We start from the raw sequence: 110,158 nt of genomic DNA on the forward strand, positions 1-110,158 counted from the left end.
TGCGCCCAGAACGCAGTGCCGTCCTTTCGGACCCGTTGACCTTGGTTCTCCCATCGCCCGACGCGGGCCGCCGTCTCCAGGCCGGTACGCGGAAGCCCGGCGGCGCGGTCGGCTTCCGTGTAGAAGTTGGAGAAATGTCTGCCAATGATTTCTTCGGGAGTATAGCCTTTGATGCGCTGCGCACCGGCGTTCCAGCTTGCCACGTGGCCTTTCACATCCAGCATGTAGATGGCGTAATCGGTAACGCTTTGAACCAGCAGTCGGAACTGTTCTTCGCTTTCGCGAAGTTTTGCCTCGGCGGCCCTTCGCTCGGTCAAGTCACGAGTGATTTTGGCGAAGCCGACAAGTTCCCCCTCAGGCGAGCGGATCGCGTCGATGACAACATGGGCCCAAAACTGCGTTCCGTCTTTGAGGACACGCCAGCCTTCGCGCTCGAAGCGGCCGGTGCGCTCGGCCTCCTCCAGCGCTTGAGCAGGAACGTTCTGCGACCGCTCGGCGTCGGTGTAAAACGTCGAGAAATGACGACCGATAATTTCATCCGCCTCGTAGCCCTTGAAGCGCGTAGCGCCTGGGTTCCAACTAGTCACGCGACCCTCGCGATCTAACATGTAGATCGCGTAATCAGTAATCGCTTCGACGAGAAGCCGGTAGCGGCCGTCGTTGGTCTGAGCGGCATCAAGGAGGTTTGGCGTTTCCATACGAATCCTATCCCAGCCCCAGTTGGGTTGGGACGCAGTCTACTGAAACGCCACTTAACCAATCCGGTTCCATTAAACCGGGATTTCGGAAGCTGGACTGAACCACCACGGAGTGGCCCTCAACCCTCCCGAACAGTCGGGCCACATTGCCTCGCGCCAAGCCCGATTTCTTATCCACTACCGCAAAGGCGATCGACTCTTCCGAGAGGCCCGCGGAACGTTCCCGCCAAACCAGCTTGCTATCGGGGTTCAATGTCCGCTTCGGGTACGCAGGTGGTTACGCAGCAAGCACAAGGTCAGGCGACGCAGGGGCGGGACCGATCCACTCTCGCACCTTTACGGGCACTTCGGGCTCGTACGTCTAACCGCTTGGTCGCGACCAGGCGCGGGTGAGGCGTGAGGTCTTGTCCGAGAGCCGGATGCGGGAGATCTGCCTGTCCGGTTCGACGAGAGGGATGTGGAAACGGAGTCACGGCTGCACCACTAAGGCACCGCCAGACGAAAGAGGCGGAAACAGATATGTGCAGCCTAAGGCCACCGCGCCACATCTCGACTCTACCAATCGCGTCGGTCTGCACCTGAATTCGGGACTTCCTGTCCATCCCCGGCACCGGACATGTCGCAGCACTGCGCCAACTGACGCGATGGGCCATTTTCAGACGTCGCCCGCGAGAAAGACGCCGTCCTTCTGGACGGCGTTACTCCGCATCGATCCTGTAAATGTCGCCGGGTTCGTTCCTCGAACATCGCTTGCTGCTTTTCAGTGAGAACCGCTGGCACAACTTCCGCCGTCCAGCCTTCGGTAACGGCCGCGAGGACCAGCGCCATCGCCTGACTAGGTTTGGCTAACGCTAGCCACAACTGCTTCCTTCGCTGGGGCCCGTCGTCCGAGGTCCACCTCAACGATAGCGAACGAATTGCCGAACGACTCTGCCATCACCGGCTAATGCCGCAGCGTGTCGCTAGTTGCTAATTTCGGGCAGTCGGACGGGGCCGGCAATCAACCTATAGGTGGGCACCCAAGCGGTATTCCACGATTCTATGGTCGCGCCGCAGATCGAGCACTCGAAGCTGGCAATCTGCCGATTCGGGGCCATCGCCTCGGTTCGCCTATAGACCGCGCCACACCGACAGGATCGGTTATGAGAATCGAGCATGCACATTTATGCGCCAAAAAGGCGAAGCAGGCCACTGCGAAAATCGAACTAGGCCGCTGAGGCTGGGAACAGCCTGAAACCGCTGTGTGGGGTGTCCGCCTTGCTCCCAACTTTGCATGTGGTTACGCTCCACAGAGAAGCTCAATTCGGTACTGGCAGAGACTTCACATGCTAACGAAGACACGCGAGTACATTGATTTTTGGATCGAGAATAGCGTTCACGCTGCGGAGCAATACGGGACACCGGGCGCTTCACAAAGCGTGGACGTATTGGTTGAGCGCCTCGTTGACGGGGCCAAGAATCAAAACATTACGCGAGAGGCCATTGAAAAAGAGGTCGGTGATCTAAAGCAGTACATCGAGGGCAAGCTTGCGGCTGCCAACCGGATTGAGCAGGAACGCCGCAAATAACATCGACTTGCACCTGAGTTCCAGGGCCGCGACGTCTATCTTAGCTCCGATCACGAAGGCACTGCGAGAATAGCCATGGCAATGCGAGAGGAAATAAAGCGAGTAATACATGCTGCGACACCCGGTATGTCGCAGCAGCTCTACTCAACACTGCTGGTGTTGGGCGAGCTCTTAAGCAGCGCACTCGACAGAATCGATGAGCTTGAGAAGAAAGCCGACAGACAAACGGCGGATAAACGCTGATCGAGCACCAAGGGGAAGAACATCCCTCAATGGAAGTTCAAGACGCCTCACCTGCCGGCCTCGCCCTCGACCTCTCGCGCTAACCGCTCCGCTCTGAGACGTCTGTGGTTTTCTTGGAACTCTGGATCGGCCTGACTGTCCGCAATCGTTTGTCGCGCTCCGTTTGGGTTTTGCGCCTTGCGGTCCGCCTCGTCGGCTACCTGCTGCTGAGCGGAGCGTTTCCGTTCGGTCATTATTAGATCCTTGCACTCATTGATTAGGGCCGTATCGCCTCGCAAAGATAGTTGGAAGAAGGAGTCATCAAGTCACTTCGCGTAACCATCGGAGCCACGCGATCCGACGCTCTCCATTCATCCAATGGTCAATTTCGGTCTTGCTTGTGAAACCCATGATTTCTCGGGGTTCTGCGCCTGGGTACTCGGCGATGATAGCCCAGTCGCCTTCAGAGTTACGGACTGGTTTGAAACTCAATTTAACTTTTGCCATGCCGAACTATGCAGGAAAGTGCGTAAAAAGTGAAGCTCGCTGAAGCATTTCGAGCCGCCGGCCCCGCTCGACGCCTTGCAGGCGAGAGTCGTTATATTCCGAGCACCCAAGGTCGTTCCCAATCAATCACCAGGTTCGGAACAAACCACCACCCGTGATGAAAAGCACCGCTGGCTTTCTTATTGAAGTCTTTCAATTGCTCGTGTATTGTCTCGAACATCGATACTGGCCGAACAACTGTTCCGCTTTCGCCTCAGCTCCTGACGGCGCGCACGTTTCAGACATTCTCCAACATCGACTAACCGGAACTGGCCGCAACTCCGCGCGCCAGATCCTGCGCGTATGCGAAAGGACGACCTGATGAACACAGGCACAGTGAAGTGGTTTAACACCCAAAAGGGCTTCGGCTTTATCCAGCCGACAAACGGCAGCAACGACGTTTTTGTTCATATCAGCGCGGTCGAACGCGCCGGCATGGGCACTCTCAGCGAAGGTCAGACGGTGTCTTATGACGTCGTCGCAGACCGTCGTACGGGCAAGTCCGCCGCCGAAAATCTTCGTGCTGCTGCTTAAGTAAGCACGACAGACCTGTCGCTCTCGCCACGGATGTACTGGCAGAGCTTGTGGTCATGCCCCGTTCCCAAATCATTGGGAGCGGGGTTTTTGATGGAAGCCAGTCAAAGCGATACATAAGTAAGCTCGTCGGTGGCTTCGGGTCAAAATCATCGTGCGTAATCACCGAGGGAAGAGCCGACAATCTGTTCTGGACTGCGTCCGCCAAGCTAACTCAAGCGACGTTGGGACTGGCGGCGGCCTCGATCGCTGGACGGCTGACTCGTAGTTCAATCCCTGGCGAAAAGCAGCAATGGCTGTTCGAAGAGCCAAACTACGAGCGATAGTTACGGACTGCGGGAGCCTCCCGCTACCGGGGATGCCTTTCCGCTGCCTCGGCCCGATGCGGCCTGTTCAACCTCTTTAAGAAACGATTCGTCCGTGTATTGGGCGGCCGTGCATTCGACATACGTGGTTAAGCGCAAAGCAGGAAATCTAATGAGTATTGTAAAGCGGCATCTGGCCGAGCAGGAAGAGCGCCTGGTCTTAGTCGAGGAAATCTGCATCGATAAAGGAGCGCTCGTCTTGGATACCGCCACAGACGAAGTGTACTTTTCTGCGGATGAAGATGCTTACAGGAACGCCTACGTCGCCGTCTTTCAGGCGTGGGCGAAGGGCACAATCAAGGGCACAGCGGAACAAATATTCGACGCGACAAAATCCATACTCGAGGATTAACGAACCCGCCAAGGCAAAATGGTCCGCACGTGAGCGCGTCCGATCCAGAAGCAACAGGATGCATTCCAGTCCCGCTGGAGCAGCCGCAACCGCGAGGTAAACACATGTCCTATGCGTATAAGCTCAATGAAGACGTTCGCCACCAACCCCAAGGGCCACAAGGACGGACCGGAACTGAACGGCCGGCGATTTACACGATCGTACAGCATATGCCCATCGAGTCCGATGGACGGGTTAGGTACCGCATCAAGTGCAAGACCGAGAAGATCGAGCGAGTCGTTACGGAAGATCAGCTTTCATACCTTCAGTGACCTCCAGCGGTTGATCGATTGCGAAAATGTCCTGAGAGCGCGAGCCCTGCTACGCAAAAGCGTGGTACCTCGACCAGCGTTCCGATCAACCGCAACAATGCTTGCTGTTCGGGCCCACTTCCGTGACGCAAGAACTCACCCAGCTCGACGTGAGATAGGCGGCCACCAGAGGGCAGGTAAGGATCATGCCCTCCGCTCCGCCCTGCGGTACGTCAACGTCAGCTGTGACCGTGTAGGAAGCATTGAGCAGCAGCGGTGAATCCCCCTGCGGCAGGCCGACCATCAGCCGGGTGTAGACGAACTCGCTGCGCCCCGCGGTGATGTTCGGCCGAGGCGCAACAATGCGCGCTGCCACCGACGCATCAAGCGGGAAGACCTGGTACTTCTTGGCCTCAGCGATGAATTTCCTTTACCTTGTCCGGATGCTTCGCGGCAATGTCGTCGGCCTGGCTGAAGTCAGCGTTCAGGTCATAGAGCTGGAACACCTGGTTGTTGAGCGGATCCAGATTAGCCGCACCGAACGCTTCCCAAGGCGTAGAGCGCCCATTGGCCCATCATCTCGAAGTCTTGGAACAAGGGGAAGATCGTCGGCGCAAAGCCGCCGCTCCGCCCGAAGCACGTCTGGTCAATCCGAACCAAGCTCCAGGTCGAAGGCCGAATGCGCGATCTGGCGCTGTTCAACGTCGTCGTCGATAGCAAGCTGCGCGGCTGCGATGTCGTAGCCTTGAAAGTCGATGACCTTGCGCCGGGCGGATATGCCGCCGACCGCCCGACGGTCCGACAAAAGAAGACCGGCCGGCCAGTCAAATTTGAACTGACGGAATCGACCCGGCAGGCAATCGACGACTACCTGCGGCTTACTGGCAAGAAGTCAGGAGAATATTTGTTCACTGGCCGGCGGCGGAGTGGGCATATGACGACCCGCCAGTATGCCCGACTTCTGTCTCACTGGATCGCTGATATCGGACGGGACCCGCACCTGTTCGGGACGCATTCCCTTCGCCGGACCAAGGCGACCTTGATCTATCGCCGAACTGGCAACCTGCGAGCCGTACAGCTCCTTCTCGGGCATACCAAGATCGATAGCACCGTTCGATATCTAGGCTTGAGGTCGACGACGCCCTCGCGATAGCGGAACAAGTTGACGTCTGACTTTGGGGGCAGAGCAGACGTGCTCTGCGCTGCCCTCACAGACGGCTCCGGGCCAACAACGGAAGTCAACCTGGGCTGTAACGAACGAGGCCTCTATCGAGGCGGCCTTACATGCTCAAGTAGAACGATGCTCTCGCGTTTCTAGTGCCTCTTGGCATTGATCATCATCTTTTTGAGGGCGCTAGCCGCGTCCACCAAGTAAACTAGTGGAATAGCAAGTGGTCCGAGCGTTAAAGCCGCCAACCCCCACCGGTCCCGATTCCAACCCCGTTTGCGCGCAATGTAATCGACGATCAACAGTGACGCGAAGACCATCACAGAAAACAGAAGATACCCCATCACGGCCTCCTGCTTTGTCAGGCACTGGGTAAGCTAATGCTTAGCGGGTAAGCTTCGCAAGGGAGAGCTGCCCGAACTAATTAGGACACCTCAAGATTCAACTTCACGACTTACACCCGGCCAGACGTACCGCAGATCACGGCCTGCGCGGCGGCATGCGCGAGAAGCAGCCCTGTGCTTCTCGCGCGATACAACCGTTCATTTCACAGGCGGCAGACCAGCCACGGCGGCGTCCGAAGGATTGTTAAGGCACTTCGGATGACCAAAGCCACCTGCGCTATGTCCGACGCCGCCCTGTCCGTTGGGCGCCTGTCCCGTACCGCCGGTGCCGTCAGCGTTCGCGGTGATGTCGAAGATGATGTTGTCGGGATGGGCCGCATCCGCCACGCCCTTGACGCCTTGAAGTTGATCGAGCCCCAGGGCATTTCGGACCCGCCAAGCCACCATGTGATCGGTGCAGGAGGTGTCGCCGCTGACGCCCACCCCGCCGACCTTGGCTCCGTTACGGTAGAGCGCGAGGCCGCCGCCGAACACGTTTACGCCTCCGATACGCTGCCCGACCATCGGATCATTCGGCGTGCCAAATGATGAACCGCTGGACGGGCCCGGGTTGAAGTTTGCTGTGGTGATACCGTTTCCGGAAAACGGTGGACGGTTGCCGTAGGCAGCTGCCGTATCGACTGGGTTGCTATGCTGCAATCCGTAGAGGCTGCCACCTGGCTGTACGGCGGTGAACAGGTTGGCGGTCGACAAAGCAAGCCCAGTTGGAAACAGGCTGCCGGGAGGTGTGGCGTTGTGACCAACACTGAAATCATTTGCAGTGTTTGCTTTTTGCGCGGAAATCACGCGGCTTCCGAGCCACTGCGAGGTGCCCTGACCGCCCGAGAACGCGACAGCACAGACGGTGCCGTCATTGGCGACCAATGTGCCCCACATGTGGAAGCCAAGGCCGCCGTTCGCACCGGCCGCCGGCGTGATGGCGCTGACAAGCGCCGAACGAAGTTGTGAAAAGTCCGGCAGAGCGGAGCAATCCGCAAAGGCCGGCGCAGTCACCATTGTCACGAGAGCGCTGATCGAACATGAAAGGATTTGTCGCTTGACGTTCACTGTGCTGCTCCTCTGGTGCGATGGGTGAATGATTAGGGATGGCGCAGCCCCATCGTGCCTGCGCTACTCCGAGAGATGCGGTGCTTTTCCAGGGATCCCCATCGAAGACAATTTATCCGGGGCCGCGCAATCAATTGAAAGTACGATGTATGTGAGACGACGAACACTTGTCGCTCGTCGATCGCCTCGTCTCTTCCGCTGGCACGTAAGGGACAGGGACAGTGACCCAACGATTCGGAGCGTCCAATTGTTAGGTCTGGGTTATCGTGAAGAAGTTCACTGGAGATACTTCACCAAGTTCGAAACGGGTCAAAATTGACGGTCGGAGTGCGGCGCGATATGGCCAGCTAAGGGCCACAGGCGAGCATAGATGCTCGCCTGCGTCAGCGATGTGTGCATTCAAGGCTTGTAAACAGGCAGGTCGCCCATCCACAGAGGCGATGAGTGCTCGCGGGACAATGATTCTACTTAGACGACGGTTTGTCGTAGAGCGGCTTATCCTTGTCGACAATGTGCACCGTCAGGAGCTTTGAGGTCTTATCGCCGATGACCTTGAAAGCGCCGTGCGGTACGTCTCGGACATTCATGGAAGCGAGACCGGCTGGAAAAGGCACTTGCTTGCCGTCTGGAAGCTCGATGATGGCCCCTTCCAATACGTAGAATGACTCCTCTCCATGATGTATGTGTAGCGTTGAGGTGTCGCCGGGTTTAATCTCGGAAATACTCGTGATGACTTCCATATTTGTGCCGGTCAAATCGGCTCGCTTTAGCTCCTTCCGAAATGGCGAGTCTTGAGCGCTTGCCGCGAACGTGAAAACTGAGGCGAGCAGGATTCCGAGCAACAACCTCATTAGTATCCTCCCCATTTGCAAAAAATTTGCGCTTCGCAGACGTCCGATTAGGCTGCCGAATGGCGCACACCTCAAGGCTTATCTGTTTTGCGATGCACCAATCGTGCTAGGTTTTCCTCCGGCAGGGTCGATCCGGCAGGCCCACTTAGGCCAGACGGCACTTTGGGACAGAGTCGGCTATCGGCCTGCAATCGAACCGACGATCCCGCGGACGTGGCTGATAAGCTCGATGGCTTTGCCGTCAAGGTGACGCGCGACAACCGCTCGACTACCTCCCAGTGTCATGGTTGTATAACGCCGTCGCCAAAACCTTTTGGGGAGTAGAATGGGAAGCACTCGCTTACTGACATTCCTATTATTGGCATTCACCATTTCTTCAACTGCCGCCTTAGCTGATTGCCCTACCGGCGTTGTGCAAAAAACACTTCAGATGATGAGTGCAAAAGGCCGCCACATTCAGCCCTCCCAAGTGGAATGCAAAAAAAATGGCATGAAGGGCCAAAACGTCATGTTGATTTCCGTTGGCAACGACCTAGTTGGCTCATGTTTTGGCCAAAAATCTTCAGGCGGTCCGCCAAAGCGAACGTGCAGCTGGCAACCGTAGCCGAGATCTGACCAAGCGCTGCCAACGAGCTGAGCAAAAGAAAACCCGCCGACCGGGGAGCCGGCGGGAAGTTTTTTAGACGTAGATTGCGATCCGGACAGACCGCTCTTCTTTTTGGCACGTAGGCCCGCCAGCGTGAACAGGCGCGCGCCGTCGTTCACCGCCTGAACGGATTGGTGAGATCAGCTTTGTCGCCCGCAAGCAAAACTCGGTCAGGATGGACTCGGGACGGGGCCCAGGGCGAGGCGGCCCCGGGGTGCGTCGATGCGCTGGTCGGCCGCGCAGGTCTGGATGAGGCAGCGGTCGCCGCGATGTTAACTGACGATCCAGCTCCGCACCTTGCGATGGCTGAGACGACTATAAATGAGGTCTTGTCGCTTGCCCCTCAGCACGCATTGGCGCATTTGCGATTGGGCGTCGTTCAAGTTCTTACGAACCGCATGCCCCAGGGTATTGCTGAATGCGAACGGGCGCTGGCTTTGGATCGCAATTTGGCTCATGCTCACGCTTAGATCGGTCTCGCCAAGGTATACATCGGCCGTGCAGCGGAGACCGAAGCGGCCATGCAGGAGGCTCTTCGGCTGTCTCCTCGCGATACCCGTTCGTATATTTGGCTGATGATTGTCGGAATGGCCAAGTTTCACCTTGGCGCATACGGAGAAGCGGTAGGTTGGTTGCGCCGTAGCATTGAAGCCAATCGAAATCATCCGTTAGCTCATTCTTGGCTGGCCGCAGTGTTGGCACGCCTCGGTGCGATTGAGGAGGCTAGCCTCATCGCCCTGGATGAGTTCGCCCGCCATCTCGATCAGATCGGGTGCGCTCGGGCCTCTAGACGACTTTCTAAATTCCGCTGAAAGGGCCTGTTGCAGGCAAAGTAAAGCCCCGGCTATGCGGGCGAACGTAGTCATCGGCTATCCATTTACGTATGCTTACCGCGTATTCGCCGGGTGACCGGGCGCGTCGCAATATCTTGGTTTGTAGCCCCCGCCCCGACGCCATTACACGCCAAACCCTGCCTGATAAATTTAAGAGTGCCGTCGGGTTTGTGCGCCTGCAAGCCCCACTTTCGCGGGTCCCCAAAAACAACCCATGGGCGTCCGCGATGACATATCAGAATGAGAAATGCGTCAGGCACGCGCATGGCCACGGTCGGCAAGTGACCCGAGCGCCACCGATGGCCGCGGGCAAAGAGCTACCACTGCAGGAGGAACAAATCTGCGACGATTACCTGAAGAGCTGTTGGCAACGGTTGGTCAAGCAAGCGGACCCGCTGAGGACCAAGCATTAGCAGGTTGTCACGGTAGCTATATGGTAGCTAAGGCAGCTTTCGGATTTCGTTGATTAGCCATAACTGCTTGATTTCGTTGGTACAGTTGGGTGGGCTCGAACCACCGACCTCCTGTTCCACAGACAGGCGCTCTAACCAACTGAGCTACAACTGCATCCTTGCGAGCCGCCCGGGGGCGCCTTGAACAGGCCGGTCACCGAGGGGGCTGGACGGGGCGGAAACTAGGTGCAACGGCCTCCTTTGGCAAGGCCGCAAAACCCCGAAATCGCCGACTGAAGCAACGTAATTTACAGAACAAAACCCGGGCCTCGCGGCCCGGGTTTCGCGAACTCGATCGATCCGCCTAATCCGCTCAGGCGGCCGGGTAGAACCTCGAGGCGGAGGCCTTGATCGGCTCGGCGGTCGCGCTGGCGGCGCGCTGGGCGATCTCGGCCAGCTCCTTGGCCTGGGCCTGGAAGGTCTCGAGCTGGGTCTTGGCGTGGCCGGTCCAGAGCTGGAAGGCATCGGTCGGCGACTTCACGCCGAGCAGCTCCTGGGTGAAGTCCAGATGGGCCGTGGAGTTGGCCTTGGCGAATTCCATCAGCTTGGCGGTGTACTCGTTCGCGCCCTTCTGGGCGGAAGCGAACACGGCCTCGATGGTGCCGTTGTGGGTCTCGGCGGCGTCCTTGAACTTGGCGTAGTTCTCGCGGGCCTGCGAAACGCCCTTTTCGGCGAACGCGCGCACCTGCTCGGGAACCTCGAACGGAATGATCGAGGCAGAAAACGGATCAGTCGCACCTGTCATGGTTGGTCCCTCACGATAATGAAAAAATGGAGTGAGCCTTCTGGCGCGCCCGCCGACCCAACCGGGGGCCATTTCTTCTTGACGATTGGCGGGTACGAAAGACTGGAAAACGCAGAACAAACGAGATGGCTCGTCCAGCGCCCAGTAGTATCGCTGCCTAACATGTCAACATTGTGCACCGCAATGTGATCCGGGGGTGCGGCACAAAATTTAATCTCGGCGAGGGTGAGGTTCCCGGGGTGGGGAACCGGGGGTTGAGGGTGCGACGCACGCCCTATCCGTTCCCTCCCCCTTGTGGGGGAGGGCAGGGAGGGGGGTGCCGCACGGGGATTCTGTCCGTCGAGCGCCCGGTGCATCATCGACAGCCGGCACTTTTGCTGGACTACCCCTCTCCGTAGCCCTCCCCCACAAGGGGGGAGGGAACGCACCGGTGTTGGGGCGCGATGACTCAATCCAATAGGGCTTCAATGCTTCCGCCTGATCGCGTCCATCGCGGCGGCGCTGACGATCTCGCCCTAAATCCTGCGGATGCGCGCCTGCTGCGGCTTGCGGGTTCTGCCGGATTAAGGTTATCGCGGCTTTAGGGCTTCCTCTGTAGACCGGGGCCGTGGACCTGCCCGTGGCCGCGGGCGATACTAACCCTTTCTTAAGGCTGCCATTCCCGGCAGCCCTGACCTGACGCGTGACAGAGAGACTTAAAGCCGGTCGGATGACGAATTCGGATTTCCAGTTGCGAGGCGTCGGCGATCCGCGGTTGTCCGTGCATGCGACTTCGCCGCTGCCGGCCTGGCTCTGGTCGCCCGACGGCGCGCGCGTGCTGTGGGCCAATGCGGTCGGCGCGAGGTTTTTTGGCGCGGCCAATGCGGCGGCGCTCGCGAACAGGACGTTCGGACCGGCCGACACCCATCGCCGCCAGGTCACCCGGCTCGCGCGCCAGCTGCCGGCGAACGGCGCTGTCAGGTTAGAGCGACTGCGCGGCTTCGGCGCCCGGCTCGGCACGCTGATGACCTGTGCCTGTGCGCGGCTGGATTTTGCCGACGGCAGTCATGGCGTGCTCGTCACCGCGATGGATGCGGGCATGCGCACCATGCCGCTGGTCGAGCGCCTGCATCGGCTCGTCGACGGCGCTGCCGTGCCGATGGCGGCGTTCGCGCCCGACGGCATGTTCGCCGGCGCCAGCGAAGCCGCGCGCTCCCTGCTCGGCTTTCGCGATCTCACCGAGGCCGGGCTCGAACAGGCGCGCAACGATGCGCTCAGCGAAGGCCGCGTCGAGATGCCGATCGGCATCGGCAAGATGGTGCTGCAACGGGTCGGCGCCGGGGCCGATGTCGGCCTCGTGGCGCTGATCGAGCCTGCGGTGGCGCAAGCCGCGCCGGTGGCCGAGAGCGCGCCGGAGGTGGTGCCTGACATGGTGTCGGCCCCTGCCCCCGACGCGCCGGTCGAGCCCGTATCAGAAGCTGTCGAGACACTGCCGGCGAACGAGCCCGCTGCGGGAATCGACCTGTTCGACGCCTTTGCCGATCTGGACGAAACGCCCGAGACGGCCGCGACGATCACGCCCGAACCGCCCGCGCAAACACCGGTTGAAAACCCGCTCCTAGCCATCGTGCCGCCGCAAGCCGCGCCGATCACGACCGCCATGGTCGAGACGCTTGGACATGCGGAGCCGCAGTCCGGACACGCGGAGACGCGGTCCGGACATGCGGAGACGCAGTCTGGACACGCGGAGACGCGGTCTGGACACGCAGAGATGCGGTCTGGACATGCTGAGACACCGCACCAGCATCCGCTGCGTTTCCTGTGGCAGATGGATGCGGAGGGGCGCTTTGTGCTGGCGTCCGGCGAGTTCATCCGCCTGATGGGCGCGCACACGGCCTCCCTCTTCGGCCGGCCCTGGCGCGAGATCGCCGAGGAATTTGCGCTCGACCCTGACGGGCGCGTCGCGCAGGCCCTCGCAAGTCACGACACCTGGGCCGGCATCACCGTGAACTGGCCGGCCGACGGCGGCGAGCATCTCGCGGTCGAGCTGGCAGGCCTGCCGGTCTACGACAGCGCGCGCAACTTTGCCGGCTTCAAGGGTTTTGGCGTCTGCCGCGATCTCGACGGTCTCAACCGGCTCGATGCGCTCAGGCGATACGAGCTGTTTGCCGAGCCGCGCACCGCGCAGCGCCTGTCGGCCGATGTGGTCGAGCCTAATGCCGAACCGGAGGCCAAGCCGGCGGCAGAGGTGCCTCCGGTCGAGGCTCCGCCGGTCGAGCCGCCGCCTGAGCCTGAACCGCCGCCTGCAACCAGGCCTGAACCGCCCGCACTCTTCATCGAAGCGAATTCACACCCAACCGATTTGGAAACGCCCGTGGAAACGCCTCCCAATGTCGTGCCGTTCCGAGCACCCGGCGATCTCAGGTCGCCCAGCGATCAGAGATCACAGAGTGATCAGAGATCGCCGAATGATCAGAGATCGCCGACGCTGACGCCGGTCGAGAACAGCGCGTTCAACGAGCTCGCGCGGCAATTGTCCGAGCGGCTCGAACGCGAGCGCGAGACGATCGCCTCCGCCGCAAGCGAGCCGCCGGCGGAAGAGATCACGCCCGAGCCCTTGATGCCGGAGCAGCCTCTGATATCAGACCCTGGGATATCAGACCCTGGGGCGCCGCCGGCCGCGGCCGAATGGCTGACCGAGCCCGCGCCGCCCGCGCAAGGCCACAGCGCGCGCGACCGCGCGCTGCTCGATCTGGTGCCGACGGGCATGCTGATCTACCGGCTCGATCGCCTGCTCTACGCCAACCCCGCCTTCCTCACGCGTATGGGCTATGCCAGCCTTGCTGCACTCGAAAATGCCGGCGGGCTCGATGCGCTCTATGTCGAGCCCGGCGTCTCCGCCGCGAGCAGCACCTCGCAAGCCGGTACACCGGTCACGATCAGCGCTGCGGTCGCCAATGGCGAGCAGCCGCTGGTGACGACGGAAGCGCATCTGCACACGATCGACTGGGACGGCGCCAGCGCGCACGCGCTGATCTGCGCGCTGCCGCAGGCCGCGCCTGTCGTCGTGGCGCCTTCGATGGCGGAGCCGGTGGTGGTGATCCCCGATCTGCCGGAGCCTGAAGCCGAGTTGGGGGCGGAGATCTACGCCGGCGATGCCGAAGCGGAAGATCTCGCCGCGATCCTCGACACCACGGCCGAGGGCATCGTGATGTTCGATGCCGAAGGCAACATCCACGCTTGCAACCGCAGCGCCGAAGCGCTGTTCGGCTATGACGGCGAGACGCTGATGCAGCAGAATCTGCTGACGCTGTTCGCGCCCGAGAGCCAGCAGATCGTGGTCGACTATCTCGAAAGCGTGAAGAGCGAGGACATCGCGAGCCTGCTCGATCACGGCCGCGAGGTGCTGGGCCGCGAGAAGAAGGGCGGCGTGCTGCCGCTCGCCATGATCATGGGCCGCACCCGGCCCGACGGCCCGAACTTCTTCGCCGTGTTCCGCGACCTCTCGCATGCGAAGAAGGGCGAGAGCGAGCTGACGCAGGCGCGACGCCTGGTCGACGGCGCCGCCAATGCCAAGGCGGACATGCTGGCGCGGATCAGCCACGAGATCCGCACGCCGCTCAACGCCATCATCGGCTTCGCCGAGGTGATGATCTCCGAACGCTTCGGGTCGCTCGGCAACGAACGCTACGGCGAATACATGAAGGACATCCGCGCTTCCGGCGAGCGCGTGATCACCATCATCGACGATCTGCTGGAGCTGTCGCGGATCGAGACCGGCAAGCTCGATCTGACTTTCGCGAATCTCAATCTCAACGACCTCGTCGAAGCCTGTGTCACCGTGATGCAGCCGCAGGCCAACCGCGAGCGCATCATCATCCGCACCTCGCTTGCGCATGCGCTGCCGCAGGTTGCGGCCGATGCGCGCGCGCTGCGGCAGGTCACGATGAATCTGATCTCGAACTCGATCCGGCTTGCCAGCGCCGGCGGCCAGGTCATCGTCTCGACCGCGCTGAACGATCGTGGCCAGATCGCGCTGCGTATCCGCGACACCGGCCAGGGGCTGACCGAAAAGGAAGTCGCAGCCGCGATGGAGCCGTTCCGCACGCCGCCCCCGGGCGACGCCGCGGACAATTCCGCGCTGAGCCTGTCGCTGACGAAAGCGCTGGTCGAAGCCAACCGCGCCCAGTTCAACATCAAGAGCGCGGGCAGTTCGGGCACGCTGATCGAGGTGACCTTCGCGCCGGTGGTGGCGCGGGCGTAAGGCGGCGCCGTCATTGCGAGCGCAGCGAAGCAATCCAGAAGCTTTCCGCAGCGGCAGTCTGGATTGCTTCGCCGCGCTCGCAATGACGAGGAAGTCGTAAACAAAAAGGGCACGGCTTGCGCCGTGCCCTTTTGCGTTCATACGGTCTGGATCAGCTGTAGATCTCGAACAGGCCGGCCCCGCCCTGGCCGCCGCCGATGCACATGGTGACGACGCCCCACTTGGCCTTGCGGCGGGCGCCTTCCTGCAGCAGATGGCCGGTGAGACGGGCGCCGGTCATGCCGAAGGGATGGCCGATCGCGATCGAGCCGCCGTTGACGTTGTACTTGTCGGGATCGATGCCGAGCTTGTCGCGCGAATAGAGGCACTGGCTGGCGAAGGCCTCGTTGAGCTCCCAGAGATCGATGTCGTCGATCTTCAGGCCGTGACGCTTCAACAGTTTCGGCACGGCAAAGATCGGCCCGATGCCCATCTCGTCCGGCTCACAGCCTGCGGCAGCCCAGGCGACGAAGCGGCCGAGCGGCTTGAGGCCGCGCTTCTCGGCGTCCTTGGCTTCCATCAGCACCACGGCGGCGGCGCCGTCGGAGAGCTGGCTGGCGTTGCCGGCGGTGACGAACTTGCCCGGGCCCCTCACCGGCTCCAGCTTGGCAAGGCCTTCCAGCGTGGTCTCGGGACGATTGCACTCATCGCGGTCGACGACGTAGTCGACGATCGACTCGGCCTTGGTCGCCTTGTCCACCACCTTCATCTTCGTCTTCATCGGGACGATTTCGTCCTTGAACTTGTTGGCCTGCTGGGCCGCCGCCATGCGGCGCTGCGATTCCAGTGAGTATTCGTCCTGGTATTCGCGGCTGAGCTTGTAGCGCTCGGCGACGATGTCGGCGGTGTCGATCATCGCCATGAAGATGTCGGGCGCGGTCTTGAGCAGCTCCGGATCGATCGACTCCTTCGGCGTGCCGCCGCCCGGCATCGAGATGCTCTCGACGCCACCGGCGACGATGCAGTCGGCTCCGTCGGAGCGGATCGAGTTGGCGGCCATCGCGATGGTCTGAAGCCCCGAGGAGCAGAAGCGGTTCACCGAGACGCCGCCGGTCGATTTCGGCATGCCGGCGAGCAGCGCGGCCTGACGGCCGATATTCGGCGCGCCATGGGCGCAATTGCCGAGATAGCAATCCTCGACATAATCCTTGTCGACGCCGGCGCGGTCGACCGCGTGATGGATGGCGTGCGCCGCGAGCGACATCGGCGGCGTGATGTTGAACCCGCCACGGCCGGATTTTGCGAGGCCCGTGCGCGCGTAGGAAACGATGACGGCTTCACGCATTGTTTTCTCCCTTTCAGACATTGGTACGGAGGCGTCCTGGTCGCCATTGGTACACAAAGTTTGGCGATGGCGGGAGACATAAAGCGCCGCGCTGCATCAACAAAAACGCCGCCCTCGCGAGGAGGGCGGCGTTGTTCCGCACGTCGGAATATATGATGGCCGTCATTCCGCGAGGCGCGCGCCCTGCGGATGCCTCAGAACGTCAGCGCCTTGACCTGCTTGACCTGCGGCAGCGCCTGCACCTTGGCGAGCAGGTCGGCCGGCACCGCACCGTCGACCTCGATCAGCGCGATGGCATCGCTGCCGGGCGCGACGCGGCCGAGATGGAAGGTGGCGATGTTGATCTTGGCATCGCCGAGCAGGCTTGCGAACTGGCCGATGAAGCCCGGCTTGTCCTCGTTGGTGATGTAGATCATCGACTTGCCGAACTCGGCGTCGACGCGGATGCCCTTGACGTCAACCAATCGCGGCTTGCCGTCATGGTACACGGTGCCGGAGACCGAGCGCTCCTGGCGCTCCGTCGCCACCGTGACGGTGATCAGGCTCTCATAGTCGCTCTGGGCGGCGCGGACGATCTCGTCCACCACCATGCCGCGCTCCTTGGCGACGACGGGCGCGGACACCACGTTGACCTCGCCCAGCATCGGCCGCAGCAGGCCCGACAGCACCGCCGAGGTGATCGCCTTGATCTTCATCTCGGCGACGTGGCCCTCATAGGTGATCTCGACCTTGAGGATGCCGGACTCAGTCAGCTGGCCGGCGAACGAGCCGAGCTTCTCGGCGAGCGCGATGAACGGCTTCAGCTTCGGCGCTTCTTCGGCGGTGATCGAGGGGAAGTTGACGGCGTTCGAGATCGCGCCGGTGAGCAGGTAGTCCGACATCTGCTCGGCGACCTGCAACGCGACGTTCTCCTGCGCTTCCGTGGTGGAGGCGCCGAGATGCGGCGTGCAGATCACGTTGGGATGGCCGAACAGCACGTTCGTGCTGGCGGGCTCCTCGACGAAGACGTCGAAGGCGGCGCCGGCAATGTGCTTGGAGTTGAGCGCATCGACCACCGCCTGCTCGTCGACCAGACCGCCGCGGGCGCAGTTGATCAGCCGCACGCCCTTTTTCATCTTGGCGATCGCGGCCGCGTCGATGATGTTCTTCGTCTTCTCGGTCAGCGGCGTGTGCAGCGTGATGAAGTCGGCGCGCTTCAAGAGATCATCGAGCTCGACCTTCTCGACGCCGATGTCCCTGGCGCGCTCCGGCGACAGGAACGGGTCGAACGCGACCACCTTCATGCGCAGGCCGAGCGCGCGGTCGGCGACGATCGAGCCGATATTGCCGCAGCCGACCACGCCGAGCACCTTGCCGGTGATCTCGACGCCCATGAAGCGGTTCTTCTCCCACTTGCCGGCCTGGGTCGAGGCGTCGGCCTGCGGGATCTCGCGGGCGAGCGCCAGCATCAGGGTGATGGCGTGCTCGGCGGTCGTGATCGAATTGCCGAACGGCGTATTCATCACGATGATGCCCTTGGCGGTCGCAGCCGGAATCTCGACATTGTCGACCCCGATCCCGGCGCGGCCGATCACCTTGAGGTTGGTGGCCTTCTCCAGGATCTTGGCGGTCGCTTTGGTCGCGGAACGGATCGCGAGGCCGTCGTAATTGCCGATGATCTCGGCGAGCTTGTCCTTGTCCTTGCCGAGGTTGGGCTGGAAGTCGACCTCGACGCCGCGATCCCTGAAGATCTGCACGGCAGCAGGCGAGAGCGCGTCGGAAATGAGAACTTTGGGCTTGGTCATGGGAATGATCCTCTACCTTCCCTGATGGAAGGGCGGCGTTCGACCGGAACAGGTTGACGTCTCGGAGCAATTTCTCACCCTCTCCCCGTCAAAACGGAGAGAGGCGAAAAGACGACTAAGCCGCCTTGGCGAGTTGCGACTTGGTCTCGGCAAAAGCCCAGTCGATCCACTGCGTCAGCAGTTCGACGTCCTTGGCCTCGACGGTGGCGCCGCACCAGATGCGCAAGCCTGCCGGCGCATCGCGGTAATACGCGAAGTCGTAGCCGGCGCCTTCCTTCTCGACCAGCGCCACCAGCTTCTTGGAGAACTCGGCCTGCGCGTCGTCCGAGAGCGAGGTGATCGCAGGATCGGTGAACCTCAGGCACACCGAGGTGTTGGAGCGGATCGCGGCGTCCTTGGCCAGGAAGTCGATCCAGGGCGTCTTCGCCTTCCAGTCGGCCAGCACCTTGGTGTTGGCGTCGGCGCGCGCGATCAGCGCCTTGAGGCCACCGATCGACTTCGCCCAGTTCAGCGCGTCGAGATAGTCCTCGACGCAGAGCATCGACGGTGTGTTGATGGTCTCGCCGACGAAGATGCCTTCGTTGATCTTGCCGCCCTTGGTCATGCGGAAGATCTTCGGCAGCGGCCAGGCCGGCTTGTAGGTCTCGAGCCGCTCCACCGCGCGGGGCGACAGGATCAGCATGCCGTGCGCGGCTTCGCCGCCGAGCGCCTTCTGCCAGGAGAAGGTCACGACATCGAGCTTGGCCCAGTCGAGAGCTTGCGCAAACGCGGCCGAGGTCGCGTCGCAAATGGTCAGGCCTTCGCGGGTCGCGCTGATCCAGTCGGCGTTCGGCACGCGCACGCCGGAGGTGGTGCCGTTCCAGGTGAAGACGACGTCGCTCTTGGGATCGACCTTCGCAAGGTCGGGAATTTCACCATAAGCCGCGTTCAGCTTGGTGACGTCCTTGAGCTTCAACTCCTTGACGATGTCGCTGACCCAGCCCTCGCCGAAGGATTCCCAGGCGAGCGTGGTGACGGGCCGCGCACCGAGCAGCGACCACAGCGCCATCTCGACCGCGCCTGTATCGGACGCAGGCACGATGCCGATGCGATAATCGGCCGGCACCTCGAGCACTTCGCGCGTCAGATCGATCGCGAGCTTGAGCTTGGTCTTGCCGACCTTCGCGCGATGCGAACGGCCCAGCGCTGCGTCCTTGAGATTTTGGGCGTTCCAGCCGGGGCGCTTGGCGCAGGGGCCGGAGGAGAAATGCGGCACGTTCGGCCGCGAAGCGGGCTTCGCTACAGTCATGATCTACCCTTCCAGATAGTAAGCCTCCCGTTGGGGGGAGGTGTCCCGCCGCGGCTGATACGGGAATCGGGCAGACCAGTCAAGGAAGTTCCGGCGTCTCACGCTGGAGTGATGGCTCCTCCGGCACGAGATCGGGGGATGCAACCGGGGCGAGCGCGTTCAGCAAGTCCGTGGCCTCGCTGATCAATTGCGCGGCTTTACGGCGGCTGCCGACTTTCAAAATGCATTTGTCATTGGCCTGCACAACGTAATCGTTGCCGACCTTGATCATCGAATAGCTTGTCATTGAAATCCCCGAACCGACCGAGCCCGGTGTCCTGACGCTGCGTAGCACCCTTCGTTCCGCAATCAACGTGAACGACGAACGGGTAGTTTATCAGCTCTTAATATGAACGAACGCGCGATCGGATTGTGCAGCTTGTGCAACGGTCGCAGGACGCTGCATCAAAAGCGGACAGTCATGCCGGCGTGGCTCAAGGAAAATCCAAGACGCTTGTAGAAGCGCTGCGCATCGACACGGCTCGAATGCGTCAGCAATTCGACCAGGTTGCAGCCGCGCGCTTTGGCTTCCGCGATTGCCCATTGCACCAACTGCTCACCGATGCCGCGGCTGCGACAGTCGGAAGCAACCCGCACGTCTTCGAGCAGGCCGCGAATGCCGCCCTGCGAGCTGATGCCTGCCAGCACAGCGAGTTGCAGACAGCCGACCACCCTGCCCTCGCTCTCGGCAACCACGAGCGTGAGATTGGAATCGCGCTCGACCCGCTCGAACGCCTGATAGTAGACGGCGGGAAGCGGATCCTCGACGCGCTCGCGGGCGCGGCCGAGATGATCGTCGGCGAGCATGGCCACGATCGCAGGAACGTCCTCGCGGCGCGCGGGACGGATCGAGACGGACTTATCGTTCATCCAGAAAACTCCAAGACTCCGTGCAAGAGACTCGGCGCGAGGGACTCGGCGCGAGGGACTCGGCGCGAGGGACTCAGCGCGCCGGCGGAAGACCAAGATGGGCTTCGGTCTCTCCGATCCAGCGGCGGATCGCGGCGTAACGACCAAGATCAAAACCACCTTCATGCGCGAGACGGGTATAAGCGAGCAGGGAGATGTCGGCCAGCGAAACGTCTTCGCCCGCGAAGCAGCGGCTCGCGGCGAGATGCTGCTCCATGCGGTCGAGCGCGGCATAGCCGCGCCTGACCTTGTCGGGATCGAGCTCGGATAGGGCCTTGCCGAGATAGACCAGCTGGAAGCGACACACCGCGATATAGGGCTCGTGGCTGTACTGCTCCCAGAACAGCCATTCGTCCATCTTGGCTGCGGCAAAGGCGTCGCGCGGAACGAGCGCGCTGTCGCGGGCAAGGTAACGAATGATGGCGTTGGACTGCGCCAGCGTGCGGCCATCGTCGAACGCCACGGTCGGCACCTGGCCGGCGCCGTTCATTTTCAGGAATTGGGGCGTGCGCGTCTCGCCCTTGCGCGTGTCGATCTCGATCCAGCGATAGGGCAATGCGAGGTGATCGCAGACCCACTTCACCTTCAGGCAATTGCCGGAATTGCTGTCGCCGTAAATCTGCATCGCTGCCGCCCCGCCTCTGGCGACAGGGCATCAGGACACGGCCAAGCTGTCAACTGCGGGGCGGAGAAGCAGCGTCAGAACTTGTAGCCGAGCCCAGCACGAACGGTGTTGATGCTGGTGTCGACCGCAGCGCTGAAGCGGATGTACTCGTATTCGGCGCGCATGAACAGGCCGCCGACCAGGTTGACATCGACGCCGACACCAGCGGTGTAGCCGTAGATCAGGTGATTGTGCTGGGCGTCCGTCGAGTTCAGGGGCTGAAGCGGAGTGTAGGTTCCGAACTGGGTCGCGCTGACGCGGTCCTGGACATTTGCCGTGCGCACGATGTCGGCGTTGCCGAGCGCGAGGCCTCCGAACATGTAGGGCAGGAAGCATCCCCAGGCGTAACCGGCGCGGCCGCGGAACGTCGCCATATCAGTGATGCTGATCGACGACGTGGAGGTCGCCGTCACATCGTGGAAATTGCCATCCGACAGGGCGGTGGGGCTGACCCGCCGCTCGGAGGCCGACGACATTCCACCGAACGTCCCGTGCAAGTAACTGATTTCGACGCCGAGGACCGCGTCGTCCCACTGCGCGTTATAGCCGACGAAAGCACCGTAGCCGGGGTTGCGTTGCGAGGCCTTGCCGAGGCCGAGATTCCACGAGGACACACCCATCGAGCTTTCGATCAGCGTATCCGCCAACAGGGCCGCCATCATGTTTTTGGTGGAGCCGTTGAAATTCTCATCCGACGAGCCGTAGCCGGCCTGAGCGCCGACATAGCTGCCTTGCCAGTTGACGCTGGCGGTGCTCAGGCCGTCGGTGAAGCTGCCCCGCAGGATCGGCAGATCGGAGAGATCGGCCGCGTGCGCCGCAGACACCGTCCCCAACATCACCGCTGCCACCCAAAGCCTACGCATTGCAACGCTCCATCGAACTCGAACTTTTCGCTCGTGATCATGGCTCGTTAACCTTAACCAATGGTTGCGCCGGAGGCTTTCATCGCCACCAGGCAATGAAAAATACGCAAAGCAAAACGGCGCGGGATGATCCCGCGCCGTTAAGAGACATTAAGCGATGGAGCTGATGATCAGCCCTTGGTGACGAGCGGCGGCGGCGCGTAGACCGGCGGGCTGTTGAGCTCCCAGCGCACGCCGAGCTTCACGTCGTTCGAGGTGATGTTCTTGATCTTGATCGTGGAGGGGCCGGAGATGCTGCCATCGAATGCGCGGAAATTGCCGGGCGCAGCGTCGCCGAGGTTCATGTAGCTGTAGGCCAGTTCAACGGTGAACCCGGGATTGACCTTGTAGGCGAGACCGGCATGGGCGGCCCACGCGAAGTTCCACTTACCGTTGTCGCCGAAATAGGTGACGCTGTTGGACAGAGCGCCGGCGGTGTAGCGAACGCCGTTGTCCTGGAAGCCCGAGAGCTTGTTGTAGGAACCGCCGACACCGGCGCCGATGAACGGGGTGATGCACCACCAGGTGCCGAGATCGACATAGGCGTTGGCCATGACGACCCACTCGGACTTGCTGCCGGCGTAGGTGTTGGCTTCGACATCGGTCGGCCCGAGCAGGACGCTCTGCGACCCGTGCAGATTGGCCTTGCCGCGATACTGGCCGATCACGTCGGTGCGGAACCAGTTGTTGAAGCGGTAGCCGACACCAAGGTCGAACAGCGGCGAGGAGTCGAAGCCAAGGCCGGCGGTCGTGGTCGGGAACGTCGCCGACGTCGCGCTGTCGATGCTCTTTGCAGTCTGGTTGGTCATGCCGATGTCACCGCGCAGATACCAGCCGCCGAAGTCGGCAGGCGGAGCGGGCGGCGCGTACATGGGGGGCGGAGCCGCGATCGGCATATCGGCGGCGAACGCCATCGACGAGATCAGTGATGCCGCACCCGCGGCAAGGAGAGACTTAACGCTACGCATTGGCTTCGTCCTTATGGCCGGTGAGGCAAAATGCGGATGCCTCACGTTCTGGAAACTCACGAGCCGGACGATGGCACCAAATGTTTAAGCGCCACTTAACCCTAATTTTTAAGGTTGATTTTTTCTCACCACTCGCGCGAACGCGGCGCAAGCGTTGCAAAAATGCGGCAGCTGGAGCTTCAGGGAAGCTCCAGCTTCTCGTTTGACGCGTTTCCTTGACGCGAACCGGTGTCCACTTCGCTGGAAAACGCTTTCGCGCGCCCCAATTGCTAACGATGTATGAAGCCGCAATGCGGCAAATGAGGAAGTGTTAACGCACGTGCCGCGGCAGCTTGGGCAGGAACACCGCAAGCAGCCCGATCGCCGGCAGATAGGCGCAGACCTGGTAGACGAACTCGATCGAGGTGTGATCGGCGAGCTTGCCGAGCACGGCTGCACCGAGGCCGCCGATGCCAAAGGCGACGCCGAAGAACACGCCGGAGATCATGCCGAAGCGATGCGGCACCAGCTCCTGCGCGAACACGATGATCGACGACGTCGTCGAGGAGATGATCAGACCGATGATCACGGTCAGCACCGCGCTCGCGTAAAGCCCGGCATAGGGCAGCGCCAGCGTGAACGGCAGCGCGCCGAGAATCGAGATCCAGATCACGATCTTGCGGCCGAAGCGATCCCCGAGCGGCCCGCCGAGAAACGCACCGACTGCGTTCGCCGCCAGGAAGATGAAGAGGTACATCTGGGCGGCCTGCGTCGACACGTTGAAGCGGTCGATCAGGTAGAAGATGTAGTAGCTCGACAGGCTCGAGACGTAGAGCTGCTTCGAGAACAACAGCGCGACGAGCACGGCAAGCGCGACCGCGACGCGGCGCGAGCTCGGCGCATCAGGATGAGCCTGAACCGGCGCCGTCTTCTTCGCCTTGATCTGCGGCTCGTACCAGCGGCCAATGCGCCAGAGAATGACGATGGCGAGAAACGCGATCGTGGAGAACCAGGCGATGCTGCCCTGCCCGAACGGCACGACGATGAGCGCGGCGAGCACCGGACCCATCGAGGTGCCGAAGCTGCCGCCGAGCTGAAACACCGATTGCGCAAAACCGTAGCGGCCGCCGGAGGCGAGCCGCGCGATGCGCGCGGATTCCGGGTGAAACACCGCCGAGCCGAGACCGACCAGGGCTGCGGCAATCAGGATGACGAGATATTGGTGCGCAGCGCTGAGCAACAGCAGGCCGAAGAAGGTCGCGGCCATACCGATCGACAGCGAGTATGGCTGCGCCTTCTTGTCGGTGTAGTGGCCAACCACCGGCTGGAGCAGCGAGGCCGTGAACTGGAACGCCAGCGTGATCATGCCGATCTGCGCGAAGTCGAGCGCGTAGGTGTCCTTCAGGATCGGATACACCGAAGCGATCAGCGACTGCATGGTGTCGTTGAGGAAGTGCGAGAAGCTGATGCCGGCGAGCACGATATAGGCCGGCCCTGCGGAAGCGCCGGGTGCGATATCGGCAACGACGACCGGCTCGGTCAGCGTTTCCTCGGAGACGACGACAGGCTTGTTCAATGGATCGATCCCGGCAGGCGCGGCGAACCGCCGCAGTGCCTAACTACGATGCTGGTTGCGGCCGAACCACCGCCAATCGTCGATAGCTGGGATGCGTGTGCAGGTCTCACCGCGAAACAGAAATCGTAGGGTGGGCAAAGGCGCCCTTGCGCCGTGCCCACGTCACGGAAGTGGTGGGCACGCTTACGCCTTGCCCACCCTACCATACTGTGGTTGTCGCTAGGCTGCGGCAGCCTGTCCCAGCGCGGAGACGATGGTGTCGACGACGTCCTCGACAAGGACGCGGTCCTCGCCCTCGCCCATGACGCGGATCACGGGCTCGGTGCCAGAGGAGCGGATCAGCAGGCGGCCGTGGCCGTTGAGCCGCTTCTCGCCATCGGAGATCGCCGACTTCACCTCGGAATCGTCGAGCGGCTTGCCGCCCTTGTGGCGGACGTTCTTGAGGATCTGCGGCAGCGGATCGAAGCGGTGGCAGACTTCCGACACCGGCCGGCGCAGCTTCTGCACCACGGCCAGCACCTGCAACGCGGCGACGAAGCCGTCGCCGGTGGTGGCGTAGTCGGACAGGATGATGTGGCCGGACTGCTCGCCGCCGAGATTGTAGCCGCCGTTCAGCATCTGCTCGAGCACGTAGCGATCGCCGACCGGCGTGCGCACGAGATCGAGCCCCTGCCCTTTCAGGAAGCGCTCGAGGCCGAGATTGGACATCACGGTCGCAACGATGCCCGGACGCGACAGCCGGCCGTCTTCCTTCCAGCTCTGCGCGATCACCGCCAGCAGCTGGTCGCCGTCGACGACATGACCGCGCTCGTCGACCAGGATGACGCGGTCCGCGTCGCCGTCGAGCGCAATGCCGATGTCGGCGCGCATCTCACGCACCTTCCGCGACAACGCTTCCGGCGAGGTCGAGCCGCAATCCTTGTTGATGTTGAAGCCGTCGGGCTCGACGCCGATCGGCACCACGTCGGCGCCCAATTCCCACAGCGCTTCCGGCACGACCTTGTAAGCGGCGCCATGGGCGCAGTCGATCACGACGCGCAGGCCGTCGAGCGAGAGATCGCGCGGCAGCGTGCGCTTGGCGAATTCGATGTAGCGGTCATGCACGCCGTCGATACGGCGGGCGCGGCCGAGGCTCGCACTTTGCGCGAGCCTCTTGTCGATCGGCTCGTCGAGCAGCAGCTCGATCTGCTTCTCGACGTCGTCGGAGAGCTTGAAGCCCTGCGGGCCGAACAGCTTGATGCCGTTGTCCTCGAACAGATTATGCGAGGCCGAGATCATGACGCCGAGATCGGCGCGCATCGACTTGGTGAGCATCGCGACCGCCGGCGTCGGCATCGGGCCGACCAGCAGCACGTCCATGCCCACCGAGGTGAAGCCAGCGACCATCGCGTATTCGATCATGTAGCCGGACAGGCGGGTGTCCTTGCCGATCACGACCCGATGGCGATGCTCACCGCGCTGGAACGCAAGGCCCGCGGCCTGGCCGACCTTGAGCGCGAGCTCCGGCGTGATCAGTCCGTTGGCGCGGCCCCGAATCCCGTCCGTCCCGAAATATTTGCGGCTCATATCGTCCCCCACGCAACAACCAGGGATCCCCACGACAACTACCGGATGCCTTATACGGCTCCGCCATCCCTGATTACGCAAGGGTCTTATAAAGCGTTCGCGGCTAACTTGGCTTCAAAAAATATGATGAATCATTACGGAACCAAGGCTGGTTTCGCCCTGGTAACTTATTGTTAACATTATATTTCCTGCTGAGGCGCGGGGCTCCGCGGGAATTCCGGGCTAATCCGTTCGCTTGACGTGACCGTCCGCGCGGCTCGGCGCCGGCTGGGTGACGTTGACGGGATCGGAGCCCGGAAAGGTCTCTTTCAGACCCTCCACCAGCGCGTCTTCGAGGGCCTGCTTCTCCTTGATCTCTTCCGGCGAAGGTCCTGTGTGCGGCTTGGTCATGGCGCCCTCTCGCAAACGATTTGGCTGTGCATCCAACCATGCTAGATGACCCCGAAACCTTCCGATGCAAGACTCTTGATGCAAGACCGGCCGGGGAACGTTCATGAAGCACATCACCTGTATCGACGATCTTCGCGCGCTGCATAAGCGCCGCGTGCCGAAGGCGTTCTTCGACTATTGCGATCGCGGCTCCTACGCCGAGGAAACGCTGCGCGCCAACCGCGAGGACATGCAGGCAATCAAGTTTCGCCAGCGCATCCTGGTCGACGTCTCCAGGCGCGACACCTCGACCACGATCCTCGGCGAGCAATCGACCATGCCGCTGGTCCTGGCGCCGGTGGGCCTGCTCGGCATGCAGCATGGCGACGGCGAGATCCACGCCTGCCGCGCGGCGCAGGCCGCCGGCATACCGTTCACGCAGTCGACGATGTCGATCTGCTCGATCGAGGACATCGCGGCCAATGTCGAGAAGCCGTTCTGGTTCCAGCTCTACGTCATGAAGGACCGCGGCTTCATCAAGGAGCTGGTCCAGCGCGCCATCGCGGCGAAGTGCAGCGCGCTCGTGCTCACCGTCGATCTCCAGGTGATCGGCCAGCGCCATGCCGACATCAAGAACGGCATGACGATTCCCCCCGAATGGTCGCTGTCGAAGTTCATCGATTTCGCCACCAAGCCGGCCTGGGTTTCCGGCGTGCTGCAGGGCAAGCGGCGCACCTTCGGCAACATCGCCGGCCACGTGAAGAACACCGAGGACCTCAACCGCCTCGCCGAATGGACGGCGTCGCAGTTCGACACCTCGCTGAACTGGAAGGACGTCGAGTGGATCCGGAGCATCTGGCCGGGCAAGCTCGTCATCAAGGGCATTCTGGACGTCGAGGACGCCGAGGAAGCGGCCAAGACCGGCGCGCAGGCGCTGGTGGTGTCGAACCATGGCGGCCGCCAGCTCGACGGCGCGCCGTCCTCGATCGAGGTGCTGCCCGAGATCGCCGACGCGGTCGGTGAGAAGATGGAGATCATGTTCGACGGCGGCATCCGCTCCGGCCAGGACGTGATGCGCGCGCTCGCGCTCGGCGCGAAGTCCTGCATGATCGGCCGCGCTTATGCTTACGGGCTGGGCGCCGGCGGCCAGGCCGGCGTCGCCAAGGCGATCGACATCATCCAGAAAGAGCTGCTCACGACCATGGGCCTGTGCGGCGTCAACAGGATCGACGAGATCGACGAACATATTATTGCGGAGGCACCGTAGCGACGGTGCCGCAGGGTAGGCAAAGCGAAAGCGTGCCCACTGATTTGCGAAACACAGATAAAGTGGTGGGCACGGCGCCAACGCGCCTTTGCCCACCCTTGTATTAGCGCGCCGCCGCTCACATCGGCGGCGTCACGCCATCGCGGCCGACATTGACCCGATTCGCTTCCAGCGTGCCGTCTTCCTTCTTTGCCGCACCGAAGATGATCAGCTTGGCGCCGGGCTTGACCTCGGACTTGTCGCTGGCGACGAAGGTGACGATCGGTGTCTCCGGCGGCACCACGACTTTCTTCTCGCCGTCCTTGTACTTGACCGTGATGTTCTGGCCGTCGGTGCCCTTGACGGTCTGCGCCACGGTGGCATTGGTCATGGTCGAGTTGGCGCGGGCATCCCAGGGGCGAAAACCTTCGGCGGCGCCGCGCTGGTTCTCCGGAAAGATATGCACGGCGATCGCCTTCTGCGTGCCATCGGGCTCGGGCATGGCGGTGACACCGATATAGGAGCCCTCCTTGATCTCGGAGAGCTCTGTCTTCACCACCGCGAAGACGGCGACGTTGTCGGTCATCTTCACCTTCACGTCGGTGCCCTCACGCGTCTTGATGCCGAGCGTGTTGCCGTCGACGTTTTCGATGGTGCCGCGGATGCGGACAGTCGGCGTTTGCTGCGCCGAAGCGGATGAAGCGAAAATGCAGGTGGCAAATGCAGCCGCGATGGCGCGCGGCATCCAGTTGGTCAGTGTCGGCATGGCCTTGTCCCTCCGGGCATGTTGCGGCGATCACACGGCAAACCCCGCATGACCGCCCGCTATTCCGGGAAAGCCTGATCACATCGGCGGGGTCAGGCCGTCACGGCCGACACTGACGCGATCGGTCTCGAACGAACCATCCGGCAATTGCTTCATGAAAGCGATGACCTTGGCGCCGGTCTTCAGCTCGGACTTGTCGCCGGGCACGAAGGTCACGACCGGTGTCATATCGGAGACGAACACCTTCTTCTCGCCGTCCTTGTACTTCACCAGCAGCGTGTGGCCGTCATTGCCGACCACGCTCTCCGACACCGTGGCATTGGTCATGCTGGAATTGGGCTTGAGGTCATAGGGCCGCGAGCCCTCACCGGTTCCGCGCATGCTCTCCGGAAACACGTGCACCTCCACGGCGTTCTCGCCGCCCTCCGGCCCCGGCACGGTGGTGGCGCCGACGAAGGAGCCGACCTTGATATCGGCGAGCGAAATCTTGGTGACGCCGGCCACCCGCAGGTCGGATGCGATGTGGAGCTTGACGTCCTCACCGCTGCGCGACTTCACCAGCATGGTGTCGCCCTCGACGCTCTCGATTGTGCCACGCACGCGGGTCGGCACCGGCGCCTTCTGCGCGAATGCGGCGAGGGTCGAGATGGTCACCATCGCGACAGCTAGGATTGGACGTGTGAAAGATGCACGTTGAACAGGCATGACGGTCTCCGGATAGTCCCCACGGGGATAGAACGCCGGAGACGGCGCACTATTCTCTCAAGTCTTTGTGAGATCGGCCTCGACCAGCGCGCGCAGTTCCGCGGTCACCTCGGGCCGCTGGCCGAACCACAGCTCGAAGCCGCGCACGGCCTGGTGGAGCAGCATGCCGAGCCCGTCGGCGGTCTTGAGTTCGCGAGCCCGGGCGGCCGCAAGCAGCGGCGTCACCAGCGGGACATAGACGAGGTCAGCGACGACGGCCCCTTGCGGCAGACGCGCCACGTCGACCTCGAGCGCGGGCTGGCCGTGCATGCCAAGCGAGGTCGTGTTCACGAGAAGTTTTGCCCGCGGCAGGACGTCGTTGATGCCGTCCCAGACCAACGGATGCACGTTCGGCCCGAATTCCGCGGCCAGCTCCTCGGCCCGCGTCAGGGTGCGGTTGGCGAGGTGGATCCGGCCAAAGCCGCGTTCGAGCAGGCCGAACACCACCGCACGCGAGGAGCCGCCGGCCCCCAGCACCAGCGCTTCATCCGCACTGTCCCAGCCGGGCGCGCTGGCGTCGAGATTGCCGAGAAAGCCCTCGACATCGGTATTGGTCGAGCGCAGTTCACCGTCGGCAAACCACAGCGTGTTAGCGGCGCCCACGGCCCTGGCGCGCGCATCGGGGGTCGACAGCGCCAGCACGCCCTCCTTGTGCGGAATGGTGACATTGGCGCCGACAAAACCGCGCAGCGACAGCCGCAGCACGAAATCGCGCAGGTCCCCGGGCGGAACGGCCTCGATGACATAGCCGCCAGCGATGCCGAGCGTGCGCAGCCAATAATGATGAATCAGCGGCGAGCGCGAATGCGCTGCCGGCCATCCGATCAAACAGGCCGCGGGCGGTTTGGGCGCGCTCGTCACGTTGCGGGGATCCCTGAATGGTGTTGCAGGCGATCTCATTTCGCGTCCCGCCGGTCCTGTCAAGCAGGCGGGGACGGCACCGCGGATCCGGCCACGCCGGGGACTGCCTTGATGTCGGCGACTGCGCGCTCGATGGTCTGGCGATAGCGCGCGCGCTGCGGGCTCACCCCGTGGGTGAGCAGAGCGCGGCGGACCGCAGGCGAAGCCCCGGTGATGAAGAGCCGGATGCCCTGGCGCTGGGCCTTGGCGGCGACGCGCCCCAACACGTTCGCAGCGGTGGAGTCCAGGAACGGCACCGCGGCGAAATCGACCACGAGCGCCTTGCGCTTGTCGGCAATGCCGTCGAGCACGCCTCCGATCGCAGACGCCGCACCAAAGAAGAACGCGCCGGTGATGCGATAGACCAGGACGTCGCGGTCGACCGCGAGCGCGGAATCGTAAGGCACGCGCTCGCCATTGGCGTCATCGGGACGGTCGGGCACGACCAGCGGCGAGCGCTCCTCGATGCCGGTCATCTCCGCCATGCGATGGATGAACAGCACCGCACCGAGCGCGAAGCCGACCAGGATGCCTTCGGTCAGGTCGCGGAAGATCGTGAGCAGGAAGGTTGCCAGCAGCACGACGGCATCGCCCCAGGACGAACGCAGCAGCGTCGCGAATTCCTGCTTCTCCGCCATGGTCCAGGACACCACCACGAGCACGGCCGCGAGTGCGGCGAGCGGGATGTAACTCGCGAGCGGGGCTGCGACCAGCATGAACAGCAGCAGGAAGACGGAGTGCAATATGCCCGCCAGCGGCCCGCGCGCGCCGGCGCGGATGTTGGTCGCGGTGCGCGCAATCAGGCCGGTGACGCAGATGCCGCCAAACAGCGCCGCGCCGATATTGGCGGCACCTTGCGCGACGAGTTCGCAATTGGAGCGGTGACGGCGTCCGGTCATGCCGTCTGCGACCACTGCCGACAGCAGCGATTCGATGGCCGCGAGCAGCGCAAACGAGATCGCATCCGGCAGCACCGCTGTTGCCTTCGCAAGCGAGAACGCCGGCAGTGCCGGCGACGGCAATTCGCGCGGAATGCCGCCGAAACGACTGCCGATGGTTTCGACCGGCAGCGACAGTGCAACCGTCGCGATCGCCGCGAGCACGACTGCGATCAGGATGCCGGGCCAGGACGGCCGCCAGCGCCGCAAGCCGGCGATGATGGCGATGCTGACGAGCGCGACGCCAAACGCGGATGGATTGATGGTATGAAGGCCACCCGCGAGCGCCATGAGTTTCGGCACGAACTCGCTCGGCTCCTTCCCCGCCAGCGTGATGCCCGAGAGATCGCGCAGCTGGCTTGCAAAGATGATCACGGCGATACCGGCGGTGAAGCCGACCGTGACGGGATAGGGAATGAACTTGATGTAAGTGCCGATGCGCAGGAGGCCCGCGGCGATCAGCACGATCCCCGCCATCATGGTGGCGAGGATCACGCCGTCGACACCGTGCCGCTCCGCCGTCACCGCGACCAGCACGATGAAGGCACCCGCGGGGCCGCCGATCTGGAAGCGGCTGCCGCCGAGCAGCGACACGATGAAGCCGCCGACAACCGCGGTATAGAGCCCGCGGTCCGGCGTCACGCCCGAGGCGATCGCAATCGCCATCGACAGCGGCAGCGCGACGATCGCAACGGTGAGGCCCGCAAACACGTCGGCGCGGAAATCCGCGACGCCATAACCCTCCCGCCAGACGGTGACGAGTTTTGGCAGGTAAAGTTCGGCAAAGGTCGGCTGGCGCAGCCGCTGCAGACCGCTTGCGTGATCGCCTGTGATGCTCATTTCAGCAAAGTGCTCCGCTGCCCCCACAATGCTCCGGTGCATCGTGCGTGCGACGATGCGCTAATTCATCCTGATCCCGGGCACGATCATCGCGATCATGCCCCGACGCGGCGCGGTGGCCCCGGATGCTTCAGACGAACGCCCCGCCCGCCGCTGTCGCTGCGAGCCTGTTCGCCGATCAACTCGACGCCGGCTCGATCGAACGCCTCGACCACCTTGATCAAAGTCTCGACCACGCCGCGCACATTGCCGGTAGAGGCCTCCATCCGCTGGATGGTCGGCAGCGACACGCCGGCAAGCTCGGCCAGAGCTCTCTGGTCAATGCCAAGCAGCGCGCGGGCCGCCCGCATCTGGAATGACGTGATCACCTTGGCCTCACGTATCAGAGCTTATAAATGATATCTAAAGCATGTACAATGATGTAAAATACATCAAATCTGGGCGAACGCAAGCGCTGCCCGTCCATCTTCTCCGTCATTGCGAGCGCAGCGAAGCAATCCAGAATCCCTCAGCGGAAAGACTCTGGATTGCTTCGCTGCGCTCGCAATGACGCGTGGAGAGGGCGCGGACTAATGAAACAGCGCATGCGTGGAGCCGATCCCTCACTCCCTCTCCCGTGAGAACGGGGAGGGGGAGTAGGAGAGAGGTGCGTCCCTAACAGCTCACGCCGCGTGCTGATGCGCGGCGATGATCTGGTCGGCGGCGCGGCCCGTGACTTCGGCCATGTGGTCGAACTGACGGGTGAAGCTGCCGGCGCCTGCCGTGGCCGAGCGTAGCTCGACGATGAGCTCGCCGATCTCGGCTTCCGGCATCATGGCGCGGACGCAGTCCCAGCCGCTCCAGCCGTCGCGGGTGTCGAAGCCGAGGATCTGGCCGCGCCGCGCCGACAGGATTGCGTTGATCTTGGCGGTGGCATCGGTCGGACAGACGATCTCGACCACGTGGATCGGCTCCAGCAGCACCGACTGGCATTGCGGCAGGCCTTCGTTGAGCCCGACCCGCGCCGCCGTACGGAAGGCGAGGTCGGACGAGTCGACGCTGTGATAGGAGCCGTCCGTCAGCGTCACCTGCAGATCGGTGACGGGGAAACCGAGCGGGCCGCGTGTCAACCCGTCGACGACGCCCTCTTCCACCGCACCGATATAGTTGCGCGGCACCGCGCCGCCGACGACCTTCTCGGCGAACTTGAAGCCCTCGCCGCGCGGCAGCGGCTTGATGTCGAGCACGACGTCGCCGAACTGGCCGTGACCGCCGGACTGCTTCTTGTGGCGGCCGCGCTGGACGATCGGCTTGCGGATGGTCTCCTGGTAGCCGATCGCGGGTGGATGCGAAGCGATCTTGACGCCGAAGCGGTCGCGCAGCCGCTCGCTGGCGACGCGCAGATGCATCTCGCCCTGGCCCCACAGCACGGTGTCGTGGGTCTGGGCATTCATCACGAAGACGAGCGAAGGGTCCTCCTCGTGCAGCCGCATCAGCGCCTGGCCGAGCTTGACGTCGTCCTTGCGGTCGGTGGCCGCAACGGAAATGGCGAGCACCGGCGGCGTCGGCTCAGCGGCGGCCAGCGCCGCCGGCGGAGACTTGCCGCTCGACACCGTGTCGCCGGTCTTGACCGGATCGAGCTTGGCGAGCGCCACGGTGTCACCGGCTTCGGCCGAAGCCCGCTTGCTGTCGTAAGCGCCGTTGACGGCCAGGATGCCGGAGATGCGGCCCGTTCCGCCGGAGGCGGATTGCAGCGTGGCGCCGTCCTCGAGATGGCCGGCGAGCAGCCGCGTCAGCGACAGCTTTCCGCCGTGCTGCGAATGCAGCGTCTTGAAGACGAAGCCGAGCGCGTCCTTAGCGGAGGGTACGCCAAGACGTTTTGCGGTTTCCGCAATGCCGGGCGCCTCGTGGCGCAGCGCCTTCATCAGACGCAGCACGCCGTTTTCGCGCGCCGCAGCGCCGAGCAGCACGGGACAGATCAGTCCCTCGCGCAGTTCGCGAGCGAGGTCGTCGAACACGGCATCCCGCGGCGGCTGAATGTCTTCGAGCAATTGCTCCATCAGCGCGTCGTCGTGATCGGCGAGCTTCTCCAGCATCGAGAAGCGCGCCTCCTTCTCGCGATCGAGATTGCCGCCGTCGAGCGCGACCACTTCAGAGGCCTTGTGCTCGCGATAGACGAACGCACGTTCCAGCGCGAGATCGACGAAGCCCTCGATCAGATCGCCCTTCCAGATCGGGATCTGGCGCAGCACCAGCGGCACGCGCGAGGCGGGCTGCAGCATCGCGAGCGTCTCGCGGATGCGCTCGTTGGCGCGGTCGATCTTGTTGAGGAAAAGAAAACGAGGGATCTTCAGCTCCTCCAGCTCGCGCAGGATGATCTGAAGCTGCGGCAGCTTCTTCTCGTCGGCCTCGCAGACCACGATGGCGGCGTCGACGGCGGGAAGCGCGGCGCGCATGTCGTGGGCGAACTCGACGGAACCGGGACAATCAAGGAAGGTGTAGCTGTCGCCCATGAAACTCGTGGTGGCGGCAGTGAGCCCGACGGTCATCTTGTGATGACGGGCCTCAGGCGTGGCGTCGCCGACGGAGGTTCCGGCATCGACGCTGCCGGCGCGCGGGATTGCGCCCGTCCGCGCCAGGATCGCTTCGAGAAGTGTGGTTTTACCGCTTTGGAAAGGGCCCACCAGCGCAATGCACCGTGGACCTCGGGGACTTCTGACGTCTTGTCCCATTCGCCGCCTCCTTGGTGTGGAGCTCGGCCCATGATTGGGTCGGCAAACGCAGATGCTCTGCCCGTCCCCCAGATTTGGCAAGCGTCAAACGTCGCTGCGGTGCGTCGTCAGTGTTCCACCTCTCGCGAAGGGAGAGGTGGAAGCCGGCATCGTCGTCGGGTCGGGCGTTAGCGGCCCGGACGGAGTTCCAGGCTCTCGAGCCCTGCCGCAACGTTGAGGCCGACCTGGCCCTGCACGCTGAGCGGCTGAAGTGCGATCGAATTGTTGGAGCCACCGACCAGCACGTTGCCGCCGAGACCGACGCCGACCGATGCGCTGCCCTGCGCACCCGCGTAATTGCCGGAGAGATCGCCGGGGCCGAGCCGATTGACCGGCGCGAACACGCCCCAGGCGAGCGCCGTCTCCTGGGTGATGCCGAGGTCGATGCCCACTTTGCGGATCGTCGCGACATAGCGGTCTTCGGGCAGGCCGTCGGCGCGCAGCACGCAGCCGAGATGGGTCACCGATCCCACCACGAAGCCGATGCTGGCGCCGCCGCGGCATTCGAGCACGCCGACCTGCACCAACCGCGACTGCGCGTTGGCGCCCGCGACCGAGGCAGCGAGGCTAGCGGCAGTGAGTCCGGCAAGGAGGAGTGAGCGGCGCATGAAAATGTCTCCGGCTATGAATGTGATGCGAGCAGAGAGGGCGCCATTCCCAGGGCGCGCGTTGGTCTATGCCACAATAGTTGCGGTGGTGCCAGATCACGTGCGCCACAAAGAAAAAGGGCCCGCTTTTGCGCGGGCCCTTTCACGTCGGATCGTTACTGCGAACTTAGCGCAGGTTGCCGCAGAAGCGCTGGATGCGCTTGCAGGCGTCTTCGAGATCCGAGGTCTTGGTCGCGTAGGAGATGCGGAAGGCCGGGCCGAGGCCGAAGGCCGAACCCTGCACCACCGCAACGCCCTCGGTCTCCAGCAACTCGGTGACGAACTGCTCGTCGTTGGAGATCACATTGCCCGACGGCGCGGTCTTGCCCATCGTGCCGGCGCACGACGGATAAACGTAGAACGCACCTTCGGGACGCGGGCACTCGATGCCCTTGGCCTGGTTGAGCATGGAGACGACGAGATCGCGACGCTCCTTGAACACCTTGTTGTTGGCGGCGATGAAGTCCTGCGGACCGTTCAGCGCTTCCACCGACGCCCACTGCGAGATCGAGGACGGGTTCGAGGTCGACTGCGACTGAATCGTCGACATCGCCTTGATCAACTGCGCGGGACCCCCGGCGTAGCCGATGCGCCAGCCGGTCATGCAATAGGCTTTCGACACGCCGTTCACGGTGAGCGTGCGGTCGTAGAGGCCAGGCTCGACCTGCGCGACGGTGGTGAACTGGAAGTCGTCATAGACGAGGTGCTCGTACATGTCGTCGGTCATCACCCACACATGCGGATGCTTGACCAGCACGTCGGTGAGCGCCTTGAGCTCGGCCCTCGTGTAGGCCGCGCCGGTCGGGTTCGACGGCGAGCACAGGATCACCCATTTGGTCTTCGGCGTGATCGCGCGATCGAGCGCTTCGGCCTGGAGCTTGAACCCGCTCGCGGCGTTGCAGACCACCGGCACCGGCTCGCCACCGGCGAGCGCTACCATCTCGGGATAGCTGACCCAATAGGGCGCCGGGATGATCACCTCGTCGCCCGGATTGATGGTCGCCATCAGCGCGTTGTAGAGCACCTGCTTGCCGCCGGTGCCGACGATGATCTGGTTCGGCTTGTAGACGACGCCGTTCTCGCGCTGAAACTTCGCAATGATCGCGTCCTTCAACTCGGGGATGCCGTCGACCGCGGTGTACTTGGTCTTGCCGGATTCGATGGCGTGGATCGCCGCCAGCTTGATGTTGGCAGGTGTGTCGAAGTCGGGTTCGCCGGCGCCGAGGCCGATGACGTTGCGGCCCGCCGCTTTCAGCGCGCGTGCTTTATCCGTGACCGCGATGGTCGCGGACGGCTTCACACGGTCGAGCGCAGCAGCAAGGAAGGCCATCGTCATCTCCTGACAAGCGTCGTGAACCCTTTGGCCTCACGACTCCAATTGTGGGAATGGACACACCCTAAAACGTGTGCCGCTGCACCGCAAGAAACTTCGGCCCGATCTCGAAAAAGTTTACCGGCTTTGGAGCGTTTCAAGGCTCGATTTCCCGCAATTTTTCGCAACTTTGCCGGGCAAACCGCTCATATTCGGCAAGGCTTGTCCTCGGAGCAATTTTGCGCGCTGTGTCGCCATGAAACCAGTCGCCGTCATGGCGTCAACGCCCAACTCAAAAAGCTCCGCTCGTTCACCAATGCGTAGCGCAATTCGTCGTGCGCGTTGACGCAAGCGTGATCTGATTTGCAGCGTCGCACGAACATGATCTTCCGCGGCGTTGCAGTGCGGTAGGGTTTTCGAGTTTTTCTATGGGGCAGCCCTTGCGGCGGATTCGCATCGGCATCATTGTTTAGCCGCGGTGCGGGGCAACAAGCGCCGAACCTTCCCGTCCCTCGGAATCGAACTCCCAGAATGTACAAGCTCTATTCGATGCAACGCTCGGGCAACAGCTACAAGGTCCGCCTTGCGCTGGCGCTGTTGAACGTGCCCTACGAACCCATCGAAGTGGACATTCTGCGCGGCGAGAGCAAGACGCCGGACTTCCTGGCGAAGAACCCGTCCGGACAGGTGCCGCTGCTCGAGGTCGGCGACAATCGCTATCTCGCCGAGTCCAACGCCATCCTCTGGTACGTCGCGGTCGGCACGCCGCTGGCGCCGGAGAACCGGATCGATCGCGCCGAGGCGCTGCAATGGATGTTCTTCGAGCAGCACGCGCTCGAGCCCAACATTGGCGCGGCATATTTCTGGCTGTCGCTGGTCAAGGGCGGCCGCGACCTGCAGACCCACGCGCTGGAGGACTGGATGGAGCGCGGCTATGGCGCGCTCCAGGTGATGGAAAACCACCTCAAGACCAACGCCTATTTCGCCGCACGGCAGCTCACGGTCGCCGACATCGCGCTGTACGGCTACACCCACCTCGCCGACCGCTGCGACTTCGACTTGTCGCCCTTCCCGGCGATCCGGGACTGGCTGAAGCGCGTCGAGGCCGCGCCCGGCTTCGTGGCGATGGACTGGCGTCCCGCCGACATCGACGATGCCGCCAGCATCGCCGCCGGGGCCTGAAAGCCGGTGCAGCGTCAAGAAATGGCGGGCATGGCGTTAACCTTTGCCCTATTCCCGCCGCTTTCAGCGTAATTGCCGCCGCATTATTGCCCGCTGAAATTGTGAAGTTGCTCGGCGTCGCGGGTGATTCGCTCGCACGTTGAAGGATTTAGATCATGATTCGGGCGTCCGGCACGGTCGGCTTTCAGGGCCGAACCGATACCGTCTCGTCTTCCCGGCTGACCAACGCGGTCGCGGCCTCGCTCGCTGTCGCCGCCCTCTCGCTATGCCTGATCGTCACCCTAACGGTGCTGTCGACCAAGGCGGCCATGGCGATGGGCCTGCCGGTCTGATCCCCGTTTCATCCTGGACGGCTTCAAGGTGCCCCGCGCCGACCTGCATCGCGACGGGACAGTGATGAAATCGCCTGTGGTCATCGTTGCAATCACCCTGACTGCGGCCATCCTGGTCGCCGCCTCGCTTTTGATTTTCGTCGGCACCCGCAAGGGCCCGGGGACATCGACGCTGATTGCGCCCGCGCTGCAGCAGCGCATCATGCATCCGCATTTGGTCTAAAATCATCCGAAAGCTTTGAGCAGGCAGGCAAGCGTCCTTTAAGCACACCGCGCGAAATCGGATTGCGCTTGCGCAACCATCGGTCAGTCTGACGGCCTTATCTCGTTCAGGGAGGAACGGGCCAGGCCCATGCGGTTCGGATGGCGTGCCATTTCCGGTCCCGTGCTGACGGCAGCGATCGCACTGCTGGCGATCCTGCTCGACCGTCATGCTCCCGCGCTGTCGCTTGCACCGCTGTTCGTTGGCATCGTGGCGTTGGCCGGCTCGCTCTCGGGCTTCGCGTCCGCGCTCGGCAGCGCCGCCATCGCCGTGATCGGCGCGACGCTGCTCGCACTCAGCCACCGTACCATGCCCGGCTTTGCCGTGACCGATCTCGCGCCACTCGGCCTGCTCGCGCTCACGACCGCCGCGACCGCAGGCATCACCGGCCTGATGCGCGAGCGTCTGCTCGATGCCTTCACCACCGAGCAGCACAACCACGCCACCGCGGCACGGTTGTCGGCCGCGCTCGACCAGGTCGATATCGGCATCGTGCTGCTCGATGCCGAGACACGCGCCGAATTCATCAATCGCGCCTTCCGCGATTATTTCGCGCTGCCGGACGAGAAGGCTGACGACAAGCCGCCCTTCATCGCGCTGATGTATCACAGTCGTGACACCGGCGCGTTCGAACTGCCGGAGGATGAGCTCGGCGTCTTCATTGCGCAGCGCATGGAGATGGTGCGGATCGGCGACGCGACGCCGATCAATATCAATTTGCGCAATGGCGAGGTGCTGCGTTTCGTCTGCACCGCGCTACCCGACGGCGGCCGCATGCTCAGCTACACGCCGGTGACCGACCTCGTGCGCCACACCGACGCGCCCGCGCGCGCCGACTATTACCGCGCGCTGCGCGATCCCACGGGGCGGAAGCTGATGCGGTATCTGCGCGTCGCGGAGTGATGCTGGACGCGGCGATTGATCGACCCGCCCTTCATCGCGTATGAAGGACGCTTCATCGATCGCGGATTTCCAGATGTCACTCACCATTCGCTCCGTCACTCGGCAGGATTACGATCAATGGCTGCCGCTGTGGGACGGCTACAACGCCTTCTACGGCCGCTCCGGTCCGACCGCGCTCGCGCCCGAGATCACGAAGGTGACGTGGCAGCGCTTCTTCGACGCGTACGAGCCGGTGCATGGGCTGGTCGCCGAGAGCGACGGCCGCCTGCTCGGCATGACGAACTATCTGTTCCATCGCAGCACCACCGCGATCGAGCCATCGTGCTATCTGCAGGATCTGTTCACGCTGGAAGCCGCACGCGGCAAGGGCGTCGCCTCGGCGCTGATCTACGGCGTCTATGAACGCGCAAAACTCGCGGGATCGCCGCGGGTCTACTGGCAAACGCACGAGACCAACACCACGGCACAGAGCCTGTACGACAAGGTCGCGGAACGCTCCGGCTTCATCGTCTATCGCAAGCTGTTCTGATTCCCCTCACATCCTGTGGATAACTCTGCCTGTCACCGGCGCGTAACACACCGGGATTAAGTTGCAGCTGCGTCTGATCAGGCCCCCCGTCACCGATCAAGCGCCCCAAGCGGTCCCCGTCAGTCGCCGCGTCTGACAGGGGCCGCATTTTTTTGTCCGCTGTTCCTTTCAGCATGGCTGCAACGCAGCCAGCCGCTTGCCGGTGTGGTGCGCCGCGGTCACAATGGGCGCTGCTCTTTTCTGACAGGGTCCCCCATGGAAATTCGTAATCTCGGCGGCTCCGGCCTGCGCGTGTCCGCAGTCGGGCTCGGCTGCAACAATTTCGGCCAGCGCACCGATCTGGAGACCTCACGCAAGGTGATCCACCGCGCGATCGATCTCGGCATCACGCTATTCGACACCGCCGACATCTATGCCGGCCAGGGCGGTTCGGAGACGGTGCTCGGCACCGTGCTCGGCGACCGCCGCAAGGACATCGTGCTCGCCACCAAATATTCCAAGCCGATGGCGGCCGACGGCACCAAGCAGGGCGCCTCGCGCCGCTACATCATGAACGCGGTCGAAGCCAGCCTGACGCGGCTCAAGACCGACTACATCGATCTCTACCAGCAGCATGATTACGATCCGCTGACACCGCTGGAGGAGACGCTCCGCGCGCTCGACGATCTCGTCCGCCAGGGCAAGGTCCGCTACATCGGCCATTCCAACTTTCCGGCGTGGCGCATCGCCGAGGCCGAGTTCACTGCGCGCGCGATGAACGTCAGCCGCTTCGTCTCGGCGCAGGACGAGTACAGCCTCGTCGTTCGCGACATCGAGAAGGATCTGCTGCCCGCCGCCCAAGAGTACAGGCTCGGCCTGCTGCCGTTCTTCCCGCTCGCAAGCGGCCTCCTGACCGGCAAATATCAGCGCGGCGCAACGGCCCCGGCCGACACGCGCTTCGGCAAGGCACCGGCGCTGCGCGACCGCTACGTCACGCCGCGCAACGAGGACATCGTCGAGAAGCTGCAGGCGTTTGCGAAGGCGCGCGGCCATTCGATGCTCGAGCTCGCCTTCTCCTGGCTCGCCGCGCGTCCGCAGGTGTCGAGCGTGATCGCCGGTGCTACCCGCGTCGAGCAGGTCGAGCAGAACGTCAAGGCGATCGCCTGGCAGCTCAGCGCGGACGATCTCGCCGAGATCGATGGGATCACCAAGGGGTGATTTTGCGGCGCGGCGCGCTATTTCGCGCCGCGTCCAACCGTCTGCATCACTTCAAAGCCCTCGAACTGCGGATGGCCGAGATAAAGCGGCTTGTTGTCGCCGGCGCGGGCATGCGCCGCGCGGAACGCCTCCGACTTGGTCCATGCTTCGAACGCCGCGTGGTTTGCCCACACGGTGTGCGAGGCGTAGAGCGTGTGGTCCTCGAGCTCCGGCCCTCTCAGCAGATGGAATTCGACGAAGCCCGGCACCTTGTCCAGATGCGTGTCGCGCGACGCCCAGACCTGCTCGAAGGCTGATTCCGAGCCTTTGGTGACGCGGAAGCGGTTCATGGCGATGTACATGCGGGTGGTCTCCTGATGCTGCACCACTATCTCGTCATTCCGGGACACGCCGCAAGACGTGGGCCCGGAATCCATTTTGCTACAGAACCGGTGGAGGGATGGATTCCGGGCTCGCGCTACGCGCGCCCCGGAATAACGGCTAGGCAATCAGCCCCTTCATCGGCCTTGCGCTGGCGCTGTCCGGGAACACCGTCTCTGCCAGCACGCGATCCGACAAGCCGAACTGGCCCTGCAGCACGCCCTTGATCACGGAGCGGAGATCGGTGGTGGGCTTGAGGTCGCGGGCCTCAAAGAGGTTGGCCGGCTTGAGGCCGGGCCAGTCGGAGATGACGCGGCCGCCTTTGACCGCGCCGCCGGCGAGCAGCGCGATGGTGCCCGTGCCGTGATCGGTGCCGTCGGTACCGTTGATACGCGCGGTGCGGCCGAATTCGGTGGCGACGACGACGACGGTGTCGCGCCAGCGGTCGCCGAGGCCGCTTTCGAATTCGGCGAGCGCGCCATCGAGGCCGCCGAGCAGGAAGGCGAGACGGCCGACCGGGCCGCCTTCATTGGCATGCGTATCCCAGCCGTCGAAGGCGAGCGCGGCGATGCGCGGACCATCATCGGCGGCCATCAGCTTTGCCGCGCCGCGCGCGACCTGCCGCATCTGGGCAACCTGGTTGCCCGGCTTTGGCTTCATATCATCGCCGCTCGCGGCCTTTTCCAGCTGGAGACCTTGCGTCAGCGCCGAGGCCAGCGCGGGATCGCGATGACGGTAGAGATCGACCAGCCGCATCGCGGTGTCGTCGTCGGCCTGCGGCAGCGCGACCGGCGCCCAGCCGACGGTCGGCGCGTTGCCGCGCAGCACCAGCGGCGTGGTCGGGCCGACCGCAAGTCCGCTCGACACGCGCTCGCCGCGTGGCAGCGATTCCAGCGCGCGGTTGAGCCAGCCGGACTGCACGCGGCCCGGGCCGGCATAGCCGCTCTCGAGCACATCCTGGCCGTCGAAATGCGAGCGATCGCGATACGGCGTCGCCACCGCATGGATCACCGCGGCATGCTGCGCGCGATACATCCGCGCAAATTCCGGCATCGAGGGATGCAGCGCAAAGAAGCTGTCGAGCATCGGCGCGGGATGCGCGCCATCCGCGGTCAGCGCGATCGAGCCGTGCAGGCCGGCATAGTCGGGGTCGCCGATCGGCGCGACGGTTGCGAGCCCGTCGAGCGCGCCGCGCAGGATCACCACGACCAGGCGGGGATCGCGCCCATCAGCCGCGCGCGCGAATTTCGGCAGATAGGCCCAGGCCGCGAAGGAGGCGCCGCCGAGCAGAAGGCCGCGGCGCGAGGCGAGGAGCCGGTTTTCGACGCAGTCGATCATCGTCATCTCCTCTGCAATTCCGGCGACATCAGCAGCAGTGCCAAGGCCTGCTGGCGCGATTCCGCGCGCTCGATGGTTTTGCGCGTTTCGATGGACGCAGCATCGGCCGCGGCGAATTCCAGCAAGTCGAGCGGATCGATGTTGGGCCCGAGCCGCGCGCCCATCTGCGAAGCGATGTCGAGCCGAAGCTTCATGCCTTCGGGCGCAGCCCAGGCTGCAGCGGTGTCGGGGAAGCCATTGGGGCCGGCCGGTGTCCACAGCGGCTGGCCGAGCAAGTTCAGACTGTTGAGATAGGGGCCGGGATCCTCCGGCACGCGTGCGAGCAGCCGGCCGCTCGCGACCAGGAAATCGTAAGGCGAGCGCATCTTGATCAGCGGCGCCTGCCAGGCCTCATTGGAATCGACCAGAGCCGTGGCAAGCGCCTTCAGATCGCCGTCGGTCCTGACGAAGACATCGCGCAACCGCGCCACCACGGCCTGAGGCGGATCGTCGGCGACGAAGTGCCGGACGAATTTCGTGGCGATGAAATTCGCGGTCGAAGGATGGCGCGCGATGTCGGCGAGCGCGGCCTCGCCTTGCGCCAGGCCCGTCGCTTCGTAGGTCTTGCCGAGCAGCTGTTGCGGCCCGGGCTGGTGCGCATTGGCATTGAAGGCGAAGGAGCCGGGTGCCCCGAGCTGCCCCTGCCGGCCGGCGAAGGTCCAGCCCGTGATGATGCGCGCGAGCGAGGTGACGTCCTCCTGCGTATAGCCGCCGCCGACGCCGAGCGTATGCAGCTCCATGATCTCGCGCGCGAGATTCTCGTTCAGCCCGCGCTTGCGGTTCTGGCCCGCGCGCGAATCCGGTCCGAGCGATTGCTGGTTGTCGAGGAAGAACAGCATCGCCGGATGTTGCTCGACCGCCTTCAGCATGTCGGCGAAGCGGCCGAGCACATGCGGGCGGATCGCCTCGCGCTCGAACGCGCCGGCCCACATCCGCGCCAGCTCGCCCTTATTCGCGGAGATGCAGAAATGGTTGGACCAGAACACGACCAGGCGCTCGGTGAAGCCGCAATCGACCATCATCGCGCGCTGCAGCCGCGCCAGCGCCTCGGCGCGAAAGGTTTTTTGGATCACGTTGAGCGGCTGGGCCGGCTTTGCAGCAGCCGGCGCGGCCACGTTGGGCTGCATGCCGTCAGGCTTTATCGCGGTGTCGGCCGGCTTCGCTTCGGTCATCCGTTGACCTGCGATCTCGGTCATCACCGTGTTGAGCGAGAGATTGCGCCGTATCTGGTTATCGGGCTTCTGCTCGGCGGGCGGCGGCGGCGCCGGCGCTTCGGTCGGCGTGGCGGCCTTCGCCGCCTCGCGCGCCTGCTTGACCTGGTCCTGATAGGCGAACGCGGCCTGGCCGAGCTGCGGCGTCGATTGCAGGCCCGGCGCCTCCAGCAGCGCGCCAAAGGGACGCGCCAGTTCCGCCTTCACGAAGCCGCGGGGATCTGAGGCCGCATTGATGAGGTCGCCGGAGGCCCCGCCGCGGGCGCCGAAGCCGAAGCGGTTCAGCGCTACGAGGGCGGCTTGCGAATCGCGGGCCATCGATTTGTCCTCCGCGCGGGGCCAACCGCTTCCCTGGTCAGTGCGCGGCGCCTAATATACCGCAGCCGGAGATGAACCCGACATGAAAATGACGGCGAAGCTTTTGCGTAAATCATGACAAATCCGAAAGAAATCACGCATCCGCAACCGGCTCCGCGCCGCCTCGCCTGTTCCCGATGCGGCACCGAGTTCGGCTGCGACCTCTCGGGCGAGTGCTGGTGCGCGGAGGAGACGGCAAAGCTGCCGATGCCGGTGAAGGGCGAGGATTGCCTGTGCCGGGAGTGTTTGCGCAAGGCCGCGGACGCGGCCTAGACCGCAAACCCCGGCGACTGCCTCGCCATGCCGTCGAACGCATCGAGCAGCTTTTCGCGCCAGGCATAAACCGGATCGTCGGCCTCGATCAGCCTGAACGGGCTCACCACGCGCGCCCACTGGAAACCGCCGAACACGATGTAGTCGGCATAGTTCGGCGCGGCACCGCCGATGAAGGGCTGCTTCTTCAGCGCCTGCCGCATCACCTCCAGCGATTTGCGGAAGGCGACGACACCGGCGTCGCGGCTCGCCATGATCTCTTCCAGCGTCTTGCCGCCAAACCGCGCCTCGCGTGATTGGCGGAAATAGGCGGCATCGACCTCGGCCAGATTCTTCGGGATGTCAGCGATGATCAGCGGAAAAATGCCGCCGACGATGGCGATGTCGCCCCAGGCGTTGAGCATGCGTGCCATGGCACGACCGCCCTCGCCGCCGAACAGCGACGGGCGATCCGGGAAATGGTCTTCGAGATAATTCGCGATTGCCCAGGAATCGATCACCGGCTTGTCGTGATGCAGCAGCACCGGAACCTTCTCCGAGCCGTGCGGCGCGATCGAGCTCTTCTCGGTGAAGCGCCAGGGCAGCGATTCCGCCGTCAGCCCCTTATGCGCCAGCGCCATCCGCGTGCGCCAGCAATAGGGACTGAAGGGACGCGAGGCGTCGGTGCCGACGAGTTCGAAGAGCTTGAGCGACATGAAAAAGGTATCTCCAGGCTCCGTCACTGCGAGGAGCTCTTGCGACGAAGCCATCCAGACTGCCGCCGCGGAGACATTCTGGATTGCTTCGCTTGCGCTCGCAATGACGTTGTGGCGCTACCGCCCGTTGGTTCGCAGCCACCTTTCGCCGTCCTCGGTCACCGCGATGATCAGGCCGATGCCGGGCAGCGTCTCGCGCGCGACGAAGCCGCGGTCGGCGGCGTCCTCCCAGATGGTGAGACGCGGGCACGAGGTCTTCCAGGTCGAGATCACCTCGGCATAGGCGCGCGGCTCGCGCGCGATCCATTCGACGAAGTCCAGCACCAGCGGGTCGGCCGTCTCGCTCATTGCAAACCTCCCTTGTCGAAGGCAGCCAGCACCGGTGTGCGAACCAGCAGCCAGCCGCCATAGGCGATGTAATAGCAGGCGATGGTGGTGATCAGCTTGTTCGACCAGGCGATGAACTGCTGATCGGTCATCGCTTCGAGCAGGCGCCGCGCCAGCGTGGTGCCGAGCATCGAGGCGAGAATCGCGACGCCGGCGAGCACGGGATCGAGGCCGGCCGCCTGGTCGATGATACCGCCGAAATAGATCAGCTTGGTGAAATGGCTGACGAGCTGGCACATCGCCTTGGTCGCCACCTTCTCGCGCCGGCCGAAATCGCCGCCGAGGAAGAAGGTGTCAAGCAGTGGACCGGAGACGCCGGTCATCAGCATCAGGCCCATGCAGATCGTGCCGTAGACGGTGCCCTGCCAGAGCCGGTCCGGATCGGGCTTGATATTCGAAGGCAGCAGCCGTGCCATGAACGGCGTGGCACCCAGCATCAGCAGCGCCGTCGGCTTGTCCGGCACGTAGCGGGTGAGCGACCAGGCCGCGAGCGCAATGGCAGCGCCGACCATGTAGTTCGCGACCGGCCGCCAGCGGATATGCGCCCGCCACAGCAGCGCGCGCCAGCCGTTCGAGGCCATCTGCGTGATCGCATGCAGCACCATCGCGGTCGGCAGCGGCATCAGCGCCAGCAGCACGCCGATCAGGATCAGCCCGCCCGCCATGCCGAACAGCCCCGACAGGAACGCGGTGCCGACCATCAGCAATCCAAGGGCAGCGATCATGATGGGCGTCACGAAGGATTCTCCTGGTGGGAATACGGCAAGCAAGGGACAAAGGAGAGCGTGCCTCGCTTGCTCCGTTCGCGCAAACTGAGTTAACTTGGCCTGGCGTCAGCTTTCCTGAGGGTGTTTGCATTTGCGGCGGCTGCTCTTTCTCAACGGCATCAAGGCATTCGAGGCGGCGGCGCGGACCGGCAGCTTTGCCGCGGCCGGCATCGAGCTGAGCGTGTCGGCGGCCGCCGTCAGCCGCATGGTGCATCTCCTGGAAGAGCGGCTCGGCGTCGCGCTGTTCGAGCGCAAGGCCAACAGACTGGTGCTGACGCAGGCGGGCCGCGCCTATCAGAGCGGGCTGACGCCGATCTTCGACGCGCTCGCAAGCCTCACCGCGCAGGTGACCGCGCCGTCCGGCGTGCGCGTGCTCACCATCGGCGTCGGACATACGTTCGCGATGCGCTGGCTGATCCCGCGGCTGTCGGAGTTTCGCAGCGAGGAGCCCGACATCGAGGTGCGCTTCACCACCGGTGGCGCCGAGGTGCCGTTCGGCGAGGACTGGAGCTGTGGCATCAAGCTCGGCACCGGCGACTGGCCGGGGCTGGTGGCCGAGCCGCTGTTCGCCGGCGACCTGACGCCGGTCTGCGTGCCGCGCCTCGCCTCCGGCCTGAAGCGCCCGGCCGATCTAAAAGGCCCGAGCCTGATCCGCGTCACGCACTCGACCGAGGACTGGCCGATCTGGCTGAAAGCCGCGGGCCTCCCCCGCATCAACGCGCGCGGGCCGGAGTTCCAGTTCTACGGCCAGGCCCTCCAGGCCGCCGCCGACGGGCTCGGCATCGCCATGGGCATCCGGCCCTATATCGACGACGATCTCGCCGCCGGACGCCTGATCGCGCCGTTCGACCTCTCGGTGCCCAAGGGCATGCGCTGGTACCTGCTCTACCGCAGTTTCCAGACCGAACAGCGCGATTTTGCCGCGTTCCGCCGCTGGATCATGCGGTCCGCGGCGGAACCGGCGGCCCGGCCACGCCGATCCGGGCGCCCCGGACGGAACTGACGCATCACCCTTTCGGGTGAAAAAGCCGGCTGCTTGTGAACGGCTTCACATTTCGAAATCCGCAAACGTGGTCCTCTAACCCTCCGACACGAGAGTATTTGGGGACGACCAATGACGACCATTTACGACGGCTTTGACATCGAATCCTTCGAAGCTGGCAAGGGACTGTGGCACGCCCGGATCCGGCGCGCCGATTTCAGCCCGGTTGCCATCGACGGCGTGCTGTTTCCGGCCATGGAAGTCGGCTTCGCCTGGCCCGATCCCGACGCCGCGATCGCCGACGCCAAGCATCACATCGATCGTTTCCGCCGGCGTGCCGACGACGAATAGGCCCAGCGAGACGGCAACAAGACTGAGCGGCAGCGTGGCGTAACAGGGGGGACACCGGTTCATGTCAGTCATCGAATGCGACGACACTCCGCGGCCGCGAATTTATTCGCGCAAGGTGTTGTCGGTATGCCCGGAATGCGACGGCGATCTCACGGTGCTCCGGGTGATCGGCGGCCGTGCCGGCTGCGAGTACTGGACCATGCGCTGCACCGATTGCGGCGGAATCCATCTCGACATCCTCGAGCCGCGCGTGACGGTCGTGGACGGCGACGGACCGCTGCCGGCGGCGTGAGCCGCCGCTGCTGCCAACCTGCTGTCAGCAGTCTGCCCAGGGACGTACCTTCGCCCTTTTCTGGGCGGCGGACTCGTCCCATATTCGCCTCATGGCGAAGAAACCTGCTCCCCCGAAATCCCCGAAATCCAAAGCTCCGAACTCGAAGGCCCATCGGCCCGATGTGCAGCCGATCGGGCCGGCGCTGGCTGAACTTCTGAATCCTGCGATCAATCGCGGTGATGCCGGGCTTGGATCGGGCACTGGCCTGCAGCCGCCGCCGGATAATTCGCGCGACCGCCGCTCCGGGGGCGAGGCCGCCGCGCATCGCGCGCGCGCCTCGACGCCGAAAGAGTTTCCGCAGGATCACGCCAGGCCGATGCCGTTGCGGCCCAATCCGCAGCCGCAGGGCGCCCGCGAGAGTGCCGGCTTCGACGAAGCGCCGCAGGCCAATTACGGAACCGCGGCCACCATCCCGACGCTCGATCCGGAACTGGCCCGCCAGCTCGGCCTTCCCACCGAGGAGGACGACGCCGAGGCGCTGGCGCGTCCGCCGCGCTCTAAGATGGAGGCGCTCGGCGTCAAGGCCACTGCCGAGGCGCTGGAATCGCTGATCCGCGAGGGCCGGCCCGAGTTCCGCAGGGATGACGGCTCCACGAAAGTGTGGACCCCGCACCGGCCGCCGCGCCCGGAAAAGTCCGAAGGCGGCGTGCGCTTCGAGATCAAGTCGGAATACGAGCCGCGCGGCGACCAGCCGACCGCGATCAAGGAGCTGGTTGAAGGCATCGAGCGCAACGACCGTTCGCAGGTGCTGCTCGGCGTCACCGGCTCCGGCAAGACCTACACCATGGCCAAGGTGATCGAGGCGACGCAGCGCCCGGCGATCATCCTGGCCCCGAACAAGACGCTGGCCGCGCAGCTTTATGGCGAGTTCAAGAGCTTCTTCCCCGATAACGCGGTCGAGTATTTCGTCTCGTATTACGACTACTACCAGCCGGAAGCGTATGTCCCCCGCACGGATACCTACATAGAAAAGGACTCGTCGATCAACGAGCAGATCGACCGCATGCGCCACTCGGCGACGCGCGCGCTGCTCGAACGCGACGACGTCATCATCGTCGCGTCGGTGTCCTGCATCTACGGTATCGGCTCGGTCGAGACCTACACCGCGATGACGTTCGCGCTGAAGAAGGGCGAGCGCATCGACCAGCGCCAGCTCATCGCCGACCTCGTCGCGCTCCAGTACAAGCGCACCCAGGCCGATTTCACCCGCGGCACGTTTCGTGTGCGCGGCGACGTCATCGACATCTTCCCGGCTCACTATGAAGACCGCGCCTGGCGCGTGAATTTGTTCGGCGACACCATCGAGAATATCGAGGAATTCGATCCGCTCACCGGCCACAAGCAGGACGAGCTCGAATTCATCAAGATGTACGCCAACTCGCACTATGTGACGCCGCGCCCGACGCTGGTGCAGGCGATCAAGTCGATCAAATCCGAATTGAAGATGCGGCTCGATCAGCTGCACGACCAGGGCCGCCTGCTGGAGGCGCAGCGGCTGGAGCAGCGCACCACCTTCGATCTCGAGATGATGGAGGCGACGGGAAGCTGCGCCGGCATCGAGAACTATTCGCGCTATCTCACCGGGCGCCTGCCCGGCGAGCCGCCGCCGACGCTGTTCGAATACGTTCCCGACAATGCGCTGGTGTTCGCCGACGAGAGCCACGTCACGGTGCCGCAGATCGGCGGCATGTTCCGCGGCGACTTCCGCCGCAAGGCGACACTCGCGGAATACGGCTTCCGTCTGCCCTCCTGCATGGACAACCGCCCGCTGCGCTTCGAGGAATGGGACATGATGCGACCGCAGACGGTCGCGGTGTCGGCCACGCCGAGCGCCTGGGAGCTGAACGAAAGCGGCGGCGTGTTCGTCGAGCAGGTCATTCGCCCGACCGGCCTGATCGATCCGCCCGTCAACATCCGCCCTGCCCGCACCCAGGTCGACGATCTCGTCGGCGAGGTCCGCGCCACGGCGCAGGCCGGCTACCGCTCGCTGATCACCGTGCTGACGAAGCGCATGGCGGAGGACCTCACCGAATATCTGCACGAGCAGGGCATTCGCGTGCGCTATATGCACTCCGACATCGACACCATCGAGCGCATCGAGATCATCCGCGACCTGCGCTTGGGCGCTTTCGACGCGCTGGTCGGCATCAACCTGTTGCGCGAAGGCCTCGACATTCCCGAATGCGCGCTGGTCGCGATTCTGGATGCCGACAAGGAAGGTTTCCTGCGCAGCGAGACCTCGCTGATCCAGACCATCGGCCGCGCCGCGCGCAACGTCGACGGCAAGGTGATCCTCTATGCCGACCAGATGACGGGCTCGATGGAGCGCGCCATCGCGGAAACCAACCGGCGCCGCGAAAAACAGGTCGAGTACAACACCGAGCACGGCATCACGCCGGCGAGCGTGAAGAAGAACATCGGCGACATCCTCAACTCCGTCTACGAGCGCGACCACGTGCTGGTCGAGGTCGGCGGCCACGACATGACCGACGACGTCATCTCGATCGGCCACAACTTCGAAGCCGTGCTCGGCGATCTGGAAACGCGGATGCGCGAGGCCGCCGCCGACCTGAACTTCGAGGAAGCCGCCCGCCTCCGCGACGAAGTCAAGCGCCTGCGCGCCACCGAACTCGCGGTGGTCGATGACCCCACCGTCAAGCAGCGCGCCGTTGCCGGCAAGGCCGGCTCCTATGCGGGCACCAAGAAATACGGCGATGCCGCCAACCTGCCGGTCAGCGCCATGAAGAAAAAGACCGTAGGCTCCGCACTGAAGGCAAGCGGCAGCAGCAGCGGCTCGAAGGTGCACAAGCCGCATCTCGACGAGATGCACGGTCCGGAGTCGTTGCCCTACCGCGAGAACCAGAGCCTGCCGTCAAAGCCGTTCGGCAGCACGAGTAGGATCATCCAGCCGACGGATTCACGGCAGTCGGGACCGGAGTTCGGGCCGGCGCCGAAGTCGACGGGTGGGATGCCGGGACGGCGGGGTGGGTGGAAGAAGAGGTAGTTTGTCCGGCGTGGGGGCGCGCAATCAAGGCCTCCCCCTCACCCCACGCTCGCCGTCACCACCGCCATCACCGACAGCAGCAGCACGATGGTCACGAGCTGGAGCGAGGCGACCGGGTGGGTGCGCCAGGCGGTGATCTTGTCGGACAGCGATAGTTGGGCCTCAAAGAATTTCGGCTCGTAGACGGTCTTGAAGACGGACGGAAAGTTCGGCCCGAGCGTGACTGCGATCATCGCGTGGGCGAGCGAGGCAATGGCGACGAAGATGGCGACGCCGGGGTCACCGGAGAGGTCGTGGTTGCCGAACAGCTTGAGCAGCATCGCGGCTGTGGCGAAGGTCGGGAAGCTCTGGAGGACCGCGGTCAGCGCGAGACCTTCGAGCGCGTTGTGCAGGCGGGACTTTCTCGCGGTGGCGATGGCAGCCATGGCACGTCTCCCTGATGACATCGGGATGACGGTAGCCGGGGCATCAAAGCGTCGATGTGAGCTGGCTCACGCATCGAGCTACGTCAGAGCTGGCGAAAGAACACGAGGTAGATGGCGAGGCCGATCGTCGAGAACGACAGCAGGACGCCGAGCCAATTGTATTTGACGCCCTGCGCGTGGGACGCATTTCTGATGAAAGCGCTGAGGAAGCACAGGAACAGGATTGCGAGGACGACACCCCAAAAGAACTTCCCGGCGTCCATTGTCCCCTCGCACCGCTCAACTCCAGCGTTAGCGACTGGAATTTACCATCGGGGCATGCCGGATAGAAGAGAGACCGGGCGAGGTTTTCCGCGGTGTTACAGCTTGCCCTGCCCGTTCACCTGGCTCTGCTGTTGCTGCTGCTTGTCCTGCTCGTTGGCGCGGTGGCGGCCGTAGAGGCAGCCGGCGGCGGCGCCGAGCACGCCGTGATGGCCGGCATAATGGCCGGCGACGCCGCCGACGACGGCGCCCTTGATGCAGCCCTTGGCGTTGGCGGCGGAGGTCGCACCCAGCATGAGCAGCGCGGCAGTGACGGCGATGAGCGGGGATTTCATGATCGATGTCTCCGGAAGCGCCGTGTCAACAAGCGTGGGCCGGTCCGGGTTCCAGCACTGGCCGAGGTGAGGAAAGCTAGCTTGAACCTCCCTCTCCCCTCGCCCGACCCATCCGCGGGGCGTTGCGCACCCCGGCTGGGGATTGTGCCGATGAAAATCGCGTTGCTTGCAATCTTGGGGCTGTTCCTGGGGGCGTTGAGCGGCGCCGCGCCCGGCATCGGCGCCGGGCTCGCCTGGGTCGAAATCGCGCAAACCACGAGCTTCGAAGGCTATAGCGGCATGCTGGTGTTCTTCACCTTCATGCCGCTGGGGGCGGCGATCGGCGGGACCGGCGGCGCGCTGTTGTTCGCCCTGCTCGCCATGCGCGACGACGCCATCGCGATCGAGCGGGAACCCGCGGCGGGGCCGGTGCGCAGCCAAGACTGACCTGACCAGGTAAGATTACGGGGTTCTATTGTAAATCTCACAAAGTGCCCTCAATTGTGCATTGCAAAATCGTGATTTGCATTTTCACTAATCACGCCTATTTTGTTTGTACACGAACGAATTGAGCAGCCGCCTCGCGCAGTACTGTGCATGGGGTTGTTTTCTGTTTTTCTGCAAGCCAGTTTCAGGACGCCCCAAAATGACGGAGCACAGCCTCTGGCGTTTCTCGCGTGCGTTGCACCGCGCGATCAACGACCGGCATTTCGAGGACATCGAGGCCCTGATCGACGAGGACGTCGAGTGGGCGATCTATGGCCCGATCGACATGTTTCCATTCCTCGGCGCGCGCCAGGGCAAGGCGGCCGTGCTCCAGGTGATCCGCCAGCTCGCCGACAATTTCCACGTCCGCCGCTTCGAGCGCGAGAGCATCATGCTGGGCGTCGATTCCGCCTCCTCGATGCTGCGCTACTCGCTGACGGCACTTGATTCCGAGAAGCCGATCAGCTTGCGCGTCGCGCAGTTCGCCCAGTTCAGGGCGGACCGGCTCACCAGCATGCGCGTGCTGGTCGACACTTTCGACCTGGTCGAGCAGGCACTCGGTCGCGCCATTCATCTGCCAAGGATGACCAGCGTCGGCTGAGGGGGACACCAACGGGCTCCGCATTCGGGACCGATCGATTGATGCTTTCGCGACACGTCCTGGCCGCCAGCCCCGCCAGACGCCTCGTGGAGATGCTCGTCATCGGGCGCGCGCTTCCGCGCGGCCCGTTGGTTCGCTATTTTGAAGGCTGCGCAGCTTCCAAACTGCCGCGGCATGCGCCATAATTTTGCAACGATAGCGCCGCATCTTCTGCGCGAACTGGGCTTGCGGGCAAGGCAATGGAATTCACGACAGGTTTTGGCTGGATCCGGCTGCCGCTGGCGGCTGCGTTCATTTTCGGCTCGGTGCTGACGGCCTCCGCACAGATCATCCCGCCCTTCTCCCCTGCCCCCTCTGCGACCGCGCCCGACGAAGACGCCGAGGCCGAGACCACTGAGACCGCCGACGTCAACGATCCCGACGTGCTCAAAGGCATCGACGTCGACAAGCTCGACTGGAGCCAGCTCGCCATCGACGCCGGCACGCTCAACGACATCATCGCCGCCAAGAAGCGCGCGCAGGCCGCCGCCAATAACGGCATGAACTGGTCGACCAACGCCAACGCGAACGGCTCCTCGGCCGTGACCGTGAAGCAGTCGGTGTCCTCATTCTGGGACACCCGCATCGGCGCCGACATGACGGTGGCGAAAGAGCCGACCACGATGTCCGAGCTGATGGCGCAGAAGGCCGCCAACGGCGGCAACCTGCCGCAATCTTCCGGCAGTGCCTGGGCCGCCGCGACCGCGCCGGGCGCGGGCCCCGTCTGGGACAAGACCGCGGTGGAAGCCCGCGTCGACCCCGGCGCCGAGCAGAGCAAGCTCGGGGCATCGCTGACCAAATCGGTGCCCCTGTCGACCGATTATTCGCTGACGCTCCAGAACGGCTACAGCGTCAACCAGCAAGGCACGACGGCGCTGCCAGGCGTCGGCGGCCACGTCATCCGCAACTACGAGACCGACCAGTCCGCCAAGGTCGAGATCACCGACACCGGCACCAGCATCACCGCCGGCCAGACCATGTCGACCACCGACGACAAATGGCTGCGCAAGGTCGGCGCCGAGCAGAAGCTGTTCGACAACGTCACCGTCTCCGGTTCCGTCGGCGAAACCTCGCAAGGCGCGATCAACAAGAGCCTGACGGCGGGCTTCAAGAAGAGCTGGTGAGCTTTCTTAGGAGTCCCGTAACCATACGCCACGGCAAAACCCCCGAATGGTCCGCCCTTGCCGCAACTCGGCCCCGTTGCGGTCAAAATCGGACGCCCTGATGCACCGGCCTGACACACATCGTCGTGCGGGGGACACTCGCGCTGCGCTCAACGCGAATAGGGGAATAACGATGAACGCCATGCGTCCGGAAAAGACCGAGACCACCGCCGAGACCGAGACGGTCGACACCAATCTCGCCGCCGTGACGGAAGTCGAAGCCGGCATCCGCGATTTCGTCCGCAATGACATTGCCTATCTGCGCCGGCCGGCCGCGACCGCCACCACCGATGCGCCGCCGCTCGACCCGAGCGCGGAAGCCACCGTCACCAACGTCAACTCGCTGATCCAGCGCGTCGCCGGCACCTCGCTTGCCGAGATCGAGAATCTGATCTCCGAGCTCGAGAGCCTGCGCGACCTGCTCCATGCCGAGGGCCAGCGCGTCCAGCGCGAGATCTCGGGCTACGCCCAGCTCAGCCAGGCGGCGATGAAGTCGACCCGCATGATCGCCGACAACGTGTCGCAGTGGAAGCGCGCCGCCGACGGCCTGCGCAACAGCTGATCGCAGACGCAAAGCATCACCGGCCGCCGCGTTCCGAAAGGGGCGCGGCGGTTTTGATTCTGGAGGGCGTGACGGACGCGCGCTCCCACGAAAGGTGTCATCACCCGCGGAAGCGGGTGATCCAGTATTTCAGAGACGGCCGTGATTGAACCGAGACGCCGCGGAGTACTGGATGCCCCGGTCAAGCCGGGGCAGACAGCAGGGCCTTGAACCCGCCACCGATTCCCGACGACCAATGCCTAGCGCCCGTGCCGCCAAAGGCCGGGCCTCGGGGACATCTCAAATGGAAAGCATTCGGCCCGATAACACGGACCCGATCCCGCTGCGGCCCGCGCCGAACCAGTTCGGGACCATCATGCTGCGCTTTGTCGGGTTGCTGGCGGTTGCGATCGCGATCTTGGCGTTCGTCTATAGCCGCTGAGGGTGGAGGCCGCGTCGTGGCCCCGCGCGGAGGCCACTTCGTGGCCCCGCGGAGCTAACAGTGCTTAACGGCTCGCGTCGACCGCAGAGGCTTCCAGGGTGTAGGCGCCGTCGGCGTAGCCCTTCACCACCATGCCGGCAACCAGCATCACGGCCAGCGTCGCGGTAGCGAAGATAAATCCAACCAGCTTGAGTGCGCCGCGGTCTGCCATTGTTCTCGTCCCCTGTCCTCTGCCCAGTTCGTTCAAATAGACAGCGACAGGTTCATAATTGGTTAGCAACTCGATGGTTCCGGTTAACTGCTTCGCAAGGACCGGCCATCTCGGGGAGGCTTATGGCAGCCGCCCGGAATCGCGTCCATAGCGTGCGGGCAACACTCGCGCGCTGATTTCGGCCGTTCATTTTGGAACTGGTCTAACTGCCCTTCCGCATCGGCACGAAGGCGCTGGCGGTGATGGAGTAGACCTCTTCGCCACGCTGGTTGGTGCCGGTGGTACAGGCGGTCAGGATGCCCCAGCCGGGCCGCGAGGCGGAAGTGCGCTTGTCGATGACGACGTTGGAATAGCTGATGGTGTCGCCGGCCAGCACCGGCTTGATCCAGCGCAGGTCGCGAAAGCCCGGTGACGGCCCCCACACCGCGATCTCCTCGCCACGCGCTGCGGCCTCCCGCGCCAGGCGCTGGCCATCGGCGACAAGCAGACTCATGCAGGCCGAGCCGACATGCCAGCCGGACGCTGCAAGCCCGCCGAACAGCGAGTTCTTGCCCTCTTCCTCGTCGAGGTGGAAGCGCTGCGGATCGAATTTCGCCGCGAAATTCTTGATGGACTCCGCCGTGAAATTGTAGGTGCCGATGTCGCGGCGATGACCGATCTCGATCTCTTCGAAGAACCGCATCAGGCCGCTCCCGCACGCCGCTCGATCAGGATCGGCGAGGTCATCTCGCACAGCGCCTCGCCCCTGGCGTTACGCATCGTGCATTTGAACTTGACGATGCCGAGGTTCGGCCTGCTCCTCGAGGTTCGGGCTTCCACGACGTCGACGTCGAGCATGAGGTCGTCGCCGGGCCTCAAAGGCGACAGCCAGCGAACCTCGTCGACGCCAGGAGATCCCAGTGACGCGGCGCGGGTGATAAAACCGTCGGCCATCATCCGCATCATCAGCGAACAGAGGTGCCAGCCCGAGCCGGACAGGCCGCGCAGCATGCTGTTGGCCGCGGCCTCCTCGTCCAGGTGCATCGGTTGCGGATCGAACTCGGCGGCGAACGCCAGGATCTCGTCGCGGGTGACATGGCGCGGACCGAACGTTCCATACCGGCCGGTCGGGAAATCTTCGAAGGTCAGGGTCATCTTGGGAAAGCTTTGCGGGAATGACAGATTGTGGCCGCACTTTGCGGCAATCTCAACCCGCCGGCCCGCATGGCTCGTGCTACATTCGGCGAGTCGGGCCGGACCTGCCTCATCGTCGGATTGACGCAGTCCGGGGGCGCCATTTGCCCGGGGGAGAGAGATGTTTTCATTCAGCGATCTGTTTCAATGGGACCGCTTCATCACGCCGACGATCATCAAGACCTTCTATTGGCTGGTGATCGGCGTGATCTGCCTGTTCGGGCTCTCCGGAATCTTTGCCGGCCTCACCGCGATGGCGATCAGCCCGTTCGCCGGCTTCCTGGTCGTGCTGGAATCGATCGCAGGCGTGGTCGTCGGCATCGTGTTCTCGCGCATCGCCGCGGAATTGATCCTGATCGTGTTCCGCATCAACGAGCATCTCGGCGCGATCCGGGATCAGGGCGGCGGGGCGCGGTAGCCCGTCATTGCGAGGAGCGAAGCGACGAAGCAATCCAGGCTGTCACCGCGGAAACAGTCTGGATTGCTTCGCTCCGCTCGCAATGACGAGGAGGAAAGACATTACGTATTGAACCGGAAATGCATCACGTCGCCGTCGGCGACGACGTATTCCTTGCCTTCGAGGCGCAGCTTGCCGGCATCGCGGGCGCCGGCTTCACCGTTCAGCGCCACGTAATCCTCATACGCAATGGTCTCGGCGCGGATGAAACCCTTCTCGAAGTCGGTGTGGATCACGCCCGCCGCGCCCGGCGCCTTGGTGCCGCGATAGATGGTCCAGGCGCGAGCTTCCTTCGGGCCCACCGTGAAATAGGTGATGAGATCGAGCAACGTGTAGCCGGCGCGGATCAGCCGATCGAGGCCGGCCTCTTCGAGACCCAGCGTCTCCAGGAAGTCGGCGCGCTCCTCGCGCGAGATGGTGGCGATCTCGGATTCGATCTTGGCGGAGATGACGACGGCAACCGCGCCTTCCTTGGCGGCCTGGTCCTGCACTGCCTTCGAGAACGAATTGCCAGTCGCGGCCGAGCCTTCCTCGACGTTGCAGACATAGAGCACGGGCTTCGACGACAGCAGGCCGAGCATGCCGAAGGCACGTTCCTCCTCCGCCTTGCGCTCGACGAGGCGCGCGGGCTTGCCTTCGCGCAGCAGCACCAGCGTGCGGTTGACGAGGTCGAGCTGCTCCTTGGCCTCCTTGTCGTTGCCCTTGGCCTTCTTGCTGAGGTTGTCGACGCGCTTCTCGAGGCTGTCGAGATCGGCGAGCATCAGCTCGGTCTCGATGGTCTCGATGTCGGCAAGCGGAGCGATCTTGCCCTCGACATGGGTGATGTCGGAATCCTCGAAGCAGCGCACGACATGCGCGATGGCGTCGACCTCGCGGATGTTGGCCAGGAACTGGTTGCCGAGGCCCTCACCCTTGGAGGCGCCGCGCACGAGGCCTGCGATGTCGACGAAAGTCAGCCGGGTCGGAATGATCTGCGCCGACTTGGCGACCGCGGCCAGCTTGTCGAGCCGCGGATCGGGCACGGCGACTTCGCCGACATTCGGCTCGATGGTGCAGAACGGATAGTTCGCAGCCTGTGCCGCGGCCGTCTCGGTCAGCGCATTGAACAAGGTCGACTTGCCGACATTGGGCAATCCGACGATTCCGCATTTGAATCCCACGAGCGTTATTCCTTGCCGTTCTCGTCCTTGGTCAAAAATCCCTTCGCCTGCATCGCGAGATGCACCCTGTTGGCGAAGGTCGCGTCCGTGCCCTTGGCGACCAGTGCGGCATGCTCGGCCACCGCGTCGCAGAGCGTCGTCACCCAGTCGTTGTCGGCCTTGGCGAAGTCCGACAGCACATGGCCGTGCACCATCTCCTTGACGCCGGGATGACCGATGCCGAGCCGCACCCGGCGGTACTCGTTGCCGATATGCGACGAGATCGAGCGCAGGCCGTTATGCCCGGCGATGCCGCCGCCGGTCTTCACCCGCACCTTGCCCGGCGGCAGTTCGAGCTCGTCGTGAAACACCGTGATGTCGCCCGGCGCGATCTTGAAGAAGCTTGCGGCCTCCTGAACGCTGCGGCCGGAGTCGTTCATATAGGTCGTCGGCTTGAGCAGGATCACGCGCTCAGTGCCGAGCGTGCCTTCCGAGGTCTCACCCTGAAAACGACGGCGCCATGGTGCGAAACCATGACGCCGCGCAATCTCGTCGACGGCCATGAAGCCGATATTGTGCCTGTTACGTGCGTATTTCGCGCCGGGATTGCCGAGCCCAACAAAGAGTCGCATGACGCGGCGCGCCCCTCGCTCGGCGCGCGATCGGAGACCGCGCGCCAGCCATGAGAGATTACTTCTTCTTGTCGCCGCCGGCCGGAGCCTTGGCAGCCGCCGCCGGAGCCGCAGCACCCGCGGCCGGAGCAGCACCTGCCGCCGGAGCAGCTGCACCAGCCGCCGGAGCCGCGCCACCAGCAGCAGCCGCAGCCGCGGCCTTCTGCTCTTCGGCGTAGCCGGACGGCGGCACGATGGTGACGAGGGTCGCGTCCTCGCGGGTCAGCGCCTTCACGCCGGTCGGCAGCTTGACATCAGACAGATGCAGCGAATGACCGATTTCGAGCGAGCCGACGTCAACCTCGATGAACTGCGGGATGTTCTCGACGCCGCATTCGATCTCGATCGCATGGGCGACGATGTTGACGGCGCCGCCGCGCTTCACGCCGGGCGAGCCTTCCGCCTTCACCACGTGCAAAGGAACGCTGATGCGGATGGTCGCACCTTCGCCGAGACGCATGAAATCCACATGGATCGGGAAGTCCTTGACCGGATCAAGGTGATAGTCGCGCGGGATCACGCGGTGCTTCTTGCCGTCGAGGTCGATGTCGACCAGCGTGGTCAGGAACCGGCCGGCGAGGATGCGCTGGCGCAGTTCGCGATCGTCAACCGAGATCGGGAGCGGGGGTTGCTTGTTGCCATAGATCACTCCGGGCACTTTCCCGGCGCGACGCTCAGCCCGGGCGGCCCCCTTGCCGCTCTTCGGACGTGCGGTCGCCTTCAATTCCTTGACGGTCGTCGCCATAGTCTAAGTCCTTGTTTTTGCAAAAGTTAATGGGCCGCAGCGCGGCCCATGGCATCGTTCGCAGCAAGCCTCCAGGGGTGCGGGGGCCACGAACTGGCGGGCTTTTACCCGGAAGATGCAGAAATGACAAGGAGAATGGGCTGTGGGCCTGAGTTCCCGTCCTCCCCTTGAGGGGAAGAGCAAGAAAGGGCGGCGTCGTCAGGCGCTACCCGCCGAGCTTGGCTTCCAGCGCGGCGATGCGTGCCTTCAGGGCCTCGTTCTCCTCGCGGGCGAGGCGGACCATGTCCTTGACCACCTCGAACTCCTCGCGCTTGACCAGGTCCATGTCCCGCAGGAATTTTTCGGCCTGATTGCGCAGCACCGTATCGAACTCCCGCTTGGCGCCTTGAGCAACTCCGGCGGCGTCGTTCATCAAGCGGCCGATCTCGTCGAAAAACCGGTTGGTGGTCTGGGTCATGTCGGTCTCCTGATCGGTCTTTTGGCGGCCAGCGATAAACTTTGCGCGAACGGCGGATAAGACAATGGCAATCCGCGGAGGCCGGTTCAAGGGCCGCGCGGCGGTATCCTTGTCATGCCCCGGTTTCCTTGCAATCGTATTCAACGTCCCTGCATAACAAGAATCACAAGGCGGAACGCTAGACATGATCGAGCAGCAGATCGCAATTCCCACCAAGGACGGCCACACCGCGACCTTCATCGTCCATCCCGAGCGCGGCGGCCCCTTCCCGGTCATCCTGTTCTACATGGACGCGCCGGCGATCCGCGAAGAGCTGCGCGACATGGCGCGCCGGCTCGCGACGTCGGGCTATTACGTGATGCTGCCGAACCTGTATTACCGCTCCGGCGTGATGGAGCTCGGCGCGCTGCCGGCCGATCCGAACGCACCGGAGCGCAAGCGCATGTTCGCGCTGATGGGCTCGCTCTCGATTCCCATGATCATGGACGACACGCGCGCGCTGCTCACCCATGCCGAGGGCCAGACGGCCGCGAACACGAAGATCATCGGCACCGTCGGCTACTGCATGAGCGGCCGCTATGCCGTCAACGCCGCCACGCACTTCCCCGATCGCGTCAAGGCCGCCGCCTCGGTCTACGGCACGCAGCTCGCGACCGATCAGGACGACAGCCCGCATCTCGCGGCAGCCAAGACCAAGGCCGAGCTCTATTTCGCCTGCGCCGAGACCGACATCTACGCGCCGGCCGAAATCATCGAGAAGGTCAGGCAGGGCATGAGCGGCGCCAAAGCCGAGGTCGAGATCTATCCCGGCACCCATCACGGCTTCGCCTTTCCCAAGCGTCCGGTCTATGACCGCGACGCCGCCGAGCGGCATTGGGAGCGGCTGCTGGCACTCTACCGCCGCAATCTCGTCTAGACACCGAAAGCCCGATGCCCTTTCTGCTCATCGACTTTCCATCGTTCAGCCCGGTCGCGGTCGCGATCGGACCGTTCGCGATCCGCTGGTACGCGCTCGGCTATATCTGCGGCATCACGTTCGGCTGGCTCTATGCGCGCTCGCTGATCAAGAAAGACAGGCTATGGGCCGGGGCATCGCCGATCAGCCTGGTGCAGATCGATGATTTCATATTGTGGGTGACGCTCGGCATCATTCTCGGTGGCCGCACCGGTTACGTCCTGTTCTACAATCTGCCCTTCTTCATCGAGCATCCGGCTGCCATCTTCAAATTGTGGGAAGGCGGCATGTCCTTCCACGGCGGCTTTCTCGGTTGCGTCGTGGCGGTGATGTGGTTCGCCCGGAAGAATGGCATCTCGATTCTGTCGCTCGGCGACATCACCTGCGGCGTTGCGCCGATCGGGATCTTCCTGGTGCGGCTGACGAACTTCATTAATGGGGAGCTGTGGGGCCGCGCAGCCGACCCGAGCCTGCCCTGGGCAATGATTTTCCCGACCGGCGGTGATGTGCCGCGCCATCCGAGCCAGCTTTACGAAGCCGGCATGGAGGGCATCCTGCTGTTCATCGTGCTCGCTGTAATGATCCGAATGGGTGCCTTGAAGCGCCCCGGCATGATCCTCGGCAGCTTCATCCTGATCTACGGCCTGACCCGGATCATCGGCGAGCATTTCCGCGAGCCGGACGTGCAGCTCGGCTACCTCTGGGGCGGATTAACCATGGGCATGCTGCTGTCGATCCCGATGCTTATCGTCGGCGGTATACTTATTGTATGGGCTGTCAGGCGCGGCGCGCCGAAGCCGTTCGATGCTATCAGTTAATTCATTTCGAGAAGACAGATCGTGACCGAACAGCCATTGCTCAACGAGATCAAGGCGCTGATCAAATCCTCAGGCCCCATGCCGGTCTGGCGATACATGGAATCGTGCCTGATGCATCCGCGCTACGGCTATTACGTCTCGCGCGATCCGCTCGGGCGTGAAGGCGACTTCACCACCGCGCCCGAAATCAGCCAGATGTTCGGCGAGCTCTTGGGATTGTGGACCGCCTCCGTCTGGAAACAGATGGGCTCGCCGCAATTCCTGCGGCTGATCGAGATCGGCCCCGGCCGCGGCACCATGATGGCGGATGCGCTGCGCGCACTGCGCGTCCTGCCGCCGCTCTATCAGGGGCTGAACATTCATCTGATCGAGGTCAATCCGGTCCTGCGCGAGCGGCAGAGTGCGACATTGTCGGGCGTGCGCAACAACATCGCCTGGCACGACAGCATCGACGACGTGCCTGAGGGACCGAGCATCATCCTTGCCAACGAATATTTCGACGTGCTGCCGATCCACCAGATGGTGAAGCGCGAGGACGGCTGGCACGAGCGTGTGGTCGAAATCGACCCCAACGGCAAGCTTCAGTTCGGCGCGGCCGCCGAGCCGACGCCACGCTTCGAGGTGCTGCTGCCGCCCTTGGTGCGCGCAGCGCCCGTCGGCGCGGTGTTCGAATGGCGGCCCGACGCGGAGATCATGAAGCTTGCCACGCGCGTGCGGGACCAGGACGGCGCGGCGCTGATCATCGATTACGGCCATCTGCGCAGCGATGCCGGCGACACTTTTCAGGCCATCGCGCGCCACTCCTTCACCGATCCCTTGAAGGCGCCGGGCCAGGCCGACGTCACCGCCCATGTCGACTTCCAGGCGCTGGCGCGCGCGGCTGAGGATGTCGGCGCCCGCGTGCACGGGCCGGTGACGCAAGGTGATTTCCTCAAGCGTATCGGCGTCGACACGCGCGCAGCCGCGCTGATGCAGAAGGCGACGCCGGAGGTGGCGACCGACATTTCCGTGGCGCTGAAGCGGCTCACCGACACCGGGCGCAGCGGCATGGGCGCGATGTTCAAGGTGCTCGGCATCTCCGAGCCGCGGCTGACGGGCCTTGCGGGTCTCAGCGATCTCGAACAGGCCGGAGGCCATTGATGACTCTCACTTCGTCGCTGCTGTCGGCGGTGCCGGGCCTGCGCCATTCTTTCTTCACGCGTGAGGGCGGCGTCTCCAACGGCATCTATGCCGCGCTGAACGGCGGGCTCGGCTCCAACGACGATCAGGCCCTTGTTGCAGAGAACCGCCGCCGTATGGCCGAGCATGTCGGCGTTGCACCGGAGCGTTTCGTCAGCCTGCATCAGATCCATTCGCCCGACGTCCTCGTCGCAGATCGCGCCTGGCCAAGCGGCCCGCGGCCGAAGGGAGATGCGTTGGTGACCAGGACGCCGGGCATCGCACTCGGCGTCTCCACTGCCGATTGCGGCCCGGTGCTTTTCGTCGATCCCAACGCAGGTGTGATCGGCGGCGCGCATGCCGGCTGGAAAGGCGCCTTGACTGGCGTGCTCGAGTCCACGATTTCGGCGATGGAGACACTCGGCGCGACCCGCAGCGGCATCATCGCCGCGATCGGCCCGCTGATCCGGCAGGCCAGCTACGAGGTCGGCAACGAGTTCGTCGCGCGCTTCATCGAGACGGATGCGGACAACGCCGTGTTTTTCATCCCGTCGGTGCGCGAAGGCCACGCGATGTTCGACCTCGCCGGCTTCATCCGCAAGCGACTGGAAGCCGCCGGCATTCTGATGATCGACGATCTTGGCCTGGACACTTACGCCGACGAGCGCTTCTTCAGCTATCGCCGTTCAGTTCATCGCAAGGAGCCGGATTACGGCCGCCACATTCACGCGATCGCGCTGGAGGGGTGAACACAACAGCAACACGCAGTCATTCCGGGGCAGCTCGAAGAGCCGAACCCGGAATCCATCGTGCAGCAATGACGGGACGACATGGATTCCGGGTTCGCGCCAAGCGGCGCGCCCCGGAATGACGGTGGCTTGTGTCGCCTCCGCCCTAGACCTTAATCGATTTTAACGATATCGCTGCCCCCAATGAGGGAAGCGTCATCTTTTCTGCACCGCGCGGGTTCGCGCGTGCTGGCGGTCATGCTGCTGGCAGCAGCGACCGTGCTGGCCGGCTGCGCCGGCGGCAACGCGCCCGCCAATTCCTACGCGATGGCGCCGAGCGCCGGCTCCGGAGCGACCGTCGCCTTCGAATCCATCGACGGGCCGCCGCCGCAGGTGTTCGACCGCATGGTCGGCGTGCTCGACAGCGAATCCAAGCTTCGCAGTCTGTCGGTGGTCTCCCGCGAGGGGACGGCTGCCTACCGCGTGCGCAGCTATCTCTCCGCCCAGGTGGTCCGCGGCAAGACCGTGATCGCCTGGGTCTGGGACGTCTACGACGCCAACCAGCAGCGGGCGCTGCGCCTCTCCGGCGAGGAACCGACCGCGACCAAGGGCGGTCGTGACCCCTGGCAGGCCGCCGACGACCTCGTGCTGCGGAAGATCGCCCAGGCCGGATTCAGCGGACTTTCCAATATGATCAACGGTGCGCCGGCCGATGCGCCGGGTTCGGTTCCAGGCCTGCGCGGACCGGCCGTGGCCAGCGTGACGCCGGAGGCTCCGGTGGCGGAGATGCCGACCTCGGCGCTCAGCTATGCCCAGCAATAACCACCGCTAAACCACGGGCCCAAGTACCAGCCAAGCCGTTGGCCCGACTCAGGATTTCGAAGGGAAAACGTAGCATCCCGGGTTGCCATCGCGGCCCTCGGCCTGATATTTCCTCGCCCGTCGTAACCGTGCTGCCAGTGGGTATTCTTTGATGTTGAACGTCGTATCCAGCAAAGCGCGGGAGGAAGCGTCCATGTCGGCCAAGAACGGCTCCATCAAGCTTGTCGCCGGCAACTCCAATCCGGCCCTCGCGCAAGCGATCGCGCAGGGCCTCGACCTGCCGCTGACCAAAGCGGTGGTACGGCGCTTCGCCGACATGGAGATCTTCGTCGAGATCCAGGAGAACGTCCGCGGCTCGGATGCCTTCATCATCCAGTCGACCTCGTTCCCGGCGAACGACCATCTGATGGAGCTACTGATCATCACCGACGCGCTGCGCCGCTCCTCGGCGCGCCGCATCACCGCGGTGCTGCCCTATTTCGGCTACGCCCGGCAAGATCGTAAGTCCGGCTCGCGCACGCCGATCTCGGCCAAGCTCGTTGCCAATCTGATCACGCAAGCCGGCGTCGACCGCGTCATGACGCTCGATCTGCATGCCGGCCAGATCCAGGGCTTCTTCGACATCCCGACCGACAATCTCTACGCGGCGCCGCTCATGGTGCGCGATATCAAGGAGAAGTTCGACCTCTCCAAGACGATGGTGATCTCGCCCGACGTCGGCGGCGTGGCCCGTGCACGCGGCCTCGCCAAGCGCATCAACACTCCACTCGCAATCGTCGACAAGCGCCGTGAACGCGCGGGCGAATCCGAGGTCATGAACGTAATCGGCGACGTCGCCGGCTATACCTGCATCCTGATCGACGACATCGTGGACTCCGGCGGCACGCTGGTGAACGCGGCCGATGCGCTGATCGCCAAGGGCGCGAAGGATGTCTACGCCTACATCACCCACGGCGTGCTCTCCGGCGGCGCGGCGGCCCGTATCGCCGGCTCGAAGCTGAAAGAGCTGGTCATCACCGACTCGATCCTGCCGACGGAAGCCGTGACCAAGGCGCCGAACATCCGCACGCTGCCAATCGCGAGCCTGATCTCGGACGCAATCGCGCGCACCGCGGCGGAGGAGTCGGTGTCGAGCCTGTTCGACTGAGTTTCTTTTCGATCTCGGAAGGTCTCGTAGGGTGGGCAAAGGCGCGAAGCGCCGTGCCCACCTTTTCTTTTTGGTGGGCACGCTCCGCTTTGCCAACCCTACGGCATCGAACCCTGACGCGCCGCAGCGCCCCTCCTCGCACCTGCGGGTTGTTGCCGGCAGCTGCCCATGACATCATCATGACATCGAGTCATCACTGCCCTCTGGATACCTGATGCCGCGTCGGAAATTCGCTTGGGAGAGGCTGTCAGACGAGCAACTGCTCAAGCAGCGTCTCTCCAGCCTGCGGGTTACGGTCGAAGGCACCTGGCTCGAGGACTGCGTTGGCACGCTTCACGAGGAGCTCGAGGAGCGGGGCATCCGACTGCGGCCGCATACGTGGATCTCGAGCGAATGGTTCAGTCCGGGAGATGTACCCGGCATCGCGCTCCCCTTCTATCTCGCCCATCCCCGCCTGATGAAGCTCGAGAAGAAGATGATGTTCGACGTCGAGGGCGGAACCTGGCGCGAGTGCATGGCCATCCTCCGTCACGAGGCCGGCCACGCGCTGCAGCACGGTTACCAACTGCAGCGCCGGCGGCGCTGGCAGCAGCTGTTCGGCCCGTCGTCAAAGCACTATCCGCGCTACTACCGGCCCAACCCGGCAAGCAGGCGTTACGTCCAGCACCTCCGCCTCTGGTACGCGCAGAGCCACCCGGACGAGGACTTTGCCGAAACCTTCGCGGTGTGGCTGCGGCCGCGCTCGAACTGGCGGACGCGATATGCCGGCTGGCCGGCGCTGAAGAAGCTCGAATATGTCGACGAGCTGATGGGCGAGATAGCGGGAAAGCGACCGCTGATCACGACGCGGCACCGTGTCGATCCATTGAGCAAGCTCAGCCAGACACTCGAAGACCACTACAAGAAGAAGCAGGCTTTCTACGCCTTCACGCCACCGAAGACTTACGACCGCGACCTCTCCCGGCTGTTTTCCACCGATCCTCGGCATCATCGGTCCAGGCCGGCTTCGAGCCTGATCAGGCGACATCGTGCCCAGATCAGGCAGTTGGTTGCGCGATGGACAGGCGAGAACCAACTTACACTCGATGCCGTGCTCGACGACATGATCTCCCGCTGCCGCGAGCTCGATCTGCGCGCCGTGGGCTCTGAACAGAAGCTCGTTCTCGATTTCACCGTCCTTGTGACCGCCAAGACGATGCACGCGCTGTTTGGCCCGTCTCGGCGCAAATGGATCGCGCTATGAGACGACTCCGCATTCTCGTGCTGATGCATCCGGACTTCCTGCCTCCGGATTCGACCGACGGATACACCCCGCAGGAGATCAACAACTGGAAAACGGAATACGACGTCGTCAGCACTTTGCGCGCGGCTGGCCATGAGGTCCGCGCGCTCGGCGCGCAGGAGGAAATCAGGCCGATCCGCGAAGCGATCGAGGAGTTCAAGCCGCACGTGGTTTTCACGCTGCTGGAGGAATTCCACAACAACGTCGCCTACGACCAGCACATCGCGAGCTATCTCGAGTTGATGAAGGTCCCCTATACCGGGTGCAATCCGCGCGGCCTGATCCTCGCACGCGGCAAGGATTTGTCGAAGACGCTGGTGCATCACCGCCGCATCGCGGCGCCGGCCTTCGCTGTCTTTCCGATGCGCCGCAAGGTGAAACGCCCGACGCGTCTCGCGCTGCCGCTGATCGTCAAGAGCCTGAACATGGATGGATCCTTCGGCATCTCGCAGGCATCGATCGTCGACACGGACGAGAAGCTGGCCGAACGGGTCGCCTTCATCCACGAACGGGTCGAATCCGCCGCCATCGCCGAGCAGTTCATCGAGGGGCGAGAGCTGTATGTCGGCGTGCTCGGCAACAACCGGCTGCGCGTGCTGCCGGTCTGGGAATTGAAATTCGGCAGCATGGGCGGACGCAGTTCACGCCACATCGCGACCGAAAAGGCCAAGCACGATACCGACTATCAGGAACGTGTCGGGATCGTCGACGGGCCGGCGAAAGACCTCGCGCCCGAAGTCACCGCGCGGATCCAGCGCGCGGCGAAACGCATCTACCGGGCACTGGGCCTCGACGGCTATGCGCGCATCGATTTCCGTCTCGCCGCCGATGGCACGCCGTTTTTCATCGAAGCGAACCCCAACCCCGAGATCGCCAAGAGCCAGGAGTTCGCCACGGCGGCTCAACACGACGGGCTGAAATACAGGGATCTCCTGCATCGCATCCTGACCCTCGGAATAAGCCGCGCCAAGGCGGGTGTGTCGCTGGGGTGAGCATTTAGGTGAAGCTCGGCAGCACCACCGAGCGTCATCGAGAGCACGTGATGGATGGTGATTGTCGGCCGCCCGTCTCCACGGCACGGCCTCCTCCCGCCGCCGATAGGGGCGGCGGCGGGATTGACAAATCAGCGGCCTGTGACTTGGCGCGATGCCAGACCCTCATGGTGAGGAGGCGCGCGAGCGCCGTCTCCGGACGATGCTTCGCATCGCTCGGAGAACCATGAGGCCCCACTGTGGCCTTCATCCTTCGAGACGCGCTGCGCGCTCCTCAGGATGAGGAGTGAGAGTGTTTGCGCCCCCCCTACACAATTCCCGCTGCGACCTGGCCGCGCAGGCGCTCCAGGCCGTGCAATGTCTCCGCACAGGCCGCCGCGACCTCGACGCCCTTGATCGCAAAGTGCCTGCGGAAGAAATCGTAATGCACTTCGGTCTCGTGGAATTGCTGCGGCGTCAGCACGGCGGAGAACACCGGCACCTCGGTGCGCAGCTGCACGTCCATCAGCGCCTTGATCACGGTGTCGGCGACGAACTCGTGGCGATAGATGCCACCGTCAACGACAAGGCCGGCCGCGACGATCGCGGTGTAACGCCGCGTCTTGGCGAGGACCTGCGCATGCAGCGGGATCTCGAACGAACCGGGCACCTCGAACACGTCGACATGGGTGAGGTGGCGCGCTTCGGCCTCCTTCACGAAGGCGATGCGGGCTTCCGCGACCACGTCGCGGTGCCAGCAGGCCTGGACGAAGGCCACCCGCTGCGGCTTCGCAAAGCGCGGGTGCGCGGTCGCCGGCGGATCCACTGGAACCGGCGGCTGGGTTGTCTGGGAAGTTTCGGCTTGGGAAGTTTGGACTTGGGGATCTTGCAACATCTGATTCATGGCTTTCCTTCAAAGGACCAGAATCAGGGCACACGGAACGACAAACAGCCGCATCTCGCGATGCGTCCGCCACCGACCGTTCTCTTTCATCCGGACTTTGACCGTCGGCTTCGGAGTTGCACCGAATCTGCTGACCCTTCCTTTGGAGAAAATCCTTTTCAGGAAACCCCTTGGGGAAGGCGCTCGCGGGCTTAGGCCTTTCGGCCCTTACCGCCGGTGGGGACTTTCACCCCGCCCTGAGAACATCGGCCGTCCGGAATGAACGGCCTGAGCGGAAATATGACGCCGGTCCGGGGCCGCAGCAAGCGTGTTCCGCCGCAAAAAACCGCATGGTGCCATGCCGCCATGGGGGTGCCGCCCTCGCGGGGCGGAATTAACGATTGGTGCGCGGTCCGGGAGTCCGATTCCGATTTGTTCTTTTCGTTAATAATTGTGGCCGAGATGAGCTGTGGACGAACGAGTCCTGGCTTGTGGACGGACTCGGCAGCCGGTTGCGCAGATTCCGCAAATCACATCAGTTGATCCGCGACAAGCCCGCGCTGATCCCGGGATCGCAACAGCGACTCCTGAGGGATCGCCTTAACGAGACTAAGGGAGCGCGCGCCGGACCAACCGCGTGCGTATCAAGGACAACAAGAAGGCAAGAGGTCGAGACGGCATGTCCCTGCTCGAAGGCACTATCGATTCCAAAAGCCATCCGCTCGCGGTGGTCGAGGATATCGCTGCCAGCAACAACTGGCCGTTCGAACGCTCCGGCGAAGACGAACTGACCATTGTCTCGAAGGGACAATGGACCGACTATCAGATCTCGTTCACCTGGATGGGCGAGATCGAAGCGCTGCATCTGGCTTGCGCTTTCGACATGAAGATTCCGGTCACGCGCAGGGGCGAGGTGCAGCGGCTCGTTGCCGCGGTCAACGAGCAATTGTGGATCGGCCATTTCGACCTGTGGAGCAACACCGGCATGATCATGCATCGCCAGGCGCTGGTGCTGCCGGGCGGCCTGACCGCCTCCACCGCGCAATGCGAAGCCATGCTCGCCGGCGCCATCCACGCCTGCGAACGCTACTTCCCGGCATTCCAGTTCGTGGTGTGGGCGGGCAAGACTACGGCCCAGGCGATGGACGCTGCGATGTTCGATACGGCGGGCGAGGCGTAAGGTTCGTCTAGTCCTCCGCGGGTCGTCCCGAACGAGCGCAGCGAAGATCCGGGACCCATGCCGCGTGATGCCTCTCGTGGCACAACGCTTGTTGCTCTGCTCTCCATCCACTAGAACCCCCTGTGGTTATGCGACGAGCGCAAGCGCTCGCGCAGGGGTTCCTGCGTTCGCAGGGACGACAGCGAGATTGTGGTAACAGCGATGGCGAACAGCACTCTCCAAAATATCACCGGAACCATCCTGCTCGCCGGCGCCGGCAAGATGGGCGGCGCGATGCTGGCCGGATGGCTTGCGGGCGGGCTCGATCCGCGCCGTGTCGCGGTGGTCGATCCTTTCATCTCGCCCGAGATCACCGCGCTGGCCGCCAAGGGCATCGCGCTCAATCCTGATGTGAAGGCGGCAGGCCACGTCGAGACGATGGTCGTCGCGGTGAAGCCGCAGATGTTCCGCGAGGCCGGCGCCAAGCTGAAATCATTCGTCACGGAAAAGACCTCGGTGGTCTCGATCATGGCGGGAACCACGATCGCCTCGCTCGAGGAGGTCTGCGGCGGCGCCGTCGTCCGCGCGATGCCGAACACGCCGGCCGCGATCGGCCGCGGCATCACCGTGGCCGTTGCAGCGAAGAACGTCAGCGCTGGCCAGCGTGCGGTGGCCGACGCATTGCTGCGCGCCACCGGCTCGGTCGAATGGGTCGAGGATGAAGGCCTGATGGATGCGGTGACCGCCGTCTCCGGCTCCGGGCCCGCTTATGTGTTTCTGCTCGCCGAAGAGCTCGCGCGCGCCGGCGTGGAAGCGGGATTGCCCGAGGCGCTCGCGACGAAGCTCGCGCGCGAAACGGTCGCGGGCTCCGGTGAGCTGCTGCACCAGTCGGATCTTCCCTCCAGCACGTTGCGGCAGAACGTCACCTCACCCGGCGGCACCACTGCCGCTGCTCTCGGCGTGCTGATGGGCGAGCCCGGCTTGCGCGAGTTGATGATCCGCGCGATCGCGGCTGCGACGAAGCGGTCGAAGCAATTGGCCAAGTAAGGCTACGCGCCCAACCGCTTGTTGAACGTCTCGACATTCACGAGCCCGCGCGCGTGGCGACCTTCGCCGAGCTTGCGCGTGCCCTCGAAGGCCTCGACCTCGAAGCGGATGACACGGCGCTCGACGGCGACCACTTTCGCCGTGGTCCGCACCGTCGCGCCGACGAGCGCTGCGGCGAGGTGGCGGATGTCGACCTCGGTGCCGACGGTGACCCAGCCCGGCTGCAGCGCCAAGCGGATCGCATCGCCCGACGTCATCTCCATTTCCAGGATCATCATCGGGGTCGCATAAACAAAAGGCATGCCCGGCACGAAATGCCCGACCGTCCGCTCGGTCGGCACTACCAGCGTGCGCTCGGCGCTCATGCCGATTGTGATGAAGTCGCGTGCGTCCATGGGGCTTGCTCGTCATTCCGGGGCGCGCGAAGCGCGAACCCGGAATCTGGAGATTGTCGATCGAGATTCACCAATGCGCCGTTGCGCATTGTGGTTCAGCCCTGACGGGCTGCCCCGGAATGACGCTAACGCGTCACTTCTTCGCAGCCGCCGCGCGCTCCACAAAGGTCTTGCCGCCCTTCATCTTGTGGCGCAGAGGGGCTTCGTTGATCTGGATGACGACGGCATCGGCATCGACGCCGAGATTCTTCACCAGCGCCTGCGTGATGTCGCGCATCATGCCGGCCTTCTGCTCGTCGGTGCGGCCTTCGGCCATGCTGACGGTGATCTCAGGCATTGTCTTCTCCCTGCTGCTGTCGCGATGACCGGGCACACCCCGATCGTTCATGAAGGTGCGCATCAAACAGGACGTGGAGGACCGGGACAAGCCCGGGCATGACGGCCTGCCGGAATGGCTATCCCCACTTTACGTCATGGCGTGCAAGAACCTCGCGCACTTTCGTGACGAGATCGGCCTCGCTGCACGAGAACTGCGCGGGCCGCGTCTCGCGCCATTCCTGGTTGGAGGCGATCGCGGCGGCGGCCTTGGCGCCCTCGATCAGATCCTTGATCTGCAGCTCGCCGCGCGCCTTTTCATCCGAGCCCTGGATAACCACGCAGGGTGAGTTGCGACGGTCGGCATATTTGAGCTGGTTGCCCATGTTCTTGGGATTGCCGAGATAGAGCTCGGCGCGGATGCCGGCGGTACGCAAGGACGCCACCATCTTCTGATAGTCGGCGACGCGGTCGCGGTCGAACACGGTGACCACGACGGGACCGACTTCGGGTCGCGTATCGAGCTTGCCGAGCAGCGTCAGCGCAGCCTGCAGCCGCGAGACGCCGATCGAGAAGCCGGTCGCCGGCACCGGCTCGCCGCGGAAACGCGAGACCAGGCCGTCGTAACGTCCGCCGCCGCCGACGGAGCCGAACCGCACCGGGCGGCCCTTCTCGTCCTTGGTGTCGAGCAGCAGTTCGACCTCGTAGACGGGGCCGGTGTAATATTCGAGGCCGCGCACGACGGACGGATCGATCTTGATGCGGTCGACGCCGTAACCCGACGCCGTGACCAGCTTGGCAATCTCTTCCAGCTCGCTCACGCCGGCCTGACCGACCCCGCTCTTGGCGAGATAGGTTTCGGCAGCGGCAATGGCCTCTTTCCAATCGTCGCGTGGTTTGGTGATGGCGAGAACGACGTCAGCCTCCGCCGCACTCAGATTGGCGCCCTTGGTGAAGTCGCCCTTGCCTTCTTCGCCGCCATCCCATCGCCCGGGGCCGAGCAATTTGCGGACTTCGTCGGCGGAGAACTTGTCGAGCTTGTCGATCGCGCGCAGTACGGTCAGCCTGCGGCCTGCATTCTCCTCACCCGCGAGCCCGATGGCTTCCAGAACGCCGTCGAGCACTTTGCGGTTGTTCACCTTGACCACGTACTGGCCGCGCGCAACGCCCAGCGCTTCCATCGTGTCCGCGGCCATCATGCAGATCTCGGCATCCGCCGCCGGCGTCGCCGAGCCGACCGTGTCGGCGTCGAACTGCATGAACTGGCGGAAGCGGCCGGGACCGGGCTTCTCGTTGCGGAAGACATAGCCGACGCGGTAGCTGCGGTAGGGCAGGACCAGACCGTCGGTGCCGTAGCGCTCGCCGACATAGCGCGCGAGCGGCGCGGTCAGATCGTAGCGCAAGCTGATCCACTGCTCGTCGTCATCCTGGAACGAGAACACGCCCTCGTTGGGGCGGTCCTGGTCGGGCAGGAATTTGCCGAGCGCGTCGGTGTATTCCATCGCCGGCGTCTCCACCGGCTCGAATCCGTAGAGCTCGTAGACGGCGCGGATCTTCTCGACCATCTCGCGCGTCGCCCGGATCGCGGCGGGATCGCGATCCTCGAGCCCGCGCGGCAGGCGCGCCTTCAGTTTCTGGGGTTTTTTGGCCTTATCTTTCATGGCGGCGTTGCTATCCGATGTACGCCGCGGCAACCCGGGCGGTGTACCCTCTCCCCTTGTGGGAGAGGGTGGCTTCGCGCCACCTTCTCCCACAAGGGGAGAAGGGAAGAAAGAGCGCAGAATCAGCTCCGCTGCTGATCAAATGACCTTTTTGATCCAGCTGTGCGGATCGTTGGTGCGGCCGTACTGGATGTCGACGAGCTGCTTGCGGAGGCCCATGGCGACGGGACCTGCGGCGCCCCCGCTGATCTCGAAATCACCACTCACCGAGCGCACCTTGCCGATCGGCGAGATCACGGCCGCAGTGCCGCAGGCAAAGGCTTCCTTCAGCTTGCCGGAGGCCGCATCCTTGCGCCACTGGTCGAGCGAGTACGGCTCCTCGCGCACGGTCTTTCCGGCATCGCGGGCCAGCGCGATGATGGAGTCGCGGGTGATGCCGGGCAGGATGGTGCCGAGCGGCGGCGTCGACAGCGAGCCGTCGTCGAACACGAAGAACACGTTCATGCCGCCGAGTTCCTCGATGTAGCGGCGTTCGACCGCATCGAGGAACACGACCTGATCGCAGCCGTGCTGGATCGCTTCCGCCTGCGCACGCAGGCTCGCCGCGTAATTGCCGCCGCATTTGACGGCGCCGGTGCCGCCGACGGCAGCGCGCGTGTAATTCTCGGAGACCCAGATCGAGACCGGCGCGGGGCCGCCCTTGAAATAGGAGCCGACCGGCGAAGCGATCACCGCAAAGATGTATTCCGACGACGGCTTGACGCCGAGGAAGGTCTCGCTCGCGATCATGAAGGGTCGCAGATAAAGGCTGCCCTCGCCGCCCGGCATCCAGGCGCGATCGATGCGCACGACCTGCTCGACCGCCTCGATGAAGACGTCCTCGGGGATCTGCGCCATCGCCATGCGATCGGCGGAGTCCTTGAAGCGCCGCGCATTGGCGTCGGGGCGGAACAGATTCACGCCGCCGTCGTCGCGCTTGTAGGCCTTGAGGCCCTCGAAAATTTCCTGGGCGTAGTGCAGGACGGCGCCGGCCGGATCCATCTGGAAATTGGAGCGAGCCTCGATCTTCGCCTCATACCAGCCGCCCTTGGCCTGGTTGTAGCGGACCACTGCCATGTGATCGGTGAAGACGCGCCCGAAGCCGGGGTCGACCAGCTTGGCGACCCGGTCCTTCTCAGGAGTGGGATTGGATGCGGGCTGGATGTCGAATTTCATGCTCATGTCCTTGGCCTCCCGCAGCCGATGGCGGCGCTGTTCTGGCGCCCGCCTACCCTGTTTGGGCCCGGCTGGCTTGATGTGGTTTCTGGCCGGACCACCGCCAGCCTTGTTACGGCCGGTTTCCGTGGCCAGCATGTCTTCCGAGGACATGCTTTTGCGGAAGGCGGAAGTCCAGTATGTTTTGCCGAAATGCCGCTCGACAATCGCACGGTAGATCTGATCCGGCCGTTGCCGCCTGTCCGGCTCACTCCGGCCGCCGTTAGAAATGCCGCCCGACGCGAAACGATTTAAAATTTCGTGCGGGCTGATCGTTTTGTAACATTGAACCCAAGATACGTCAATATGCCTGACATAAATTTCGCAACTCCCTCTCAAGACGCTGCCGAGCCACGGCCGGCGGCAGGCGATGGAGGCAATTTGCGCTGGGATATCATCGAGCTGCTGTTCTTCGCCTATCGCGATTTCGTCGGCGATCCCGACCAGGAGCTGGAGGCTTTCGGCTTCGGCCGGGCCCATCACCGGGTCATGCACTTCGTCTATCGCTATCCCGGTTTGAAGGTCGCCGACCTGCTCGACGTCCTGCGCATCACCAAACAATCGCTCGGCCGGGTGCTCAAGCAGCTCCTGGACGAGGGCTACATCGTGCAGAAGACCGGCGACAATGACCGCCGCCAGCGGCTGCTCTATGCGACGCCGAAGGGCGAAGCACTGGTGCAGAAGCTCGCCGGCCTCCAGACCACGCGCATCACCAAGGCGCTCGCCGAGATGGCGCCGCAGGATGCCGAGACCGTCAAGCGCTTCCTGCGCGCGATGATCGACCGCGAGGATCCGGACAAGGTGCTGGAGACGATCTTCGCCACCACCCATCAAGACTCAAAGGAGTGACCGTGCCGCTCGCTGCCACGCTCGCCCGCCCGCCAGTGCAACCGGCCGACGATGCCCCGCATCTGCTGCTGGTCGACGACGATCGCCGCATTCGCGATCTCTTGTCGCGCTTTCTCGCGGCTGAAGGTTATCGCGTCACCACCGCTTCGAGCGCGGGTGATGCGCGATCCAAGCTTCTGGGCCTGCATTTCGACTTGCTGATCCTCGACGTCATGATGCCCGGCGAGACCGGCTTCGATCTTGCCCGCTTCATCCGCACGTCCTCCTCGGTGCCGATCGTGATGCTGACGGCACGCCATGAAGCCGAGGCCCGCATCGAGGGCCTGCAGATCGGCGCCGACGATTACGTGGCAAAGCCGTTCGAGCCGCGCGAGCTGGCGCTGCGCATCAACAACATCCTCAAGCGCGCGGCGCCGCCGGTCCAGGCCGCGGCGGTGGAGAAGATCGCGTTTGGTCCCTACGTCTACCATCTCGACCGCGGCGAGTTGCGCCAGGGCGAGGAGGTCATCCATCTCACCGACCGCGAGCGCGAGATGCTGCGGATTCTCTCGGAGAATCCGGGCGAGACCGTGCCGCGCAGCGCGCTGACCGGCAATGGCAGCGTCAACGAGCGCGCCGTCGACGTGCAGATCAACCGCCTGCGGCGCAAGATCGAGACCGATCCCGCCAACCCCCTGTTCCTCCAGGCGGTGCGCGGCATCGGCTACCGGCTGGTAGCCTCGCCATAGAAGCAGTGAAGCACGACTGATGAGCACGATCGATACCGGCCTGACGCTGCTCAAGAGCGCCGCCGGCCGCGTCTCCGCCGCCAATGGCTGGATGGGCAACGCGTTCAAGGGCTGGATGCCGACCGGCCTCTATGCGCGCGCACTGCTGATCATGATCGTGCCGATGGTGATCCTGCAATCGGTCGTCGCCTTCGTGTTCATGGAGCGGCACTGGAACACGGTGACGCGCCGGCTGTCGGCCGCGGTGGTGCAGGACGTTGCCGCGCTGATCGACGTCTACAAGGGCTATCCGCAGGACAAGGACCGCGACCAGATCCGCCGCATCGCGCAGCAACGTCTAGGACTCGTCGTCGACTTCCTGCCTGCCGGCGACATGCCGCCGCCAGGCCCCAAGCCGTTCTTCTCGCTGCTCGACCAGACGCTGTCGGTGCAGCTCGGCCGTCAGATCGGGCGCTCGTTCTGGATCGATACGGTCGGCCGCTCCAACCTCGTCGAGATCCGCATCCAGCTCGACGATGCCGTGATGCGCGTGTTTGCACAGCGCAGCGCCGCCTACGCCTCGAACTCGGAAATCTTCCTGTTCTGGATGGTCGGCACGTCCTCGATCCTGCTGATCGTATCGGTGCTGTTCCTGCGCAACCAGATCAAGCCGATCCTGCGGCTTGCGGACGCCGCGGAAAGTTTCGGCAAAGGCCGCGAGGCGCCAAACTTCAGGCCGCGCGGCGCGCGCGAGGTGCGGCGCGCGGCGGGCGCCTTCCTCGAGATGAAGTCGCGCATCGAACGCGCGATGGAGCAGCGTACCGCGATGCTCGCCGGCGTCAGCCACGATCTGCGCACCATCCTCACCCGCTTCAAGCTCGAACTGGCGCTGATCGGCGACAGTCCCGAGATGGAGGGTATGCGCAAGGACGTCGACGAGATGTCGATGATGCTGGAGGATTACCTTGCGTTCGCCCGCGGCGATTCCGGCGAGCAGTCGCAGCCGACCGACATGGCGCAGGCGCTCGAGGAGTTGCGCAATGATGCCGAACGCCACGGCCACGCCGCGACCGTGACATTCAGCGGTCTGCCCGTGGTCACGGTAAAGCCGGCCTCGTTCAAGCGCTGCCTCGCCAACCTCGTCACCAACGCCGCGCGCTACGGCAAGGCCATCGCCATCTCCGGCCAGCGCGATCATCGCTATCTGACTGTCACGGTCGACGACGACGGCCCCGGCATTCCCGTCCATCTGCGCGAGGAAGTGTTCAAGCCGTTCCTACGGCTCGACAATGCCCGCAACCAGGACGAAGGCGGCACCGGCTTAGGGCTCGCCATCGCCCGCGACATCGCCCGCTCGCATGGCGGCGACATCACGCTGGGCGACAGCCCGATGGGCGGATTGAGGGCGAGCGTGCGGATTCCGGTGTAGCTGCAGTAGTCTCAGCTATTTCGGCAGCAGCGCCTTCAGCTTGTCGACGTCGCGGACGTTCATCTTGAAGCCGCCGGGCATCACGATGTCGCCGGGCTTCTGATCGGGCTTGCAGGCGCCGAGCCATTTCGCTTCGAGCGTCATGGTGGAGTCGCGCCCCGCGGCACCGACCGCGCCACCTTGCGCATGCGACGAGGTCTTCACCGTGTAGGCCGAATTGAAATCGCCGGTGATCTCGGCGTGCGACGTCGTGGACATGCCGGCGACGCTGCACTCGGAATCACTGACATAGCCGGTCGCCGTCTTCTTGATCTCCTGCTTGGAGCAGACCTGCTTGGCCATCGGCGAGATGTTGTTGTTCATCTCCTTGTCGACGGCCTCGTCAGTGCAGTGCTGCATGGTCATTTCCGGCATGGCCGAGCCGGTCCTGACCATCTTCAATTCCCAGAGACCGGCCTTGCGTACGGGCAGGTCGTCAGCCAGGGCGCTCCCTGCCGACAACACGAGACAAACGACTGATCCGAGCAAAGCAAGCTTGCGCGTCATGCGAGCGACTCCCGGCTGAGAGATCTTGGCTTTCCGAAAAACGCCTCAGTAGAGCGTGCGGATCGGCCGTTCGGCGGCGCCGTAGGGCACCCAGCGGCAGGCAAAGGAGATGTAGCCGCCCTCATAGGCCTGCACCGCGAGGAATTTGACCACCTTGCCGTAGCGCGCGCAGTGATCGACGGCGACCTGGCGCGCGTCGGTCTGCGTCGCCATGGAATAGGCGATGATGCCGCCGGTGTCGTTGCCCTTGAAGGGCGGCACCGGAAAGATGTCGGCACGCGCCGACTGGCTCGCCATGATCCCCGAGAAAACCAGGCTGGCAAGGCCCGCGGCCGCAATGATTCGCATTCCCGTCACTCCGATTGATTGGGGGCAGTTTACGGTGCCGGCGCGGCGGTGGAAAGAACGGAAGGCCTGAAGACTGCGACGTTGTGATCAAGTCCTGGCCAAGTGTTGCCGCGCTGCACTTGACCTCCCCCGCCCTTCGCGGCACCGTCAGAGCTTCGCAGATCATGCTGTCTGGATTGCCCATGCGCGCCTCGACCTCCCTGAAATCGCTTCGGTTTGCCGCCATTCTCGGCCTCATGTTCGGGGCGCTGTCGCTCAGCGAGGCCAGGGCCGCCAATCCGCTGGAGCTGAATTTTTGGCTGAGCGGGCCGCGTTATGACGGCAACGTCGCCGATTGCGAGAGGGCGCTGCCGACGATCGCGAACCAGTTCTGGGAGAAGGAAAGCTCGTTCTGGAATTCGCCGTTGAGGATCGAGGGCTTCTCGGCCGTCCACGAGACCGCGTTCCGACCCTGGGCGTCCGACAACATTCCGCGCCGTTTCTGCACCGGCGAAGCCATGCTCAATGACGGCAAGGTGCGGAAGGTGCACTTCTCGATCGTCGAGGATGGCGGCTTCGCCGGTTACGGCCAGGGCGTCGAATGGTGCGTGGTCGGGCTCGACCGCAACTGGGCCTACAATCCGGCCTGCCGCGCCGCCAAGCCGTAATTCGAAGATCCCTGAATCGGACCGACCAAGCGGCCGATCGGCGGCTGCCCGAATTCTGTTCTTGAAATGTTCTTATCGCCTGCTAGGCTCTGTTGCACAGTCTAGCTGAGGGGCGTCGCCATGTTTCGTTTTAGATTGCACTCGTTCTCCCGCCTTGTGATCTCACTGACCCTCCCCCTGATTCTTGCCGCCGGGCCGATCGCGCTGGCCGGTGGCGCGAAAGCGCAGGACAAACGGCAGAACGCGCCCGGCGAATTCGATTTCTACGTGCTGTCGCTGTCGTGGTCGCCGTCCTTCTGCGAAGAGGCGGCCGAGCGCGGCCGCGGCGGCGGGCGCTCGAATATCCAGTGTGAGGGACGGCCCTATTCCTTCGTGGTGCACGGGCTGTGGCCGCAATATGAGAACGGCTTCCCTGAATATTGCCAGCGGCCATCGCCGCGGCTGAACCGCAACATCGTCTCCACGATGCTCGATCTGATGCCGGCGCCGGGCCTGATCTTCAATGAGTGGGACAAGCACGGCACCTGCTCCGGGCTCGACGGTCGCAATTACTTCGAGACGATCCGGAAGGCGCGCGCCGTGATCAAGATTCCGGCCGAATATCTCGACCTGTCGCAGACCAAGACCGTGGCCCCGGGCGAGGTGGAAGAAGCCTTCATCAAGGCCAATCCGGGCCTGAGCAGCGCCGCCGTCTCGGTCACCTGTAATCGCACGCGGCTCTCCGAGGTCCGCATCTGCCTCAGCAAGGATCTGCAATTCCGCGCCTGCGAAGAACTCGACCGTCGCGCCTGCCGCCGCGACCAGGTGACAATGCCGCCGGTCAGGGGTGGGTAGCCCCGGGCTCTCGTGCCTCTTTGCTGAAGCCATCACGTGGCGTAGTGCTCTTGCATGAATTACCGCCACGCCTTTCACGCCGGCAACTTCGCCGATGTCATCAAGCATATCGTTCTGGCGCGCATCCTGACCTATTTGCAGGACAAGCCGGCCGCCTTCCGCGTCATCGACACCCATGCGGGTGCCGGCCTCTACGATCTCGACAGCGACGAGGCACGGCGCAGCGGCGAGTGGCTGACGGGGATCGCGCGGCTGATGCAGGCGCGCTTCACGAACGAGACAGTCGCACTGACCAAGCCGTACATGGACATCGTCCGCGCCTTCAATCCGAAGGGCGAGCTCAAGGCCTATCCCGGCTCGCCGCTGATCGCGCGCGGCCTGATGCGGCCGCAGGACCGGCTCGTGGCTTGCGAGCTCGAACCGAAGGCGCGCAAGGCGTTGATCGATGTGTTGCGGCGCGACGAACAGGCCCGCGTGGTCGATCTCGACGGCTGGATGGCGCTGCCGGCGTTCGTGCCGCCGAAGGAGCGGCGCGGGCTCGTGCTGATCGACCCGCCGTTCGAGGCGAAAGACGAGTTCGAAAGACTGGGTGAAGCCTTCTCGACCGCATTCGCGAAATGGCCGACCGGTATCTATGTAATCTGGTACCCCGCCAAGAGCCGGCGGGCGACCGACACGCTGGCGCAACTCGTGGCGCGGACCGCAGCCGCAGCAAAGACTCCGGGAAAATGTCTCCGGCTCGAATTCAGCGCTGCACCACAGGTCGACGGCGCGGCTCTCACCTCGACGGGATTGCTGATCGTCAATCCGCCCTACACGCTGCAGGGCGAGCTCAAGACGATCCTGCCCGAGCTGGAAATGCCGCTCGGTCAGGGCGGCGCTGCCAGATTCCGATTAGAGGTGCCGAAGCCGTAACACTCCGGCATTCTTGGGAAAAATATGCAGTAGCGGTAGTCAATCTGCAAAGAACCGTATTATGCTGTTGGCGTGACTGGCTTTACGTTCCGCTTCCGCGAATGGTTGCGGCGGAGTGAAGGCCTAAGAAAGATCCAGTCGGACCGAAGGGTCTGCCCAAGGATGGCCAGCTCTCCCGGGCTTCGTGATGCCCGGTCATGTCGCGACGCGCGTCTGCGTTGCGACGGAGGAGCAATGAGGGGGAGTTTCCCGATGGCCAATACGGGAACGGTTAAGTTCTTCAACGGCGAGCGCGGCTACGGCTTCATCAAGCCGGACGACGGCGGTCGCGATGTCTTCGTTCACATTACCGCTGTTGAGCGGGCGGGACTGAAGGACCTTGCCGAAGGACAGCGTATCACATTCGAAGTCGAACCGGACAAGAAGGGGAAGGGGCCGAAGGCGGTCAATTTAGTGATCCTTTCCTAGCGGACCTGACTCAAAAAACTCGGCGCAAAAAAAGTCCCGGCCGCGAGCGGCCGGGAGGCTGTTGTCCGGTATTTTCTTATTTGGCTATCAGAAGTGATAGTTCACGCCTGCGCGAACAACGCTGGCGCTATAGCCGTTTGACACGCCTGTAATTGCGAACTGGCTCGACGACAGATCGATGTAGAGATATTCGAGCTTCGCGCTCCAGTTCGGCGCGAAGCCGACTTCCGCGCCGACGCCGGCGGTCCAGCCGGCGGTGGTGTGCGATTCCGTCCAGCCGAAGGTCTGCGCGCGCAACTCGCCGAAGGCGAGGCCGGCGGTGCCGTAGAACAGGATGTTGCTGAAGGCATAGCCGGCGCGACCGCGCAGCGTGCCGAACCAGGGATTGGAGAACTTCCACGGCGCGAAAGTGTCGTCGGCGCCTGCTGCCTGGATGTCGCCCTCGACGCCGAACACCCACGGGCCGTTCTGGAAATTGTAGCCGGCCTGCACGCCGCCGACGAAGCCGGAGGGCTTCACGGGCGTGTTGCTCACCGAGCCCCATTCATAGCCGAGATTGGCGCCGAGATACGGGCCGGCCCAGCTGTAGCCATTGAGGGGCTGATTGACCGTATAGGGCGCGCGCTGCCCGTAGCTGAGATCGGCGGCCTCTGCCGACGCCGTCCAGCCGGCTGCAACCAACGCGGCTGCGCCCGCAACGAGCCTCTTCATCACACACTCCAACGCAACTGCCGCAACCGGGTGCGACGCCCGCGCCACCGCGCAAGGCCCGACCGCATGGTTACGGGACCACCACTCTTTCGCGGAAGATTTATCGAGAGTTTTAAGTTAAAGGGCTGTTAAGACCCGTTACCGCGCTGTTAACAGACTTAAGGAAGCGTTACCGGGAACTGCGCCGCCATCCTGTGCGTGCGGCACGGCCGGAACTTCAAATCGGCTCCCCCAGCGCCTAAATTCGCACCATGGTTCACGATTCCACCGACAATCCGGACGACGCACGCGCGCGCAAATCGCCGCGAGCCGCGACTGCCGATGCCCCCGCCCGAGAGACATCGCCCGAGACGGCGGCGCCGCCCGACCTCGATCCCGCCACCACGGGCGGCGATGACGAGGACGATGCGCGCCTGCCGGACATTCTGGAAGAGAGCGGTGCGATCGGCGAAGAGCCGCTGGCGACCGGTCACGAGGCGATCGAGCGCGCGGTCCGGCTCGCGCCCACCTCGCCCGGCGTCTATCGCATGCTCAGTGCCAACGCCGACGTGCTCTATGTCGGCAAGGCCAAGAACGTCAAAAAGCGCCTGTCCAACTACGCACGCCAGAGTGCGCCGCTGCCGGCGCGCATCCTGCGCATGATCGCGGCCACGGTGACCGTGGAGATCGTCTCGACCACGACCGAGACCGAGGCGCTGCTGCTGGAAGCCAACCTCATCAAGCAGCTGCGGCCGCGCTTCAACGTGCAGCTGCGTGACGACAAATCGTTTCCCTACATCCTGATCACCGGCGACCATTGGGCGCCGCAGATCCTGAAGCACCGCGGCGCGCAGACCCGGCCCGGGCGCTATTTCGGCCCGTTCGCCTCTGCCGGCGCCGTCAACCGCACCATCACGGCCTTGCAGCGCGCGTTCCTGATCCGCTCCTGCACGGACTCCTTCTTCGAGAGCCGCTCGCGGCCCTGCCTGCTCTACCAGATCCGCCGCTGCGCCGGCCCCTGCACCCGCGAGATCGACTTCCCCGGCTATACGACGCTGGTGCGCGAGGCGACCGACTTCCTGTCCGGCAAGAGCCAGGCGGTGAAGCAGGAGCTCGCTGGCGAGATGGAGAAGGCCTCCGGCGAGCTCGAATTCGAAAGTGCGGCGCTCTATCGTGACCGCCTCGCCGCATTGTCGGCGATCCAGTCGCAGCAGGGCATCAATCCGCGCACGGTGGAAGAAGCCGACGTGTTCGCCATCCACCAGGAGGGCGGCTTCTCCTGCGTCGAAGTGTTCTTCTTCCGCACCGGACAGAACTGGGGCAATCGCGCCTATTTCCCGCGCGCGGAGAAGACGTTCACGCCGGAGGAAGTGCTGGGGTCCTTCCTCGCCCAGTTCTACGACGACAAGCCGCCGCCAAAGACCATCCTGCTTTCGCATGAGATCGAGGAGAGCGACCTGCTCGCCAACGCGCTGTCGATCAAGGCCGGCCACAAGATCGAGGTCATCGCGCCCAAGCGCGGCGAGAAGAAGGAGCTCGTCATCCATGCGCTGACCAATGCGCGTGAGGCGCTCGGCCGCAAGCTCGCCGATACCGCAACCCAGAGCCGCCTGCTCGACGCCATGGCCGCCACGCTGAACCTGCCGCATGCGCCCAAGCGCATCGAGGTCTACGACAACAGCCACATCCAGGGCACCAATGCGGTCGGCGCCATGATCGTCGCAGGTCCCGATGGTTTTGTGAAAAACCAGTACCGCAAGTTCAACATCAAGTCGGAAGGGCTGACGCCCGGCGACGATTACGGCATGATGCGCGAGGTGCTGGAGCGCCGCTTCAAGCGTCTCATCAATCCGCCCGAAGAGAGCGCCACCAAGGCCAAGGACGACGATTTCCCGCAATGGCCCGACCTCGTCGTCATCGACGGCGGCCGCGGTCAGCTCAATGCCGTCCGGGAGATCTTCACCAATCTCGGCCTGACCCAGGTGTCGCTGATGTCGGTCGCCAAGGGTCCGGACCGGGACGCCGGCCGGGAGACCCTGTTCATGCCGGAGCGCGAGGCGATCAAGCTGGAGCCCCGCGACCCCGTGCTCTATTTCATCCAGCGCCTGCGGGACGAGGCCCACCGCTTCGTCATCGGCTCGCACCGCAAGCTGCGCAAGAAGGACATCCGCGAGGCCGGTTTGCAGGAGATTCCGGGCATCGGCCCGTCACGCAAACGTGCCTTGCTGCACCATTTCGGAACCCTGAAGGAGATCGAACGCGCCTCGATCGCCGATCTCGGCAAGGTTCCTGGGGTGAGCGCGGAGAGCGCCCGCAGGATATTCGACTATTTCCATCCCCAGCCTGGGTGAACTAAACGGGCTGTAGTCATATGGTCGTCGCATCCCGCACCCCAATTGAGGACGGACGGTTGACCTTCAGGCTTGAGCGGTATTGGTAGGACGGATGAACATCGCCACGACACGAGGGACAACCAGCCGCGCGATGTCCCTGCCGAACATCCTGACCTATGGCCGGATCGCCGCGATCCCGGTCGTAGTCGGATGCATCTATGCGCAGTCGATCATGGACTACCCGCTGTGGCTGCGCTGGGTCGCGGTCGCGATCTTCATCGGCGCCGCGGTGACGGACTATCTCGACGGCTACTACGCGCGGATCTGGAATCAGCAATCGGCGTTCGGCCGGATGCTCGACCCGATCGCCGACAAGCTGCTGGTCGCCTCCTGCCTCCTCATGCTGGCCGCCGACGGTATCATCCATGGCTGGTCGCTGTGGGCCGCCATCGTGATCCTGTGCCGCGAGATCCTGGTCTCGGGCCTGCGCGAATACCTCGCAGCGCTGCGTGTCAGCGTACCCGTGACCAAGCTCGCCAAGTGGAAGACCACGGTCCAGCTCGTCGCGATCGGCTTCCTGCTCGCGGGTCCCGCCGGCGACGAGGTCATTCCCATGGTCTCGCTGATCGGCCTCGTCCTGCTGTGGGCCTCGGCGATCCTGACCATGTACACCGGTTACGATTACTTCCGTTCCGGCATCCATCACCTCATCAAGGAGGATGAGGTATGAAGGTGAAGTACTTCGCCTGGGTGCGCGAGCGCGTCGGCAAGGCCGAGGAGACGATCGAGCCGCCGGCGACCGTGCGTACCGTCGAGGAGCTGATCGCCTGGCTGTCCGGCCGGAGCGAGGCTTACGCCTATGCGTTTGAGAAGCCGAAGGTGATCCGCACCGCGATCGACCATGCCCACGTCAAGGCCGACGCCGCGATCGCGGGCGCCCGCGAGATCGCGTTCTTCCCGCCGATGACCGGCGGCTAGGCCATGACTTCCCCTGTCCCCAGCTGCCCCGTCGCCATCCGTATCCAGGAAGACGATTTCGACATCGCGCGCGAGATCGCGGTGCTGACCAAGAGCCGCACCGACATCGGCGCGGTCGTCAGCTTCTCCGGCATCTGTCGCGCCGACGAGGACAGTTCGAGGATCGCCGCGCTCACGCTCGAACATTACCCCGGCATGGCCGAGGAAGAGATCAGGCGCCATGTCGAGGAGTCCACCTCGCGCTGGCCGCTCAACGGCGTCACGGTGATCCATCGTGTCGGGCGATTCATGCCCGGCCAGAACATCGTGCTGGTGCTCACGGCGTCGCAACACCGCCGGGCGGCGTTCGAGGCGGCCGAATTCCTGATGGATTATCTCAAGACCAGCGCACCGTTCTGGAAGAAGGAAGAGAGCGCCGCCGGCGCCGGCTGGGTCGAGGCCCACGCCCGTGACGACGAGGCCGCCGCACGCTGGACCCGATCCTGATGGCAAGAGCTGTGAGAAAGGCCACGCGCGGCCGCGCCGCGCCAAAACTCGCGAAGGTCGGCCGCGGCGAGCTGCTCACGCTGCTCGACTTCATCCGCTATGCGGTCAGCCGCTTCACCGAAGCCAAACTTGCCTTTGCCCACGGCACGACCGATCCGGTGGCGGAAGCCGCCTTCCTGGTCTGCGAGGCCCTGCACCTGCATCCCGACCAGTTCGAGACCTTTGCCCACGCGCGCGTCACCGCCGCGGAAGGCAAGACCCTGCTCGACCTCATCCACAAGCGCGTGACGACGCGCAAACCGACGGCCTATCTCGTCAACAAGATCTACATGCGCGGCCTGCCGTTCTATGTCGATGAGCGCGTCATCGTGCCGCGCTCCTTCATCGGCGAGCTGCTGGATTCGCATTTCGGCGGCGATGGCGAAGCGGGTTCGCTGATCGACGATCCCACGGCTATCGAGCGCGTGCTCGACCTCTGCACGGGATCGGGATGTCTTGCGATCCTCGCCGCGTATCATTTCCCGAACGCCATGGTTGACGCCGTCGACATCTCCAAGGGCGCGCTCGAAGTCGCCGCGCGCAACACTGGGGAACATGGGCTGGATGAGCGGATCAGCCTGCATCGGGGCGATCTGTTCGCGCCGCTCGGCGGCACCAAATACGACCTGATCATCACCAACCCGCCTTACGTCGACGCGGAAGGCATGGCGGCGCTGCCGCCGGAATGCCGGGCCGAGCCGAAGCTTGCCTTCGACGGCGGCGCCGATGGTCTCGACGTGGTCCGCCGCATCCTGCGCGATGCGCCCGACCACCTCACGCCGGATGGTGGGCTGCTCTGCGAGATCGGCCGCGGCCGCGAACTAGTCGACGAGGCCTTTCCGGAACTGCCCCTGCTGTGGCTCGACACCGAGGAATCCGAGGGCGAGGTGTTCTGGATCGCGGCTGCCGATCTCGGCTGATCGAGCGCGCGCGGCGGAACAAGTCAAATTCCGCCACGTTCATTCCCCGATCAATCTCTCGCTCTCGGAGGATGTCCGCATGCTCGCGCCATCGGGCGAATTGCTGCGCGCCGGCATGGCGCTGAAACTCAACCATCTCAAGCGCGCGGCGCAGTCCTATCTGCGTGACCGCACCAGCCAGACCACCGGGCGCGTGACGTCCTACGCGGTCGCGGCGGGACTGTTCGCAGTGGCCGGGCTGTTCCTGATCGCGGCCTTCTTTGTCGGCCTGGTCGCGCTCTACCGCTGGATTGCCATCACCTACGGACAATTCTGGGGCCTTGGCGCCGCTGCGGCCGTGCTGCTGGTCCTGGCCGCGGCCTGCGCCGGGGTGGCCATGGCCCACATGAACCGCCGCACGAGGCCGATCGTGCCGCTCGCCAGCCGCCTACGCGTGGCGATCGCCACGCCACGGATCCCGCGCGGGACGGTCAAGCAGGCGGTGAAAGAGGTCGCGACGACGATTCCATTGGTTCCGCTCGCGCCGGGCGAACGCGGCCGAGGCGGCAGTGCTTCCTCGACTCGGACCAACCGCCCCATGCAGCTTGGCCTGATGCTCGCCGCGATCGGATTGCTGGGCTTCACGGCTGCCCGCCGACGGCGCCACGGTCGCGGACTGGACGCCTGACATGCGTGCGCGGCACAGCGAGCAGCTCGACTCCTGGCTGCTGGTCGCCGCCACGGCAGTTTTCGTCCTCACTGCGGAGCGCTACTTTCAGGAACCTGGCCACGTCCGGCCGGGACCACGACAAGATCATCGCAACAACGAGGCGAATTCGCCCGGAACGAGCCCTGCAGGCGCGGCCGTGCAGCCCGGCCACGGCCGCCGCTCGAAAAGCCCGTTCGCGATTCCCTGGGCCGGCTGGAAGGATATTTTCTGGCGCACTTATCAGCGCATCGACGACGATCGCCTGCTGGCAACCGCAGGGGGCGTCGTCTTCTTCGGTCTGCTCGCGATCTTTCCCGCAGTAACCGCACTCGTCTCGTCCTACGGACTGTTCGCCGATCCCTCGACCATCAGCGAAAATCTGCAGACGCTCGCGATGATGCTGCCCCAGGGCACGTTCCAGATCGTCGAGGATCAGGTCGCGCGGGTGGTCTCGAAAGGCAACACGGCGCTGGGCGCCACCTTTGCACTTGGCCTCGTGCTTGCGGTCTGGAGTGCCAATGCCGGCGTCAAATCCATCTTCGACGCCCTCAATGTCGCCTATGAGGAACGCGAGAAGCGCAGCTTCATCAAGCTGAACATGGTGTCGCTGGCCTTCACGGTCGGCGGCATCGTGGCCCTGCTGGTGATGGTCGGCGCGGTGGTCGCCTTCCCGCTCGCGCTGAATCATCTCGGCATCGCCCCCGAGAGCAAGCTGATCGTGGCGCTGGCACGATGGCCGCTGCTCTTCCTCATTTTGTTGCTGGCGCTCGCCATCCTCTACCGCTTCGCACCCAGCCGCGATGCGCCGCGCTGGCAATGGCTGAGCATCGGCGCGGTAACGGCCACCCTGCTCTGGATTGCCGGCTCGGCGCTGCTGTCCTGGTATCTCTCGGCGTTTGCCAATTACAACGCGACCTACGGCGCCCTTGGGGCTGCGATCGGCCTGATGATGTGGATGTGGATGTCGGCCATCGTCATCATGTTCGGCGCCGAGCTGAACTCGGAGGTCGAACGGCAAACCTTGCACGATACGACCACCGGGCCGCCCAAGCCGCTCGGCAGCCGCGAGGCCGTTTCGGCCGACACGGTCGGCGCCGCCGCGCCGTCCTGACTTCCTTCACGCGCGCCTGCGGCCGCTATCCCCTCGAATCAACAATGATGTTAGGGTCGTGCATGCTTGGGGAGCACGAGGCGTGACGGGTGCGAATTGCGACCCGTGTTTTCCCGGGTGAGGCAGCAGCTCTTGAGGCGTAACGCGCGGCATGATTCGCATTTCGACGATCTTCATCGCCATCTGCATGGTTCTGGTCGCGGCCTCGCTCGGGCTCGTGCTCTACGCGGTCGCCGGCATCAGCGGAACCGAATCCGCGATCGTGGCGCTGACCGCGCTGACCTTCCTGATCCTCTACAACGCGGTCTCGATGCGGCTGCGCGACCGCAGCGACGTCGGCGGCCAGATCGCCGACCTCTCGCGCGGCACCGCCGACCTCGCCCGCCAGGTGGCCGAGTTCGGCCGCCGGCTCGCCGCTATCGAAGGCCGCGTCGCCTCGTCCAATTCGACCAATTCCGATCGTGTCCAGTCGGTGATCGGCGAGATCAACGAGCTCGGCGGACTGGTCAAGCAGCTTGCCGCCACGGTGTCGACCCATGAGGACCTGCTGGCCGGTCACGCGCCGGCGCCGGCCTCCGTTCCGGTCGCCAGGCTGGAGCCGGAAACGCCGATCGACCTGATTGCCCCCTTCGATGAGCGGCCGGCCGCTTCTCCGCCGCTTTCCGGACCGCGGCCGATGCCGCCGGCCGTCCAGACCCAGACCGCCAATGCCGTTTCGGCGGTCAACGGCCCCAACCAGACCCAGATGCTGGCAACGTTGCGCAATGCGATCGACGAGAACCGCATCGACATCTTCCTCCAGCCGATGGTGACGCTGCCGCAGCGCAAGGTCCGCTTCTACGAGGCCGTGACCCGGGTGCGTGACGAGCGCGACCAGCTGTTCGCCGCGGAAGAGTTCATCAGCATCGCCGAGGCCTCCGGCCTGATCGGACGCATCGACAACATGGTGTTGCTGCGCTGTGTCCAGGTGTTGCGCCGGCTGATGGTGCGCAACAAGGATGTCGGCGTGTTCTGCAACGTCGCAGCCTCGACGCTCGGCAACTCCACCACCTTCGCGCAATGCCTCGACTTCCTCGAGGCCAACCGGGCGCTCGCACCATCGCTGGTGCTGGAGTTCAAGCAGTCGACCTTCCGCGGCCTCGGCCCCACAGAGACCGAGAATCTCGCGGCACTCGCGCAGCGTGGCTTCCGCTTCTCGATCGACCATGTCACCGACTTGCGGATCGAGCCGCGCGAGCTCGCCGACCGCGGCGTGCGCTTCATCAAGGTCCCGGCCTCGCTGCTGCTCGACCCGAAACAGGCCTCGACCTCGGACATTCATCCCTCCGACCTGTCCGACCTGCTCGGCCGCTTCGGCATCGACCTGATCGCGGAACGGATCGAGGGCGAACGCGCAGTGGTCGACCTGCTCGACTATGACGTGCGGTTCGGCCAGGGCTTTCTGTTCGCGCCGCCCCGGCCATTGCGGCCCGAGGGGGCATCTGCTACCGGCGGGGCCGCGTCGAACCCGGCGCAGGACATTCAGGGATCCAATGGCTCCGGAACACCCAGCCCAAGCGCAACATCAGCTGCGGCGCCTGCCGCCCCGTCATCGCGCATCACCGGCAACGCGGCGCTGGCGCGCCGGATCTGATCGGCCGCACGTATCATGACCACGCTGCATTTCGCACAAAGCCTGCGCGAACTCGTGGGCAGGGTCGATGTCGTGCTCAGCGACATCTGGGGCGTCGTCCATAATGGACTGGAATCCTTCCCCGAGGCGTGCGAGGCGCTGCACACCTATCGCAGCGGTGGCGGTACGGTGATCCTGATCACCAACGCGCCGCGCCCGGCCGATTCTGTGCAGCGGCAATTGCGGAAACTCGGCGTCGCCGACGAGACCTATGACGCGATCGTTTCCTCCGGCGATTTGACGCGGCTCTATGTCGCCGAGCACCCCGGACGAAAAATGTTCTGGCTCGGCCCCGAGCGCGACAACTCGATCTATCGCGGTCTCGATGCCAAGACCGCGCCGCTGGAAGAGGCCGACTACATCGTCTGCACCGGTCTCTACGACGACGAGACGGAGACTGCGGAAGATTATCGCGGCATGATGCTCAAGGCGCGCGAGCGCAAGCTGACGCTGGTCTGCGCCAACCCCGACATCGTGGTCGAGCGCGGCGACCGACTGATTTATTGCGCCGGCGCGATTGCCGAACTGTATCGCGAACTGGGCGGCGAGGTGATCTTCTACGGCAAGCCGCACCGGCCGATCTACGAGCGCGCGATGCGGCTGGCCGGCGAACGCCAGGGCCACCCGATCGACCGGAAAAAGGTGCTGGCGATCGGCGATTCCGTCCGCACCGACCTGACCGGCGCGCGTGCATTCGGCATCGACTGCCTGTTCGTCACCCGCGGCATCCATGCCGAGGAGTTCGAGGGCCTCGACCAGCTCGATCCCAAGTCAGTGACGGAATTGTTCGGCCACCCGCCGAAGGCGCTGATGCGCGAATTGAAGTGGTGACCGCAATGCGGCCTGAAGTGGGACCGACTTAGACGAATTGCTGAGTACCGTCATGGCCGGGCCACGTCTTCGCTTGCATATCCTAGAACGTGAATGCCCGGGACAAGCCCGGGCACGACGATCCTGTTGGAAGACTGTTTGTCCGGCGTAGACCGCGCCTTATGCGCTCGCCATGTCCGGGAAGACCGCCTCGATCTTGGTCTTCAGCGTCGCCGCATTGAATGGCTTGACGATGTAATTGTTCACGCCGGCCTTCTTGGCCGCGATCACGTTCTCGGTCTTCGATTCCGCCGTGATCATGATGAAAGGCGTGGTGGCGAGATTGGGATCTGCGCGCACTTCGCGCAGCAGGTCGTAACCCGTCATCGGCTCCATGTTCCAATCGGAAATCACGAGCCCGTACTTCTTGCCGCGCATCTTGTTCAGCGCCGCCGAACCGTCGCTCGCATCATCGATGTTCTCGAAGCCAAGCTGCTTCAGCAGATTCCGGATGATACGGATCATGGTGCTGTAGTCATCCACCACCAGAACCGACATCGACAAATCAACCGCCATCTCGACTCCCCCAACGCAAACCCAGGAAAATAGTTACGATCGGACCTGACGGGACAGCCCCCGCAGTTCCACGTTTCAAGGACTAGCACCAAGGCGTTAAACAGCGCGTTAACTGGGGCCGCCGTCGAAAGATTGTATCCTGTTCCTTGCGACCACCCCGCCCGCTTGACTTCATCGGCCGGGTCACGCCACGGTCGCGGCCGGTCCCGCCGGCTCGAGAATTCCCCTGATGGCCCCGCAATTTACCGTTATCCGCGATACCACGCCGGATTCCGCGATCCTGAAGGGGGCGGTGGTCGCCATGGGCAATTTCGACGGGGTCCATCTCGGCCACCGGGCCGTTATTGCAGCAGCCCTGGAAATGGGCCGGCTGCATGGCCGCCCTGCGCTGGCGCTGACCTTCGAGCCGCATCCGCGCCGGTTCTTCAGCCCCAACACCCCGCAATTTCGCCTGACGGACGAACGCGCCAAGCTGCGGCTTCTGGCCGGGACCGGGCTTGCCGGTGCCGTGGTCATGACCTTCGACAAGGCTCGCGCCGGGACCAGCGCGCAAGATTTCATTCACCATGACCTGATCGAGCGCCTCGGCGTCAGTGGGATCGCGGTCGGCTACGACTTTCATTTCGGCAAGGGGCGCGTCGGCTCGCCAGGCCTTTTGGTCAACGAGGCCCCCCGGCTGGGCATCGAGGTGGACGTGCAGCCGCATGTCGATATCGACGAGCGGCCGGTCTCCTCCAGTGCGATCCGGATCGCACTGGCCGAGGGGCTCATCGACGAGGCCACCACCATGCTCGGCGCGCCCTGGTTCATCACCGGCGAGGTCATTCATGGCGAAAAGCGCGGCCGCGACCTCGGCTATCCCACCGCCAATATCCGGCTCGATGCCAATTGCGGCCTGAAGCACGGCATCTATGCCGTGCGGGTCGGCCGCGGGCCCGAGCGTCTGACCGGGGTGGCGAGCTTCGGCCGCCGCCCGACCTTTGATAATGGCGCGCCGCTGCTCGAAATCTTCCTGTTCGACTTCAAGGGCGACCTTTACGGGCAGGCGCTGGACTGCGCCTTTGTCGGCTTCATCCGCGAGGAGCTGAAATTCAACGATATCGAAGCCCTGATCCGCCAGATGGACGACGATTCCGCCCGCGCCCGCGCCATGCTGGCCGCCGCCCCGGACGCGTTTCCGCGGCTCGGAACGGTCGATTGAGGGCCCAAAGCCGGCCCCGCCGACCTTTGCGCTTCCCTTTTGCGCTTCTCTTGGCCCCCTGCTATGGAGAGCCCATGTTTGCGCGGCGCATCATAGGGATTAGCGGCCCGGCTTCCGCCTGAGCCTCAAGGCTCGGCGCAAGACCGGGATTTTGTCGTTTCACCCCGCGATTCCGCATCGCCATCCGTTCCCGCGCCATTCCGAGCCAGTCAGCCTCATGTCCGAAAAGCCGCAAAAGTCCCAAAAGACCGAAGCCAAAGACTATTCGAAAACCCTGTTCCTACCGCAGACCGAGTTCCCGATGCGCGCCGGCCTGCCGCAGCGCGAGCCGGAGATCCTCAAGCGCTGGTACGAGATCGGCCTCTACGAGAAGCTGCGCGAGCGCGCGAAGGGCCGCGCCAAGTTCGTGCTGCATGACGGCCCGCCCTATGCCAACGGCAACATCCACATCGGCACGGCGCTGAACAAGATCCTCAAGGATCTCGTCACCAAGAGCCAGCAGATGCTGGGCTTCGATTCCAACTACGTGCCCGGCTGGGACTGCCACGGCCTTCCGATCGAGTGGAAGGTCGAAGAGGAGAACTATCGCAAGAAGGGCAAGCAGAAGCCCGACTTCCGCGACAGCACCGCGATGATCGATTTCCGCAAGGAGTGCCGCGCCTACGCCACGCACTGGCTCAACGTGCAGCGCGAGGAGTTCAAGCGTCTCGGCGTGATCGGCGACTGGGCGCATCCCTACGCCACCATGAACTATCCAGCCGAAGCCCAGATCGCGCGCGAGCTGATGAAGTTCGCCGCCAACGGCACGCTCTATCGCGGCTCCAAGCCGGTGATGTGGAGCGTGGTCGAGAAGACCGCGCTGGCCGAGGCCGAGGTCGAGTACGAGGACTACACCTCCGACATGGTCTGGGTGAAATTCCCGGTCACCTCGCCCGCGCATGGCGCGCTGGCCTCGGCCAGCGTCGTGATCTGGACCACCACGCCCTGGACCTTGCCCGGTAACCGCGCCATCTCGTTCTCGCCGAAGATCGCCTATGGCCTCTACAAGGTGACGGACGCTCCGGCCGATAATTGGGCCAAGACCGGCGAACTCCTCATCCTCGCCGACGCGCTCGCCGCAGAGGTTTTCAAGCAGGCGCGCGTCACGGCCTTTGAGAAGGTGCGCGATATCCCCGGCGACACCATGGACGCGATCGAATGCGCCCATCCGCTCAAGGGGCTCGCCGGCGGCTACGAATTCATCGTGCCGCTGTTGTCCGGCGACCACGTCACCGACGATACCGGCACCGGCTTCGTGCACACCGCGCCCAGCCACGGCCGCGAAGACTTCGACGTCTGGATGGCCAACACCCGCGAGCTGGATGCCCGCGGCATCAACAGCGCGATCCCCTATACGGTCGACGAGAACGGCGCCTATACCGACCACGCGCCCGGCTTCGCCGGCAAGCGCGTCATCAACGACAAGGGCGAGAAGGGCGACGCCAACGAGGCCGTGATCAAGGCGCTCGCCGAGAAGGGCATGCTGCTCGCGCGCGGCCGGCTCAAGCATCAATACCCGCATTCCTGGCGTTCGAAGAAACCGGTGATCTTCCGCAACACGCCGCAATGGTTCATCGCGATGGACAAGGACATTGCGACCGACGGCAAGACAAAATCCGGCGATACGCTGCGCGCCCGCGCGCTGCACGCGATCTCGGTGACGCAATGGGTGCCGCCGTCGGGCGAGAACCGCATCAATGGCATGATCGAGGCCCGTCCCGACTGGGTGATCTCGCGTCAGCGCGCCTGGGGCGTGCCGATCGCCGTGTTCGTCCGCGAGAAGGGCGACGGCTCCGCCGAGATCCTCCAGGACGAGGCCGTCAATACCCGCATCGGCGACGCCTTCGCCAAGGAGGGCGCGGACGCCTGGTATGCGACAGGCGCGCGCGAGCGCTTCCTCGGACCGCATGCCAGCGAGGACTGGCAGAAGGTCGACGACATTCTCGACGTCTGGTTCGATTCCGGTTCGACGCACGCCTTCGTGCTTGAAGACCCCGTGCAATTTCCCGGTCTTGCCGGCATCAAGCGCAAGGTCGACGGCGGCACCGACACCGTGATGTATCTCGAAGGCTCGGACCAGCATCGCGGCTGGTTCCATTCTTCGCTGCTGGAGAGCTGCGGCACGCGCGGCCGTGCGCCCTACGACATCGTGCTGACCCACGGCTTCACCCAGGCCGAGGACGGCCGCAAGATGTCGAAGTCGCTCGGCAACACCATCGAGCCGCAGGCCGTCATCAAGGAATCCGGCGCCGACATCCTGAGACTCTGGGTCGCGTCCTGCGACTATACCGACGACCAGCGCATCGGCCCCGAGATCCTCAAGAACACGGTCGAGACCTATCGCAAGCTGCGCAACACAGTGCGTTGGATGCTCGGCACGCTGCATCATTACAAGCCGGCGGACGCGGTCGCGCCCGCCGAGATGCCCGAGCTCGAGCGGTTGATGCTGCACGAGCTCGCGCTCCGCGCCGAATTGGTCCGCAAGGCCTATGAGACGTTCGACTTCAAGAATGTTGTCGCAACACTGTCCGCCTTCCTGAACAGCGAGCTCTCGGCCTTCTACTTCGATATCCGCAAGGACACGCTCTATTGCGATCCGCCGTCCTCGCTGACACGCAAGGCGGCCCTGACCACGATCGACCTGCTGTGCAATTCGATCCTGAAATGGCTGGCGCCGATCCTGAGTTTCACCGCCGAGGAAGGCTGGCGGATGTACAGGCCCGAAGCCGAGGCATCGGTGCATCTGACGCTTTTCCCTGAAGGTCTCGAAAAGCTTCGCGACGACAAGCTCGCCGCGAAGTGGGAGACCATCCGCAACGTCCGCCGCGTGGTCACCGGCGCGCTGGAGCTCGAACGTGCCGCCAAGAACATCGGCTCCTCGCTCGAGGCCTCGCCGGTGATCTATGTCGCCGACCGCGACATGCTGGCGACGCTGTTCGACACCGATCTCGCCGAGATCTGCATCACCTCGAACTACGAGGTGCGTGAGGGCGAGGCGCCGGCCTCTGCATTCCGTCTCGATGCCGTGCCGGGCGTCGCGGTCGTGGTGGAGAAGGCCGTCGGCACCAAATGCGCCCGCTCCTGGAAGATCTCGCCGACCGTGGGTGAAGACCCCGAATATCCCGACGTCACCCCGCGCGACGCCAAGGCGCTGCGCGAATGGAAGGCGTTGGGCGTGAGCGTCTGATCCAGCCCATGACCCCGCTCCGCGCCGGCATCCTCGCGGCCATGGTCACGCTTGTGGCCGACCAGGCCTCAAAGCTGTGGCTGCTGAACGGCTTCGATCTCGCCCGCAAGGGCGTGGTGAAGGTGACGCCGTTCTTCGACCTGGTGCTGGCCATGAATATCGGGATCAGCTTCGGCTGGCTGCAGAATGACGGTCAGGCCGCGCAGCTCGCGCTGATGGCCGTGAAGGTCATCGCAGTGATCGCGCTCGCGATCTGGATGGCACGGTCGCAGACCCGGCTCGCCACGGTAGCGCTGGGACTGATCATCGGCGGCGCCATCGGCAACGGTATCGACCGCCTGGCCTATGGCGGGGTGGTCGATTTCGCCTTGTTCCACATCGAAATCGGCGGAAATACCTACAATTGGTACATCTTCAACCTCGCGGACGTGGCCATCGTTGCTGGGGTGGCGGCCCTATTGTATGATTCTTTCCTGGGGGTACCCGCCGCAAAAGCGCCCTGATCCCGGCCGATACGGGCCGGAGGCGGAACCTTGCTTGGCGAGGGGTGGTCGCGCGCGACGCGGCGAGACCGGCATCATCAAGACTGCCACAATATGGAACAGGTACAGGCATGCGCAGCTCCGAGACCAGCGGTTCGATCGGCCGAGACGCCCGGCGGGGACTTTGGCTGGCTCTGAAATTGTCGGCCGTCGCCCTCGGCATCGGTCTCGTCATGTCGGCAGGCCCGGTCCGGGCCGGTGACGATGGCGACGATGACGACGATATGACCTTCGAAGAGAAGCTCATCGACAACCTGATGTCCGGCATCGGCGGCAAGAGCATGGAAAAGAAGGGCATCGAGTACCGCGAGCGATCGCCGCTGGTGGTGCCGCCCAAGCTCGACCTGCCGCCGCCCGCCAGCGCTGATGCCAAGAATGCGCCAAATTGGCCGAAGGACCCCGACGAGAAGCGCCGCAAGGAGGCCATCGCTCAGCGGAAGAAGGGGGGCAACAAGGCAACGGAGTACTGGCAGGCGGCGCGACCGCTGTCACCGGCCGAGTTGGACGCCCACAAGACGGCCGGTCCCGACAAGACCGTCAATGATCCGGTCCAGCCGGGTGCCAACATCAGCAACCCGACGATGAGCCCAGCCCAGCTCGGGTACACCGGCGGCCTGTTTAAGCTTTTTTCGAACGACAAGGGCGAGGCCAAGCAATTCACGAGCGAGCCGCCGCGCCAGTCGCTGGTCGAACCGCCCCCGGGGTACCAGACGCCTTCGCCGAACTATGCCTATGGTGCCGGAGAGGATAAGTCGCGGCGGACGTATTTCGACGTCCAGTCGGGTAAGGAAAAGACACAATAGCTCCTTGCCGATCGCACGCAGGCGTGGACCCGCCGCAATCGTCCGGTGTAGGCCGGACGCGGCAGATGACCTATTTTTAAGTACAACTTGACCGCGTTCTCTGCTTCGTGACCCGAAGCTCAAAGCCGCGCGGTGTAGCATGCCGTGCTTTCACGCCCGGACATCAGCGTCCGGGCTTTCACAAGGATCGTGATGTCCTCACACCGATCGGTTGCCTGCCTCTTCGCCGCGCTGCTCTCGACATCTGCCCTCGACGTCGGCAGCGCACTCGCCCAGACGACGGTTACGTCAGCGCCGCCCGCCAGCTTCACGCTCAGCAACGGCCTCCAGGTCGTGGTGATCCCCGACCACCGCACGCCGGTGGTCACGGAGATGATCTGGTACAAGGTCGGCTCGGCCGACGAGACGCCGGGCAAATCCGGCCTCGCCCATTTCCTCGAGCACCTGATGTTCAAGGGCACGGAGAAGCACCCGGTCGGTGAGTTCTCGCAGACCGTACTCCGCGTCGGCGGCAACGAGAACGCCTCGACCTCGGTCGACTATACCAACTACTACCAGCGCGTGCCGAAAGAGCAGCTCCCGACCATGATGGAGTTCGAGGCCGACCGCATGACCGGCCTGATCCTCAAGGACGAGAACGTGCTGCCAGAGCGCGACGTCGTGCTCGAAGAGTACAACATGCGCGTCGCCAACAGCCCGGACGCGCGCCTCAACGAGCAGATCATGGCCGCGCTCTATCTCAACCATCCCTATGGCCGGCCGGTGATCGGCTGGCACCAGGAGATCGAGAAGCTCAATCGCGAGGACGCACTCGCCTTCTACCGCCGCTTCTACGCGCCGAACAACGCGATCCTGGTGATCGCCGGCGACGTCGAGGCCGCCGATGTGCGTCCGTTGGTCGAACGCAATTTCGGCTCGATCCCGGCCCAGCCCGCGATCCCCGCGCAGCGGATCCGCCCGCAGGAGCCGGAACCGGCGGCGCCGCGCACTGTCACGCTGTCCGACCCGCGCGTCGAACAGCCGAGCCTTCGCCGCCTTTACCTCGTGCCCTCGGCGACGACGGCTGCGGCCGGCGAGAGCGCCGCACTCGACGTGCTGGCACAGTTGATCGGCAGCGGCAGCAACTCCTATCTCTACCGCGCGCTCGTCGTCGACAAGCCGCTCGCGGTCTCCGCCAGCGCCAGCTATTCCAGCATCTCGCTCGACCCGACCCAGTTCATGATCTCGGCCTCGCCGAAATCCGGCGTCACCTTCGCAGACGTCGAGCAGGTCATCGACGGCGTCATCGCGGACATCGTGGCGAACCCGATCCGCGCCGAGGATCTCGAGCGGGTCAAGACTCAGCTCATCGCGGAGGCGATCTACGCGCAGGACAATCAGGCGGTGTTGGCGCGCTGGTATGGCGGCGCACTGACCACGGGCCTGTCGATCGAGGACATCCGAAGCTGGCCGGACCGCATCCGCGCCGTCACTGCCGCGCAGGTCCAGCAAGCTGCACAGAAATGGCTCGAGAAGAAGCGCTCGGTGACGGGCTATCTAATCAAGGACACCGCTACCGCTACCGCCAAGCGCGAGGAGAAGCGTTCGTGACCCATCCCTTTCTTCTCACACGGCGCGTCGTCCTGTCGTTTGCCGCCGGCGCAGCGCTCACGCTTGCCGCGGCATCGCCCTCGCAGGCCGCAGCAAAGATCCAGCATCTGGTCTCGCCGGGCGGCATCGAGGCCTGGTTCGTCCAGGACGCGACGGTGCCGCTGATCGCCATGGAATATTCCTTTGCCGGCGGCTCGACGCAGGATCCCAAGGACAAGCCCGGCGTCGCCAATCTGGTCGGCGACCTTCTTGACGAGGGCTCCGGCGATCTCGATTCCAAGACATTCCATGAGCGGCTCGACCGCCGCGCCATCGAGCTCTCCTTCAGCGCCACTCGCGACACTTTCCGCGGCAGCCTGCGCATGCTGCGCGACAACAAGGACGAGGCCTTCGATCTGTTGCGGTCCGCGCTGACCTCGCCGCATTTCGATACGGCCGATGTCGAGCGCATCCGCTCGCAGGTCATCTCGGGCCTGCGCCGCGACACCACCAGCCCGACCTCGCTCGCGAGTCGCAAATTCCTGGAGATGACGTTCGGCGATCATCCCTACGGACGGCAGACCAACGGCACGCTGGAGAGCGTGCCGACCATCACGATCGCGGACATGAAGGATTACGTCGGACGCAACCTTGCCAGGGACACGCTCAAGATCGCCGTGGTCGGCGACGTCGATCCGGCCACCCTCGGCAAGCTGCTCGATCACACGTTTGGCAGCCTGCCGGCCAAGGCCAATCTGACGCCGGTCCCCGACGTCGAGGCTGCCAAGCCGCCGCAGCGCGCCTTCGTGCCGCTCGACGTGCCGCAGACCGTGATCACTTTCGGCGGCCCCGGCGTGAAGCGCGACGACCCGAACTTCATGGCGGCCTACGTCGTCAACCACATCCTCGGGGGCGGCGGATTGTCCTCGCGGCTTTATCGCGAGGTCCGCGAGAAGCGTGGGCTGGCTTATTCCGTGTTCGAATCGCTGCTCTGGATGGAGCATTCTGCGATCTTCATCGGCAACACCGGCACCCGGGCCGATCGCGCCGGCGACACCATGGATGCGATCGAGAAGGAAGTGCGCCGCATCGCCGACGAGGGCCCGACGCAAAAGGAGCTCGACGAGGCCAAGTCGTACCTCAAGGGCTCGCAGATGCTGGCGCTCGACACCTCCTCCAAGCTTGCGCAGGCGCTGCTGCAATATCAGCAGGACAAGCTGCCGATCGACTATATCGAGAAGCGCAACGGCATCGTCGACGCGGTGACGCTGGACGACGCCAAGGCCGCCGCCAAGCGGCTGTGGGGCCAGGGGCTTTTGACCGTCATCGTCGGCCGCGCCCCGCAGGCTGCCGCGCAGCCGGCCGCGGCACCGGCGACGAAGTCGAATTGACGTCACCTGACGTTTCCTGAAATGGCCGGGTTCGCCCGGCCATTTGCGTTTCCAGATGCACCATTGCCGAAACGAGATCTCCGCGATATGTCCGGAGATCACGAATGGTGCCATCATGCTGCGGATATCCCGCGATCTCATCATCGACGAGGACGACATTGAGATCGGTTTTGTCCGCGCCTCCGGGCCGGGCGGGCAGAACGTCAACAAGGTCTCGACCTCGGCCCAGCTGCGCTTCGACACGCGCAAGCTGACCATTCCGGAGGATGCGGCGATCCGGCTCGCCCGCATCGCCGGCCAGCGCATGACCAAGGACGGCGTGATCGTGATCCACGCCCAGCGCTTCCGCACTCAGGAACGTAACCGTCAGGACGCCATCGACCGGCTCGTCGAGATTCTGACCGAGGCGATGATCCGACCGACGCCGCGGCGCGCGACGCGGCCGACCTACGCGTCCAAGCAGCGACGGCTCGACGGCAAGAAGCGTCGCAGTGACGTCAAGTCGAAACGAGGCGGACATTTCGACGATTAACAGCCGCACTCGAAGAAACTCCGGCCGCAAAGCGACCGGAGTTCTGCCGTTTCTCCGGCGGGACTAGTAGCGCTTGCCCGTGGCTGCACCGCCCGTCGCGGCATCGCCGGCGGTGCCCTTGTGTGCCGCGCTGCCCGTGGTGCCGACCGTGCCCCTGGTGCCCTTGGTCGACTTCATACCCGGCGTCTCGCCAGCCGCGCCCGGCTGGGCGCTCATCTCCTCGTCGCTGCTGCCCATCGTGCTGCCTTGCATGGGTTTGCTTTGCACGGTGCCGCCTGGCTTGACTCCAGACGACGTACCTTGCGCGAGAACGGGTGTCACAATGAGGGCCGAGAGAGCGCATGCGATTGCAGACGTCTTCACCAACTTCATTCAATTCTCCTGGATTTTTCTGCGATGAATGGCGCGGCGGCTCGCGACGCCGCTCGTCCGCTACCTGGCCATTGCATCGCGTCGAGAGTTCAAGCGGCGCAACCGTCATGCAATGCGCATGATGTGGTGATCGTTTAGGGATTTAACGGCGGTTTCGCGGAATTGTGCTTCGCATATAAGGCAGGGCGGAACAACTCACGCACCGGCATCTCCGTTCGCAGCCAAACAGCCCGCTACTACCACCGCGTCTTTGGCTGCGCCTAGAGTTCGCGCAAGCCGACGTTGATGTGGATGGGCGAGCTTTTGGCGATGCGCACGATCGTGCTGGGATTGTGCACCGCGGCGGTGCTGGTGATGCGCGTTGCCAACGCGCAAATGTCGTTACCGGCCGCAAAGCCGCCGGATGGCGCGACGCTGTTCAAGCAGCAATGCGCCGTTTGCCACACGATGAATTCGTCGGAACCGATGCGGCAAGGCCCGCCGCTGGTCAAGATCGTGGGCCGCTTCGCCGGCAAGGTCGAGGGCTTTCGCTACTCCGAGAGCCTCGCGAAAGCGGACTTCGCCTGGGACGAATCCAAGCTCGACGCCTGGCTGACCAATCCGCAGGCCGTCATACCCGGCGTGATCATGGTCTATCGCCAGGCCAAGCCGGAGACGCGCGCCGCCATCATCGCCTATCTCAAGGAGCAGAACTGAATGGCGAAGCCCGTTCATTCCATGATCCGCGTGCTCGACGAGACGCGCTCACTCGACTTCTACAAGCGCGCTTTCGGCCTCGAAGTCGCAGATCATCTGAAGTTTCCGGACTTTGCTCTGATCTATCTGCGTCACCCCTCCTCACCTTTCGAGGTCGAGCTGACGGTCAATTTCGATCGCAAGGAGCCATACCAGCTCGGCGACGGCTACGGCCATCTGGCCGTGGTGGTCGAGGATCTCGATGCCGAGCATGCCCGCTTCGCGCGCGAGCAGCTCGCGCCGGGTCCGCTGCGCGACTTCAAGCACGACGGCAAGACGCTGGCGCGCTTCTTCTTCGTCAGCGATCCCGATGGTTACAAGATCGAAGTGATCCAGCGGGGCGGACGTTTCGGCTGATCAAAACATAAAATCCAAAAATCTACGGAGGAATGCCATGAGAGAAGTCGATCGTCGAAGCAAGCATAGCCGTCGTGTCTTTCTCAAGGGCGCGGCGACGGCCGTGCCGGTCGTGGCTGTCGCGACCAGCCTCAGTGTCAGCGTCGAGGACGCCTGGGCCGATGAGGCCGGCACACTGTCGCCCGCGACGATGAAGACCTTACTGAAGGTCGCCCGCGACATCTATCCGCACGACGTTCTCGGCGACAGCTACTACATCACCGCGATCAAGCCGTGGGACGACAAGGCGGCAAAGGACGCCTCCGTCAAGGCGCTCATCAGCGACGGCATTGCCAGGCTCGATCAGAACGCGAGGGATCGCCACAAGGCGCCCTATGCCGAGGTGCCCTGGGAAGCCGATCGCGTGGTGCTGCTGAAGGAGATCGAGCAGAGCGACTTCTTCCAGAAGGTGCGCGGCGACCTCGTCGTCTCCCTCTACAACCAGAAAGAGGTCTGGCCGCGGTTCGGCTACGAGGGCTCCTCCGCCGAGCACGGCGGCTACATCAACCGCGGCTTCGCCGACATCGACTGGCTGCCGAAAGCTTAACGACCACCCAACGGTTCAGGAGAACGCATATGGCAAAATTCGATCTGAACGATAGCAGCGTTGTGGTGATCGTCGGCTCCGGGGCCGGCGGCGGCACGCTAGGCAACGAGCTCGCACAGAAGGGCGTCAAGGTGGTCATCATCGAGGCCGGTCCGCGCATCGAGAACCAGGACTTCATCAACGACGAGTGGGACAGCTTCTCCCAGCTCGCCTGGACCGATGCCCGCACCACGTCGGGCAACTGGCGCGTTGCCAAGGATTTCTCAGGCCTGCCCGCCTGGATCGTCAAGGCGGTCGGCGGCTCCACCATCCACTGGGCGGGCGCCTCGCTGCGCTTCGACGAGCATGAGTTCAAGGTCAAGAGCACCTACGGCAACATTCCCGGTGCCAATTTGGTGGACTGGCCGGTCACCCTCGCCGAGATGGAGCCCTGGTACGCCAAGGCCGAGAACAAGATGGGCGTGACCCGCACCAACGGCATTCCCGGACTTCCCGGCAACAACAATTTCCGGGTGCTCGAGGCCGGCGCGAAAAAGCTCGGCTACAAGACCGTGCACACCGGCAACATGGCGATCAACAGCCAGCCGCGCGACGGACGCGGATCGTGTCAGCAGATCGGCTTCTGCTTCCAGGGCTGCAAATCCGGCGCGAAATGGTCGACGCTCTACACCGAGATCCCCAAGGGTGAGTCGACCGGCAATCTGGAGGTCCGCCCTGGCAGCATGGTGGTCAAGGTCGAGCACGATGCGAGCGGCAAGGTCACCGGCGTGGTCTATGCCGACGAGAGCGGCGCGATGCAACGCCAGAAGGCGCGGATCGTCGCGGTCGCAGGCAATTCGATCGAAAGTCCGCGGCTGCTGCTCAACAGCGCCTCGAGCATGTTCCCCGACGGTCTCGGCAACTCGAGCGGCCAGGTCGGCCGCAACTACATGCGCCACATGACCGGCAGCGTCTACGCCGTGTTCGAGAAGTCGGTACACATGTATCGCGGCACCACCATGGCCGGCATCATCCGCGACGAGGCCGCCAATAATCCGAAGCGCGGCTTCGTCGGCGGCTATGAGATGGAGACGCTGTCGCTCGGACTGCCCTTCATGGCGGCGTTCCTCAATCCCGGCTCGTGGGGCCGGCCGTTCACCGCCGCGATCGACGGCTATCCGCGGATGGCCGGCATGTGGCTGGTCGGCGAGGATATGCCGCAGGAAACCAACCGCATCACGCTCGATCCAACCGTGAAGGACAAGTTCGGCCAGCCGGTCGCGAGCGTGCATTACGACGATCATCCCAACGACCTCGCGATGCGGGCGCACGCCTACAAGCAGGGGGCGGCGGTGTATGACGCGGTCGGCGCCACCGTCACCTACCCGACGCCGCCCTATCCAAGCACGCACAATCTCGGCTCGAACCGGATGAGCGAGAAGCCGCGCGACGGTGTCGTCAACAAATTCGGCCAGAGCCACGACGTGAAGAATTTATTCGTCTCCGACGGCAGCCAGTTCACCAGCGGCGCGGCCTGCAACCCGACGCTGACCATCGTCGCACTCGCGATCCGGCAGGCGGATTACATTGCGGGGGCGATGCAGAAGAAAGAGATTTGAGGTTCGGTCTCTCCCGTCATTGCGAGCGTAGCGAAGCAATCCAGGCTGCCGATGAGGAAAGATTCTGGATTGCTTCGTCGCAAACGCTCCTCGCAATGACGGAGGACGGGTCGTCGCCCGAGCTATTCAGCTGCGTCCAGAATGGGTGCCACCGTGGCCTTGAACTCCTGCGCCGGCGCCAGGCTCTTGGAGCGATAGATCAGGCAGGAGCAGCGCAACAGCGATGCGAAATTGTTGACCTCGCCGTGGTGGTCGAGCACCTCGTTGTAGAGCGTGGTCAGGAACTTGCCGAGGCTCATGCTCTCCTTGGCCGCGATCTCTTCCAGCGTGTCCCAGAACGCCAATTCCAGCCGGATCGAGGTGCAGTGCCCGCCGATCCGCAAGCTACGGGTCTGGGATTCATAGTCGCGTTGGGGCTGGTGCGCGAAGAGATGGCACATGGCGTCCTCCCGTCCTGTTGCCGTTTTTTCACGATGCTACACCGCTGCCCGGCACCCCACAATCAGGACCCTAACCGGAGATCGGTCCGCTCCGGTTGGCGATTTTCTCGAACGCCCAATATCTTCAATGTGATAGGCATCCCTCTTCCCCAGGCTCCCACACGGCTGTTGCCCAACACATGCTTTTGACGCAACACGGGCTAGAATAACGCTCTCACCGAATCCGATTCAAAAGCCCATGCCCGTCCGTCAGCTTCCAGAGCAGGTCGTCAACCGCATCGCCGCCGGCGAGGTGGTCGAGCGCCCGGCGAGCGTGGTCAAGGAACTCGTCGAGAACGCGATCGATGCCGGCGCGAGCCGAATCGACGTCTTTACCGATGGCGGCGGGCGGCGGCGGATCGGCATCACCGATGACGGCAGCGGCATGACCCAGAGGGACGTGTCGCTCGCGGTCGAGCGCCATGCCACGTCCAAGCTCGACGACGAGGACCTGCTCCAGATCCGCACGCTTGGGTTCCGCGGCGAGGCGCTGCCCTCGATTGGCTCGGTCGCGCGGCTCTCCATCACCACGCGGCATGCCAGCGAGCCACATGCCTGGGCGCTCACTGTCGAGGGCGGCGAGAAATCCGAGATCATGCCGGCGGCGCTGGCGCACGGCACCCGCGTCGAGGTCAACGATCTCTTTTATGCAACGCCGGCGCGGCTGAAATTCCTGAAGACTGACCGCACCGAGGCGGAAGCGATCCGCGAGGTGGTGAGGCGCCTCGCCATGGCGCGACCCGACGTCGCCTTCACGCTCGCGGGCGAAGAGCGCGCGCCTGTGACCTGGGCCGCGGCGCTGCCCGGCGCCGCCGGGCGGCTGACGCGGCTCGGCGACATTCTGGGCACGGAGTTCCGCAGCCATGCTTTCGAAGTCCATGCCGAGCGCGAGGGCGTGGTCGTCGCCGGCTATGCCGCGGCACCTGCGCTGACGAAGGCCAACGCGCTCGGACAATATCTCTTCGTCAACGGCCGTCCGGTACGCGACAAGCTGATCTTAGGGGCGGTGCGCGGGGCCTATGCCGATTACCTGCCGCGCGACCGGCATCCGGTGCTGGCGCTGTTCGTCACGCTGGATCCACGCGAGGTCGACGCCAACGTGCATCCGGCCAAGACCGAAGTGCGCTTCCGCAACGCCGGCCTCGTGCGTGCGCTGATCGTGCACGGGCTGAAGGAAGGACTTGCGCGCGAGGGGCGCCGCACCGCCGCCAACAGCGGCGAGAGCGTGCTGTCTTCGTTCCGGCCCGCGTTTACGCCGCCGCGGCCGGCGAGCTGGGACTGGCGAGCTTCGCCATCCGCTCCGGTCGCGCCGATGCCGTCGTTCGAAGGCTCCGCCGCACCCGCCTTCGCGGAGCGCGCACAAGCTGCATTCGACGTTGGCGCACCGAGCGCTGACATCAGGTTCGAGACGCAGCCCGTAACTGATCTTGTCGACCGTCCGCTTGGTGCTGCGCGCACACAGCTCCACGAGACCTATATCGTCTCGCAGACCCGTGACGGTCTCATCATCGTCGACCAGCACGCCGCGCATGAGCGCATCGTCTATGAGCGGCTGAAGGCCTCGCTCGCCGAGAACGGCGTGCAGCGGCAGATCCTGCTGATCCCCGAGATCGTGGAGATGGACGAAGCCACGGTGGAGCGCCTGCTCGAACGCAGCGAAGAGCTCGCTTCTTTTGGTCTTGCCATCGAATCCTTCGGCCCCGGCGCGGTCGCAGTGCGCGAGACGCCGTCGCTGCTCGGCAAGACCAACGCGGGCGGGCTCTTGCGCGATCTCTCCGAGCACATGGCCGAATGGGACGAGGCGCTGCCGTTGGAGCGCCGCCTGATGCACGTCGCCGCCACCATGGCCTGCCATGGCTCGGTGCGCGCCGGCCGCAGGCTGCGACCGGAGGAGATGAACGCGCTGCTCCGCGAGATGGAGGAGACGCCGAACTCCGGCCAATGCAATCACGGGCGCCCGACCTATGTCGAGCTGAAGCTCGCCGATGTGGAGAAGCTGTTCGGGCGGAGGTGAATTACGCGTTGCGTTTCAAGAACACGAACTCCGTGTCGTCATACGCCCGCCGCTCCAATTCCTCGTACCCCTCCGGCGTCACGAACTGCGCGGCCTTCGCCTCTTCCACCACGAGCAGCGCGCCGGGCGTCAGCCAGCCGCCCTCGCGCAAGGACGCAAGTGCCTTTTCCGCAAAACCCTTGCCGTAGGGCGGATCGAGGAACACCAGCGAGAACGGCTCGACGGGATGTGCGGGGCCGAGATCGGTCGCATCGCGGCGATAGACTTTCGTAACGCCGCCGAGGCCGAGCGTCTCGACGTTGTTGCGCAGTAGCGCACGCGCCTCGGCGCCGTTGTCCACGAACAGCGTGAATTTCGCGCCGCGCGAGGACGCCTCGATGCCGAGCGCGCCGGTGCCGGCGAAGAGATCGAGCACGCGCGCGTCCGGAATCGGATCGTCATAGGCGTGCACGAGGATGTTGAACACGGACTCGCGCAGGCGATCCGCCGTCGGACGGATGTCACGCGAAGACGGTGAGGCGAGATTGCGCCCCTTCAAACGACCGCCGACGACGCGCAACCTAGTCCTCCTTCGGCGTCAGATCGCGCTTGCCGTGATAGCCGCGCTTGGGACGGCGCGGCGAGCCGTAGCCGTTGGCCTCTTCCTCGTTGCGCGCGCGCGCCTCGTCGCTGCCGGTACGCTGCACCAGCACGCGGCGACCCTTGCGGTCGGCGATCACGTCCCGCTTGGACGCCTTCTCGCCTGGTGCATCGCCTTCAGAGGATTTCTTCGGCACGTCGAACTGCGCGCCCGACTTTTCGATCACCTTGTCGCCAAGCTGCTCACGCAGCACACGCGCGCGGATTTCCTCGACCTGACCCTCGGGGACTTCGCCGAGCTGGAACGGACCGTAGGAGACGCGGATGAGCCGGTTCACCTCGAGCCCGAGATGGGCGCAGACGTTGCGCACCTCGCGGTTCTTGCCTTCGCGGATCGCGAACACCAGCCAGACATTGGCGCCCTGATCGCGCTCCAGCGTCGCCTCGATCGGACCGTATTTGACGCCCTCGACCTCGATGCCTTCCTTGAGCTGGTCGAGCTGCGCCTGGGTGACGTCGCCATGGGCACGGACGCGGTAGCGGCGCAGCCAGCCGGTGTCCGGCAGCTCGAGCGTGCGTGCGAGCCCGCCGTCGTTGGTGAGCAGCAAGAGGCCTTCGGTGTTGAAGTCGAGCCGGCCGATCGAGATCAGGCGCGGCAGACCTTCGGGCAAATTGTCGAACACGGTGGGACGGCCCTCGGGGTCGTCATGCGTGGTCATCAGCCCGCGCGGCTTGTGATAGAGGAACAGCCGCGTGCGCTCGCGCTCCGGCAAGGGCTTGCCGTCGACCAGAACGACGTCGTTCTTCGTGATGTCGAGCGCCGGCGAGTTGATCACGCGGCCGTTGACGGTGACGCGGCCCTGCGTGACCATCTCCTCGGCATCGCGGCGCGAAGCCAGCCCCGCACGCGCCAGCGCCTTGGCGATGCGTTCGCCGGCCTTCTTCGGCTTCGGCGCCTCTTCGCGACGTGGGCGGCCTTCGAAATCACGCTCGCGCGCGCGATAGGCGCCACGGCCGCCGAAGGCCGGACGCTTCTCGAAGATCCTGCTCTCGTCCTCGTTCTCGCGGCGCGGACGATCGCCGAAGCGGCCTTCGTTGCGCGGATGCTCGCGCCAGTCGGAGCGGCCTTCAGAGCGCTCACGCGGACGATCGAATTTCGGACGGTCCTCACGCGGGCGATCGAACTTGGGCCGATCGCGGAACGGACGATCGCCGGACGCGCGGTCGTCGCGCGAGCGCGAAAAGCGCGGACGATCGTCACCGCCGCCTTCGCGCTTCTGCCAGGGCTTGTCTTCGCCGCGGTCACGGCCGCCGAAATCTTTGCGTGGGCCCTTGCTGAAGTCCTTGCGCGGCGGACGGTCGCCACGCGGCCCCGAGTCACGCTTCTGCCACGGCTTGGAATCGCTCCGCTCGCCGCGATCGCGATCCGGTCCACCGCGCGAGAACTTCCGCTCGCCGTCGAACTTGCGCTCCGGACGGTCGCCTCGCGGCGCATACGGGCGCTTGTCGCCGAACTTCTTGTCGCCGAAGCGACCGGCGGGACGTGCATCGTCGCGATCGCGGCTGCGCGGCGGACGGTCGTCGCGGCCGGAGAACGGACGGTCACCGCGCGGCTTGAACGGCCGCTTCTCGCCATCGCGCGACGGACGATCGGAAAACGGGCGGTCGCCACGCGGCTTGAAGCTGCGCTCGCCACGGCCTTCGCCGCCGCGATCGTCGCGCTTGAAGCGGGGACGGTCGGAAAAATCGCGGCGCGGCGCATCGCCCTCCTCACGGCGGCGGAACGGACGGCTATCGCGGTCGCCACGGGGTGGACGCTTGTCGCCGTCGCCCTTGCCCTCAAAACCGCGCTTGGCGAATTTCTTGTCGGGACCGCGCGGCTTGCCGCTGCGGCCACCCTTCGATGGTCCCCTGGGGGGGCCTCGCCGGCCGCGGGAATCGTTGTCTTTGTCGCTGTCGCGAGGCATGAATAATCTCACTCAGGGGGTGGCCGATGAACATTGTGCGCGCTCGTTTCGAGCCGCATGCTCAGGCAAATTCGGTAAGCACTTCTGCTGAAGGCGCAGCTACTAGCAGGTTTCTTCGGATGATACGAGGCTTGAAAGCCCCCTCTTTCATGGATTTGGCGCTCAAAACCGCCGAAAACGCCGGAAAGGCGGGCGAAGTTCCGATCGGATGCGTGGTGGTCCGCAATTACGAGGTCATCGCCACCGCCGCCAACCGGACACTGACCGATTACGACCCCACCGGCCATGCCGAGATCATTGCGCTACGCCAGGCGGCCAAGAAAATCGGCAGCGAGCGCCTGGTCGACTGCGACCTCTACGTGACGCTGGAGCCCTGCACCATGTGTGCGGGCGCGATCTCCTTTGCAAGGGTGCGCCGGCTCTATTACGGCGCGGCCGACCCCAAGGGCGGTGCGGTCGAGTC

General features: G+C 64.2%; 115 protein-coding genes, 1 tRNA gene, 1 pseudogene and 1 riboswitch (2 of these 118 only partly in view). Of the genes and pseudogenes, 62 read left to right on the top strand and 55 right to left on the bottom strand.

The window, feature by feature from the left end; translation table 11 throughout:
* Positions 1 to 698: the 5' portion of a hybrid sensor histidine kinase/response regulator gene (locus tag K3F49_RS34585; RefSeq protein WP_234685334.1), read on the bottom strand. Its footprint begins 1,666 nt before the window's first position; only the first 698 of its 2,364 coding nucleotides appear in the window; the start codon lies at positions 696 to 698; its stop codon lies off the left edge, out of view.
* A 1,325-nt stretch (positions 699 to 2,023) separates the two neighbouring features.
* On the opposite strand from K3F49_RS34585, the gene K3F49_RS34590 reads away from it, so the two are divergent.
* The 3 genes from K3F49_RS34590 (at position 2,024) to K3F49_RS34600 (ending at position 4,285) form a co-directional block, all read left to right on the top strand.
* Positions 2,024 to 2,266 (top strand): hypothetical protein, encoded by a 243-nt coding sequence (locus K3F49_RS34590; RefSeq protein ID WP_234685335.1) that lies wholly within the window; start codon positions 2,024 to 2,026, stop codon positions 2,264 to 2,266.
* 1,089 nt (positions 2,267 to 3,355) lie between these two features.
* On the top strand, positions 3,356 to 3,568 hold the full coding sequence (locus K3F49_RS34595; RefSeq protein ID WP_234685336.1) for a cold-shock protein: 213 nt from the start codon (positions 3,356 to 3,358) through the stop codon (positions 3,566 to 3,568).
* 477 nt (positions 3,569 to 4,045) lie between these two features.
* Entirely contained in the window at positions 4,046 to 4,285 is a 240-nt protein-coding gene (locus tag K3F49_RS34600) for a hypothetical protein (RefSeq protein ID WP_234685337.1), read from the top strand.
* Between the two features lie 396 nt (positions 4,286 to 4,681).
* On the opposite strand, the gene K3F49_RS34605 is transcribed toward K3F49_RS34600, so the two are convergent.
* A complete protein-coding gene (locus tag K3F49_RS34605; RefSeq protein WP_234685338.1) occupies positions 4,682 to 4,951 on the bottom strand; it encodes a hypothetical protein in 270 nt (89 codons plus the stop codon).
* Positions 4,952 to 5,254: 303 nt separating this feature from the next.
* Between K3F49_RS34605 and K3F49_RS34610 the strand changes: the two are divergent.
* Positions 5,255 to 5,748 (top strand): annotated as a pseudogene (locus K3F49_RS34610) (tyrosine-type recombinase/integrase).
* A gap of 537 nt (positions 5,749 to 6,285) precedes the next feature.
* Here the strand turns inward: K3F49_RS34610 and K3F49_RS34615 are convergent.
* From K3F49_RS34615 to K3F49_RS34635, 5 genes are all read right to left on the bottom strand, one after another.
* Positions 6,286 to 7,194, bottom strand: coding sequence for a heme-binding protein (locus K3F49_RS34615; RefSeq protein ID WP_234685339.1), 909 nt, complete (start codon positions 7,192 to 7,194; stop codon positions 6,286 to 6,288).
* Between the two features lie 464 nt (positions 7,195 to 7,658).
* On the bottom strand, positions 7,659 to 8,045 hold the full coding sequence (locus K3F49_RS34620) for a cupin domain-containing protein (protein WP_234685340.1): 387 nt from the start codon (positions 8,043 to 8,045) through the stop codon (positions 7,659 to 7,661).
* Between the two features lie 918 nt (positions 8,046 to 8,963).
* Complete coding sequence (locus K3F49_RS39760) at positions 8,964 to 9,356, bottom strand: hypothetical protein (RefSeq protein ID WP_234685341.1); 393 nt, start codon at positions 9,354 to 9,356, stop codon at positions 8,964 to 8,966.
* Positions 9,357 to 10,014: 658 nt separating this feature from the next.
* Positions 10,015 to 10,091, bottom strand: a tRNA-His gene (locus K3F49_RS34630).
* Positions 10,092 to 10,289: 198 nt separating this feature from the next.
* Complete coding sequence (locus tag K3F49_RS34635) at positions 10,290 to 10,721, bottom strand: phasin (RefSeq protein WP_234685342.1); 432 nt, start codon at positions 10,719 to 10,721, stop codon at positions 10,290 to 10,292.
* Positions 10,722 to 11,430: 709 nt separating this feature from the next.
* Here K3F49_RS34635 and K3F49_RS34640 point away from each other — a divergent pair.
* Positions 11,431 to 14,964 (top strand): PAS domain-containing sensor histidine kinase, encoded by a 3,534-nt coding sequence (locus tag K3F49_RS34640; RefSeq protein WP_234685343.1) that lies wholly within the window; start codon positions 11,431 to 11,433, stop codon positions 14,962 to 14,964.
* A gap of 151 nt (positions 14,965 to 15,115) precedes the next feature.
* Here the strand turns inward: K3F49_RS34640 and K3F49_RS34645 are convergent, their stop codons facing one another.
* From K3F49_RS34645 to K3F49_RS34695, 11 genes are all read right to left on the bottom strand, one after another.
* Positions 15,116 to 16,288: a thiolase family protein gene (locus K3F49_RS34645; protein ID WP_234685344.1), complete on the bottom strand. Its 1,173-nt coding sequence runs from the start codon at positions 16,286 to 16,288 to the stop codon at positions 15,116 to 15,118.
* Between the two features lie 194 nt (positions 16,289 to 16,482).
* On the bottom strand, positions 16,483 to 18,072 hold the full coding sequence (gene serA, locus K3F49_RS34650; RefSeq protein ID WP_234685345.1) for a phosphoglycerate dehydrogenase: 1,590 nt from the start codon (positions 18,070 to 18,072) through the stop codon (positions 16,483 to 16,485).
* A 115-nt stretch (positions 18,073 to 18,187) separates the two neighbouring features.
* Positions 18,188 to 19,360 (bottom strand): phosphoserine transaminase, encoded by a 1,173-nt coding sequence (locus tag K3F49_RS34655; RefSeq protein ID WP_234685346.1) that lies wholly within the window; start codon positions 19,358 to 19,360, stop codon positions 18,188 to 18,190.
* Positions 19,361 to 19,439: 79 nt separating this feature from the next.
* Positions 19,440 to 19,631, bottom strand: coding sequence for a hypothetical protein (locus K3F49_RS34660; RefSeq protein ID WP_234685347.1), 192 nt, complete (start codon positions 19,629 to 19,631; stop codon positions 19,440 to 19,442).
* A gap of 173 nt (positions 19,632 to 19,804) precedes the next feature.
* Positions 19,805 to 20,269, bottom strand: a complete 465-nt coding sequence (locus K3F49_RS34665; RefSeq protein ID WP_234685348.1) for a GNAT family N-acetyltransferase — start codon at positions 20,267 to 20,269, stop codon at positions 19,805 to 19,807.
* Between the two features lie 73 nt (positions 20,270 to 20,342).
* Positions 20,343 to 20,933 carry a glutathione S-transferase family protein gene (locus K3F49_RS34670; protein WP_234685349.1) on the bottom strand — a complete coding sequence of 197 codons (591 nt, stop codon included), beginning with the start codon at positions 20,931 to 20,933 and terminating at the stop codon, positions 20,343 to 20,345.
* A 74-nt stretch (positions 20,934 to 21,007) separates the two neighbouring features.
* Complete coding sequence (locus K3F49_RS34675; protein WP_234685350.1) at positions 21,008 to 21,835, bottom strand: outer membrane protein; 828 nt, start codon at positions 21,833 to 21,835, stop codon at positions 21,008 to 21,010.
* 170 nt (positions 21,836 to 22,005) lie between these two features.
* On the bottom strand, positions 22,006 to 22,842 hold the full coding sequence (locus K3F49_RS34680) for an outer membrane protein (RefSeq protein ID WP_234685351.1): 837 nt from the start codon (positions 22,840 to 22,842) through the stop codon (positions 22,006 to 22,008).
* 310 nt (positions 22,843 to 23,152) lie between these two features.
* Entirely contained in the window at positions 23,153 to 24,397 is a 1,245-nt protein-coding gene (locus K3F49_RS34685) for an MFS transporter (RefSeq protein WP_234685352.1), read from the bottom strand.
* A 219-nt stretch (positions 24,398 to 24,616) separates the two neighbouring features.
* Positions 24,617 to 25,963: a phosphoglucosamine mutase gene (glmM, locus tag K3F49_RS34690; protein WP_234685353.1), complete on the bottom strand. Its 1,347-nt coding sequence runs from the start codon at positions 25,961 to 25,963 to the stop codon at positions 24,617 to 24,619.
* A gap of 222 nt (positions 25,964 to 26,185) precedes the next feature.
* Positions 26,186 to 26,353 carry a hypothetical protein gene (locus tag K3F49_RS34695; RefSeq protein WP_234685354.1) on the bottom strand — a complete coding sequence of 56 codons (168 nt, stop codon included), beginning with the start codon at positions 26,351 to 26,353 and terminating at the stop codon, positions 26,186 to 26,188.
* A gap of 103 nt (positions 26,354 to 26,456) precedes the next feature.
* Between K3F49_RS34695 and K3F49_RS34700 the strand changes: the two genes are divergently transcribed.
* Positions 26,457 to 27,599 carry an alpha-hydroxy acid oxidase gene (locus K3F49_RS34700; RefSeq protein WP_234685355.1) on the top strand — a complete coding sequence of 381 codons (1,143 nt, stop codon included), beginning with the start codon at positions 26,457 to 26,459 and terminating at the stop codon, positions 27,597 to 27,599.
* 118 nt (positions 27,600 to 27,717) lie between these two features.
* Here K3F49_RS34700 and K3F49_RS34705 read toward each other — a convergent pair whose 3' ends face one another.
* The 8 genes from K3F49_RS34705 to K3F49_RS34740 all read right to left on the bottom strand — a co-directional run bounded on the left by K3F49_RS34705 (position 27,718) and on the right by K3F49_RS34740 (position 36,493).
* The gene (locus K3F49_RS34705; RefSeq protein ID WP_234685356.1) at positions 27,718 to 28,344 is read right to left on the bottom strand and encodes a single stranded DNA-binding domain-containing protein; all 627 of its coding nucleotides are present in this window, start codon (positions 28,342 to 28,344) and stop codon (positions 27,718 to 27,720) included.
* Positions 28,345 to 28,422: 78 nt separating this feature from the next.
* Positions 28,423 to 29,049, bottom strand: a complete 627-nt coding sequence (locus K3F49_RS34710) for a hypothetical protein (RefSeq protein ID WP_234685357.1) — start codon at positions 29,047 to 29,049, stop codon at positions 28,423 to 28,425.
* Between the two features lie 57 nt (positions 29,050 to 29,106).
* Entirely contained in the window at positions 29,107 to 29,988 is an 882-nt protein-coding gene (locus K3F49_RS34715) for a shikimate dehydrogenase (RefSeq protein ID WP_234685358.1), read from the bottom strand.
* Between the two features lie 20 nt (positions 29,989 to 30,008).
* Positions 30,009 to 31,766 (bottom strand): SulP family inorganic anion transporter, encoded by a 1,758-nt coding sequence (locus K3F49_RS34720; protein ID WP_234685359.1) that lies wholly within the window; start codon positions 31,764 to 31,766, stop codon positions 30,009 to 30,011.
* A gap of 95 nt (positions 31,767 to 31,861) precedes the next feature.
* Complete coding sequence (locus K3F49_RS34725) at positions 31,862 to 32,134, bottom strand: helix-turn-helix domain-containing protein (RefSeq protein WP_234685360.1); 273 nt, start codon at positions 32,132 to 32,134, stop codon at positions 31,862 to 31,864.
* A 294-nt stretch (positions 32,135 to 32,428) separates the two neighbouring features.
* Positions 32,429 to 34,477 (bottom strand): elongation factor G, encoded by a 2,049-nt coding sequence (locus K3F49_RS34730; RefSeq protein WP_234685361.1) that lies wholly within the window; start codon positions 34,475 to 34,477, stop codon positions 32,429 to 32,431.
* A gap of 167 nt (positions 34,478 to 34,644) precedes the next feature.
* Positions 34,645 to 35,124: a DUF992 domain-containing protein gene (locus tag K3F49_RS34735; protein ID WP_234685362.1), complete on the bottom strand. Its 480-nt coding sequence runs from the start codon at positions 35,122 to 35,124 to the stop codon at positions 34,645 to 34,647.
* A gap of 166 nt (positions 35,125 to 35,290) precedes the next feature.
* Positions 35,291 to 36,493 carry a pyridoxal phosphate-dependent aminotransferase gene (locus K3F49_RS34740; RefSeq protein ID WP_234685363.1) on the bottom strand — a complete coding sequence of 401 codons (1,203 nt, stop codon included), beginning with the start codon at positions 36,491 to 36,493 and terminating at the stop codon, positions 35,291 to 35,293.
* Positions 36,494 to 37,006: 513 nt separating this feature from the next.
* On the opposite strand from K3F49_RS34740, the gene K3F49_RS34745 reads away from it, so the two are divergent.
* The 6 genes from K3F49_RS34745 (at position 37,007) to K3F49_RS34770 (ending at position 40,880) form a co-directional block, all read left to right on the top strand.
* A complete protein-coding gene (locus K3F49_RS34745) occupies positions 37,007 to 37,657 on the top strand; it encodes a glutathione S-transferase family protein (protein ID WP_234685364.1) in 651 nt (216 codons plus the stop codon).
* A 155-nt stretch (positions 37,658 to 37,812) separates the two neighbouring features.
* Positions 37,813 to 37,989, top strand: a complete 177-nt coding sequence (locus K3F49_RS34750; protein ID WP_234685365.1) for a hypothetical protein — start codon at positions 37,813 to 37,815, stop codon at positions 37,987 to 37,989.
* 64 nt (positions 37,990 to 38,053) lie between these two features.
* A complete protein-coding gene (locus tag K3F49_RS34755) occupies positions 38,054 to 38,212 on the top strand; it encodes a hypothetical protein (RefSeq protein ID WP_234685366.1) in 159 nt (52 codons plus the stop codon).
* A 129-nt stretch (positions 38,213 to 38,341) separates the two neighbouring features.
* Entirely contained in the window at positions 38,342 to 39,154 is an 813-nt protein-coding gene (locus K3F49_RS34760; RefSeq protein ID WP_234685367.1) for a PAS-domain containing protein, read from the top strand.
* A gap of 73 nt (positions 39,155 to 39,227) precedes the next feature.
* Positions 39,228 to 39,683, top strand: a complete 456-nt coding sequence (locus K3F49_RS34765) for a GNAT family N-acetyltransferase (protein WP_234685368.1) — start codon at positions 39,228 to 39,230, stop codon at positions 39,681 to 39,683.
* A 255-nt stretch (positions 39,684 to 39,938) separates the two neighbouring features.
* Positions 39,939 to 40,880, top strand: a complete 942-nt coding sequence (locus tag K3F49_RS34770) for an aldo/keto reductase (RefSeq protein WP_234685369.1) — start codon at positions 39,939 to 39,941, stop codon at positions 40,878 to 40,880.
* Positions 40,881 to 40,897: 17 nt separating this feature from the next.
* Here K3F49_RS34770 and K3F49_RS34775 read toward each other — a convergent pair whose 3' ends face one another.
* The 3 genes from K3F49_RS34775 to K3F49_RS34785 all read right to left on the bottom strand — a co-directional run bounded on the left by K3F49_RS34775 (position 40,898) and on the right by K3F49_RS34785 (position 44,146).
* Positions 40,898 to 41,221: an antibiotic biosynthesis monooxygenase family protein gene (locus tag K3F49_RS34775; protein ID WP_234685370.1), complete on the bottom strand. Its 324-nt coding sequence runs from the start codon at positions 41,219 to 41,221 to the stop codon at positions 40,898 to 40,900.
* Between the two features lie 139 nt (positions 41,222 to 41,360).
* Entirely contained in the window at positions 41,361 to 42,584 is a 1,224-nt protein-coding gene (locus K3F49_RS34780) for a DUF1501 domain-containing protein (protein WP_234685371.1), read from the bottom strand.
* Positions 42,581 to 44,146, bottom strand: coding sequence for a DUF1800 domain-containing protein (locus tag K3F49_RS34785; RefSeq protein WP_234685372.1), 1,566 nt, complete (start codon positions 44,144 to 44,146; stop codon positions 42,581 to 42,583). Before K3F49_RS34785 ends, K3F49_RS34780 begins: the two co-directional genes overlap by 4 nt.
* A gap of 114 nt (positions 44,147 to 44,260) precedes the next feature.
* Here K3F49_RS34785 and K3F49_RS34790 point away from each other — a divergent pair, with 114 nt between their 5' ends.
* Complete coding sequence (locus K3F49_RS34790) at positions 44,261 to 44,458, top strand: cysteine-rich CWC family protein (RefSeq protein ID WP_234685373.1); 198 nt, start codon at positions 44,261 to 44,263, stop codon at positions 44,456 to 44,458.
* Here the strand turns inward: K3F49_RS34790 and K3F49_RS34795 are convergent.
* The 3 genes from K3F49_RS34795 to K3F49_RS34805 all read right to left on the bottom strand — a co-directional run bounded on the left by K3F49_RS34795 (position 44,455) and on the right by K3F49_RS34805 (position 46,277).
* A complete protein-coding gene (locus tag K3F49_RS34795; protein ID WP_234685374.1) occupies positions 44,455 to 45,153 on the bottom strand; it encodes a glutathione S-transferase family protein in 699 nt (232 codons plus the stop codon). The two genes, K3F49_RS34790 and K3F49_RS34795, sit on opposite strands and share 4 nt — an antisense overlap.
* A 117-nt stretch (positions 45,154 to 45,270) precedes the next feature.
* The gene (locus tag K3F49_RS34800; RefSeq protein ID WP_234685375.1) at positions 45,271 to 45,501 is read right to left on the bottom strand and encodes a hypothetical protein; all 231 of its coding nucleotides are present in this window, start codon (positions 45,499 to 45,501) and stop codon (positions 45,271 to 45,273) included.
* Positions 45,498 to 46,277, bottom strand: coding sequence for a TSUP family transporter (locus tag K3F49_RS34805; protein ID WP_234685376.1), 780 nt, complete (start codon positions 46,275 to 46,277; stop codon positions 45,498 to 45,500). Before K3F49_RS34805 ends, K3F49_RS34800 begins: the two co-directional genes overlap by 4 nt.
* A gap of 121 nt (positions 46,278 to 46,398) precedes the next feature.
* On the opposite strand from K3F49_RS34805, the gene K3F49_RS34810 reads away from it, so the two are divergent.
* The 4 genes from K3F49_RS34810 to uvrB all read left to right on the top strand — a co-directional run bounded on the left by K3F49_RS34810 (position 46,399) and on the right by uvrB (position 50,978).
* On the top strand, positions 46,399 to 47,310 hold the full coding sequence (locus K3F49_RS34810) for a LysR substrate-binding domain-containing protein (protein ID WP_234685377.1): 912 nt from the start codon (positions 46,399 to 46,401) through the stop codon (positions 47,308 to 47,310).
* Positions 47,311 to 47,421: 111 nt separating this feature from the next.
* Positions 47,422 to 47,640, top strand: coding sequence for a hypothetical protein (locus tag K3F49_RS34815; protein WP_234685378.1), 219 nt, complete (start codon positions 47,422 to 47,424; stop codon positions 47,638 to 47,640).
* Positions 47,641 to 47,701: 61 nt separating this feature from the next.
* On the top strand, positions 47,702 to 47,932 hold the full coding sequence (locus tag K3F49_RS34820; RefSeq protein ID WP_234685379.1) for a hypothetical protein: 231 nt from the start codon (positions 47,702 to 47,704) through the stop codon (positions 47,930 to 47,932).
* A gap of 91 nt (positions 47,933 to 48,023) precedes the next feature.
* On the top strand, positions 48,024 to 50,978 hold the full coding sequence (uvrB, locus tag K3F49_RS34825) for an excinuclease ABC subunit UvrB (protein ID WP_234685380.1): 2,955 nt from the start codon (positions 48,024 to 48,026) through the stop codon (positions 50,976 to 50,978).
* Between the two features lie 38 nt (positions 50,979 to 51,016).
* Here uvrB and K3F49_RS34830 read toward each other — a convergent pair whose 3' ends face one another.
* The 3 genes from K3F49_RS34830 to K3F49_RS34840 all read right to left on the bottom strand — a co-directional run bounded on the left by K3F49_RS34830 (position 51,017) and on the right by K3F49_RS34840 (position 51,999).
* Positions 51,017 to 51,403 (bottom strand): hypothetical protein, encoded by a 387-nt coding sequence (locus K3F49_RS34830; protein WP_234685381.1) that lies wholly within the window; start codon positions 51,401 to 51,403, stop codon positions 51,017 to 51,019.
* A gap of 83 nt (positions 51,404 to 51,486) precedes the next feature.
* Positions 51,487 to 51,666, bottom strand: a complete 180-nt coding sequence (locus K3F49_RS34835; RefSeq protein WP_234685382.1) for a hypothetical protein — start codon at positions 51,664 to 51,666, stop codon at positions 51,487 to 51,489.
* A 96-nt stretch (positions 51,667 to 51,762) separates the two neighbouring features.
* Complete coding sequence (locus K3F49_RS34840; RefSeq protein WP_234685383.1) at positions 51,763 to 51,999, bottom strand: hypothetical protein; 237 nt, start codon at positions 51,997 to 51,999, stop codon at positions 51,763 to 51,765.
* 150 nt (positions 52,000 to 52,149) lie between these two features.
* On the opposite strand from K3F49_RS34840, the gene K3F49_RS34845 reads away from it, so the two are divergent.
* The 5 genes from K3F49_RS34845 to K3F49_RS34865 all read left to right on the top strand — a co-directional run bounded on the left by K3F49_RS34845 (position 52,150) and on the right by K3F49_RS34865 (position 55,250).
* Positions 52,150 to 52,425: a hypothetical protein gene (locus tag K3F49_RS34845; protein WP_234685384.1), complete on the top strand. Its 276-nt coding sequence runs from the start codon at positions 52,150 to 52,152 to the stop codon at positions 52,423 to 52,425.
* Positions 52,426 to 52,624: 199 nt separating this feature from the next.
* A complete protein-coding gene (locus K3F49_RS34850) occupies positions 52,625 to 53,065 on the top strand; it encodes a nuclear transport factor 2 family protein (RefSeq protein ID WP_234685385.1) in 441 nt (146 codons plus the stop codon).
* Positions 53,066 to 53,304: 239 nt separating this feature from the next.
* Complete coding sequence (locus K3F49_RS34855; protein WP_234685386.1) at positions 53,305 to 54,228, top strand: hypothetical protein; 924 nt, start codon at positions 53,305 to 53,307, stop codon at positions 54,226 to 54,228.
* Between the two features lie 172 nt (positions 54,229 to 54,400).
* Entirely contained in the window at positions 54,401 to 54,829 is a 429-nt protein-coding gene (locus tag K3F49_RS34860) for a hypothetical protein (RefSeq protein ID WP_234685387.1), read from the top strand.
* A 283-nt stretch (positions 54,830 to 55,112) separates the two neighbouring features.
* Positions 55,113 to 55,250 carry a hypothetical protein gene (locus K3F49_RS34865; protein WP_187437467.1) on the top strand — a complete coding sequence of 46 codons (138 nt, stop codon included), beginning with the start codon at positions 55,113 to 55,115 and terminating at the stop codon, positions 55,248 to 55,250.
* Positions 55,251 to 55,314: 64 nt separating this feature from the next.
* On the opposite strand, the gene K3F49_RS34870 is transcribed toward K3F49_RS34865, so the two are convergent.
* The 3 genes from K3F49_RS34870 to K3F49_RS34880 form a co-directional block, all read right to left on the bottom strand.
* On the bottom strand, positions 55,315 to 55,461 hold the full coding sequence (locus K3F49_RS34870; RefSeq protein ID WP_164936510.1) for a hypothetical protein: 147 nt from the start codon (positions 55,459 to 55,461) through the stop codon (positions 55,315 to 55,317).
* 202 nt (positions 55,462 to 55,663) lie between these two features.
* Complete coding sequence (locus K3F49_RS34875) at positions 55,664 to 56,143, bottom strand: MaoC family dehydratase (RefSeq protein WP_234685388.1); 480 nt, start codon at positions 56,141 to 56,143, stop codon at positions 55,664 to 55,666.
* Positions 56,143 to 56,595 (bottom strand): MaoC family dehydratase, encoded by a 453-nt coding sequence (locus tag K3F49_RS34880; RefSeq protein ID WP_234685389.1) that lies wholly within the window; start codon positions 56,593 to 56,595, stop codon positions 56,143 to 56,145. Before K3F49_RS34880 ends, K3F49_RS34875 begins: the two co-directional genes overlap by 1 nt.
* A 160-nt stretch (positions 56,596 to 56,755) precedes the next feature.
* On the opposite strand from K3F49_RS34880, the gene K3F49_RS34885 reads away from it, so the two are divergent.
* Positions 56,756 to 57,052, top strand: a complete 297-nt coding sequence (locus tag K3F49_RS34885; protein WP_234685390.1) for a DUF4282 domain-containing protein — start codon at positions 56,756 to 56,758, stop codon at positions 57,050 to 57,052.
* A 101-nt stretch (positions 57,053 to 57,153) separates the two neighbouring features.
* Here K3F49_RS34885 and ychF read toward each other — a convergent pair whose 3' ends face one another.
* The 4 genes from ychF to K3F49_RS34905 form a co-directional block, all read right to left on the bottom strand.
* Positions 57,154 to 58,251: a redox-regulated ATPase YchF gene (gene ychF / locus K3F49_RS34890; protein ID WP_234685391.1), complete on the bottom strand. Its 1,098-nt coding sequence runs from the start codon at positions 58,249 to 58,251 to the stop codon at positions 57,154 to 57,156.
* 5 nt (positions 58,252 to 58,256) lie between these two features.
* Entirely contained in the window at positions 58,257 to 58,862 is a 606-nt protein-coding gene (gene pth, locus K3F49_RS34895) for an aminoacyl-tRNA hydrolase (protein ID WP_234685392.1), read from the bottom strand.
* Positions 58,863 to 58,920: 58 nt separating this feature from the next.
* The gene (locus tag K3F49_RS34900) at positions 58,921 to 59,646 is read right to left on the bottom strand and encodes a 50S ribosomal protein L25/general stress protein Ctc (protein ID WP_234685393.1); all 726 of its coding nucleotides are present in this window, start codon (positions 59,644 to 59,646) and stop codon (positions 58,921 to 58,923) included.
* Between the two features lie 205 nt (positions 59,647 to 59,851).
* Entirely contained in the window at positions 59,852 to 60,103 is a 252-nt protein-coding gene (locus tag K3F49_RS34905) for an accessory factor UbiK family protein (protein WP_234685394.1), read from the bottom strand.
* Positions 60,104 to 60,287: 184 nt separating this feature from the next.
* On the opposite strand from K3F49_RS34905, the gene K3F49_RS34910 reads away from it, so the two are divergent.
* From K3F49_RS34910 to K3F49_RS34945, 8 genes are all read left to right on the top strand, one after another.
* The gene (locus K3F49_RS34910; RefSeq protein WP_234685395.1) at positions 60,288 to 61,019 is read left to right on the top strand and encodes a dienelactone hydrolase family protein; all 732 of its coding nucleotides are present in this window, start codon (positions 60,288 to 60,290) and stop codon (positions 61,017 to 61,019) included.
* 14 nt (positions 61,020 to 61,033) lie between these two features.
* Positions 61,034 to 61,876, top strand: a complete 843-nt coding sequence (gene lgt, locus K3F49_RS34915) for a prolipoprotein diacylglyceryl transferase (protein ID WP_234685396.1) — start codon at positions 61,034 to 61,036, stop codon at positions 61,874 to 61,876.
* 21 nt (positions 61,877 to 61,897) lie between these two features.
* The gene (locus K3F49_RS34920; RefSeq protein WP_234685397.1) at positions 61,898 to 63,016 is read left to right on the top strand and encodes a class I SAM-dependent methyltransferase; all 1,119 of its coding nucleotides are present in this window, start codon (positions 61,898 to 61,900) and stop codon (positions 63,014 to 63,016) included.
* On the top strand, positions 63,016 to 63,783 hold the full coding sequence (gene pgeF / locus K3F49_RS34925; protein WP_234685398.1) for a peptidoglycan editing factor PgeF: 768 nt from the start codon (positions 63,016 to 63,018) through the stop codon (positions 63,781 to 63,783). The genes K3F49_RS34920 and pgeF overlap by 1 nt, the downstream gene beginning before the upstream one ends.
* 183 nt (positions 63,784 to 63,966) lie before the next feature.
* Positions 63,967 to 64,584 carry a hypothetical protein gene (locus tag K3F49_RS34930; protein ID WP_234685399.1) on the top strand — a complete coding sequence of 206 codons (618 nt, stop codon included), beginning with the start codon at positions 63,967 to 63,969 and terminating at the stop codon, positions 64,582 to 64,584.
* Positions 64,585 to 64,777: 193 nt separating this feature from the next.
* Positions 64,778 to 65,731, top strand: coding sequence for a ribose-phosphate pyrophosphokinase (locus tag K3F49_RS34935; RefSeq protein ID WP_234685400.1), 954 nt, complete (start codon positions 64,778 to 64,780; stop codon positions 65,729 to 65,731).
* Between the two features lie 214 nt (positions 65,732 to 65,945).
* Complete coding sequence (locus K3F49_RS34940) at positions 65,946 to 66,974, top strand: putative zinc-binding metallopeptidase (RefSeq protein ID WP_234685401.1); 1,029 nt, start codon at positions 65,946 to 65,948, stop codon at positions 66,972 to 66,974.
* Positions 66,971 to 68,005, top strand: a complete 1,035-nt coding sequence (locus K3F49_RS34945) for a D-alanine--D-alanine ligase family protein (protein ID WP_234685402.1) — start codon at positions 66,971 to 66,973, stop codon at positions 68,003 to 68,005. The genes K3F49_RS34940 and K3F49_RS34945 overlap by 4 nt, the downstream gene beginning before the upstream one ends.
* Before the next feature lie 307 nt (positions 68,006 to 68,312).
* On the opposite strand, the gene K3F49_RS34950 is transcribed toward K3F49_RS34945, so the two are convergent.
* On the bottom strand, positions 68,313 to 68,888 hold the full coding sequence (locus K3F49_RS34950) for a 6,7-dimethyl-8-ribityllumazine synthase (RefSeq protein ID WP_234685403.1): 576 nt from the start codon (positions 68,886 to 68,888) through the stop codon (positions 68,313 to 68,315).
* Between the two features lie 74 nt (positions 68,889 to 68,962).
* Positions 68,963 to 69,136: riboswitch (FMN riboswitch) on the bottom strand.
* A 410-nt stretch (positions 69,137 to 69,546) separates the two neighbouring features.
* On the opposite strand from K3F49_RS34950, the gene K3F49_RS34955 reads away from it, so the two are divergent.
* Both K3F49_RS34955 and proC read left to right on the top strand, forming a co-directional pair.
* A complete protein-coding gene (locus tag K3F49_RS34955; protein WP_234685404.1) occupies positions 69,547 to 70,047 on the top strand; it encodes a type III secretion system chaperone family protein in 501 nt (166 codons plus the stop codon).
* 201 nt (positions 70,048 to 70,248) lie between these two features.
* On the top strand, positions 70,249 to 71,073 hold the full coding sequence (proC, locus tag K3F49_RS34960) for a pyrroline-5-carboxylate reductase (RefSeq protein WP_234685405.1): 825 nt from the start codon (positions 70,249 to 70,251) through the stop codon (positions 71,071 to 71,073).
* Positions 71,074 to 71,075: 2 nt separating this feature from the next.
* Here proC and K3F49_RS34965 read toward each other — a convergent pair whose 3' ends face one another.
* From K3F49_RS34965 to K3F49_RS34980, 4 genes are all read right to left on the bottom strand, one after another.
* Positions 71,076 to 71,468, bottom strand: coding sequence for a thioesterase family protein (locus K3F49_RS34965; protein WP_234685406.1), 393 nt, complete (start codon positions 71,466 to 71,468; stop codon positions 71,076 to 71,078).
* Positions 71,469 to 71,601: 133 nt separating this feature from the next.
* Entirely contained in the window at positions 71,602 to 71,856 is a 255-nt protein-coding gene (locus tag K3F49_RS34970) for a tautomerase family protein (protein WP_256561971.1), read from the bottom strand.
* Between the two features lie 67 nt (positions 71,857 to 71,923).
* On the bottom strand, positions 71,924 to 73,444 hold the full coding sequence (gene hisS, locus K3F49_RS34975; RefSeq protein ID WP_234685407.1) for a histidine--tRNA ligase: 1,521 nt from the start codon (positions 73,442 to 73,444) through the stop codon (positions 71,924 to 71,926).
* Positions 73,445 to 73,582: 138 nt separating this feature from the next.
* Positions 73,583 to 74,665, bottom strand: a complete 1,083-nt coding sequence (locus K3F49_RS34980; protein WP_234685408.1) for a branched-chain amino acid aminotransferase — start codon at positions 74,663 to 74,665, stop codon at positions 73,583 to 73,585.
* A 339-nt stretch (positions 74,666 to 75,004) separates the two neighbouring features.
* Between K3F49_RS34980 and K3F49_RS34985 the strand changes: the two genes are divergently transcribed.
* Genes K3F49_RS34985 through K3F49_RS34995 form a run of 3 tightly spaced genes read left to right on the top strand, consistent with a single transcriptional unit; the run spans position 75,005 to position 77,683 of the window.
* Complete coding sequence (locus tag K3F49_RS34985) at positions 75,005 to 75,547, top strand: MarR family winged helix-turn-helix transcriptional regulator (RefSeq protein ID WP_234685409.1); 543 nt, start codon at positions 75,005 to 75,007, stop codon at positions 75,545 to 75,547.
* Entirely contained in the window at positions 75,544 to 76,275 is a 732-nt protein-coding gene (locus tag K3F49_RS34990) for a response regulator transcription factor (protein WP_234685410.1), read from the top strand. Before K3F49_RS34985 ends, K3F49_RS34990 begins: the two co-directional genes overlap by 4 nt.
* 19 nt (positions 76,276 to 76,294) lie before the next feature.
* Positions 76,295 to 77,683 (top strand): ATP-binding protein, encoded by a 1,389-nt coding sequence (locus K3F49_RS34995; RefSeq protein WP_234685411.1) that lies wholly within the window; start codon positions 76,295 to 76,297, stop codon positions 77,681 to 77,683.
* Between the two features lie 15 nt (positions 77,684 to 77,698).
* Here K3F49_RS34995 and K3F49_RS35000 read toward each other — a convergent pair whose 3' ends face one another.
* Both K3F49_RS35000 and K3F49_RS35005 read right to left on the bottom strand, forming a co-directional pair.
* On the bottom strand, positions 77,699 to 78,229 hold the full coding sequence (locus tag K3F49_RS35000) for a DUF3617 domain-containing protein (RefSeq protein ID WP_234685412.1): 531 nt from the start codon (positions 78,227 to 78,229) through the stop codon (positions 77,699 to 77,701).
* 45 nt (positions 78,230 to 78,274) lie between these two features.
* Positions 78,275 to 78,577 carry a hypothetical protein gene (locus K3F49_RS35005; protein ID WP_234685413.1) on the bottom strand — a complete coding sequence of 101 codons (303 nt, stop codon included), beginning with the start codon at positions 78,575 to 78,577 and terminating at the stop codon, positions 78,275 to 78,277.
* 182 nt (positions 78,578 to 78,759) lie between these two features.
* Here K3F49_RS35005 and K3F49_RS35010 point away from each other — a divergent pair, with 182 nt between their 5' ends.
* From K3F49_RS35010 to K3F49_RS35025, 4 genes are all read left to right on the top strand, one after another.
* Entirely contained in the window at positions 78,760 to 79,224 is a 465-nt protein-coding gene (locus tag K3F49_RS35010; RefSeq protein ID WP_234685414.1) for a hypothetical protein, read from the top strand.
* 120 nt (positions 79,225 to 79,344) lie between these two features.
* A complete protein-coding gene (locus tag K3F49_RS35015) occupies positions 79,345 to 80,058 on the top strand; it encodes a ribonuclease T2 (RefSeq protein ID WP_234685415.1) in 714 nt (237 codons plus the stop codon).
* A 54-nt stretch (positions 80,059 to 80,112) separates the two neighbouring features.
* The gene (locus K3F49_RS35020) at positions 80,113 to 80,973 is read left to right on the top strand and encodes a 23S rRNA (adenine(2030)-N(6))-methyltransferase RlmJ (RefSeq protein WP_234685416.1); all 861 of its coding nucleotides are present in this window, start codon (positions 80,113 to 80,115) and stop codon (positions 80,971 to 80,973) included.
* 252 nt (positions 80,974 to 81,225) lie between these two features.
* Positions 81,226 to 81,441 carry a cold-shock protein gene (locus tag K3F49_RS35025; protein WP_027534220.1) on the top strand — a complete coding sequence of 72 codons (216 nt, stop codon included), beginning with the start codon at positions 81,226 to 81,228 and terminating at the stop codon, positions 81,439 to 81,441.
* Between the two features lie 87 nt (positions 81,442 to 81,528).
* Here the strand turns inward: K3F49_RS35025 and K3F49_RS35030 are convergent, their stop codons facing one another.
* A complete protein-coding gene (locus K3F49_RS35030; protein ID WP_234685417.1) occupies positions 81,529 to 82,152 on the bottom strand; it encodes an outer membrane protein in 624 nt (207 codons plus the stop codon).
* A gap of 251 nt (positions 82,153 to 82,403) precedes the next feature.
* Here K3F49_RS35030 and uvrC point away from each other — a divergent pair, with 251 nt between their 5' ends.
* From uvrC to K3F49_RS35075, 9 genes are all read left to right on the top strand, one after another.
* Positions 82,404 to 84,482, top strand: a complete 2,079-nt coding sequence (gene uvrC / locus K3F49_RS35035) for an excinuclease ABC subunit UvrC (RefSeq protein WP_234685418.1) — start codon at positions 82,404 to 82,406, stop codon at positions 84,480 to 84,482.
* Between the two features lie 94 nt (positions 84,483 to 84,576).
* Positions 84,577 to 85,194: a CDP-diacylglycerol--glycerol-3-phosphate 3-phosphatidyltransferase gene (gene pgsA, locus K3F49_RS35040; RefSeq protein ID WP_234685419.1), complete on the top strand. Its 618-nt coding sequence runs from the start codon at positions 84,577 to 84,579 to the stop codon at positions 85,192 to 85,194.
* Complete coding sequence (moaD, locus tag K3F49_RS35045) at positions 85,191 to 85,442, top strand: molybdopterin converting factor subunit 1 (RefSeq protein WP_234685420.1); 252 nt, start codon at positions 85,191 to 85,193, stop codon at positions 85,440 to 85,442. The genes pgsA and moaD overlap by 4 nt, the downstream gene beginning before the upstream one ends.
* 3 nt (positions 85,443 to 85,445) lie before the next feature.
* On the top strand, positions 85,446 to 85,928 hold the full coding sequence (locus tag K3F49_RS35050) for a molybdenum cofactor biosynthesis protein MoaE (RefSeq protein ID WP_234685421.1): 483 nt from the start codon (positions 85,446 to 85,448) through the stop codon (positions 85,926 to 85,928).
* A complete protein-coding gene (gene prmB, locus K3F49_RS35055; RefSeq protein WP_234685422.1) occupies positions 85,928 to 86,887 on the top strand; it encodes a 50S ribosomal protein L3 N(5)-glutamine methyltransferase in 960 nt (319 codons plus the stop codon). Before K3F49_RS35050 ends, prmB begins: the two co-directional genes overlap by 1 nt.
* Before the next feature lie 79 nt (positions 86,888 to 86,966).
* A complete protein-coding gene (locus K3F49_RS35060) occupies positions 86,967 to 87,554 on the top strand; it encodes a phage holin family protein (protein ID WP_234685423.1) in 588 nt (195 codons plus the stop codon).
* A 1-nt stretch (position 87,555) separates the two neighbouring features.
* Entirely contained in the window at positions 87,556 to 88,686 is a 1,131-nt protein-coding gene (locus K3F49_RS35065) for a YihY/virulence factor BrkB family protein (protein WP_234685424.1), read from the top strand.
* Between the two features lie 151 nt (positions 88,687 to 88,837).
* A complete protein-coding gene (locus K3F49_RS35070) occupies positions 88,838 to 90,319 on the top strand; it encodes an EAL domain-containing protein (protein ID WP_234685425.1) in 1,482 nt (493 codons plus the stop codon).
* Between the two features lie 15 nt (positions 90,320 to 90,334).
* Complete coding sequence (locus K3F49_RS35075; RefSeq protein ID WP_234685426.1) at positions 90,335 to 91,189, top strand: TIGR01459 family HAD-type hydrolase; 855 nt, start codon at positions 90,335 to 90,337, stop codon at positions 91,187 to 91,189.
* A 159-nt stretch (positions 91,190 to 91,348) separates the two neighbouring features.
* Here K3F49_RS35075 and K3F49_RS35080 read toward each other — a convergent pair whose 3' ends face one another.
* Positions 91,349 to 91,744: a response regulator gene (locus tag K3F49_RS35080; protein ID WP_007596883.1), complete on the bottom strand. Its 396-nt coding sequence runs from the start codon at positions 91,742 to 91,744 to the stop codon at positions 91,349 to 91,351.
* Positions 91,745 to 91,973: 229 nt separating this feature from the next.
* Between K3F49_RS35080 and K3F49_RS35085 the strand changes: the two genes are divergently transcribed.
* From K3F49_RS35085 to arfB, 7 genes are all read left to right on the top strand, one after another.
* A complete protein-coding gene (locus tag K3F49_RS35085; RefSeq protein ID WP_234685427.1) occupies positions 91,974 to 92,945 on the top strand; it encodes a bifunctional riboflavin kinase/FAD synthetase in 972 nt (323 codons plus the stop codon).
* Positions 92,946 to 93,162: 217 nt separating this feature from the next.
* Complete coding sequence (gene ileS / locus K3F49_RS35090; RefSeq protein WP_234685428.1) at positions 93,163 to 96,171, top strand: isoleucine--tRNA ligase; 3,009 nt, start codon at positions 93,163 to 93,165, stop codon at positions 96,169 to 96,171.
* Positions 96,172 to 96,179: 8 nt separating this feature from the next.
* On the top strand, positions 96,180 to 96,674 hold the full coding sequence (gene lspA, locus K3F49_RS35095) for a signal peptidase II (protein WP_234685429.1): 495 nt from the start codon (positions 96,180 to 96,182) through the stop codon (positions 96,672 to 96,674).
* A gap of 110 nt (positions 96,675 to 96,784) precedes the next feature.
* A complete protein-coding gene (locus tag K3F49_RS35100; RefSeq protein ID WP_234685552.1) occupies positions 96,785 to 97,516 on the top strand; it encodes a hypothetical protein in 732 nt (243 codons plus the stop codon).
* Between the two features lie 192 nt (positions 97,517 to 97,708).
* Entirely contained in the window at positions 97,709 to 99,106 is a 1,398-nt protein-coding gene (locus K3F49_RS35105) for a M16 family metallopeptidase (protein ID WP_234685430.1), read from the top strand.
* Entirely contained in the window at positions 99,103 to 100,476 is a 1,374-nt protein-coding gene (locus tag K3F49_RS35110; RefSeq protein ID WP_234685431.1) for a M16 family metallopeptidase, read from the top strand. Before K3F49_RS35105 ends, K3F49_RS35110 begins: the two co-directional genes overlap by 4 nt.
* 115 nt (positions 100,477 to 100,591) lie before the next feature.
* A complete protein-coding gene (gene arfB, locus K3F49_RS35115) occupies positions 100,592 to 101,008 on the top strand; it encodes an alternative ribosome rescue aminoacyl-tRNA hydrolase ArfB (protein WP_234685432.1) in 417 nt (138 codons plus the stop codon).
* A gap of 63 nt (positions 101,009 to 101,071) precedes the next feature.
* Here the strand turns inward: arfB and K3F49_RS35120 are convergent, their stop codons facing one another.
* Positions 101,072 to 101,275 carry a hypothetical protein gene (locus K3F49_RS35120; RefSeq protein ID WP_234685433.1) on the bottom strand — a complete coding sequence of 68 codons (204 nt, stop codon included), beginning with the start codon at positions 101,273 to 101,275 and terminating at the stop codon, positions 101,072 to 101,074.
* A 414-nt stretch (positions 101,276 to 101,689) separates the two neighbouring features.
* Here K3F49_RS35120 and K3F49_RS35125 point away from each other — a divergent pair, with 414 nt between their 5' ends.
* From K3F49_RS35125 to K3F49_RS35140, 4 genes are read left to right on the top strand one after another with little or no spacing between them, the layout of a single operon-like run.
* On the top strand, positions 101,690 to 102,076 hold the full coding sequence (locus tag K3F49_RS35125) for a c-type cytochrome (RefSeq protein ID WP_234685553.1): 387 nt from the start codon (positions 101,690 to 101,692) through the stop codon (positions 102,074 to 102,076).
* Positions 102,077 to 102,472 carry a VOC family protein gene (locus K3F49_RS35130; protein ID WP_234685434.1) on the top strand — a complete coding sequence of 132 codons (396 nt, stop codon included), beginning with the start codon at positions 102,077 to 102,079 and terminating at the stop codon, positions 102,470 to 102,472.
* Positions 102,473 to 102,509: 37 nt separating this feature from the next.
* Positions 102,510 to 103,058, top strand: a complete 549-nt coding sequence (locus tag K3F49_RS35135) for a gluconate 2-dehydrogenase subunit 3 family protein (RefSeq protein ID WP_234685435.1) — start codon at positions 102,510 to 102,512, stop codon at positions 103,056 to 103,058.
* A gap of 29 nt (positions 103,059 to 103,087) precedes the next feature.
* The gene (locus K3F49_RS35140) at positions 103,088 to 104,656 is read left to right on the top strand and encodes a GMC family oxidoreductase (protein ID WP_234685436.1); all 1,569 of its coding nucleotides are present in this window, start codon (positions 103,088 to 103,090) and stop codon (positions 104,654 to 104,656) included.
* A gap of 122 nt (positions 104,657 to 104,778) precedes the next feature.
* Here the strand turns inward: K3F49_RS35140 and K3F49_RS35145 are convergent, their stop codons facing one another.
* Positions 104,779 to 105,096 carry a ribbon-helix-helix domain-containing protein gene (locus K3F49_RS35145; protein WP_234685437.1) on the bottom strand — a complete coding sequence of 106 codons (318 nt, stop codon included), beginning with the start codon at positions 105,094 to 105,096 and terminating at the stop codon, positions 104,779 to 104,781.
* A gap of 238 nt (positions 105,097 to 105,334) precedes the next feature.
* Between K3F49_RS35145 and mutL the strand changes: the two genes are divergently transcribed.
* Positions 105,335 to 107,149 (top strand): DNA mismatch repair endonuclease MutL, encoded by a 1,815-nt coding sequence (gene mutL / locus K3F49_RS35150; RefSeq protein WP_234685438.1) that lies wholly within the window; start codon positions 105,335 to 105,337, stop codon positions 107,147 to 107,149.
* A gap of 1 nt (position 107,150) precedes the next feature.
* Here the strand turns inward: mutL and rsmD are convergent, their stop codons facing one another.
* Positions 107,151 to 107,708 carry a 16S rRNA (guanine(966)-N(2))-methyltransferase RsmD gene (rsmD, locus tag K3F49_RS35155; protein WP_234685439.1) on the bottom strand — a complete coding sequence of 186 codons (558 nt, stop codon included), beginning with the start codon at positions 107,706 to 107,708 and terminating at the stop codon, positions 107,151 to 107,153.
* Between the two features lies 1 nt (position 107,709).
* The gene (locus K3F49_RS35160; protein ID WP_234685440.1) at positions 107,710 to 109,695 is read right to left on the bottom strand and encodes a pseudouridine synthase; all 1,986 of its coding nucleotides are present in this window, start codon (positions 109,693 to 109,695) and stop codon (positions 107,710 to 107,712) included.
* A gap of 119 nt (positions 109,696 to 109,814) precedes the next feature.
* On the opposite strand from K3F49_RS35160, the gene K3F49_RS35165 reads away from it, so the two are divergent.
* A protein-coding gene (locus K3F49_RS35165; RefSeq protein ID WP_234685554.1) for a nucleoside deaminase crosses the window boundary here: on the top strand, positions 109,815 to 110,158 show its 5' portion. Its footprint extends 115 nt past the window's final position; the window shows 344 of its 459 coding nt (coding positions 1-344); its start codon is at positions 109,815 to 109,817; its stop codon lies off the right edge, out of view.

Origin of the sequence: Bradyrhizobium monzae (assembly GCF_021458635.1) — a bacterium.
Classification (GTDB): domain Bacteria; phylum Pseudomonadota; class Alphaproteobacteria; order Rhizobiales; family Xanthobacteraceae; genus Bradyrhizobium.

Bases quoted from the DNA above. Each gene is read 5' to 3' on its own strand.
- K3F49_RS34590 (WP_234685335.1), top strand. From the start codon at position 2,024: ATGCTAACGAAGACACGCGAGTACATTGATTTTTGGATCGAGAATAGC.
- K3F49_RS34595 (WP_234685336.1), top strand. From the start codon at position 3,356: ATGAACACAGGCACAGTGAAGTGGTTTAACACCCAAAAGGGCTTCGGC.
- K3F49_RS34600 (WP_234685337.1), top strand. From the start codon at position 4,046: ATGAGTATTGTAAAGCGGCATCTGGCCGAGCAGGAAGAGCGCCTGGTC.
- K3F49_RS34620 (WP_234685340.1), bottom strand. From the start codon at position 8,045: ATGAGGTTGTTGCTCGGAATCCTGCTCGCCTCAGTTTTCACGTTCGCG.
- K3F49_RS39760 (WP_234685341.1), bottom strand. From the start codon at position 9,356: ATGATTTCGATTGGCTTCAATGCTACGGCGCAACCAACCTACCGCTTC.
- K3F49_RS34635 (WP_234685342.1), bottom strand. From the start codon at position 10,721: ATGACAGGTGCGACTGATCCGTTTTCTGCCTCGATCATTCCGTTCGAG.
- K3F49_RS34640 (WP_234685343.1), top strand. From the start codon at position 11,431: ATGACGAATTCGGATTTCCAGTTGCGAGGCGTCGGCGATCCGCGGTTG.
- K3F49_RS34645 (WP_234685344.1), bottom strand. From the start codon at position 16,288: ATGCGTGAAGCCGTCATCGTTTCCTACGCGCGCACGGGCCTCGCAAAA.
- serA (WP_234685345.1), bottom strand. From the start codon at position 18,072: ATGACCAAGCCCAAAGTTCTCATTTCCGACGCGCTCTCGCCTGCTGCC.
- K3F49_RS34655 (WP_234685346.1), bottom strand. From the start codon at position 19,360: ATGACTGTAGCGAAGCCCGCTTCGCGGCCGAACGTGCCGCATTTCTCC.
- K3F49_RS34660 (WP_234685347.1), bottom strand. From the start codon at position 19,631: ATGATCAAGGTCGGCAACGATTACGTTGTGCAGGCCAATGACAAATGC.
- K3F49_RS34665 (WP_234685348.1), bottom strand. From the start codon at position 20,269: ATGAACGATAAGTCCGTCTCGATCCGTCCCGCGCGCCGCGAGGACGTT.
- K3F49_RS34670 (WP_234685349.1), bottom strand. From the start codon at position 20,933: ATGCAGATTTACGGCGACAGCAATTCCGGCAATTGCCTGAAGGTGAAG.
- K3F49_RS34675 (WP_234685350.1), bottom strand. From the start codon at position 21,835: ATGCGTAGGCTTTGGGTGGCAGCGGTGATGTTGGGGACGGTGTCTGCG.
- K3F49_RS34680 (WP_234685351.1), bottom strand. From the start codon at position 22,842: ATGCGTAGCGTTAAGTCTCTCCTTGCCGCGGGTGCGGCATCACTGATC.
- glmM (WP_234685353.1), bottom strand. From the start codon at position 25,963: ATGAGCCGCAAATATTTCGGGACGGACGGGATTCGGGGCCGCGCCAAC.
- K3F49_RS34695 (WP_234685354.1), bottom strand. From the start codon at position 26,353: ATGACCAAGCCGCACACAGGACCTTCGCCGGAAGAGATCAAGGAGAAG.
- K3F49_RS34700 (WP_234685355.1), top strand. From the start codon at position 26,457: ATGAAGCACATCACCTGTATCGACGATCTTCGCGCGCTGCATAAGCGC.
- K3F49_RS34705 (WP_234685356.1), bottom strand. From the start codon at position 28,344: ATGCCGACACTGACCAACTGGATGCCGCGCGCCATCGCGGCTGCATTT.
- K3F49_RS34710 (WP_234685357.1), bottom strand. From the start codon at position 29,049: ATGCCTGTTCAACGTGCATCTTTCACACGTCCAATCCTAGCTGTCGCG.
- K3F49_RS34715 (WP_234685358.1), bottom strand. From the start codon at position 29,988: ATGAGATCGCCTGCAACACCATTCAGGGATCCCCGCAACGTGACGAGC.
- K3F49_RS34720 (WP_234685359.1), bottom strand. From the start codon at position 31,766: ATGAGCATCACAGGCGATCACGCAAGCGGTCTGCAGCGGCTGCGCCAG.
- K3F49_RS34730 (WP_234685361.1), bottom strand. From the start codon at position 34,477: ATGGGACAAGACGTCAGAAGTCCCCGAGGTCCACGGTGCATTGCGCTG.
- K3F49_RS34735 (WP_234685362.1), bottom strand. From the start codon at position 35,124: ATGCGCCGCTCACTCCTCCTTGCCGGACTCACTGCCGCTAGCCTCGCT.
- K3F49_RS34740 (WP_234685363.1), bottom strand. From the start codon at position 36,493: ATGGCCTTCCTTGCTGCTGCGCTCGACCGTGTGAAGCCGTCCGCGACC.
- K3F49_RS34745 (WP_234685364.1), top strand. From the start codon at position 37,007: ATGTACAAGCTCTATTCGATGCAACGCTCGGGCAACAGCTACAAGGTC.
- K3F49_RS34750 (WP_234685365.1), top strand. From the start codon at position 37,813: ATGATTCGGGCGTCCGGCACGGTCGGCTTTCAGGGCCGAACCGATACC.
- K3F49_RS34755 (WP_234685366.1), top strand. From the start codon at position 38,054: ATGAAATCGCCTGTGGTCATCGTTGCAATCACCCTGACTGCGGCCATC.
- K3F49_RS34760 (WP_234685367.1), top strand. From the start codon at position 38,342: ATGCGGTTCGGATGGCGTGCCATTTCCGGTCCCGTGCTGACGGCAGCG.
- K3F49_RS34765 (WP_234685368.1), top strand. From the start codon at position 39,228: ATGTCACTCACCATTCGCTCCGTCACTCGGCAGGATTACGATCAATGG.
- K3F49_RS34770 (WP_234685369.1), top strand. From the start codon at position 39,939: ATGGAAATTCGTAATCTCGGCGGCTCCGGCCTGCGCGTGTCCGCAGTC.
- K3F49_RS34775 (WP_234685370.1), bottom strand. From the start codon at position 41,221: ATGTACATCGCCATGAACCGCTTCCGCGTCACCAAAGGCTCGGAATCA.
- K3F49_RS34780 (WP_234685371.1), bottom strand. From the start codon at position 42,584: ATGACGATGATCGACTGCGTCGAAAACCGGCTCCTCGCCTCGCGCCGC.
- K3F49_RS34785 (WP_234685372.1), bottom strand. From the start codon at position 44,146: ATGGCCCGCGATTCGCAAGCCGCCCTCGTAGCGCTGAACCGCTTCGGC.
- K3F49_RS34790 (WP_234685373.1), top strand. From the start codon at position 44,261: ATGACAAATCCGAAAGAAATCACGCATCCGCAACCGGCTCCGCGCCGC.
- K3F49_RS34795 (WP_234685374.1), bottom strand. From the start codon at position 45,153: ATGTCGCTCAAGCTCTTCGAACTCGTCGGCACCGACGCCTCGCGTCCC.
- K3F49_RS34800 (WP_234685375.1), bottom strand. From the start codon at position 45,501: ATGAGCGAGACGGCCGACCCGCTGGTGCTGGACTTCGTCGAATGGATC.
- K3F49_RS34815 (WP_234685378.1), top strand. From the start codon at position 47,422: ATGACGACCATTTACGACGGCTTTGACATCGAATCCTTCGAAGCTGGC.
- K3F49_RS34820 (WP_234685379.1), top strand. From the start codon at position 47,702: ATGTCAGTCATCGAATGCGACGACACTCCGCGGCCGCGAATTTATTCG.
- uvrB (WP_234685380.1), top strand. From the start codon at position 48,024: ATGGCGAAGAAACCTGCTCCCCCGAAATCCCCGAAATCCAAAGCTCCG.
- K3F49_RS34830 (WP_234685381.1), bottom strand. From the start codon at position 51,403: ATGGCTGCCATCGCCACCGCGAGAAAGTCCCGCCTGCACAACGCGCTC.
- K3F49_RS34835 (WP_234685382.1), bottom strand. From the start codon at position 51,666: ATGGACGCCGGGAAGTTCTTTTGGGGTGTCGTCCTCGCAATCCTGTTC.
- K3F49_RS34840 (WP_234685383.1), bottom strand. From the start codon at position 51,999: ATGAAATCCCCGCTCATCGCCGTCACTGCCGCGCTGCTCATGCTGGGT.
- K3F49_RS34845 (WP_234685384.1), top strand. From the start codon at position 52,150: ATGAAAATCGCGTTGCTTGCAATCTTGGGGCTGTTCCTGGGGGCGTTG.
- K3F49_RS34850 (WP_234685385.1), top strand. From the start codon at position 52,625: ATGACGGAGCACAGCCTCTGGCGTTTCTCGCGTGCGTTGCACCGCGCG.
- K3F49_RS34855 (WP_234685386.1), top strand. From the start codon at position 53,305: ATGGAATTCACGACAGGTTTTGGCTGGATCCGGCTGCCGCTGGCGGCT.
- K3F49_RS34860 (WP_234685387.1), top strand. From the start codon at position 54,401: ATGAACGCCATGCGTCCGGAAAAGACCGAGACCACCGCCGAGACCGAG.
- K3F49_RS34865 (WP_187437467.1), top strand. From the start codon at position 55,113: ATGGAAAGCATTCGGCCCGATAACACGGACCCGATCCCGCTGCGGCCC.
- K3F49_RS34870 (WP_164936510.1), bottom strand. From the start codon at position 55,461: ATGGCAGACCGCGGCGCACTCAAGCTGGTTGGATTTATCTTCGCTACC.
- K3F49_RS34875 (WP_234685388.1), bottom strand. From the start codon at position 56,143: ATGCGGTTCTTCGAAGAGATCGAGATCGGTCATCGCCGCGACATCGGC.
- K3F49_RS34880 (WP_234685389.1), bottom strand. From the start codon at position 56,595: ATGACCCTGACCTTCGAAGATTTCCCGACCGGCCGGTATGGAACGTTC.
- K3F49_RS34885 (WP_234685390.1), top strand. From the start codon at position 56,756: ATGTTTTCATTCAGCGATCTGTTTCAATGGGACCGCTTCATCACGCCG.
- pth (WP_234685392.1), bottom strand. From the start codon at position 58,862: ATGCGACTCTTTGTTGGGCTCGGCAATCCCGGCGCGAAATACGCACGT.
- K3F49_RS34900 (WP_234685393.1), bottom strand. From the start codon at position 59,646: ATGGCGACGACCGTCAAGGAATTGAAGGCGACCGCACGTCCGAAGAGC.
- K3F49_RS34905 (WP_234685394.1), bottom strand. From the start codon at position 60,103: ATGACCCAGACCACCAACCGGTTTTTCGACGAGATCGGCCGCTTGATG.
- K3F49_RS34910 (WP_234685395.1), top strand. From the start codon at position 60,288: ATGATCGAGCAGCAGATCGCAATTCCCACCAAGGACGGCCACACCGCG.
- lgt (WP_234685396.1), top strand. From the start codon at position 61,034: ATGCCCTTTCTGCTCATCGACTTTCCATCGTTCAGCCCGGTCGCGGTC.
- pgeF (WP_234685398.1), top strand. From the start codon at position 63,016: ATGACTCTCACTTCGTCGCTGCTGTCGGCGGTGCCGGGCCTGCGCCAT.
- K3F49_RS34930 (WP_234685399.1), top strand. From the start codon at position 63,967: ATGAGGGAAGCGTCATCTTTTCTGCACCGCGCGGGTTCGCGCGTGCTG.
- K3F49_RS34935 (WP_234685400.1), top strand. From the start codon at position 64,778: ATGTCGGCCAAGAACGGCTCCATCAAGCTTGTCGCCGGCAACTCCAAT.
- K3F49_RS34940 (WP_234685401.1), top strand. From the start codon at position 65,946: ATGCCGCGTCGGAAATTCGCTTGGGAGAGGCTGTCAGACGAGCAACTG.
- K3F49_RS34945 (WP_234685402.1), top strand. From the start codon at position 66,971: ATGAGACGACTCCGCATTCTCGTGCTGATGCATCCGGACTTCCTGCCT.
- K3F49_RS34950 (WP_234685403.1), bottom strand. From the start codon at position 68,888: ATGAATCAGATGTTGCAAGATCCCCAAGTCCAAACTTCCCAAGCCGAA.
- K3F49_RS34955 (WP_234685404.1), top strand. From the start codon at position 69,547: ATGTCCCTGCTCGAAGGCACTATCGATTCCAAAAGCCATCCGCTCGCG.
- proC (WP_234685405.1), top strand. From the start codon at position 70,249: ATGGCGAACAGCACTCTCCAAAATATCACCGGAACCATCCTGCTCGCC.
- K3F49_RS34965 (WP_234685406.1), bottom strand. From the start codon at position 71,468: ATGGACGCACGCGACTTCATCACAATCGGCATGAGCGCCGAGCGCACG.
- K3F49_RS34970 (WP_256561971.1), bottom strand. From the start codon at position 71,856: ATGAACGATCGGGGTGTGCCCGGTCATCGCGACAGCAGCAGGGAGAAG.
- hisS (WP_234685407.1), bottom strand. From the start codon at position 73,444: ATGAAAGATAAGGCCAAAAAACCCCAGAAACTGAAGGCGCGCCTGCCG.
- K3F49_RS34980 (WP_234685408.1), bottom strand. From the start codon at position 74,665: ATGAGCATGAAATTCGACATCCAGCCCGCATCCAATCCCACTCCTGAG.
- K3F49_RS34985 (WP_234685409.1), top strand. From the start codon at position 75,005: ATGCCTGACATAAATTTCGCAACTCCCTCTCAAGACGCTGCCGAGCCA.
- K3F49_RS34995 (WP_234685411.1), top strand. From the start codon at position 76,295: ATGAGCACGATCGATACCGGCCTGACGCTGCTCAAGAGCGCCGCCGGC.
- K3F49_RS35000 (WP_234685412.1), bottom strand. From the start codon at position 78,229: ATGACGCGCAAGCTTGCTTTGCTCGGATCAGTCGTTTGTCTCGTGTTG.
- K3F49_RS35005 (WP_234685413.1), bottom strand. From the start codon at position 78,577: ATGCGAATCATTGCGGCCGCGGGCCTTGCCAGCCTGGTTTTCTCGGGG.
- K3F49_RS35010 (WP_234685414.1), top strand. From the start codon at position 78,760: ATGCGCGCCTCGACCTCCCTGAAATCGCTTCGGTTTGCCGCCATTCTC.
- K3F49_RS35015 (WP_234685415.1), top strand. From the start codon at position 79,345: ATGTTTCGTTTTAGATTGCACTCGTTCTCCCGCCTTGTGATCTCACTG.
- K3F49_RS35020 (WP_234685416.1), top strand. From the start codon at position 80,113: ATGAATTACCGCCACGCCTTTCACGCCGGCAACTTCGCCGATGTCATC.
- K3F49_RS35025 (WP_027534220.1), top strand. From the start codon at position 81,226: ATGGCCAATACGGGAACGGTTAAGTTCTTCAACGGCGAGCGCGGCTAC.
- K3F49_RS35030 (WP_234685417.1), bottom strand. From the start codon at position 82,152: ATGAAGAGGCTCGTTGCGGGCGCAGCCGCGTTGGTTGCAGCCGGCTGG.
- uvrC (WP_234685418.1), top strand. From the start codon at position 82,404: ATGGTTCACGATTCCACCGACAATCCGGACGACGCACGCGCGCGCAAA.
- pgsA (WP_234685419.1), top strand. From the start codon at position 84,577: ATGAACATCGCCACGACACGAGGGACAACCAGCCGCGCGATGTCCCTG.
- moaD (WP_234685420.1), top strand. From the start codon at position 85,191: ATGAAGGTGAAGTACTTCGCCTGGGTGCGCGAGCGCGTCGGCAAGGCC.
- K3F49_RS35050 (WP_234685421.1), top strand. From the start codon at position 85,446: ATGACTTCCCCTGTCCCCAGCTGCCCCGTCGCCATCCGTATCCAGGAA.
- prmB (WP_234685422.1), top strand. From the start codon at position 85,928: ATGGCAAGAGCTGTGAGAAAGGCCACGCGCGGCCGCGCCGCGCCAAAA.
- K3F49_RS35060 (WP_234685423.1), top strand. From the start codon at position 86,967: ATGCTCGCGCCATCGGGCGAATTGCTGCGCGCCGGCATGGCGCTGAAA.
- K3F49_RS35065 (WP_234685424.1), top strand. From the start codon at position 87,556: ATGCGTGCGCGGCACAGCGAGCAGCTCGACTCCTGGCTGCTGGTCGCC.
- K3F49_RS35070 (WP_234685425.1), top strand. From the start codon at position 88,838: ATGATTCGCATTTCGACGATCTTCATCGCCATCTGCATGGTTCTGGTC.
- K3F49_RS35075 (WP_234685426.1), top strand. From the start codon at position 90,335: ATGACCACGCTGCATTTCGCACAAAGCCTGCGCGAACTCGTGGGCAGG.
- K3F49_RS35080 (WP_007596883.1), bottom strand. From the start codon at position 91,744: ATGGCGGTTGATTTGTCGATGTCGGTTCTGGTGGTGGATGACTACAGC.
- K3F49_RS35085 (WP_234685427.1), top strand. From the start codon at position 91,974: ATGGCCCCGCAATTTACCGTTATCCGCGATACCACGCCGGATTCCGCG.
- ileS (WP_234685428.1), top strand. From the start codon at position 93,163: ATGTCCGAAAAGCCGCAAAAGTCCCAAAAGACCGAAGCCAAAGACTAT.
- lspA (WP_234685429.1), top strand. From the start codon at position 96,180: ATGACCCCGCTCCGCGCCGGCATCCTCGCGGCCATGGTCACGCTTGTG.
- K3F49_RS35100 (WP_234685552.1), top strand. From the start codon at position 96,785: ATGCGCAGCTCCGAGACCAGCGGTTCGATCGGCCGAGACGCCCGGCGG.
- K3F49_RS35105 (WP_234685430.1), top strand. From the start codon at position 97,709: ATGTCCTCACACCGATCGGTTGCCTGCCTCTTCGCCGCGCTGCTCTCG.
- arfB (WP_234685432.1), top strand. From the start codon at position 100,592: ATGCTGCGGATATCCCGCGATCTCATCATCGACGAGGACGACATTGAG.
- K3F49_RS35125 (WP_234685553.1), top strand. From the start codon at position 101,690: ATGCGCACGATCGTGCTGGGATTGTGCACCGCGGCGGTGCTGGTGATG.
- K3F49_RS35130 (WP_234685434.1), top strand. From the start codon at position 102,077: ATGGCGAAGCCCGTTCATTCCATGATCCGCGTGCTCGACGAGACGCGC.
- K3F49_RS35135 (WP_234685435.1), top strand. From the start codon at position 102,510: ATGAGAGAAGTCGATCGTCGAAGCAAGCATAGCCGTCGTGTCTTTCTC.
- K3F49_RS35140 (WP_234685436.1), top strand. From the start codon at position 103,088: ATGGCAAAATTCGATCTGAACGATAGCAGCGTTGTGGTGATCGTCGGC.
- K3F49_RS35145 (WP_234685437.1), bottom strand. From the start codon at position 105,096: ATGTGCCATCTCTTCGCGCACCAGCCCCAACGCGACTATGAATCCCAG.
- mutL (WP_234685438.1), top strand. From the start codon at position 105,335: ATGCCCGTCCGTCAGCTTCCAGAGCAGGTCGTCAACCGCATCGCCGCC.
- K3F49_RS35160 (WP_234685440.1), bottom strand. From the start codon at position 109,695: ATGCCTCGCGACAGCGACAAAGACAACGATTCCCGCGGCCGGCGAGGC.